Genomic DNA, 88,249 nt, shown 5'->3' with positions numbered 1-88,249 from the left:
TTTCCGCCGAATCAGAGGCATTTTTGCCTCACTCTACCATATCCCGCTATCCATTATAGAAGGAATATATTCATAGCGGCACACCCTGCTGCTTCCATTCGCCGGTACAGGTCTTAGCTTTCCCTTTTCACACAGCCGGGTTAGGGATTTACGGACAGTGCGCGGATGAACCCCCAGCCCTTTTACCAGATCTGCAGGACGGATTAGTCCATCCCAACGTACCGCTATACGCATAATCTCTTTTTCCAGTCTGGTGTATTGATGCTCTAACCCCTCAGTATTTATCAGCAGACTTGGAGCCAGTAAGGACTTGAACAATGAGATTGTGAGATCCGGTGCTGATTCCAAATCATCATAGGGAACCGCAACTACCTGATAACCCGCTATCTGCAGATAAGTTTCGCGGTTGAGCTCCTGCCTGTACCTGGTCCGATCCATTTGCTGCACATGCGGGCCATAGCCTTTTACCTCTATAGCCATCTTGATCTGCCCCCGCTTCCACACAAAATCAACAAAGTACGGCCTTCCCCGCCAGTCCGCGACCTCATACTCAGGATGCAAGTCATCCATATGACCAAAAATCGGCCACCAAACCCGCTCAACAAACAACTTTTCTCCATGTCCGTGTCCACGCTCAAGGCGGTCCAGCCGCTCACCGTTCCTCCGTTTCTTATGAAAATCAACCCATTTCGAATGTTCCTCAGCAAATCCCATTACCCAATTCTCCTTTCCAACACAAAAAAGTCCCGCACCCCAATATGCTTGGAGTACGGGACGTTCTTCGTCCGTTTGGTTTGATTATAAATTTGCCGCTTCCAGCCGTCAAGGGTGATTATTTAGAGTAAAGGCAATATTCTGTATGGCCGGTAAGCAGGTTGGGGTTGGGGTTGGGGTTGGGGTTGGGGTTGGGGTTGGGGTTGGGGTTGGGGTTGGGGTTGGGGTTGGCTATTGGATTGGCTATTGGATTGGCTATTGGGTTGGCGTTGGTGTCAGCTTTGCATTGGATTTTGTGTTGGCGTCGGCGCGTTGGTGTTGGCGTCGGCGCGTTGGTGTTGGCGTTGGGCCCGGCGTTAGCGACAGGACAGCCTCAAAAAAACCGGACCATGAGATTTTCCAATCTTAAAGTCCGGCTATTAACTTAAAAGTCCTGCAAACTCAACTCCGCCGCAACAATCAGCCTTTTACCGCCGACCCCACTGTCATTGCCCGCTCCACCTGCTCACTAAGCAGCAGATAGACGAGCACCATCGGAACCGAAGCAATTGTCATGACCGCACCCATCGCTCCCCAATCTGTGCTGTACGAGCCTTGGAAAAAAAGCAGTCCCAGCGGCAGTGTCTTCATATTTTCATCCGAAATAAGAATGTAAGCCAGTGTGAACTCGTTCCAGTTATTCAGGAATTGGAAAATGGCAATCGTAGCAATCGCCGGCAGCGCCAGCGGCAGGATGACCTGGCCGAACAGCCGGTAAATACTCGCTCCGTCGATGCAGGCGGCCTCTTCTATTTCCCGGGGAATGCTCACCAGGAACCCGTAGAACACCATTGTTGAGAACGGAAGACCGATAGCAATGTAGGGGATGATAAGCGCCCCATAGGTATTTGTAAGGTGAAAATCACGCACCAGAATGGCCAAAGGAATCATAATAACCTGCAGCGGCATGAACATTCCGACAATCATATACGTTCTTACCGCCGAGCGGAACCTCCACTGCATCCGGGCTACGGCAAAAGCGAACATCAGCGCCAGCAGCAGAATGCACAGTGTAGATATAATGGAAACGATGAAGCTGTTCATAAAATAACGCGGAATATTAAACTGCGTCCAGGCATTAACATAGTTCTCAAACCGGAAATGGGTCGGGAACCCGAACGGATTGGTGACGAAGATCTCATCATTATTTTTCAGGGAATAGGAAATCATCCAGAACAGCGGGTACACCGATACGATAAAATACAGCCACAGCGGAATTTGCAGCAGAAAGCTGCCGATGGACCGGAATGTTGTTGTTTTTGAGTTCATGAGGTGCTCCTTTCCATTAGGCGTGCTGTCCGCGGTCGAATACTTTGTTGATTACAACCGTCGCCACGAGCGAGATCATCACGAGCAGAACCGATACAGCGCAGGCATAACCATAGTTACTCTCCATAAAAGCATACCGGTAAATCATAAAGGTCAGCGTATAGTTGGTCGTGCCCGGGCCGCCGTTGGTCATGATCAGCATCTGCACGAACGCTCCGATACCGGAAGTGATCGCGATGGTGAAGCAAAATTTGAACGTCTCGCGCATCAGCGGGAGGGTAACATGCCAGTGTGCCCGCCATTTACCGCAGCCGTCAATCGTAGCAGCCTCAAAGTAATCCTCAGGGACTGCTTTGACACCCGCGTATAACAGCGAGAACTGATAGCCCATGAACTGCCATGCGTTGACAAAAGCTATCGCAATAATCGACTGTGTCGGTGAAACCAGCCAATTTTGCTGATAAGGGATACCCAGCACATCGAACAGCTTGTTCACAAGCCCGTTCGTCGGGTCGTACATGGCGATCCACAGCTGGCAGACAACGGTAACCGACAGGACCACGGGGATAAAATACGCCGTTTTGAGCAGCTTGCGTCCGCGAACCCGCGGATTCGCGCACACAAGCGCCAGAATGGTCCCGAGTCCGATCTGAAACACAGCCAGTACCAGGGCAAACAAAGCCCCGTTCTTAAGCGAAGTTCCCAGCAGCGGATCATTGAACAGCTCGCGGTAATTCGCCAGGCCAGCAAAGGCAGCGGTACTCAGACCGTCCCAGTCATAAAAGCTGCGGAATACGGTCTGCAGTACCGGATAGATCAGGATAACACTGTATAATAACAGGGCAGGGAGCAGAAAGAGCGCCAATGCCGGTTTATTTCCCAAGTATTTATTCATGCGGATCGTTCCCTCCTTGTTCCGTTACAGCCTGACCCCGGGGCATGGGCCACAGGGTCGGGACTGCATAAGAATGACTAAATTACTGATTTTCTTTGCTAAGCGTCCGGTTCAGGTTGGCGATAAAATCCTCTGCGGTAAATCCGTCTACCAGCATATTCTGAGTGTTGTCGTTAACTGCGTTCTGGATCTGGGTGTTGCTCAGCAGCTTCGCATATTCTTTGGCATTTGGCAGCAGCTCATCAGCAATCCGCTGCATCATAACCGGCACATCGGACGCGATCGGCTTGTCGGTTTTAGGCGAAACGATCGGGCTGCCCAGCTGGGTATATTTATACTCGGCTGATTTGGCTGCCAGGAAGGCGGCTACTTTTACTGCGGTTTCCTTGTTCTTGCTTGCCGGAGATACCGCATAGCCCTGCGGGGATCCAGCTCCGGCGATGTTATATTTGGACGCCTCGTAGGTTGCTTCGTCCTTGGCCGGCCAGTACATCCAGTCTACCTGGTCACCGAGCTTCTCAGCCGAGCTGTAGATTTCCCATTGGCCGTTAACGAACATTCCCGCACGCCCCTGGTAGAACTGGGAGGACGCCTGGTCATAGTTGGTATTCGTTGCGTTGGCGTCGAACAATCCGGCCTGCTGCAGCTTTTCCATCTCCTCTGCTGCGCTTACGAACGCCTGCGGCAGCTCGGTCAGCCCCTGTTCATCCAATGCGCCAAAGCCGGCAGCATCCTCACGGGTTACGAGACCGTTGTAGAACGCGGAGGTAATCCATTTTTCCTTTGCAAAAATCGACATCGGCACATACCCCGCTGCCTTCAATTTACCGGCTGCAGCAGCCAGCTCATCGTAGGTCTTGATCGGAGTGGCAATGCCTACTTCATCAAAGATGGTTTTGTTGTAATAGATCACCTGGAACTCGATGCCGGTGTCGGGATAAGCGTACACATGCCCGTCCGGGGCAATCAGGCGCGATTCTACGCCCGGGTTCAGGCTGTTTTTGTACTCGGTGGTGGCTTCGTAATTATCCAGAACTTCTACATTTTGGGATTTGGCAAAAGTCTGCAGTGTCGCCCAGTCCGTGAAGTAAATATCAGGCATGTTGCCGGTTGCGGCATAGGTCTTCAGCTTCTGGTTACCGTCCTGAACCGCCGGATCCAGCTCGATCTCCACCTCCGGCATTTCCTTTTTCAGCTCAGCTACTGCGTAGTCAAACGGCCCCTTGGTGTCATCGTCAAAATGCTGGGCATATACCTTAAGTTTCACTGTGCCGCCCTCAGCAGGCGTATTGGCCGCTGTCCTGTCGTTGGAAGCTGCATTATTGCCTCCTCCGCAGGCTGAAAGCACCAGAGTCATGGAAAGCGTTATCATTAGTGCACTTAAGCCTTTGCGCTGATTATTCATTGTTGAATCCCCCTCGTGCGAGTATATGTCTTGAGGCTATGCTGTCCTTGCCACATTCACATTATAGCCCCGGACCCCGGCCGATCTTAAGGCACTAAACGGGCCTAACCCGTAAAAAACGGGACAAAAAAGAAAGTCACCCCTGTGAGGTGACGGTATGTATTGTTTGGGCTGGCTAGCCTGGATAACAAAAAGCTGTAATAATGCCTGCCATTCGTAATGGTTTCACCTACTATCACGCCGCTACTGTTGTAGACACTATATCGCCCCCACTAACTATCACTCCAACAATGCTGCCTACACTATCCTGCCCTTACTATCTGCTAACATTGCTTTTCGCACACTTTGGGCTTAAGTTTTCTTACTCATCTTGCAGAATAAGCGCTTTAATGGGAAAAATCCCTTTATTCCATTGGGTTCGCCGAGGATTCACTGAGTTCGATGGAGGTTCGAAATCAAAGGCATTTGTGCCTCTCATTTCGCCAACTGGCCCGCTTCAGGCGAAATCAAAGGCATTTGTGCCTCTCATTTCGCCAATTGGCCCGCTTTAGGCGAAATCAAAGGCACTTTTGCCTCTCATTTCGCCAACTGGCCCGCTCCAGGCGAAATCAAAGGCACTTTTGCCTCTCATTTCGCCAATTGGCCCGCTTTCGGAGGAATCAAAGGCACTTGTGCCTCTCATTTCGCCATTTTGCCCGCTTTCGGCGAAATCAAGGGCACTTGTGCCTCTCATTTCGCCATCTGGCCCGCTCCAGGCGAAATCAAGGGCACTTCTGCCTCTCATTTCGCCATCTGGCCCGCTTTCGGCGAAATCAAAGGCACTTGTGCCTCTCATTTCGCCAACTGGCCCGCTTTCGGCGAAATCAAAGGCATTTTTGCCTCTCATTTCGCCATCTTGCCCGCTTTCGGCGGAATCAAAGGCATTTGTGCCTCTAATCCTCTGGCATCAGGCACCACACCCACTTTGTCCATGGCACAGCTCCGGCCGATTCAGCGGTCTTGTTGCCTCCCGATTCCCATGCCCGCAACCTCCCCTGCCCGCTTGCCTGCCGTCCGGTCAGACAACTTACCCGCTGTTGTCGCCACCTGCCTGCCGCCTGCCAAACAACCCTCCGCTGCCACTGCCAGCCAACCCTACTACAGCCTGCCTATTCTCCAGCCTGACAGGCAGCCAGAACACCCGGCACAAACGCGGCTACTTCCGCACCAGCTGCTCATATTCGGTCGGCGTCACGCCGAAGCGCTTTTTGAAGCTTTTGCTGAAATAGTTAGGGTCTGCGTAGCCGACACTCTCGGAGATATCCGCCAACCGGCGGTTGCCTTCCAGCAGCAGGGCCCGTGCTTTTTTCATGCGGATATGGGTGATGTGGTCAACAATGGAGTGGCCGGATTCCTTGCGGAAGATACGGCGCAGGTAGCTGGAATCGACATAGACGCCGCCCGCCACCTGCTCGGCTGATAAGTCTGCATCCGCATAATGCTGCTCGATGTACCAGATAGCGGCGCTGAACAGGCTGGACGCCTTTGTCGGCTTCACATCCTCCGTCAGCTGGATCACCCTGCGGTACAGGGCGATCAGCCACTCCTCTGCCTCGTCCCAGGTGGCACAGACCTTCAGCCTGTCATACGGCGCCTTGTCCTCCCCGCTGTCCCACACCCGGCTGTACGCAAAGCCGCGTTCCCCCGCAAACGTTAAGGCCAGCGACAGCAGCCCCATCATCATCGCATCCGCATATTCATCTCCCCAGGTGCTGCTGCGTAGCCGGCCTACGGCTTTGCGCACCTCATCCAGCACGTCGGCATCCTTCATGCGCAGCCCAAGCACGATTGCGTCGCGTACCGCGCCGAGCTCCAGCGCCTCCTGTCCGGGATGGGCAGACGCAGACGCAGCCCTGGCGCCCTCCGCAGCCACCCGATCAATCTCGCGCCCGGCAGACAAGCGCGGCAGCTTCGGCCGGATGCGCTCCAGCATCTCGGTCATCTCCGCTTCGTTGAAGGGCTTGAGCAGATAATCCTGCACGCCGGTGCGTACCGCCTTCTGCACATACTCAAACTCATTGTGCCCCGAAATGAACACAATCACGATCCGCTCAAAGCGGTCCTTCAGCTTGACCGCCAGCTCAATGCCGTCCATAAACGGCATATTGATGTCCACCAGCGCCAGATGCGGCTGATGCTTCTCCGCTTCCGCCAAAGCCTCCTGCCCGTTCCTCGCTTCGCAGCATACCTGGAAGCCGTGGCGCTGCCAGTCCATTTTGAGCCTGAGAAAATCGCGGAACAACGGCTCATCATCAACAATCATCACCTTGTACATTGTGCACATCCCTCTTTTCGTTTCCAAGCAGCGGCAGCGACAGCTCCACCACTGTTCCTTCGCCCGCAGCGCTGCGCACCGTCAGCCCGTACTCCTCCCCGAAATACAGGCTCAGCCGCTGCCGCACGCTGTAAGTGCCGATCGACCGTGTCTCCTCCTCAGGAGAATGCCCGGACATGATCGCCTCAATCCGCTCTTCATTCATGCCCACCCCGTTGTCTGTTACCTGAACAACCACTTTCCCTCCGGCAACACCGGCCTGAATCCGGATGAAACCTTTGCTGCCTTTCTTTTTCAGCCCATGATAGATCGCATTCTCCACCAGCGGCTGCAGCGACAGCTTCGGAACCGGTGTGCCTGACAGCTCGGGTGGAATGTCGATTTCATAGCGGAATACGTCAGGGTAGCGGATCTGCATAATCGCCAGATAATCGTCGGTGATCTGGGCCTCTTTTTCCAGAATAATCAGCTCTCTGCCCTTGTTGAGCACCATCCGGTAAAAATCCGCCAGCGCCTTGGTCGTATCCCGCGCCTCCTCATTGCGGTCCAGCTCATTCAGCACGTAAATGGTATCCAGAGTGTTATATAAAAAATGCGGCTTGATCTGTGCGCTGATCAGCGCCAGCTCATACTCCCGCTTGCGGTTCTGCTCCTCCGTCACCGTGACCAGCAGCTCGCCGACCCGGCCGACCATAAAATTAAATGCCTCGGCAATCGTCCCGATCTCATCCTCTGTTCTAGCTGCGGCAACCGGCCGCAGATCACCGCTCACCACCTGCCGCATAGCCCGGGTCAGCCGCTCCAGCGGACCAGCTACCATCCGGGAGAGCAAATTGGCCCCGAACAGGGAAAAAATCAGGCAAAGTGCCCCGACCAGCGCAGTCAGCCGTACATTCTGCTGCACATCCGCCGTCAGCAGCTTCAGCGATACGACGTTGATCAGCTGCCAGTCCATCCTGCCGTAAGGGCTGACCGTAACCAGATTGCCCCCCTCCTGATAAGAAAAGCTCGCTTCCCCGGCCGAACCGCCGGCTTCTGCGATTTTGGCAGCCACTGCAGGCTCTGCCGGCTGTAACAGGCTGTCCTTATCGGCTGCAGCCACGATGCGCCCGCGCTCATCCACGAAGTAATAGGCTTTGGGTGCTTCCGGATCACTCGACTGCAAATAGGCTGACAGCTGCTCCTCCCTGATCATTAAAAAAAGAGTGCCCAGCGTCTCGCCGCTGTCGATATTTATGACCATTTTGCCAAGGGTCAGGACCGGAGCCGCCGGGTCAGGAGTCAGATAATTCCGCTGTTCCATCCCGAACCAGCGGGACACGCCGTAGCTGCCGGAAGCCTGTACCTTTTCCAGCAAACCGCTCGCGGCAATGCCTGCTTCCTCCCCGCCGGAAACATAGGACGGGTAGACTGTACCGTCTTTGCCGACAAAGACTGCCGCATCCACCTCCCGGAAAATGGACAGGTCTGTGGACAGCCGGCTCTGCATCAGATTGGCAAAACGCACCTCCTCCAGCGGAAGCCTCCGGGCAGCGGGATAGGATTCATACAGCCGGTTGATATTCGTGACCATAATATTGGCAGCAGTCTCTGCGCTGCGCAAAATATAATCTGTACGCGAGAGGATCAGCTGGGATTCGTCTGCAACATTGCGCGTCGTCCGCTCAATCAGCGAGCGGCTGAATAAATGGCTGGACAATACGCCCAGAATAAGCAAGGACAAGATCAGCAGGGGCAGAAAAATTGCAATCACCTTGCTTTTAAACCGGAGCCGTCCAAACCAATCACCGATAAATACTGGAATTCTCAAGCCAGTCCTCCTCCGCTCTCAAATGAATATTCAACATGGTAACATAATCTTTCAGGCTTTAGAAGCCGTCGGCTTAAGCAAACCAGTCTCTCCATTCTCGGCAAAAAGCGGGCTTGAAAGTTCACCGTCCGGGTGATAGGATAAAAGCGTAATCATCATTTAGTAAATTTATTAACTAAACATTAAAGGCGGGAGCAGCTTGGCAACGATAAAAGATATCGCCCGTGAAGCGGGAGTATCCGCAGCTACAGTATCGCGGGTGTTAAATAACGACCTGACTCTGGCTGTCAGCGAGGATACCCGGACCCGGATCTTTGCCGTCGCGGAGCAGCTTGACTACAAGCCTGCCCGGCTGAAGCAGCTGAAGAGGGACACCGAGCTCGGCGGCAAAACCGTCTCCCTCCTGCTCTGGTGCTCCCCCGAGGAAGAACGGGATGATCCGTATTACGGCTCCATCCGCCGCGGAGTGGAGCTGCGCTGTGAGGAGCTGGGCATCCGGCTCGGCCAGACGCTGCGCGGCCGGGCGCCGCAGCATCTGCTCCGGCCCGGCGACGGTCTTATCGTTGTCGGCGGCTTCGATCTCAAAGACATCGAAGGGCTGCATACCGATCCAGACACTATAGTGCTTGTTGACCAGTACCAGGAACGCTCTGACTATGATTCGGTGCGGACGCATTTCCGGCAGGCGATGGACCAGGCACTCGGTCATTTGTTTGCCCTCGGCCACAGGGATATTGCCTTTATCGGCGGGGGTGACAGCGGAGAACGCCGGGTTCATCATTTTGAGCGGATTATGCAGCAGCAGGGCTGTTTCGATCCTTCGCTGGTCCGCACCGGCAGCTGGAGCAGTGCCGACGGCTACCGGATGATGGACGAGCTGCTGGCGGGCACAAAGCGGCCGACTGCCTGCTTCGCGGCCAGCGACCCGCTCGCGGTCGGCGCTCTGCGCGCCCTGCATGAGCATGGAGTACTGGTGCCGCAGGAAATGGCCATCGTCGGCTTCGACGATATCGAGATGGCGGCTTATGTCCAGCCGCCGTTGACCACCATCCGCGCTTATCCCGAGCAGATGGGCAAGGCTGCCGTTCAGCTGCTTGCCGAACGGTTTGAGGGCCGCGAAGCACCGTCGCATACGATTATCGGCACAAAGCTGATCGTGCGCGGAACGTGCGGAGCGGTTGCAGATTAACTTACATTGACAAGGAGAGAATTAAGGTATGAGCATGAACATTTACGTTGACGAATCGCTTGGCCTGTTCCATCTTCAATCCAAAGGCACCAGCTATATTATCAGGCTCGTTGAAGGCTATCCTTCCCATGTATACTGGGGATCACGCCTCCGTCATGACAGCACCCTGACCGATGCGCTCCAGATCCGCGAGCGTTCATCGTTTTCCCCGAATCCGGTGCCGGGCAAACCGTCCCTTTCGCTGGATGCCCTGCCTCAGGAGTATCCGCAGTACGGCACAAGTGATTTCCGCCGTCCCGCTTACCAGGCCCAGCTTGCCGACGGCAGCCGGATCACAGAGCTGAAATATACCGGCTACACCATCACTTCCGGCAAGCCTTCGCTTGAAGGACTGCCTGCCGTATATGCTGAGAGCGAAGATGAAGCGCAGACACTGGAGCTTATCCTGAAGGACAGCTATGCCGGACTTACAGTGAAGCTGCTGTACACCGTGTTTGCTGACCACAACGCAATCGCCCGTTCTGTGCACTTCGAGCATAACGGTGATGCTCCGCTGCGGCTGGAGCAGGCGCTCAGCGCCTCGGTAGATTTCGCCGACTCCGCTTACGATACCCTGCACCTCAGCGGAGCCTGGGCAAGAGAACGTCATGTTCAGCGCCGTGCGCTTGTGCCGGGGGCAGCAGTAGCGCTGGAGAGCCGCCGCGGCTCAAGCAGCCACCAGCTGAACCCGTTCATGGCCCTGCTGCGCCACGGCGCGGATGAAGACCACGGCGATGTCTACGGCTTCAGCCTGGTCTACAGCGGCAGCTTTGCTGCGGTTGCCGAGGTGGAGCAGTTCGGGACAACCCGTGTGAACATCGGGATTAACCCGTTCGATTTCTCCTGGCTGCTGGAGCCGGGCCAGACCTTCCAGACGCCGGAAGCAGTACTGGTCTATTCCGGCGGAGGGCTCGGCGGTATGTCGCGCACCTATCACCGCTTGTACCGGACCCGTCTCTCCCGCGGCGTTCACCGTGACAAAGCCCGTCCGATCCTGGTCAACAACTGGGAAGCAACCTATTTCAACTTTGACGCCGACAAAATCACCGCCATCGCCAAAGAAGCCGGTCCGCTCGGCATCGAGCTGTTCGTGCTCGACGACGGCTGGTTCGGCAAGCGTGACAACGACAATAGCTCGCTCGGCGACTGGTTCGAACACAGCCGCAAGCTGCCCGGCGGTCTTGCTGACCTGGCCGGCCGCGTAAACGCAGAAGGCCTGCAGTTTGGCTTGTGGGTGGAGCCGGAGATGGTCTCGCCGGACAGCGAGCTGTACCGCAAGCACCCGGACTGGTGTCTGCATGCTGAAGGGCGCCGCCGTACCGAGGGGCGCAACCAGCTGATCCTTGATCTTTCACGTACGGAGGTCTGCGACTATCTGTATGAAACCTTGAGTGCGGTCTTCGCCAGCGCACCGATTGCGTATGTCAAGTGGGATATGAACCGCAATATGACCGAGATTGTCTCTGCTGCGGCAGCTCCTGAGCGGCAGAAGGAAACCGCCCACCGCTACATGCTCGGTCTCTACAATCTGATGGAGCGCCTGACCTCGCGCTTCCCTGATATTCTGTTCGAGAGCTGCTCCGGCGGCGGCGGCCGGTTCGATCCGGGCATGCTGTTCTATATGCCGCAGACCTGGACCAGTGACGACACCGATGCCATCGAGCGTCTGGCGATCCAGTACGGCACAAGCATTATATACCCGGCCAGCAGCATGGGCGCACATGTCTCCGCTGTACCGAACCATCAGGTAGAGCGCACAACCTCGCTTGCAATCCGCGGCGATGTGGCGATGAGCGGCAACTTTGGCTACGAGCTGGATCTGACTGCCTTCACCGAAGCAGAAAAGAATCTGGCTGCCAAGCAGATCGCCCAATACAAAGAGATCCGCACGCTTGTACAGCAAGGGGATATGTACCGACTGCTGAGCCCGTTCGAGGGCAGCGGCGATACCGCCTGGATGTTCGTCAGCGAAGATAAGACAGAAGCCTTCGTAGCGTACTTCCGTGTACTCGCCAAGCCTAATGCTCCAATTGCACGGCTTGCGCTCAAGGGGCTTGATCCTGAGCTGGATTATGTGCTTGAGACCGGCGCAGCCGACAATACGGACAGCCATGGCGCTGCGGATACAGCAGCAGCCGACAGTACAGCCCCGTTCCAGCCAGCCTTCGGCGGAACGCCTTACGGCGGCGACCGCCTGATGCGTATCGGACTCATTGTCTCCGATCTGCGCGGCGATTTCGCCAGCTGCACCTACCGTCTGCGGGCAGTACAACGTTAAGGCTTCCTGCAGCAGCCGGTCTTCTAATGCAGCCATAGCAGCACACAAGACAAGGGTATTCATCTCCGCCACGGGGATGGATACCCTTTCTCTTTTCTCCAATACAGCAGCCCCGGATTTCTCCCCATATCTGCTTAACAAACAGCCGTAATCTGTCGATATATATTCAGTTAAAATAATTAACATTATAGAGAAACAAAGGGGACATCCTGTATGAGACTGTTAAAAAACCTGGGTATTGCAAAAAAGCTTATGATTCTTATCCTGGTGAGTGCAGCTTCTCTGCTTACCATCGGAACAATCGGGCAGGTCTACACGAATATAATGGCCGATAAATCTGAAGTCATGTACGGGGAGAACCTTATTCCGCTCAAAACCGTCATGCAGATCCGGATCAACGCCAGAGCAAGCGATGCCTATACGCTTGAGCTGCTGACAACGAAAAATGCTGACCGAATTAAAGAATTAAATGAAGAAATTATTTCTGCATGGGCTGAAATTGATGACATGATCGGAGAGATTGAAGCGACACATCTCAGGGAAGCGGAGCGTCAGCTTATAGCCCGGTATCATGAGCAGGCAGCGGTACTGGAAGCTTCAAGACTCCAGGTCATTGAATTGGCCTCTCAGAATAAAAATGAGCTGGCCTATATAGTCTATACAGAAGAGGTGGAATCCCAGCGCAAGCTGGTTAATGATACGCTGAAAGCCCTGCAGCAATCCAAGGTTGAAGGAGCCGGGGAAATCAATTCACAGAATCAGAGCCGGGTCACCCGGATTACGATTATTGCCTCATCCGTCATGATGGCTACACTCCTGCTGCTCGTCTTCCTCGGCCTGCTGATCTCGCGCATGATTGTCCGGCCGGTCAAGGAGGTAAGAGGCCTGCTGCTGCAAGCCGAGCATGGTGACTTCACCGTGAAAAGCAGCTATGTCTCCAAGGACGAGATCGGCGGACTGTCCGCTTCCTTTAATGAAATGACTGCCAGACTGCAATCTATATTCAGTTCCGTTCAGGAATCCTCCCATTTTGTCGCCTCTACCTCCGAAGAGCTCAGTGCAAGCGCAGAACAGAACAGCCATGCAAGCGGGCATATCGCGGAGACGGTTCAGGAGCTTGTATCCGGTACCGAGAAACAAGCAGACATTGCCGAGGACACCTCGGCATCTATTTCAGACATGACCGGCTACACCCGGACCATTGCTGATCATACAGAACAAATGAAGCAGGATGCACTGCATGCCTCCAGGATGTCGCTGGAAGGCAATCAGGCTATTACTGAGGTTACCTCGCAGATGAATTCGATCTCCACGAACGTAACCAGCCTATTCGAAGCCGTTAACAGCCTTAATAGCCGCTCCGCTCAAATCGGGGAGATCATTAGTGTCATCTCCGGCATTTCAGCCCAGACCAATCTGCTCGCGCTGAATGCATCGATTGAAGCAGCCAGAGCCGGAGAGCATGGCAGAGGCTTCGCGGTCGTAGCCGGGGAAGTACGAAAGCTGGCCGAGCAATCGAACAAATCAACCGAGCAGGTTACACAGCTCATACATCTCATCCAGCAGGATACAGAAGCAACCCTGCATACGATGGATACCGCTTCAAAAGAAGTGCATGCCGGGCTGAACGTTGTAAATGATGCCGGCAGCTCCTTCCGGAAGATTGATGAGGCGGTTAGCCGGTTCGTTGACCAGATCGGGGACATTTCCGAGGCTCTGCAGAAGCTGGCCGGCGGTGCCGTGAACGTGAATACCTCTATTGAAGAGGTTAGCAGCGTGGCCAGGGATTCCGCTTCCCTCTCGCAGAACATCTCTGCAGCAACTGAAGAGCAGCTGGCTTCCATGCAGGAAATCTCGTCTTCAGCCCAGGCATTAGCCAGTCTGGCTGATGATCTCCAAAAGATCGTGAATCAATTCAAAATCTGAGACGGAAAAAGTATACCGTTCCGAACCAAACAGAAGGAGCCCCGCTGCGAGAGCGGAGCTCTTTCTTGTCATGCTGTCCTGCCCGGTGCTAGTCCAGCTCAACCGTCTGGTTGAGGTTAGAATGTTCAGTATCCTGATTGGTTATTCTTTTGAACATGTAACTCGCCTTCTCGGCCAGATTGCCGCTCTTCCAGTACTCCGCCGCTTCGGCATGGACCTGGATCAAGATGACCTCCGGATCATCATAGCTGGTCTTCAAAAAGGCTTCATAGCCCGGGTTCCAGTATTCCTTCTTCTTGGCCACATCATTCACAATTTTCGCCACACCGCGGATCGAGACATAGGATTTATCGGCATATACCACATTCACCCGCGGATCGTGCAGGATCTCGTCAAACTTGCTGGTATCCTTTTTGGTCAGAAACCACAGGTCTCCGTCAAATTCAACCTCCTGCGTCTTCATCGGCCGGGACACGAGACCTTCAGGTGAAATCGTGGTGAACATCGCCGTATCAATGCCCTTGATCAGCTTGCGGACCGTCTCGACGGCCTCCTGGTAGCTATTGTTCAAAGTTGACATGCTTATCGCCTCATTTCTTCCGTGTTAGGTAATAGGTTGTCCAAAGACATACCATTTATTAACCAAAACACGCGGGCGTCTATCTGTGGGTAATTTTCCGCGAGACTAACCCTTACGGAAATACGGCAACCGGCTGAGCGCGCCCTCATTTTGCTCGTTATCGCAAAAGCCCCCGGGACAAGTCCCGGGGGCTTACATACGTACACTTTAGAATTTGATAATCCCCGACGTATGCAGAAGTACCAGGAATACAAGCACCGGAGCCACATAACGCAGGGTGAACAGCCAGATACGGAACCAGCGGGCATTCAGTCCGGCCGCATCAGCTGCACCTTTCCAGAAGTAGCCCGCAAAGATGGTAATCAGCAGGCCGCCCAGCGGCAGCATGATGTTGGAGGTAATGAAGTCCATCCAGTCAAACAGCGCTTTACCCCCGAATGTGAGCTCAGGGAACATCCCCAGCGACATGGCGGACGGAACACCGACCAGGAAGCAGACCAGCGACAGAATCCAGACCGCACGCGGCCGGCTCCAGTTCCAGCGCTCCATAGCGTAGGATACCGGAACTTCAAGCAGGGATACCGCCGATGTCAGAGCAGCAATCGCCAGCAGGATGAAGAACAGTCCGCCGAAGAAGGCGCCGAAAGGCATCGCCGAGAACGCTGCAGGCAGCGCGACAAAGATCAGCGAAGGCCCCTGGTCAGGAGCAATGCCGAACGAGAACGTGGTCGGGAAAATAATCAGGCCGGCAATGAACGCATAGAGCAGGTCGCCTGCACCGATAGCCAGTGTGGCAGTGCCGAGCGACTGGTTTTTGTCGACATATGATCCGTAAGTCAGCAAGATCCCCATCCCGAGTGACAGTGAGAAGAAGGCATGTCCCAGAGCGACCAGTGCGGATTCCGCTGTCAGCACCGAGAAGTCCGGTTTAAGGAAGAAGGATACGCCGGCAGATGAGCCAGGCAGTGTAACGGCACGGATCATCAGGACGATCAGCAGCACGACCAGACCGGGAATCAGCACTTTGTTGAATTTCTCGATCCCGCCGGATACGCCGAGAATAACGACAGCAGCCGTAATCAGCATGGCTACGCCCTGCCAGACAATCGGCATATAACCGGAGATAAACGAACCGAACTCGCCAGCGTAATCGGTATTGCTGAACAGCTGTCCGTTAAACGAAACCACCGCGTATTGCAATGTCCAGCCGGCAACGATGACGTAGAACGAGAGAATCAGAAAGGGTGCAATGACCTGCAGAATTCCGGCAGCCTTCCAGCCTTTGCCGCCTCCTGCCCGGATGAACGAGGTTGCGGCGCTTCCGCGTCCGCTGCGTCCGATCGCCAGCTCAGCCAGCAGAACCGGCAAGCCGATCAGCACGAGGCAGACAATAAAGAGCAGGAAGAAGGCTGCTCCCCCGTTTTCCCCTGTGATATAAGGAAACTTCCACATATTCCCCAGACCCACCGAGCTCCCGATGGCTGCAAGAATGAAGCCGCTGTTCGAGAAACGTTCTTTTTTCTCCGTCAGCAGGCTTTGTTGACCTTTTTGTTGATTCATGTACTGACCCCATTTTTAGTGTTTTATGCCCCATTATAGCTTATATAACGCATGTGTGTCATATATTTTTTTAATTCATTGCCGCGCTAAATTATGTCAGTGTAAATTAATTAAATGAATATTTTAAATCTTTTTTATAACATTTTTAGGTACAAAGGCCGATAAATGCTTTATATCTTTAATACATACCCTCGTTAAAGGAGGCAGGCGAGCATAACAGACTGGAAAATCGCTTCCAAACACTTAAACCAACATCAAGGGAGATGAACACACTGAAGACTAAATCATTATCGGCTAAGCTTTCTGTATTGTTCCTGGCTGCAGCAATGCTTATCAATCTTACCGGACTTACAGCTTATACTTCAGCAGCCGAAGCACCTGATCTACTGCATAAGGCCTATGTTACCAGCTTTAACACCGGTGTAGTGGATGTTGTCAATCTAGAAAACAATACAGTGGAAAAAGGAAAAATCAAGGTTGGAACCTATCCTAACAGTGCAGGATTCAGCCCCACTGGCACACAAATTTATGTTACAAACCGCGGAAGCTCAAATGTATCCGTTATTGACCCTGCTACTGACACTGTAATCAGCACGATTCCCGTGGGAGCAGACCCGCACGGCGTTGCTTTTAACGCCAGCGGAAGTAAAGCGTATGTTGCCAACCGCAGCAGCGGAACGATCAGTGTAATTGATACCGCAGCGCTGTCGGTGACCAATACAATTACTGTATCCAAGACGCCGACTGTCTTGGTCGTAGTAGGTAATAAGTTATTTATTGCCTCTTCAGACGATAACTCGGTTACGGTTGTAGATCTGGCCGAGGAAAAGATGGTATCCAGTATCGCTGTTCCTAACAATCCCTACGGACTCTCTGTTAACCCGGCAGGTACCAAGCTCTATACGGCAAATAAGGGAGGTAATTCAGTAACGATTATTAATGTTTCGGACTATTCGATCGAGACAACTATTACAGTCGGAAGTTCCCCTCATGCTACAGAATCATCTCCCGACGGCAGCCGCGTCTATGTGGCAAACGCCTCGTCCAATAATATGTCCGTTATCGACACTGCGACGAACACTGTAATCAAGACTATACCTGTTGGCGGCAACCCTTATGTTGTCGGTGCCTCTGCAGACGGCAAGCATGCTTATACCATTAACTACACCGGCAGCAGCATGTCTGTGATTGATACGGACACTCTGACTGTGACGGCTACGATTCCGCTCAGCAACGGGCCGTTTATGGTCGGTACGTTCATGGTTTCCACTGCTGCTGCCGCGAATCCGGCCGTACCTCAGGTGGCAGCCCCTGCAGCCAGCCCTGCAGCAGGCGCTGTTCCTTCCGGTACAGAAGTAACTTTAACAACAGCAACGGAAGCTGCGTCGATCTACTATACAACGGATGGCAGCGACCCTACTTCCGGCAGCCAGCTCTATACCGGACCGGTCGCCATAACGCAGGCGTTGACGCTGAAGGCAATTGCCGTTAAGGCAGACATGAAGGACAGTGAAATTTTGAGTCAGGACTACACACTGACTGCTCCGGAGAACAGCATTATTGAGCCCGACACAGCTGTCTTTGACAAACGTACCGGTGCGCAGGCTGATATAGCTGTAAACATGACGCTGAAGGGCAACACCCTGACAAACATTCAAAATGCGGGTACACCGCTGGCAGAGGGAACAGACTACACCGTTTCCGGTACTACCGTTACCCTCTCTGCTGCTTATCTGGCGAAGCAGCCGGTCGGAACACTGCAGCTCACCTTTATTTTCAGTGCCGGAGCACCGCAGGCGCTGACAGTAGCAGTGTCCGATACGACGCAGATTCCGGGCGCTCCGGTTCTGCAATCGGCTGTTCCCGGCAATGGACAGGTCCAATTGACCTGGGCTCCTGTTGAGGGCTCTGCCGCCTACAAGATCTATCAGAGTGTAAGCTCGGCAACCTACGGCGAGGAGCTGGCGACAGTCTCTTCTTCCGTATACACCTATACTGCTTCCGGCCTGACTAACGGCACAGCTTATTATTATGCAGTCCAGGCAGTCAACTCTGCCGGAGACAGCCCGGTATCCAACCAGGCAAGCGCAACACCAATTACAGTACCAGGCGCGCCGCTGGCAGCCAGTGCAGCAGCAGGTGACAAAACAGCTGTCATTTCGTTCACCACGCCGGCAGATAACGGAGGCAGTCCGGTTACAGGCTATGAGATCAGCTCGGCTGAGGGTGACATCAAGGTAAGCGCCGCTTCAAGCCCGGTAGTCATCACAGGACTGCAGAACGGAACCACTTATACGTTCACTGTAAAAGCCATTAATGCCGCAGGTACTGGTGCTGCAGCTACTACAAATGCCATAACTCCTGCCCCTGCTGTGATTACTGCTCCGGCTCCGACAGCAACCCCGGCGCCAGCTGCTACAGGCACAGCAGTGCTTGTCAACGGACAGCTGCAGACAATCGGACAGTCCACGGTTACACAGTCCGGCGGCCAGAAGGTTACCACGCTGACCCTTGATGAATCCAAGCTTCAGGAACAGCTGAATGCTGCAGGCAACGGTGCCGTAATTACACTGCCTTTCACGGAACCTTCCGATGTATTCGTAGGTGAGCTGAACGGGCAGATGGTCAATAGCCTGGAACAGAAGCAGGGTGTGATCAAAATCCAGACCCCGCAGGCCGGCTACACACTGCCTGCTGACCTTCTGCGGATAAGCAGTCTCTCGCAGCAGCTGGGGCAGACTTCGGCGCTGCAGCAGATTACACTGCAGATCCAGATTGCAGCACCGGCCGCAGCCCAGCTGCAAATCATTAATAGTGTTGCGACTTCAGGCAGCTTCACTCTGGCAGCCGCACCGCTGGAATTCACAATTACAGCATCAAGCGGCGGTAAAACAATCGATGTAAATACCTTCAACACCTACGTTGAAAGAAGCATCAAGCTGCCAAGCGGCACAGATGCAAGCAGAATCACAACCGCGCTTGTTATTGAACCTGACGGTTCCGTCCGTCATGTCCCGACCAAGGTCATTACTGAGGACGGCGGACAGGTTGCCCGGATCAACAGCTTGACCAACAGCACCTATGCTGTAGTGTATCACCCGGTTGCCTTTGCAGATGTGGCGGGCCACTGGTCACAGTCTGTAGTTAATGACCTTGCATCGCGTATGGTCTTGAACGGAACCGAGGACGGTGCATTCCATCCAGGCCAGAATATGACCCGCGCTGAATTCGCTGCAACGCTCGTAAGAGCGCTGGGACTCAGGCTGGAAAGCGGCACATCCTCCTTCACGGATGTCCACTCTTCCGCATGGTATAGCCAGGCTGTCCAGACGGCAGTAAGCCATAACCTGATTCAAGGCTTTGAAGATCAGACCTTCCGTCCGCTGGAGCAGATCACCCGTGAGCAGGCAATGACCATCATTGCCAAGGCTCTTGCCTATAGTCCTGCTGTACAGGCAGACGGAAGCCAGACCGCTGCACTCAGCTCCTTCAAAGATGCCGGACAGGTATCCGCCTGGGCAGCTGCAGGTGTCAGCGAAGCACTGAAATCCGGTATTGTTTCCGGCCGCAATGAGAGCACGCTGGCTCCAAAAGCCAATGTCACCCGTGCCGAGGTAGCCGCCTTGATCCACCGCTTCCTCGAAAAATCCGGTCTGATCTAAATCATCCATAGCAACACAAAAAACTCCCCGGTCCGGGGAGTTTTTTTGTTGCATTACATCATCTATTAAGATCCGATTACCAGCATTATTGCACTATCAATGTCTTCGTCTGCGTTCCGGAGAACGGCACCGGGATGTAGGCTACGCGCGAAACCTGAGTCAGCTTAATCTTATGCTCACCCGGCGTAAGCCCGCCTGGCTGTTCCACATACACAACGCCCTCTTGCCCGTATTCCCATTTGTAGCTGGTAACGGTCTTCATTTCTTCAAGTGTAAAATAAATCTCCCCGTCCGGAGAAAAGCGGATGCTCTCGCGGGGAACTTCCTGCCCGTCTACCTCAACCTGGATATCATGGACCATGGAAAGCGGAATGCCGCGGTAGTAGGTAATGCGTGTGCGCATTTTGTAGCCGGTGATTTCCCCGTCCTTTTTGACATTCTCAAGGCTATTATCTGTTAAGACATAGTTATCGAACATGTACTCTTCTCTCCTCTGCTTAGATATAGGAACGCAGCATGTCCTGCTGCTGTCTCACTTGAGCTACTGCATCAATCTCGGTTCCCGGAAGGGCAAACCGGCCGCCCTCATATTCGCTGGCAATATAACCCTCGTAGCCTTTTTCCTTGAGATAATCAATCAGTTCCTTATAAGGAATGGAGTATTCTGTGCCTTCCTCGGTCATTTCCCAGAACTTGCCGTGGAAGTGCTTCACATACGGCATATAAGGGTCCAGAACGGAGAAATCCTTGTTCTCGTATCCGCCCGCAAAGAGAATATATTCTCTGTCGATCCGGGAACGGACCATTTTTTCCAAATCTTCCGGCAGCTTGTTATGGGATAGCTCCAGAGGATCATCCCCGCTGGCAAAGATGTCATCGATATATTTTACAATCTCAGGATTCAAGCCCTGATCGAGGAAAAAGGCTGTGGATACGCGCGGATGTCTGCGGCAGAAAATCCCTGTATCCACGACCAGCCCCAGATAAGGCGAATTCAGCTTGAACATGATGTCGGTAAATTTCTTGGTCATCGCATTGTCAAAAGCCATTCCGGCATGCACTTCAAGCGCCATGATGACATTCAGCTCTTCGGCAAGCGGCAGGGCTTCCTCAATAATGTCGGCCGGGGTGGCGGAAACAAGGCGAACCATCGGGAAGCCGAGCTTGTGGGCTTGTACCAGCTCTTTTTTCAGGAAATCCAGGTTCTCTTTCTTGGTCAGCATGCGGTTATGATACAGGTTCGTATTGATAAAAATATCGTTGCAGACCGGAACGATTCCCGTTTTGTTCACCATTTCCTTCCAGGCCTTGATGCTCGCATCGTCGGTTTCCGGCGTGTTGTGGAACATCTGGTCCGTGATGACCTCTACCCCTTCCACACCAATCTCCGCCAGCTCCTGCAGACAGCCTTCCAGCGTCAATTTGCCGCGCACATATTCATCCTGGTAGCTGTACAAGCTTACCGCCCGTTTAATACTGGACATGTTTACCCCTCGTTTCTTTTATAATAATTATTGTTTTGTTTCTGGAAATCCCTGTCCTTACACCCACCACATCTCTGCAGCCGGCTCACGGATGAGCAGCGGCTTCAGTATTTCCACTGCTTTGGAGAATCCCTCTCCTACCGACATCAGGCCATCCTCATGTTCAATGCTGATGACATAATCATAGCCGACCAGCCGCATTGTGCTGATCAGATCCGCCCAGGTCTTGCTGTCATGGCCATAGCCGACAGAGCGGAAATTCCAGGCCCGGTCCAGCAGTGCCGTGTACGGCTGCATATCCGTAACCCCGTAACGGTTGACATTGACCGGGTCGATTACAGTATCCTTGGCATGGAAGTAATGCAGGGCGCCGGCCCGGCCGAGAATCTGAATCGCCTGCAGCGGGTCAATGCCCTGCCACCACATATGGCTTGGGTCCAGATTGGCACCGATCGCTTCGCCCGCTGCATCACGCAGCTTCAGCAGGGTAGCCGGTGTATGGACGGAGAAGCCGCCATGCATCTCCAGCGCAATCTTCAGCCCTTTGTCCTGTGCGTAGCGCCCGGTTTCCTTCCAGTAGGGAATAACCTTCTGCTCCCATTGCCAGGCCAGCAGCTCGCCGTATTCGTTTGGCCACGGCGCAACCGGCCAGTTGGGATACTTCGCCTCCTCGGAGTCACCGGGACAGCCGGAGAAACCGACTACAACCGGAACCTCCAGACGCTCGGCAAGGTCGAGTGTCTTCATGAACTCCTCATGGTACTGCCGGGCAACAGCCTTCTGCGGATGCAGCGGGTTGCCGTGACAGCTCAGTGCGCTGATGCTTAGCCCTCTGGATTCAAACTGCTGCTTGAAGGCCTTCAGCTTGCCGGCATCAGCCAGCAGCTCATCGGGCTTGCAGTGATGATTGCCGGGATAACCGCCGGTTCCCAGCTCCACGGCGTCCAGTCCTTTGGAAGCAATGATATCCAGCGCTTCTTCGAGGGGTAATTGCTGCAGAAGTACAGAAAATACTCCAAGTTTCATTGTTATTGCACCTTCCCTGTTTTGAAATGGATTAGAAGAATACCGGCTCTCCGGTCTCTGCTGATTTGTAGATCGCTTCAAGAATTTGTGTTACAACCAGGGCCTGCTCCGGTTTAACGAGCGGCTCTTTGTCGTTAATCAGTGCATCCAGCCACATCCGTGCCTCCACATCGTTCGCTCTGCGGCTCTCTCCGCTGAAGTAGGCTACACCGCCGCCGTCAGACGGGCCCGTTTCAACCAGCTGGCCGTGCTGTGCAGTGTTGAACACGACATATCCTTCATCCAGGAATGCTTTGCCGCGCATTTCCGCACCGGCTTTGGTTCCGCACAGCGTAACCTGGGCTTCCTTGCCGTCCAGTACGTTGAGCGCCCATGCGGCTTCCAGATAAATCGTTGCACCGTTCTCCATCTTGATGAAGCCGAATGCGGAGTCTTCCACTTCAAATGTCTCAGGGTCCCAAGGTCCGAACATATTGCCCATCGGGTTGTTACTCAGCTTCTGGTAAGTCGAGCCGACAACCATTTTTGGTTTGTAGTTGTTCATGTTCCACAGGGTCAGATCCAGCGCATGGGTACCGATATCAATCAGCGGACCGCCACCCTGTTTCGATTTGTCCGGGAACACACCCCAGGTCGGAACGGCTTTACGGCGTACAGCATGGGCTTTGGCAAAATAAATTTCACCAAGCTCATCATTTTCGCAGGCTTCATGCAGAGCCAGTGAATCAACGCGGCAGCGGTTCTGGTAGCCGATCGTCAGCTTTTTGCCGGTACGCTTGGCGGCATCCAGCATTTTCTGTGCTTCCTCGGTGCTAATGGCCATCGGCTTTTCACACAGTACATGCTTGCCTGCTTCCAGCGCATCAACCGTAATGTAGGAGTGGGACACATTTGGAGTCAGGACATGTACTACATCCAGCGTTTCGTCCTTCAGCAGTTCCTTGTAATCTGTGTATACGCTTGCATTTTCAATCCCGTATTGCTTGGCTGCCTTAGCGGCACGCTCCTCGACAATATCACAGAATGCTACCAGTTCTGCTTCTTCACTAAGAGCGGCAAGTGCCGGGAAATGCTTTTGATTGGCGATCCCGCCGCAGCCGATGAATCCGAATCTCAATTTTTTGCTCATGTTAGTTTCCTCCTGAATGAATTTCGTAAATACTTACCCAAGTTAAATTATTGTCTTTTCTTTAATCATTTACCACTAGTAAACTTCTTATTCTTACCTTATCACTTCATCATTTATTTGGCAAGCAGATATTTTCAGCTAACGGGAAACGCTTTCAATAAAAACAAAAAACATGCGCCACCCCCCGGCTGCTATTCAGGGATGCCGCATGCCGCGTACAATGTAGCAGTTTTATCTGACAGAAGCTGCCGGCTGACCCTTTTTCAAAACGACAGGAGCGCCTACAGCTGCACTTTGATAGAAAGCATCTACGATTTCAGCAAAATACAGGCCGTCTTCCGCCGGAGCAATCAGCGTACTGCCTCCATGCCGGATACTGTCAACAAAATGCCGGAACTCGTTCTTCAGCTGCAGCGTCGGGTTCAGCTTCAGCTTGGGGGTAATATCCAGACAGATATCCGAGCTTTCGCCGAACAGCTTCAGCTGGCCGTTAACAAGACTGGCTCCGCCCTTGGATCCCATCAGCTCCACGTAGAAGCGGTCCTCTTCAATATTGGAGGCCCAGCTGAAATCAAACGACAGGCTGGCCCCGTTGTCCAGTCCAAGGTAACCGGTTGCCGCATCCTCCACGTTGAACAGGCCGCCTTCAATCCCTTTGTAACCATTGCGGTTCCGCGCGGTTGTATGGACAAAGTTCTGGTGGATGCTGCCTGCCACATAGGAAACCTTGGGCAAGCCCATAAAGTACAGGGCCAGGTCCAGATAATGGGCGCCCAGATCAATCATGACCCCGCCGCCGGAACGGTCCTTATCGGTGAACCAGGTTCCTCTGCCCGGGATGCCGCTGCGGCGGATCCAGCCGGCTTTGGCATTGTAGATGTTGCCGAGGTTCCCGTCATCAATCCACTTTTTCAGGAAGACTGCTTCATTAAGGAACCGGTTGTTGAGGCCGATCATGACTTGTTTGCCATAGCGGTCACGGGCGGCGAGGATGCGCCGGGCTTCCTCACTGCTGATGCTGAGCGGCTTCTCACAGTGGACATGGGCGCCATGCGCCAGTGCAAATTCGGTAATTTCTGCATGAAGGAAATTTGGCGTTACAATGCTGACGATATCGGGACGTTCTTTGAGAAACATCTCCTTGTAGTCACTGTACACTCCGGGCACATTGTATTTCTCTGCCATTCGGGCCGCCTTGCCTGCATCAATATCACATATAGCTACAACCTCAACGTCCTCCAGGGCCAGATAGCCGTGGATATGCTTCTTCTCGGCATTGCCGCCTGCGCCTATCAGCGCGTATTTTAATTTATCTGTCAAAGTAATCACCTCGTAAAAGAACTATTATCTCAGTCTTCCAGCAGCAGCTTCTTGAAATACGCCGCTGAGAAATCAATGCCCTTGTCTGCCAGATGGTCCGGGAGCGCCGATTTGCGCGGTTCGATGCTGAGCCCGGCGTCATAACCAGCTGCCCGCAGTGTAGCGATGAACGAAGGCCAGTCGGTCTGGTCCATCCCGGCCGGCGGCTCATCCACCTTCTGTCCGTTCACAAGCAGTGAGCCCTTGAGGTGCACATGAGTGAACCGGTGCCCCCAGTCCAGCGTCTCCTGCAGATAGTCCCCACCGAAGAAGCGGGCATGTGAAGGATCAAATTTGATACCCAGCTCCGGCAGATGTCCATGAATGACCCTCCAGATATCCGGGGTATTTACAAAGTTTACTTTACGGCAGTTGTAGGAGGAGACAGCAACGTTCTTCGGCTTGGCATAGGCAATAAGCTCACTGAAAAAGGCGATCGCCGCCGTGCAGTTCTCATAGAGCGATAACTCCTCCACATAGTTGCAGCCCGCCACGAAGCTCGGGCAATTCAGCCGGGCCGCAGCATCAATCAGCTTGAAGCACCGCTCCAGCTCTTCACGGATAATCCCGCCCTGTTCATTGATCCGCAGCGACTTCCAGCGTCCGATTGAACCGACCTCCACACCATACTTGGAGGACCACTGCGCAATCTGCTCAATCTGGCTGCAAAATCCGTCAACATCGTCTCCCTCATTAATGGTAAACTCCAGAAAACTCAAGCCTCTGTTTTGGGCCTGAACAAAGCTATCCTCTTTGACAGGAGCAATAATTCCCAGCTTCATATACGCGCTTCCCTTCTGTAAACAGATCAATGATTAATTAACATTTAATGATTAACTATTAGTAACTCTTTAATGCTACTTTAGCAAAAATCCGCTGGTTTTGCAAGCGCAATTAAATACGGATTCCCGTATGGGAATCCGTATTTGCCGGTTATTTTTTCAGATAATGCAGCACAAACGCCTTTGAGGTCATGGCAAGCTCCTGTACGTTACTCCCATGCTCCTCCTGCAGCAGCTTCCCCCGGAAAGCCAGCCGCTGCATTAAACTGATAATCATCTCGAGTATAAAGAGGCTCGTACGCTCAAGCTGCAGACCGGAACGGATAGAACCATCCTGTACTCCTTGCTCAATGTATTGGTGTAGCACTTTGCCGACCGCCCCATCACTAACGGTTTCCTGATAGGACTCCTGCAAGGCTGCGCTTGGGTAATGGTCGCGGTAAGTATGATCAAAGAAGCCTATATATTTCAGGTAATCCGGATGGCTCTCCAGGAACATGATCCATGTATCCATATACCCTTCCACGCTCTTTATTCCGCTGCTGCGGGCGGAGGAGTGCTGCTCAATAAACATGCTGATTTCACCAAGTATTTTCTGCTGAACCGCAAATATCAGCCCGTCCATAGAGTCAAAGCACTTATAAAACGTAACCTTGCTCAGATTCGCCCGCTCACAGACATCCTTGAGTCCAACATTCATAAAATTCTGTTCAATCAGCAGGCTCAGGCCGGCCTGAATGAATTCTTCACGGTTCCGGCTCCTTACATCCTGATGCCATGTTGAAGCCATCCAGACTTCCCCCCTTCCGTTCTACACCCGAAAATGATCAATTCCACTTCTAAGCTCATCTGCACTTTCCTGCGTACGTCCCGCAGCCCCGGCTACTTCCCTGCTTTTCAGCAATATACCGCCTGCCTGCTCAGCAATTACCTGGGTATCTCGGGCAAATTGATTGTTAACCTGTGTAATCTCGCTGATACTTACAGTCATAGCATGAATTGCATCCCGCACTCCCTCCGCCGTTTCATTTAACTCACCAAGAAGCTGCTCAAAGAATGCCGCATCCCTGTAATACTGTTCACCACTCTGTACCAGCAGTTCATAATCCCCGATTACCGTCTGATCAAGGAAACGGATGGCTTCCTGTGAGCATAAAGTTAAGTTCCCGACCGACCGTACCACCATTTCGGTAACCTCCTGGATTTCTCCGGCTGATATGCCTGACTGCACTGCCAGCTTGCGGATTTCATCTGCTATCACAGCAAATCCCTTTCCTGATTCCCCGGTCCGTGCAGCCTCGATCCCGGCATTGAGTGCAAGAATATTCGTCTTTGATACAATACCGAGAATAGTCTGCACCAGCAGATTAATTTGGTGGACGGATTCAGATTGTGATATTGCAGTGTTCAGATTATATTTAAGGCTTTGCAGCAGAAACTCCGCCTGCGCCTTCGATTGTTCCGTCCCTTCCTTCAGCCCGGCAGCACGCTCATAGATGGAACGGGACTCCGCAGCTCCTTGCCTTGCACTTTTTGCCATTACCTGTACGGCCACTTCCGTTTCCAAGGCCATGAACTTCAACTCATCTGCAGCGGCAGCTGTTTCCTCGGTGCTGGCAGTCATCTCCTCCGTAATTCCGGTGACGGTCATAAGTTGCCCGTTCAGTTCGGTGATGCTGCCAAGAGTCGCTTCCGCATTGAGATTCAGCTGTTCCGACTCCTGCTTCACCGTAGAAATGGTTTTGCGGAGCGAGGCCTGCATCTGATTAATAGAACTCATCAGTACCCCGGTCTCGTCTCTTCTGTTCATATACCTTACAGAGACCTGCTCCTTCCAATCACCGGCAGCCATTCTGTTCAGGGAAGCGGCCCCCGCCTCGATTGGCCGGGTAACAGATTTTGCAAAGCCAAAAATAATGAGCGAGAACAGCAGGACAGCCGTCAGCATGACAGAGATCAGCCTGTTCTGCAATTCATCTACTTGTGCTGTATAGAGGCTCGATGGCCCATACGTGACAGCATACAGGTCTTGGGTCGTACTTTTCTCATAGGAGCTTATATACCGGACACCTTCGAGGGTAAAGGTTCCTGAAGCCGCCTTACTCGCCTTGAACCCGTTATAATAATCCAGCAGGTCGCCCTTCTGCTTGCTTAAATCAAGGCTCAAAGTATATGCCGGATCAGCGGCTGAAATAACAAGTCCTTGGCTGTCCACCAGCATCGTCTGCAACTCCTGATTACGATCCGTACGGTTTACTTTCGCTGCCAGCGTACTAAGATCAATAGAGGTAACAAGCAGCCCGGCCGATATCCCGTTCTCAGCCCCGGGTATAATTACCACGTTAGTTATTATAGGCCTGTTCGTTACCGGGGAAGGCTGGGCTACTTCCGGAAGTACAGATCCGTTATTGGCCTCCGCTTCCTTAAGCCAGATCTGCTCCGCTCCACCAACACTGCTACCGGCCGAACCGCCGCCAATGCCATCGACCTTAATCGTTCCATCCATTCCGACGATAAAAATATTCTCATACATCCCCGCAGAAGCCTGAACCACACTCTCCAGATATTGTGAAATCCGCTCTTCAGCCCGGACTGCAGCCGCTTTATCCAGATCTGTCCCGTTCATATAATCAACGATGTAAGGCTGTAAGGCAATACTTGCAGACTGTACTTTAATCTGTTCTATCGCCAGATCGATCTCATTGCGCTTCTCAGCAGCAACGGCCGACATAGAGCGGGTGCTCTCCGTATGTAACGCCTGCGAAACGGAAGCGTTTGCATACATAAGGGAAATAGTCATCGGAACAACCATGCATAAAATGGAAATCAGAAGGATTTTGATGAATAAGGAATGCCGTTTGCTTACTTTGGATTCGTTCATCGTACCGGGATCACTCCTATAAATGATATAAACCGGCTGACTCCGTTCATCCCGAAACCAGCCGGTTTACCTTACTATGGATAACTGGCTGTATGGCTCAGCCAAATATATGCAGGCCTGCCGCACCTACTACTCCCGCATTGTTGCCGAGAATAGCCGGAACGATATCCACATTCGCCTTCGCATTCTCCAGTGAATACTCACGGAAATAGCCCTCGATCCGCTCCAGCAGGAAGCTTCCGGCTTTGGCTACGCCGCCGCCGACAACAAACCGCTGCGGATTCACTACGACCGACAGCAGCGCCATCGATTTCCCCAGATAATCTGCGGCCCGGTCTACGATTCTAAGGGCAACCCGGTCACCGGCTTTAGCCTCATCCAGCACATCCTTGGCACTAATTTCACGGATATGGGCAAGCGAAGTCTGCTCCCCCCGGATAACCGCCTCTTTAGCCATATAGATAATGCCGGTAGCAGATGATACCGTTTCCAGGCAGCCTTTTTGGCCGCATCCGCAGATAATCGCCTCTGCTGCCGGAACAACATTCAAATGTCCGATTTCACCGCCCATTCCATTAAAGCCCTGACAGAGCGTATTCTTCACCACAATTCCTCCACCCACCCCGGTTCCAAGGGTATAGCACACGACATTGGCAATCCCTGCTGCAGCGCCGCTCCATACTTCACCCAAAGCTGCCGCATTGGCATCATTGTCGATCCGCACCTCTTTACCCAGTCTCGCTTCCAGAATCTCTTTTACCGGTACATCCTTCCAGCCCAGATTAGGAGAAGCCTTTACCAGCCCGGCTGATATATCCAGAAATCCTGGAATACCCGCGCCGACCCCCGCGATTTGCTCCCAGGCGCAGCCTTCACGGGTTACCAGCTCCCTCACGTACAGCTCTATATTTTGCATTACCCCTTCAGCCCGTTTTTCCGCTTCAGTCGGTCCCTCGTAAACCGCCAGCAGGGAACCCTGTTCATCACAGAGGCCAACCTTCACTGAAGTTCCGCCCAGATCTATTCCAATATACAGCTTCTTTTCTTTGCCCATCCTATATTCCCCCAAGTATAATATACTTATTATTAATCATTTACTAATAGTATATTATATTGTTCAGAAAAGGCAACAAAAAAACCTCCGGCGCGAACCGGAGGTTTTTTTGTTGGAAAATTCAATCCTCATTGCTCAAATCCAGACCGTTCGATCCAATCACCTTTTTATACCAGTAAAAGGATTTTTTCGGTATCCGTTTGAGCGTTCCGTCTCCATAATCATCCTTGTCCACATAGATCAGACCGTAACGCTTGCGCATCGTACCGCCGGACAAGCTTACCAGGTCAAGGGCACTCCACGGTGTATAGGCGATAACCTCTACTCCGTCAGCAATGGACTCTCCAATCTGTTCAATATGCTTCTGAAGATAATCTATGCGGTAGTTATCAATTATCTTTCCGTCCTGCACTGTATCTACCGTTCCCATTCCATTTTCAACAATCATAATTGGAATCTGATAACGGTAGTAGACGTTGTTGAGCACCCACCTTAAACCAAGTGGATCAATTTGCCAGCCAAACTCTGTCGCTTTGAGATGAGGATTCTTCATACCATAGATCAGATTACCGGCGGTAAACTCCTGGCTTTCATCCGTCCCGATACAATTGGTCATATAGTAGCTCATAGCGTAAAAATCCACGGTACCGCTCTTTAGCGTCTCTGTATCTTCAGGCAGCATTTCAATATGTAGCCCTTTTTCAGCGAAATACCGGGTGGCAAAGCCAGGGTAAGATCCTCTGACCTGAACGTCTCCGCACAGCATATTTTTAATTTGATCATCCTGTTGAGCAAGACGGATATCTTCCGGGCGGCAGGTTAACGGATAATTGCACATATAGGCAATCATACAGCCGATTTTGTTGTTGCTGTCTATTTGATGGCCGAGTGCTACCGCTTTGGCACTGGCAACGAATTGATGATGAAGCGCCTGTAGTCTGAGCTGTTCCGTATTATCCTCCGATTTGTAAGACATATTCATCGCTCCGGCCGTAATAACCCCAAATGGCACTAACAAACAGTTGATTTCATTAAAAGTAATCCAGTACTTCACCTTGCCTTTATAACGTTTGAACAAAGTATCACAGTAATGAAGATAGAAATCAATCATCCTTCGGTCCGACCAGCCGCCATAATGATCCGCCAGATGCAGCGGTGCATCATAATGCAGGATGGTGACGATAGGCTCGATTCCATATTTGGCTAATTCAGCAAAGACATTATCATAGAACTGCAACCCTTCTTCATTCGGCGTCCGTTCATCGCCTTCCGGAAAAATCCGGCTCCATGAGATCGACATCCGATATGATTTCAGGCCCATCTGTCCCATCAGCGCGATATCTTCCTTATATTGATGATAGAAATCGCTTCCCGTGTGACCCGGGTAATAAACATCCTTCATAACTTTGACAGTCTGGTGCCGGTGCACACTTCCGTCGACGCTTCCGCCAAGTATGTCCATGATGCTGGGGCCTCTTCCGCCTTCGTTCCAGCCGCCTTCTACCTGGCCTGCCGAAGTCGCTGCGCCCCACAAAAAGTTCTCCGGGAATCTATTGTTCATTTTTTCTCTCCTATCTCTCTGTAAGTCTCTTAATCAGGCGCTCAGCACTACATCACCAAAGTTCACATTGCCAAGCTGCGATTTGATTTCGGCATAGCGATCAGAGTTTGTAATCACCACAGATGTTGTCGGATCAAATCCGAAATCTAATATTTTCTCCAAGTCAAACGTCATTAGAAGTTCTCCCTTTTTCACTTCATCTCCAACCTGGACATGCAACTCAAAGGGGTCTCCCTTAAGCTTTACAGTATCTATCCCTACATGAATGAGAACTTCCGTACCACTTCCGCTGACCAGTGCGATAGCATGTTTAGAATTGCTGATGACTGCCACGGTTGCATCAAATGGAGCTACTACTTTTCCTTCCGCCGGAATAATGGCGATGCCTTTTCCCATGGATTCAGAAGCAAAAGCCTGGTCCTTGACCTCTGTCATAGGAATGGCTTCCCCCTTCAGCGGGCTTGCAACAATCTCCAGATTCATCCCGGACAGTTCCGTTTCACCTCCTGCAGCTTTGCCGGAAGCAGCCCAAGCTTCATCTGACGGGTCTTTGAATCCAAGCACCCAAGTAAGAGTAAAGGTAACTGCAAAGGCAACGATTACAGAGAGAACTACCCACAGAAGTGCATCAAATCCATCATCGCCAATAAAGATAGGCAGGGAAAGAACATTCGGGCTAACAAAGGAATAAGCAGTGACGCCCATCAAACCGGCAAAAGCGCCTGAAATCGCAGAACCGATTAGTACCGCTATAAAAGGCCGCTTCAGCCGCAGATTTACTCCGTAAAGCGCCGGTTCTGTAATTCCGAACAATGCAGCGACACCTGCTGAAAGGCCTGTGCCTTTCATTTTGATATTCCTAGATTTAAGTGCTACTGCGAAGGCAGCTCCTGCTTGGGCAATATTGACCATCAAACCGCTTACAATCAATACAGGATCAAATCCGTTGGTTGCAAACATTGTAACGATCAGCGGAATCAGGGCATTGTGCATACCGGTTAGGACGAGAAATGGGAAGATCAGAGCATTGATGCTGACTGCGATCCATCCCCATGTATTCATTACATCCAGCAGTTTGGCAAAATAATCACCGGCAATAGTACCAAGCGGACCAAATACAATCAGCATGACAGGGGCTACAATCAGAATGATCAGCATTGGCTTCAGAAAAACTTTTACGATAGACGGACTGAAGCGGTCTGCGAGCGGTTCAACATATGACATCAGCCATACTGCCAATATAATGGGAACAGCTTGAGCACTGTAGCTGACTAACTGCAGCGGGATGCCGATAAAGCTTGTTGAAGTTACCCCGTCTGCAGCCAGAGCAGTCAGATTCGGATGAAGCAGTATGCCTGCCATAACCATCGCCGCAAACAGGTCTGTGTTGAATTTTTTGGCTGCAGTATAAGCTACGAAGAACGGCAGAAAGTAATAAACGGCGTCGCCCATAATATTAAGTATCTGATAAGTCGAACTATCTGCAGTCAGCACCCCGGCGTTCATCAGAATAGAGCAGAGCACCTTAATCATCCCTGAGCCGGCAATAACAGGAATTACGGGCACGAAACAGCTGATTAATACATCAATAATCCGGTTAAACACATTTTTTTCAGCTCTTCCTGAAGTCTGTTCCGTCTTAAAGACAGCTCCCTCTGCCTCTTCTGACCGGGAGACGGCCATAAATTCTTTGTACAGCTGTTCTACCTTAGGCCCAATAATAATCTGATATTGCCCTCCCTGATTGACTGTACCATTCACATCAGGTAAGTTTTTAATTCCCTGATCATCTACCTTGGACATATCTTTAACAGATAGCCGCAGCCGGGTGACACAATGGGAAGCGGATTCAATATTTCCGTTTCCGCCAAGATATCTGAGTATTTCTTTTGCTGTCGTTCTGTGATCCACTAGTATCATCTCCTAAGCTGGAATACGTTCTTGCCTGCATTTATGATAGCGTTTTATTTTCCGCTGCTATACTCGTTAAATATCCTCTTCAGTGCAAATATTTAATGGTTTACTGCAGGTAGGAATACGCATCTTAATTATCCGCTGCGGATAATTAAGCCGGAATCACCAAAAAAGACGCTTAGAGCAAGCGTCTCGAGAATTCAATATTGATAAGTGATGCGAATGCTCTGAATCTCATTTCTGCTTAATACCGTCTCCAGCTCAAGTGTACCGTCAATGACCTCTATCTCATAAATCTTCATTCTCGGAATAGAGATCTGCCTGAGGTATTCTATCTCACTATTACTTAATTCATTCCCTCCGTTAAGCCTGATCCACTCCTGCCGGATGTTCCCGTAGGTTTCGTTGACCGCACGGATTTTAATTTTGTAGAACCCGTTTTTGACATCTGTTATCCTGTAACGTAGAGCCCGCGGGGCTTCCTCTTCAAAAATTCCCGTGTAAGCTACTGTTCCATCCGCGGCAGACTCCTGCCCGAAATAATATTGATGGTTCAAAGAACCGATATTATGACAGACTATAAAAAAATTATCTATGCCATTACTCGTGATCAGGCTGTGTGAATCCTTTGCTAAATAATAGCTGCTCTGCCCTATGTTAAGAAAAGCATAAGCATAATAGGAAGGCTTCTTCAGTCCCTGTCTGCTGAGCAGCCCAGGGCTTCCATAAAGCAATGAAGGCATGTCCGCAGACCGCGATAAGGAGTCCAAAGCGTACCAGTATCCCATGCCGTGAAGAAGACCGTAGCAGTCAATAATATTTTTCATGAGGTGGGCGGCCTTGTAGCAGCTGTCATTAATAACATTTAGGCGCGACATACTGCAGTCCCAGTTCGAAATTTGAACATCCTTAAGCCCGCAGCCGATATCCTGCAGGATTTTCCGTACCATTTTGACCCTGTTCTGAATATATTCCGCATCCAGAAGCTTCCTGACCGCCTGTTCACCCTCCACCTCTTCATAAGATTGGATCTCCGAATAAAGCGTCAAAAAATCTGGGGGATACGGCTGTTGAAACCATTGCTTCAGAAAACAGGTAATATGCTCAGCACTGTAGTGTATGGGAAGCCCTGCGCCTCCAGCTCTGAAATCAGCCGAGTAAGCCTGCAAACTCTTTTTGATTGCGTTAAATAAACGGTAGTAGAAAGCGGCACTGATAGACTCATTATCCGGAGTATAAATCAGCTCAAAATACCAGTCCTGAACCTGCTTCAATCCGTAACGGTTAATCAGATGGGACAAGAGAGACTGGAACAGGGTGATGAACGCCGCTGTTTTGCCCTCATCATCAAGTGAGCTGTCGATCCCCAGATTCGGAAGATCAGTTACAGGATCAAAAACAAGATACGGCTTAATCTTCATTTCCATGAACGAATCAAAAATACGCTCTAAATTGAAAAAGTTAATGCTCCTGTGAGCGGAACTGCCAAGGATTCTCAATTCCCCCGAAAAAACATTCGAAATTCGCCCATATTCAAAGCCTAAGTCATTCTTCAGCGCTCTAATCTGTTCCTGCAGATTAAAGTTCCTTAGCGTGGCTGCCTCATTAAGATTAATTACTTTGGTCCAATATTTGAAGAAAGGCACTTTCCCGGTTAAAGCTGCACTTAGGACAGAAACATCTGGTTGTTCGGCATCCGGGTCAGCAACTGTTTTCTCAAGAATTCCCTTCAAATATTCCTTCAGGCCGGAAGCCGCGTGTAATGCCTGCCTGCTGTTAGATAACACATGCTTCTGGCGGTACTCATGCGGTGTCGTGCTGTATTTTTCCCTGAACCATTTATTGAATGAGCTGACATTCGGAAATCCGTTGTTCATGGCTATAGAGGTGACCGAAAGGCCGGAGCCAAGTAAATCATCCATGGCATGATTCAGCCGGATATGATTTAAGTACTTATAGAAATTCACCCCAAACTGTTCCTTGAAGTGCTTGGAGACATAAGGCGGAGAAAGATACAGAAAGTCGGCCAGATCCTTGAGACTGATATTCCGGCTGTAGTTCGCCTGAATGTAGTCTTCCATTTCATTTCTGCGGTTATTACTTTGCCTCGATCCCTCATCCTTTTTGCTATAGGTGACTGAGAAGTGCCTGGACAGACAGTCAATTAATTTCAGCTGGCCCATCTGTTCTTCCAGACCGCTGCTTCCCGGATCGCCGGCAGTTCTCAATATATCCTTAACCAGTTGTTGAAGAGTTGCGTATTCCTGTTTATCCTCTATTGAAGAGTTGCATAAATAAAATACTTTGCCTGCATTGAGCAGACTGAGTATCCTCTGATAATTCAAATGAATGGTTACATAGAATACATCTTGATTACTGTGAAAAGCATGCTGATGCTGCGAATTCACAATCATCATCTGGTCCACGGATAACTTGAATTCTTCACCGTCAACCTTCACTCTGAGTGAACCCTTCAATATATATAGAAGTTCAATATCGGCATGCCGATGATTACAAACATTCTTCTGATCGCTAAGCTCATACGTCAACAACGGACTAGCACTTCCGGTGGACATCTGCGCCTAGTTCGCCTTTACATAATTAAGAATGACCTCTTTAAACGTTTTTGTCAGCTCTTCGACCTCGGTTCCATGCTCCTGCTCGAGAATTCTGCCCCGGAAGGCCAGCTTCTGCATCAGGCTGATATTTGTGACAAAGACAAAATGTGTCGTCAGATTCGCATCCAGATTGCTTCTCAGTGTACCATCCTCAATTCCGCGGGCAATCCCATTGTACAGCATCTTCCCCAGCACATTTTCATGCACCAGATTGCTGTATGCTTCCTGAAGCTCTGTGGTCGGATAATGATCGCTGTAGGTATGATCGAAGAAGCCGATGAATTTCACCTTGTCTGATTGCTCTGTTAACAGCTCCACCCAGAGGTTCAAATATCTTTCAACCAGCTCTGCGCCGCTGGTCTCCACGTTCATCCGTTCTTCAAAATACTCCGTAATTTCCTCCATGATTCTATGCTGGATTGCAAAAATCATCTCATCAATGGAGGCAAAGCATTTATAAAAGGTCACCTTGCTGATATTGGCCCGGCTGCAGACCTCTTTAAGCCCGACCTTTGTAAAATTTTGTTCAATAAGCACCTCAAGACCGGCTGAAATCAGCTCCTCCCGGCTTCGGTTGCGGACATCCTGATGCCAAGTCATTTCCATTTTTTCCACCCCGTTTTCTCAATGTGTTAATCATTTATCACAGTTAAACCATATACCCGTATAATAACATATTTATCTTTTGATAAACAACTTATCACTTTAATCCACAGAAGTTAGAATTAAGCGCTTGCATTTTCTCGGCTTTAAAGAATATAATATTTATATAAATTAACTAATTGTTAATCATTAATAAATAGTTAATCAAAACATTTAAGGAGTTGAATCTTTTAATGAGTACTGTAGCAACGAAACCAAAACGGGGGGTATCCCTCTACAGCTATTCCAGTGAATTTGGCGTATCCATGTCTTTAGAGGATATGTTCGCTGAAATGCAGGATATTGGCGGGTACGGTCTGGAGATCCTTGCTAATTCGCATATCGAAGGTTATCCGAATCCAAGCAGTGAATGGCTAGACAATTGGGACCGGCTGATCAAAAAGTATAATATTGTTCCGGTTGAATATGGCCATTGGGTGGACTCCCGTTTGTATGAAGGCAGAGAGCTCTCCGTAGAAGAATCTCTGGAAATGCTGATCAGGGATTTCAAGCTGGCAAACCGGCTGGGCTTCAGAATTCTCCGTACCAAGCTGGGCGTTATTGATGAAATCCTCTCCCCGGTGAAGAACTGGAAAGAGATTATTGAAGCCGCGCTTCCTTATGCCGAGCAATACGATGTCATTATGTGCCCGGAAATCCATGCCCCTACCCTACTGGACTCGGAAATCGTGAAGGAATATGTTGAGCTGATAAAACGTACGGGCACCAAGCATTTCGGACTCAACGTAGACTTTGGCGTATTTGAAACTCAGGCATTGCCGGCTGACCATTGGGGACCTAATGACTTTGTAATGCCTCCGAGTGAGCATAGCCGGGTTGAGGATATTATACCGGTTTTGCCTTATGTCTACTGCTGTCATGCCAAATTCGTTAAAGTAACCGATAAACTCGAAGAAATGACCATTCCTTACGAAAAAATCGTTAACACACTTGTGGAGCATAACTGGAACGGCTACATGCTGAGCGAATACGAAGGTCCGAACAAGGATGTACTGGGCACCGCCCCCTACCAGGTAAGACTGCATCATGCCATGATGAAAAAAATTCTCGGGGAATAAGAAGGGAGATTAGCGCAATGTTTGAAAAGGAATGCATCCAGTCCAGAGGCTTCAAAAATGTCACCGGTGCTGACGGCAAGATTACAGGCTTTCAGATCACCATCCGTTCACACTACTATCGCGGAGTCTGGCTCTCCCAGCTGCGCCCGGCCACCATCACGGCAGACGGTGAAACCTTCACCGGCGGACAGATTACCTGGACGATTAACGGAGTAACCTATACTCAGGCAGAAATGGCTGCAATCGGGGACGTACACTGGGGAGTCCTGGAACCGGCTGTCCTTACAGTCAGCAAAGAAGGCGGATTAAGCTCCGGCCCGCATGACATCGAATTAAGCTATACTTACAGCTGCTCTTATTTCCCTCCATTTTTGGATACTGTGCTTGGCTCCAAGCCGCAGAAAAGAACGCTTGTACTAGTTTAGCAGTCAGAATCAGCGGCCAAACAAAGCACCTGCAGGAAGGAGTCTGCGCATAGGCAGGTTTACTCCAGCAGGTGTATTTTTGTTAGAGCCGAAAGTTATTTTTCTGTATAAGAGTGCAAAGGTCCGTGTCCGATTCATTAAGAACCGGACACGGACCTTTTAGTGTGGACAGGTTACAGCTTCAGCTGTTGCAGCTATGCATTCGCGTTACGCTGCTCCAGCTCACGGACAATCTGCGGATGAAGCTTATCCAGCTTGTAGAACATAACAATGATGATTTGAAGAACGCTGAGCACAATCGGAATGGCAAAGAACAAAATTTTGATTGAATTTTCAACAGCAGGCGTCACTTCCGCCGCATGATAACCGGCAATAGCCAGGCTGAAGCTGACAACGGCCCCACCGATTGCCATCCCCACTTTGGTAGAAAAGCTATACCCTGCGTAGAGCGTTCCTTCGGATCTTTTGTTGAACTTCCACTCATTATAATCCACGGAATCGGCCGTCATGCCGAAGACAGAGCCCGAGGTAATCGCACCGCAGATATTGGCGATGAACCACATGGCGATGAGCATAGTATTATTGCCGATGAAGAAGTACATGATTACAAGTCCGATGCTGTACAGTGAAAGGCTGATAATATTGCTCGTTCTGTGCTTGAAGCGCTTGAGCACCATCGGAGTAAAGAAGGAGGACACCGCTACAGCTACATACATCAACGGCAGCAGAACTGAAATCATAGCCGGATTGTGCAGTACATTGATACAGAAGAATATGGTGATGGCTACGGTAGAGCCCAGTTTAATGAACAGCATTAAGGCGAACAAAACTGTGGTAATCCAGGGACCGTTGCGGAAAGCGCTTTTATAAGTGCGGATCAGCTCTCCTTTTTCCCGCTGCTTGCTGCTGGACGGCGGCAGCACATAACGCTCCTGGCAGTTTTTATATACAATCATAAACAGGATCAGACCGAGTACGGCAAAGAGAACCGAAGTAAGCAGGTATCCCTGGCGCTCACTGCCTCCGCCGAAGAACACTACCAGCGGTGTTGTGCATGCGGTTACAAAAATATTTCCAAGCGCCATACCGCCCATTCTGAAGCTGGACAGTACAGATTTTTCATCGGTATTCCGGGTCATCAACGGCATCAAGGCACCGTAAGGAATATTTACGATGGAATAAAGGAGTCCAAGTACGAGATAAGTAACAAGGGCATAGACGATTTTCCAGGTATTTGATACATCAGGGCTATAAAAGGTGAGTACCAGCATAACGGAGAGCGGAACAATCCCGAATAAAATATACGGCTTGGTCTGGCCCCACTTAGTATGCGTACGGTCAACAAATCCCCCGATTACCGGGTCAATTACCGCATCAAAAATCCGGGCAACGAGCATTATAGTCCCGGTTGCCGCCACAGGAATCAAGGCCACATCTGTATAAAAATATAGCAGGAAGCTGCCGATAATCCCCCACATCAGATTGGAGGCAAAGTCACCCAGACCGTAGCTGAATTTCTCCAGAATTCCCAGTTTTGCAGGCTTTGAACCGCCCGTGACCGCATTTACATTTTCGCCGGTTACCACATTAGTCGACATACACCAACGCTCCTTTGGATATAATTCATCAATGTAAACCCTTACAATTTCAATTTTGGCTAAAATCCTTTGACGTTCCTCCCGCAGCAGCTCCGGATTTTATTGGACAGCCTGTCTGAAGACCGCCTTTCTCATTCTTGCAGGGCATTCAGACAGGTCATGTAAGAGCTTGAAATCCCTTTGTTGCAATGCTTACAGGAATACAGGTTCACCTGTTTCCGCAGATTTATAAATCGCTTCAAGAATCTGGGTTACAACAAAGGCCTGCTCCGGCTTAACAAGCGGCTCCTTGTCATTCAAAAGCGCATCCAGCCACATCCGGGCTTCCACATCATTGGCTCTGCGGCTCTCTCCGCTAAAGTAAGCCACGCCGCCGCCATCCGACGGAGCTGTCTCAACCAGCTGTCCATGCTGGGCGGTGTTGAATACCACATAACCTTCATCCAGGAACGCTTTTCCGCGCATCTCTGCCCCAGCCTTGGTTCCGCACAGGGTAACCTGCGCTTCCTTGGCATCCAGCACATTTAGCGCCCAGGCCGCCTCGAGATAGATTGTGGCGCCGTTTTCCATTTTGATAAAACCGAATGCGGAATCCTCAACCTCAAAGGTCTCCGGATCCCAGGCACCGAACATATTGCCCATCGGGTTATCCTTAAGCTTCTGATATGTAGATCCTACTACCATTTTCGGCTTATAGTTGTTCATATTCCATAGGGTCAGATCCAGCGCATGCGTACCGATATCAATCAGCGGACCGCCGCCCTGCTTCGATTTATCCGGGAATACCCCCCAGGTCGGAACCGCTTTGCGGCGTACAGCATGGGCTTTGGCAAAATAAATTTCACCAAGCTCATCCTTTTCGCAGGCTTCATGCAGGGCCAGTGAGTCGGTGCGGCAGCGGTTCTGGTAACCGATCGTCAGCTTTTTCCCTGTCCGCTTGGCGGCATCCAGCATCTTCTGCGCCTCTTCCGCGTTAATAGCCATCGGTTTCTCACACATAACATGCTTTCCGGCTTCCAGTGCATCCACAGTGATATAGGAGTGGGAAACATTCGGGGTAAGCACATGAACCACATCTAACGTTTCATCCTTCAGCAGCTCTTTATAATCCGTGTATACGCTTGCATTTTCAGCACCAAAAGTCTTCGCCGCCTGTTCGGCACGTTCAGGAACAATATCACAAAATGCTGCAAGCTCCACCTGATCCGATAGTGCGCTTAGGGCCGGAAAGTGCTTCTGATTAGCAATACCGCCGCAGCCAATAAAACCAAATCTCAGTTTTTTCATAAAAATAAGACCTCCATTTAAAATTTACCAATGTTTAATAATTTATTTTTATTTAATGATTCACAATAAGTAAATCATCTTAGATTGAGATTATCAGAATCCCTTCGGTATTGTCAACTTGTTTTATTTTGTAATATTTGTAGGTCCGGATCCAATGAGCGCCGTTCTGATGTAATTGCGCAGTATATACTATAAGTACATAAAAAAAGACAAGCCGCCGGCTTGTCCCTTTAATAACTTTTCCTATATATCAACCTGTCTGCGAATCCTCAGCATCTCACATGCCGGCGCTTAAACCCCAGCTTCTGCCCTTTTTCCATCGCCTTCTCAATATTCGCATAGGCATGAATGTGCTTGCTCTTCCCTTTGCCGTCCCCAACTTCTACCGGCCCTACCTCCTTGGCTGTTGCAACAGCCTGCTCATGAAGCGGTACATAAGATATGCTCACTGTGTAAAGAAAGTTATTCATGGAATATTTGGTCCGTTCGGGCGCATCGTGAATCGTATTCTTCACCAGCTCCAGCATGCCGGCCAGCTTGTCCGCATCAAATTCCGCGTCCTTCCGGTTGCCGAGCAGCCAGCAGTAACAGCTCCAGCCCGCCGACATCCGCAGGTCCTCACCGCTGGCAATCCATTTATCAGCCACCTGCTGGGCAATATCCGCCTCCGCCAGCGTCACCGCCACCACAAAATCGGACAGCATATAGAAGTAGGCATCATCCATCCACCGGTCATAATCAGCTTCGGTCATGCCATTCGGATCGGCAATGATTCCGGCAAAATACATGGCGTCATAGTTACCTGTAGCATACAGCTGCTCGGCCAGCTCCTGATTAATCCCGGTCTGCTTGAAAATCGGCTTCATCGCGCCGGTCGCCACTCCGAACAGCGGCTCCTGTGCACCGTTCGAGCAGTACATTTTCTTCGTGCGTTCCTTGCCGAGGGCTTCGAGCTCCTGCATTACCGTTTCTGCATTCATCCATAACACGTCCTTAGCTTTAGATATTGAAAGTGTACTTCACAGCCGTCCTGGCGGCAAGTGAGGCTGTTAGGGGAGCAGCCGGTTATCAGTTGCGCTTGTAGGGTGCCGGGTGCGCTTGTCGGGTGTCGGGTGCGCTTGTCGGGTGTCGGGTGCGGTTATCGGGTGTCGGGTGCGCTTGTCGGGTGAATTTCGTAGGGGGTGGTCTCCACGATTAGTTGGATTTTCGCCACCTAATTCCGTCATACTCCAGGATTTTTGATATTTAGTTGAAAAATCGCCATTTAAATTCAACCAGAAAGCCCCTTTAGAGCAAAAACGGCAAGATTAAGTTGCCTTTTTCCACCTAATTATCTTTTCCCGGTAAATTGTCCGGAAATAGTTGGCAATTTTCCACTTAGTTCATTCATTTAGCTCCTGAAGAATCATCCAGCACTCCCAGTACTCTCAGTACTCTCAGTACTCACAGCCCTCTCGGCACTCTCAGTCCTCCAGCTGCACACGGATTACAATGTCCTGGTCGTGATTGCCGAACCCGGCTCCATACAGTGTCAGTCCGCCGACATGGGCGGCCTGCTCGTCGACCGCAAAGCGCAGCGTCCAGAACGGCTCCTGCAGCCGGACGTCATGCACAGTCACCTCCGACATCCGCTCCCCGTCGATCCAGGTGCCTGAAGCGTCAATGCGGATCGTCTTGAGCAGCCCGTACTGGTTCACATTGCGGTGCCACCAGGATGGCGTGTATTTGCCGCGGGCGGCCCGGCCGAAGTCGGCCGGGCTGGTCCAGGTGCCGAGCGGGATGCCGTTGAAGGTGAAGCTGATATCCGACGGCCAGTCATCCTTCAGGCCCGGCGCCTCCGAGGCCAGCTCCGCCGAAATTTCAAGCGCTTCGACCTTCTGGCCGGGGAGCAGATAATTCGGCGTTTTATACTCCACATACCCTTTGCCGAACCACAGGATTGCCGCATTCACCCGCTCGGGGTCGTAAAAGTAACGCGGATCATCCCACACTCCGATCTCCATCTCACGGGTGCCCAGCCCGCAGGTCGGATGCACCTCAAAGGAGGTATAGTGGCCGACGGCAATGCTCTGCTCCCTGATTCTCGCACTGCGGTATGCCGACGGCAGTTCGACCTCGATGTGCTTTTCCTTTAGAAAACACAGCTTGTGCGTCCCTCCGTTCAGCCGTACTCTGCGGCTTCCCAGCAGCCCGGCCTGCTCCAGCTTGCGGATATGCATCGTAACAATCGACGGGCTGAGCTCCAGCCTCGAGGCAATCTCCTTCATGTTCATCTCCTGCCCGGCAAGCAGGCTCATAATCCGCCATCTCACCTCGCTTGCCAGCGCTTCATACAGCGGCAGGTATTTCGGTTCCCCGTTTGCCCTGATCATTGGTGTCATCCATCCTCTGCAACTGAATTCATATATATATTAATTTAATTGATTTAATATTTCTGATCAACCTCAAGGCATTGCAAGATTACTGGCGATATTGTTTAATTTCATTAGTCAGCGCTCATCCCAGATTCATATATATAAGAATTCATAAACGAGGTGGATATTATGATATACAACAATCCGGTCATCAAAGGCTTTTATCCCGACCCCAGCGTCTGCCGGGCAGGAGATACCTATTATCTCGTCTGCAGCTCCTTTCAATTTTTCCCCGGCGTTCCGCTGTTTGAGAGCAAGGATCTGATCAACTGGACGCAAATCGGCCACTGCCTGACCCGGAACAGCCAGGTTCAGCTTGGCGAAGCAGGCAGCTCCGGCGGGGTATTCGCCCCTACGATCCGCTACAACGACGGACGGTTCTATATGACGACTACCAATGATTCGCTGCGCCAGAACTTTTATGTATGGACTGACGATATTTACGGGGAATGGTCGGAGCCGATCTTTGTTGATCAGGGCGGGATCGATCCGGATCTGTATTTTGAAGACGGCCGGGCTTACTTTATGAGCAACGGCCAGGACGACAACGGTGTTGGCGGAGTTGTCCAATGTGAGATTGATATCGCTACCGGACAGAAGCTCTCCCCGAGCCGGACGATCTGGCAGGGTACCGGCGGACGGTATCTGGAAAGTCCGCATATGTACCTTATCAACGGTCGGTATTATCTTATGGCGGCCGAAGGCGGCACCGAGTATGGCCACATGGTCATTTATGCCCGGAGTGAGCAGCTGTCCGGCCCGTTCGAGTCCTATTCGCACAATCCGGTACTGACCAACCGCAATCTGGGCGGCTACGAGCTGCAGGGTGTCGGACACGGTGACCTTATCCAGGACCCTGAGGGCAGTTGGTGGATGCTGCATCTGGGCTTCCGCCAGACCGGCCGCTGGCTGACCTTCCATCACCTGGGACGCGAGGTGTTCCTTACCCCGGCCACTTTTGATGAGGAGGGCTGGTTTACCGCAGGGCACAACGGCACTACACTGAGCAGCTTCGAAACAGACCGTTTTCCTGAAAGCACAGTCCAGGAGGACAAGAAACGCTATACCTTCGGCAACACAAACTGGAACCTCGACTGGTGTTATCTGCGTCACCCGGCGACGGAGAATTACAAGCTGGAGCCTGAAAAGGCAACGTTAACGGGCACCGGGGTTACTTTGGATGTTCCTGCTTCTCCGAGCTTTATCGGTATTCGGCAGAGAGACTTCGACGCGGTCATTTCCTGCAAGGTGAAGCTTACGGGAAGCGGCGAGGCCGGTCTTACATTATACATGGATGAGCTGCACCACTATGATCTGGCGGTTGTCCAAGATCAGGACGGCTGCCGGGTGATTGAGCGGCTGAATATCGGGGATGTCAAATCAGTTGAGCATACCGTTGCCCTAAATGACCAGCAGGAAGCGACGCTGCTTATCAAATCCGCATCTGAACGCTACAGCTTCTTCCTTCAACAGGCGGACGGTTCAGAGCTGCCGCTTGGCACAGCACATACCAAATACCTCTCCTCCGAGGTGGCTGGCGGCTTCACCGGCGTGCTGATCGGACTGTATGCCTGCGGTGAGGGTGCGACCGCTGAATTTACGGAGTTTGCTTGCGAATATAAGTAGAATAATGCGTCGCGTGGTATAGAGAAAGCCCCGCCTGCAGCCTCATGCTGACTGGCGGGGCTTCTTTTAATATGGTCGTTTTTTTCTAACAGACAGAGTGCTCCGTTACCCGATAACATCCCTGATATGCACGAGACTCGTCTTACTTAAATCAAGGAACTCATTTTGCGCCAGGGCAATGAGCGGGCGGGTCGGATAGTTCGAATTAGTCAGCACAATGGTGCCCGTCCGCCCATCCGACAGATGGACCTCGCAGCCAACCTGGCTGGCCAGCAGCGAATCGAGAAACGTCATGCCTATATAAGAGTCAAAGCGGTTATGTATGATACCTTCATGAATATTGTTGATGACTTCAAAAAATTCAACCGCAGGCCGGTGCGGCCGGTCGGAAATCATGGCCATGTAGATGTCTGCCAGGGTAACGATTTTGCTCAGCCGGTCGATCTGGTCCCCTTTGATCCCGTGGGGATAGCCGCTGCCGTCTTCCCGCTCATGATGCTGCAGGGCGACCAGGGCAATACGGGGATCAACACCCGAATTGGACAGCAGCTCATACCCGAGAACCGTATGCTGCTTCATAATCTCGAACTCATGCTTGTCCAGCCTGCCCGGTTTGGCGATCAGCGAGGACGGCAGCCTGACTAGACCGATATCATAGACACAGGCGGCGGTTGCCAGCAGCTCCATTTCTTCATCATCCAGTCCAAGCCGCCGGCCAAGAGATGTAGCGATAACCGCAACCCCTATGCTCTGCTTGTAGCGGTAATCCTCCTGCTCCTTAAGCTCCGAGAACACCTGGAACAAATTGAACCGCTTCGCAGTATCTTTAATGAAAGGAAGAATCTTCTCCTCTACATCGTCAATCGGAACGATCCCGTTGGCCCGCACTAGCCGGTCTATTTCCTGCAGATGCTTCTCCGTGCGCTTGGCCAGTCTGCGTGATTCAATGCTTGAAGGGCGAAGCCTTGCTTCTGCTGCAGTATCCGCTGCTTCCGGACGCTTCTGCCCGTCCTCCCCGGTCTCTTCGACAGCCTCCTCCACAATCCTGAGCTTGATTCTGAAATTCGCCAGCTTGTCGATGTGATTCTGATGCAGAACGGTATCCTTCGAGATTAACAGGATTCCGTCCGTGCTGTAGATATTGCTGTCCAGCTTTTTTCCGATAAAAATATCATATGCCTCAAGCGACATTTATGGACTCGCCCCCGCCTTCCTTCCCTTAATTGCACAGACGTGCCGGATCGCGATGATCATCCATCTGATAGATAGTATTCTAAGCCTTGTTCGGGCAGGTTCAAAGCATTTATTATCGTTGTTTCCGGAAAATGAATCCTAAGTATGAGCTGTTGAACAGTCGGGCCGCCGTAAGTGCATTTAGGACTAATATAAACCCTTTTTTTCTTGGGTCATTGGAAGGATTGCTGTAGGGGAACGGATGCACTCATTTGCACGCTTCTGCACACAAAATCTTCGGATACACAAGCCGCAACAGCTGTGGGCTTTTATATTATTTTCATTTGCAGCAATATAATTTTTAAGCGTTATCATTTTGAAAATATAATTTTTTAGCTTAAATCTATGAAAAAGCTTCCGATTTTAATTAAAATACTATATTATAGTTTTCTATATGTATATTAAAAGTGTTTTATGTATATTAATTCGTCACACGCAATGTGAATATTACATATTCATGGGAGATTTGCCGTACGAATCCATAGGAGGGATGCATAAATCTGCATAAGCAGAATCTACTGCCGTCCGGGCAGCAATCTATCATACAAGACACTGGGAGGTATATGATGACTAAGAAATTTTTATCCTTATTAATCGCGTTAACTCTGACCCTATCCGGAATTATTCCGTCAGCGTATGCCGGAGCAGCCGTTACCGAGGCCCAGCCTCAGGTTCAATCCGCAACGGTATCTGAACAAGTCTATCAGACAGCCCAGGCCACCGCGCAAGCTACTGTATCCGAAGAAGTCTACCAGGCCTCGATGACCGAAGCCAGAACCATGCCGGTTACGCTGACCCTGCCTGAAGGCGTTACAGCAGACCAGCTTAGCTGGACCTTCGGCAGAACTGCGGAAGAGATGAAGCCGCTGGCCGAATGGAAGAAATGGAATAATGATCGAAATGTGAGAGCCTATACGGGAGATCCTTTTGTAAAAGTATCCTATGAGCCTGCTGCAGCTTCTACGGTAACCGCTCTGGTATATTTCGATATGCCTTACGGCGTTAACCTGGCCACAAGCGGCATCCGGACCGAATATGTGAAGCTTGCAGGGGTATACAACCTGACTGCAAAAACGCCTGCCGGTGATGTGCTGGTAGAGCAGCAGGTGGATCTGAACCCGTATGATACCTATCATACATATGATGAGATCAAGCCGGCGATTGACAGAATCACCGCTGACAGCAACAACAAATACGGCCGTTATGTGGAGTACCAGCAGATTGGAACGTCCACACAGGGACGGGCCATCCACTTCTCCATCGTCGCCAAAGACAAAGCGTCCGTAGACCAATATCTGAACGAAACGCTGCCGCTGATGAACAACGACCCTGCCAAGCTGCAGGAAATGATCCGGAGCGGCCAGCTTCAGGATTATAAAGTGCCGATCTGGCTGAACAACATCCACGCGGATGAAGCCAACGGTGTTGACGTTATTATCAAGTTCCTGGAAACCCTGATGACAGAAAAAATTGTCAGCTATGATACAACGGATGACAATGGCAATGTAATTCCGGTAGCCCTTGATATCGACAAGGCGCTGGACAATGTGATTTTCCTGCTTGATTATGTAGAGAATCCGGACGGCCGTGCGCTGAACACACGTGCGACTTCCACCCTGCTAGACCCGAACCGTGACAACTCTTACCAGACACAACCTGAAACTCAGGCGGTTACGGCACAGATTGCCAAATGGACTCCGCTGAGCTTTCTGGATATGCACGGGTTCGTGAGCGGCTTCCTGATTGAGCCTTGTACGCCGCCGCATGACCCGAACATTGAATATGATCTGGTTATGGATAACATGGTTAAACAGGCTAAGGCAATGGGTAATGCTGGTGTTGCCAACACCAAATATGACGTATACCACATTCCTTATCTGGAAGCAAAAGAATTAGCAAAAAATCCGAAGTATCCTGATCCGTACGGCAATGCAACCGGCTGGGACGATGCCTCCCCGGCATACACTGCTGTATATGCGATGCACCAGGGTGCGCTTGGACACACCATCGAAGTGCCTGAGCTGAATGAAGACTCTCTGGATGCCTTCTACTATGCAACACTGGCGGCTACCAGCTATGTACAGGACAACAAGAAAGAACTGTTCCTGAACCAGCTCGAAATCTTCAAACGCGGCATCAACAATGAAGATAACAAAAACGTTGATGAATTTCTGGTAAATGCCAAGTACGAATCAATCGGCCGTGAGCGCGAAACCGAAACAGCAAACTTTTTCCCTGAGTACTATGTACTTCCTGTAGCCAAGCACCTGCAGAAAAACGCGCTGGAAACGTACAAAATGGTGCAATACCTGCTCCGTAACGGTGTAAAAGTGGAACAGACCACTGCAGCGGTAACGGTAGACGGCAACACTTATCCAGCCGGAACTTATGTTGTGAACATGCATCAGGCTAAACGGGGTTATGCCAACCTTGTCCTGTATGATGGACTGGATGTATCCGACTTCGACGCCATGTATTCCGATACCGTACAGAACTTCGCAGATATGCGCGGATTTGACCGTTACATCAGCCGCAGCGCTGGAGCCTTCACCGGCAAAACTGCGCAAGTCAGCAGCATCGTAATTCCGGTAACGAACCTGGATCAGTATCCGTTCTCGCAAAATTATGTAATCCGCAACAGCAACAATGATGCAATCAAAGCGGTTAACGAGCTGCTCGCGAACAAAAAAGCGGTAACGCTGCTCGAAAACGGCGGTGCCGGCTATGAAATAGGCAGCTTCCTGGTATCCAGATCAAATCTGCGGACCGTAGCCTCCAAATACCTGCTGGACATTGTGCCGTTCTATTCAGGCGACAAAACAGGCAAGCTGCTGAAGCCGGCTAATGTAGCCATTGCCGGAGCGCCTTCCTTCATCCTGTCCGACCTGGGCTTCAAGGTTACTTCTGACACAGTTGCAGCGGACGTGCTGGTTAACTCCGGTACGAACCTGATCGCCAGCGGTAAACCGTTTATCGGTTATGGCCGTCCTATGCTGAGCACAATTAAGTCTCTGAATGTCCTTCCGGGTCTTAACTACGCTAACCCGGTCAACAAAGCAAAGAATGCCGCAGCGCATGAAGGCTTGTTCAAAGCAACCATTTCACAGGATAGCCTGATTACTGCTCCTTATGAAGAAAGTGAATACCTGTACACTGTATCTGCAGCCTATATCACAGCTGTTCCGGAAGGCGCTGAAATCCTGGCGAAATACGGAACCAGTGATGACTTCTTCAAAGCCGGCTGGTGGCCGAACAATGATGCTGCCAAAGATCAGGTACTGGCTCTGGATTACCAGACGGACAGCATTCATGTAACCTTGTTCGCCAACGATCTGCTGAATAAATATCACCCGCAGAACCAATTCAGATTGCTGGCTAATGCCATCTACGCTTCGTCTCCGGCAGCTACAGAAGCTGACGGCATGGACCCAGGCGTACTGGAATCCGAGCCTGTAACGGGGGGACCAGCTCCAGCTGCAACTCCGGCACCGACTGCAACACCAGCTCCAACGGCAACACCACAGCCGACAGCAACACCTGCTCCGGCTGGCAGCTTCACAGATCTGGGTAAGGTAACCTGGGCTGCATCTGCAATTGAAGAATTAAGCGCTAAAGGCATTATTAACGGCGTAGGCAACGGCAGCTTCGCACCGCTCAAGGAAGTTACCCGTGCCGAATTCATCACGATGATCGTCCGTGCTTTCGCTCTGCCGCTTGAGAATGCATCGGCTGACTTCACTGATGTGGCAGCAACCAACTGGGCATACAGCTACGTTGCCGCCGGTGTCAGCAATGGTCTGGTGAATGGCGTAGGCAACGGCAAATTCGAGCCTAACCGTTCCATTACCCGTGAAGAGATGGCTATCATTGCTGCCAATGCCCTGACGAAGTTCAAAGGTAAATCGGTAAGCAATGCCGATGCTGCCCTTGCAGGCTTCAAGGACAAAGCAAACATCGCTTCCTACGGTAAAGACGCTGTAGCGCTGCTTACCCAGGAAGGAATTGTGAAAGGGATGACCGCCGACACCTTTGCGCCAAAAGGCATTGCCAACCGCGCTCAGGCTGCTGTCATCATCAGCAACATCCTCAATCTGCAATAATCCGTTTATAAAAGCTTACAAAAGGATGCCCCACGGCCGTTACGGCTGAGGGGCATCCTTGTTTTAATTTATATAGTTGGATTTTAGCTACTTAATTCTTGTATTCCTCGGAGTATACGGCCATTAGGTGGAAAAGAGACATCTATTTCGGGCTACTTATCGCAATAGGGGCATTTAGAGCGAATTTAGGTGGCGTTTTTCCAATTAGATTCCCGATAACCAGGTTTAGCGTAAAATTAGATGCCGAATTTCTACTTATTCCGGATTAACCCCCTCCCCGACAAATCTGTACCCGTAAATTTGACAGATAATCTGAACGGAAACGAAATGAACCGTATCATACCGGTGAGTTCCCCCGGTATGATACGGTTCATTCGTTTATTTAGAGCTCCAGTTCTTTGCCGTCCGGTACCGGCAGGCCGAATACCGGCAGACCCTGCTCATCCCACCCTACCGGCTGGACACGGGCATGACGGTTTGGATCAAACAGGGGATCGCCTGTAATCTCCTTATAGTTTCTGGCATGATAGACGATCAGCTCCTGCGATCCGTCAGCCGATACCGTAAAGCTGTTATGCCCGGGACCATACTGGCCGGTCTCCTCGCTTGAAGTGAAGACGGGAACCGGGGATTTGGTCCAAGAGCCGGCATCCAGCAAATCACTGTCAGCTGCTGCCGTCAGCATTCCCATGCAGTAATTATGGTTGGTGGCGCTGGCAGAATAGGTCAGGAAGATCCTTCCGTTCTTTTTCAGAATCGCCGCCCCTTCATTGACCCTGTAGCCGATTACTTCCCAGTCATACTCCGGCCGGGTAAGTACCGTCTGTCCGCCTTCCAGCGTCCACGGGTTGGCCATCTTCGAGATGAACAGGCTGGAATTGCCCTGGACCGACGGGTCCTCCTGGGCCCACACCAGATACCGCGCTCCCGCATGCTCAAAGGTTGTAGCATCCAGCGAGAAGGTATCCCAGGCGGTATAAATCCGGCCCTTCTCTTCCCAGCTTCCCGTAAGCGGATTGTCCGATCCGTTCTCCAATACATACAGACGCTGTGCAAAAGGCGCATCGTCGCTGCCTGCGGAGAAATACACATACCATTTGCCGCCGATAAAATGGATCTCAGGCGCCCACACATAACCGCTCATAATGCCGGTAACATGCTTGGTCCAAATGACAACCGGCTCGCTGCCGGCAAGCCCGCCCAGCGTCTGTGCTCTCCGCAGCTCAATCCGGTCATACTCGGGGACTGAAGCGGTGAAATAATAATAGCCGTCACTATGGCGGTAGATGCAGGGATCTGCCCGCTGCAGGACTAACGGATTGGTAAGGGTCTCTTTCATATCTGGCAACCTCCTGGTTTTATCTGAATTCATAATGGACCTTTGCATCCTGCTTCTAAAGCTTCACCGGCTGCATCAGCCCGTTCCCGCCAAAGCTTAACGGATCTATGCAGGTTTCCCGGTGGATTCCCTTATAGTCGTTGAACCGGGTCAGCGGTGTAACAAACCGGTGATAGGCGATCCAGTACTTTCCGGTATCCTTGTCCATCATAATGGAGTGATGGGCGGTGCCGAGCATATCCTTGTCCTTGTTTTTGCTTAGAACCGTATACTGATAAGTTACCGGCCCGTACAGCTGCTCCGCCGTTCCATAGTTCACATGATAATCTTCGCTGCCTGTATCGTCACAGGACCAGGTGAAATGATACAGCCCGTCCCGTTTGAGCACGGTGACTGCTTCACGGAAGTCATGCAGCCCTTCCAGATTGCGCATGGTGTCTTCAACCACCGTAATCATATCTGCGCCCAGCTCAACAATCGCCGCATGACTGTTTCCGAACAAAAGATATACCTTGCCGTCATCCTCGGCATAAATGGACGGGTCAATCGCCTGCCCCATGACGATTCCCAGCCGCTGCAGCTGCCCCATGGTAATGAGCGGCTCCGGCTGTGCAGTGAACGGTCCGGCAGGAGCATCGGCGACCGCTACACCGATCGCACTCTCACCGTCCGGTTTTTTGCCGCAGAAATAATAGAAATAGCGGCCGTCCTTGCTGGCGATGCACGGAGCCCAGGCGCTGCTGACTGCCCACGGCACATCATCGGTTGCCAGATCCAGAATGACGCCTTCGTCCTTCCACAGCTTCAGATCATCCGAAGAGAAGACATGGAACTGCGTTCCCGACCAGCCGGTAAAGCCGTCTGTTGTCGGATACAGATAGTAACGCTCACCGAACTTGGCCAGATCCGGGTCAGCGAATTGCCCCGGCAGCACCTGATGGCCGTCTCCGAAGGCCTGCAGCAGCAGGCTGGACTCTTCAAAGGTGATCGGCAGCACGCCGCCATGGCGCTTTTTGTTTCTGCCGAGGTCAAACTCATTGTCTTCCAGCACCCGGAACTCGCCGCTGCCGAGGTCAGAGGTTAGAAGCGGCAGATAGCCCTTCCCCTCCGCATAGCGGTCCACGATCAGGCACCACTCCTCACGCCCGTTCAGCTTGAAGATTTCCGGTCCTTCCACGCCCATAATGGCTTCCAGAACAGGAGCGTCTACATAGTGGAAGGCATCCTTATCCAGCGATACGCCTTCCTCTACCCGGATATTCTTCGTTGTCTCATCCTTGGAATAGCGGTAATACTTGCCGCCTGCCTCAATAATTGTAGTATCAATAATATGGTTGTCGCGTTCAATATATTTCTCCGCCGGCCTGAAGGTACGGAAGTCCTTCGTGCGCGAGCTGTAGATTTTGTGCTTCCGGGCGCTTTCCTGCGGCTCCTGTGTAGCGGAAGCCCAGAATACCAGAAATTCATCCGCAGCCTGGTCATAGATGGCTTCCGGAGCCCACACGCAGCCGGCTCCTTCCACCCCGACAGTAACCGGCCAAGGCTCTGACCAGTTCACAAGGTCGGCGGATTCCCAGACGATAATATCACGGCTTCCCTCCTCAACTGCCGCACCCCAGCCCTTGCCGCTGGCAATGCGCAGATCGGTGGCGACCAGATAGAATTTCCCTTCCTTGGGCGAACGGACGATAAAGGGATCTCTGGCCCCCTTTTCCCCCAGCTCTGAACGCAGCACCGGCAGGCCTCCATTCAGATCCTTCCAGTGCAGGCCGTTCTCGCTGTAAGAGAAATAGACCTGTTCCCCATCAGGCTGCTCCCCGATAAAATGAACTAACAGATAACCGGAATACGTTGGTTTCGATTCTGACAAGATGAACCCTCCCTGCGGGATTAATAGATAATGTAATGGCGAAAAGCGGGCCTTTCGTTTGGCTTAAGCCTTCTGTACTCTGAACACAGTAACCGAATGTGCCGGGAACTCATAATCAAAGCTGCCTCCTTCAAAGGCAATCGTCCGGCTGGACGGGCTGACCTTCAGCGGCTCGGCAAAGCTGTTCTCCGCATCCAGCTCCACTCCCGACAGCTCATGGACCTCAGCCTGGTAAGAAGCTGCGGCCAATTCCTGCAGTTCGACTGTAACCGGAAGCGGAGTGTCCAGCACGTTGACCGCCTTGACGATCACATCACCGGTTGCCTCCTCCACACTTGCCGTATAATACAGCGGCTGAATGTCCGGCACACGGTCTTCCGCCGAGTTGATAACAGCCCCGTTTATCGAAGCCGTAATCACGCGGCCGCTGACATGCAGCTCCAGCTCATAATCGGTATCATTCTCTACGGTGAACAGGCTCTGGGTCAGGCAGGAGCCACGCCCGTTAACGACCGCACTCAGCGTGCTGTCCTGGTTCTGCCAACCGCCAAGCTCCCAGTTCAGCCGGTTCTTGATATCCTGCATGCCGAAGAAGATCAGGAAGGCGCGGACGCCGCCTGTTTTGCGGGCAGTCAATCTGAGCGTATAATCACTCCAGTCCGTTTCCCCCAGCAGGAAGGAACGCTGCTCTTCCTCCTTGCTCACAGTGCCTTCCGTATCATTAAGCTCCACATTCGCTTCGATCATCTTCTGCTCACCTGTAAGATTGTTGGTCAGCGTAATGTTGCTGTACGTAACGGCAGATTTCTCGGCAGCCAGGACAATGCTGCCCTTCACCGGCTCCTGAACAGGCTCCGGCTTCTCCGGAAGATTCTCGGCAGCGATTCTCAGGACCCGGTCCCCCTGATGGTTCATAAACAGCTTCTGTACATAATAATTCGGCGTACCGAACACCTCATGGTTATTGAACCAGATCATATCCGGCTTCCAGTTAACATAGTCGACATTGCATAGCATCGGCGCGTAGCAGGCCAGGCCGACAGCATGGGCATTTCGCTCCAGCCGGGTCATGAACGCAGCTTCTACTAGAGCGTTATAGTAGGTATTGCCCCATGAAGCATATTCACCCAGGAACACCTTGGGCTCATCACCCTTGAAACTGTCATACCGGTCCATGTTGGCCAGGAACCACTCCGGGGACTGGTAGTAATGCTCGTCAACCAGATCCGAGCCGTGTTCTCTTGCCGAGGCCCAGCCCCGCTCATATTCGCCGCCGGCAGCAAACGGACCGCTGCTGTTGATTACCTGAATATGAGGATACCGCTCCTTGATCGCCTTATGGAAATACGGATACCGCTCAAAGAACGGCTCGCCGACCTCCTCGTTGCCGATCGCGATGTATTCCAGCCCGAAGGGCTCGGGATGGCCGAGCGAGCTGCGGATTCCGCCCCACTCCGTCGTTGCATCGCCTGTGGCGAATTCAATCAGGTCCAGTGCATCCTGAATCCACGGTCCGAGCTCGTCAAGGGGAACGATCCGCTTGTGGTGGGGATCATAGCCGCCCGGCAGAACAGGAATGGCTTTGGCCCCGATGTCTTCGCAAAACTGGAAGTATTCATAGTAGCCCAGACCCAGCGTCTGATTGTACTGCCAGTTATTCCGTCTCGCCGGGCGTGCAGCAAGCTCCCCGATAGTATTCTTCCAGCGGTACATCGAATTCCGGTCATCCGGGTTCAGCGACCCGTCATGAACAAGGCAGCCGCCGGGGAAACGCATAAATTTCGGCTTCATATCCGCCAGCAGCACGGCAATATCCTCCCGCAGCCCGTTGCGGCGGCCGAGATAGGTCTTCTGTGGGAACAACGATACCAGATCAACCTCAAGACTGCCCTGCCCGCCAGTCAAAATGACCAGCCTGCAGGCATTGTCGGTGCAGCCGGCCGTGAGAACGGCTTCATATTTCTGCCACTGATAAGACTCTACGGTCAGCTCAGCTGAGGCACATACCGCCCCTTTGCTGTCTTCAATGAGGACACGTACCGGTGTGCTGAAGCTGTCACTGCGCCGTGCATAGAGCGAGAACAGGTAATGCTCACCTTCCTTTACCGGAATACCTGTATTGAAGCCGGTATTGGACAGGCCCACACCCTCCCCAGGCTCGATTATCTCAATTACCGCATAGTGCGGGTTTTTGGGATGGAACGGGGATTCGCTCGCGATGCTCAGCTCCGCACGCCCGCCGCCGCGCTCTGCCTTTTCCCAGGCTGTCAAAGCGTGGTAGGAGGGATGATCAATGGGATCAAATTCAAACGAGCGGTTCTGGACCAGCTCCGCATACAATCCCCCGTCGGCGGCATGGTTGAGATCTTCAAAGAAAATGCCGAACAAATCACCCAGCGGGGCTCCCATTTGTTGCGCATACACCTTCAGCTTGGTCTGTTTATCCATTGGTTTGGGTCCTCTCTGCATAAACTTATTTAGTTAATATATTTATTAATATATTTATAATTATAAAAATATTATAGGCAGATGATCTGGAAGGAGTCAATCCATTATTGCTGAATCATAGGAATAAATATCATTATACTGAATCAGAACCCGATATTTAATTAATAAATATATTAACTTAATTTTAAATCTACATATAGAACCATTCCCGCCGGTCGCCTCCTTTCTGCTTCACCTATAACAAAAAGACCCGCCTCCCGGCAGGTCCCCTTCTGCATTCTTATACTCACGCGGCTTATGATGCATCCCCCTATAGACAGGCAGCACACTCGCTGACCAGCGGCAGGCTGACCTTCACACTCGTACCCACGTTTAATTCGGAATTCACCTGGATCTGTCCGCCGTACATTTCGATTAATTGTTTGCAGATGGACAACCCGATACCGGTTCCTTTTTGCTTCGTGGTAAAAAACGGATCAAAGATCCGGTTTAGCCTGTCCTTCGATATACCAGACCCGTTATCGGCAAACACCAGGATAATTTCGTCCGTCTCATCGTGCGTTGTAATGGTAACGTCAATTCGGCCGCTGCAGGCTGTGAAGGCATCGATGCTGTTCTTCAAAATATTCAGAAAGACCTGCTCCAGCTGCGAGGCGCTTCCCAGCGTGCATACCTGTTCTGCAGAATAGTCCAAATTAATAACTATGTTATCATTGAAAATAAGCGGATTCACGATATTCACAACCCGGTGTATAACTTCAATTACATTAAAAATTTCACCCTCTCTTTGCAGGCTGTCACCCTTACGGGAGAGCACAAGAAAATCCGTGACCAGTTTGTTTAGGTTGTCAATCTCCTTAATCGTAATATCCAGATAGGTTCTTAATTCTGCAGCCTGGATCTCGGGTTCATTTAGCCGGTTGCGGATAAGCTGGGCGAAGCCCTTAATAGAAGCCAGCGGATTGCGGATTTCATGTGCCATTCCTGCCGCCATCTGTCCCATTACTGCTATTTTTTGCTCATGCAGGGTGTCAATTTCCTCATTTTTGTTAGACAAATAGCCTTGGGCGAAGCCGGTAAACCGGACCCAATTGCATTCCATCAGACGGCCGTTAAAAAACAGCCGGTTCACGGAGTTATCGACCTTCTCCTCGATAATCCCGAACATGATGTTCTGGGCTGTCAGATTCAGATCCTTGCTGAGTTCCAGCATCATATCAAAGTGCTCGCCGATGATGTCGGCAAGGAAGATCCCCTGCTGGACACCCTCCCTGTGTAAATTATCCAGAAATTGTCTATATTCATCGGCGTTCATGTGCAAGGCCTCTATTATATGTAATAAAATCATAGTAAAGCTAGAATCCAGCAGCTCCTTATTCGTTTCAATAAACGAGGCAAAACCGCTATTCTTCCCCCTTATGGACTGATAATGACAGTCCAGAATAACCGGGACCGATAACGTTAATGATGCGCGCAAATCAACTTCACTGTATGCCATTACTGTCCTCCCTTTACATTAGCAGCTATATATATTCAAAAGAGCCCCCTAAACGCTTTGCCTATATAAATATTCTCTATCTGAACTGTACGCTGACCCGCCCCTTTTGTAAATAATGGATTACGGAAAGTCCCGGAACCCCGGGATACCTATCAAATAATGGCTGAATTCCGGCAATGCATGCTAAAATCATCTGAGAGAATTCAGGATGTCCACTGCTTACGGAACGGAGAGTATGAATGTGAACAATCAGCAATTAACCCGCATGTATTTGGAGAATCTGGAGGTACACGTAACGGCCGCAGGATACAATCAGGTGTGGACTGACTGGCGGGAGCTGGATTACACACCCGACTACAACAAGTTTTACCTGATATGTGAAGGGGAGGGCTGGCTGAAAATCGGCGATGCCGAGTTCAGTCCGCAGCCCGGGGAATGGTTCCTGATGCCGCAGGGCGTCAAGCAGTCCTTTTCTTATACCTCCGGGCTCCGGTACACGAAGTACTGGTGCCATTTTACCGCGCGGATCGGAGAACGCAATCTGTTTGATCTGCTGCAGACGCCGCTTTGGATCGACACGGAGCAGGACAGCGGGCCAATTGAGCTTTTCCGTGAACTGCTGAAGCACCACAAGGATTCTGCTCTCACCGGTCCGCTGCTCGTCAAATCCGCCATGCTAAAGCTTATAGCCCACTACCTGGAACGGAGTGCTGTAACCCCGCAAGGCCTCAGGCCGGCAGCGGTATCTGAGCCGCTTCAGCAGGTCATCTCGCATATTCAGCGCTGCTATCACCGGAATCTGACCATAGAAGAGCTGGCTGAGCTGGCGCACCTGCAGCCTAATTACTTTATCCGTGTGTTCAAACGGCAGTTCGGGACCTCCCCGATTCAATATATCAATAAAAAAAGACTCGAGGAAGCCAAGCTGCTGCTTGCAACGACGAATCTTCTGCTGTCGGAAATCGGCGACAGGGTAGGCATACCCGACATCTCCTATTTATCCAGAACCTTCAAGGCGTTTACCGGCTTCTCGCCCTCAGCCTACCGGCTGGCCTTCAGCCCGGAACAGCTGCCGGTAAACGCCAAAAAACCTCAGCAATGAGGTTTTTTGGGTTGAATAGACTATTCCTGTACGGTGAGGATATACCGCTTGCCGGCTTCAACCGGAAACTCGGCAATCCCATCCTTTACCGTAACATTTCCCACTCCGGTTCCGGCTTCGCTGATCTGAATCTGCTGACCGGCCAGTACCCGGCAGGTTTGTGTGCGGGAAGCTGTAACAACTGCCCCCGACAAGCTTCCGTTGCTCCAGTCTATATCCACTTCATAGCCCCCTCTGGCCCGCAGTCCTTTCACGTATCCTTCCGGCCAGGAGTCCGGCAGCGCCGGCAGCAGCTCAAGGAATCCCTGATGGGACTGCAGCAGCATCTCGGCAATGCCTGAAGTGGCGGCAAAATTGCCGTCAATCTGAAACGGCGGATGAGCGTCGAACAAATTGGCGTATACACCGCCCTCAGCGGCCCGTTGACGCACCGTCTCATTTTCCCTGACAAGGGTGAGCAGGTTAGAAATCAGCCGCTCCGCCCGGTTGCCGTCCTTGAAGCGGGCCCACAGGCTGATTTTCCAGCCCAGGCTCCAGCCTGTTCCGCCGTCTCCCCGGATCTCCAGCGAGGTTCTGGCTGCCCGGAACAGCTCAGGCGCTGACTGCTCCGAGATCAGCCGGCCCGGATATACACCAACCAGATGGGAGACGTGGCGGTGATGAATGTCCTCCTCCGGATAATCCTCAGACCATTCCTGCAGCCTGCCCTGCCGGTCAACGCGCAGAGGCAGCATGCGCTCCTTCGCACGCGCCAGGGTCCCGGCGAATTCCTCATCCGTCTGCAGGAGTTCCGCTGATTCCATACAGTTGCTGAACAGTTCGGCAATCAGTGACAAATCCATCGTTGCGGCTGCACTGACTGCATGCAGGCCGCCTCCGGCAGCGAATTTATGCTCCGGTGAGGTGGAAGGTGACGTTATCAGCTCTCCAGCCTCATTCTCAATCAGCCAGTCCAGGCAGAACAGCGCCGCATCCTTCATCACCGGATACGCGGTCTCACGCAGAAAATCCGTATCTCCGCTGAAAAGATAATGCTCCCATACATGCTGGGTCAGCCAGACCGCGCCCATAGGCCAGAACGCCCACACCGGATCACCGTCACCGTAAGCGCCTGCCGGGCCCGTCTGGGCCCACAGGTCGGAATTGTGATGGGCAACCCAGCCTCTGGCGCCGTAGTTAACCTCGGCAGTCTTCCGGCCGTTGACCGCCAGAGCGCCGATATAATCAATGAACGGCTCATGCAGCTCGGGCAGATTGCACACCTCGGCCGGCCAGTAGTTCATTTCGGCATTGATGTTCAGCGTATAGTTGGAGCTCCACGGAGCACGGGTCTCCTGGTTCCAGATCCCCTGCAGGTTCGCTGGCTGGGTTCCCGGCCGGGAGCTGGCGATAAGCAGATATCTGCCGTAATGAAACAGCAGCTCCACCAGCCCCGGATCACTGCTTCCGTATTCGGCGATCCGCTGGTCTGTCGGCAGATCAGCAGGAGCTTTGCTTGGCCCGAGATGCAGCTTCACTCTGTCAAAAAGCGGGCGGTGATCCTGCAGATGATCCTGCAGAACCGCAGCGTATTCCCTGCTGCCGGCCGCCTGAATAATCCGGGCGGTCACCTCTCCGGGAATACGCTCCGGGCTGCTTGCCCTGAGCAGCGGATCGAAGCTTGTCGCTGCGCTGAAGTACAGCGTGGCCGAGGTCGCCCCGCTGATATGCAGCCCTTCTACTCCTGCATGCAGGCTTCCGCCCTCATGTATGACGGCAAGCCTTCCCTGGAATTGCAGCCCCCGGGAGGCTCCGGAATCCCCGTAACGGACCGGCTCGGCAGACGCATAATAATTCGGGTCCACATGCTCGGGAGCATGGCCGGAGATAGTGAACTGCTCCTGCTCCAGCCGGATGCTGTGGCGGAGCGGGCTGTCCAGCCTGGCAAGGAAGCTCAGAGCGCCTTCCCTGCTGGCCGTCAGCCTGACGGCTATGACCTGATCAGGATGTGAGGCAAACACCTCGCGCGCGTACTGCACACCTCCGATCCCGTATTGTACGCTGACCACGCCGGCTGAAAGATCCAGCTTCCGGCTGTAGCTTCCCCGCTCTACGGATTGCCCGTGCTCCATCGTAATATTCAGGTCCCCCAGCGGCAGGTAGGACTGTGTATAAGGTCCCATCATTTGCTTGCTGAGCTGATCCGCCTCCCCATAGCGGCCCTGTGCAATCAGGGATCTTATCTCCGGCAATACTTCCCTGGCTCCCGGGTTGTTCCATTCGCGGGGATAACCTGACCAGAGGGTATCTTCGTTTAAAGCAATCCGTTCCCGTTCAATCCCGCCAAATACCATAGCCCCGAGATTGCCGTTTCCTGCAGGCAGCGCCTCTGTCCAATAGACAGCAGGCGCAGAAAATTGTATATTCACTAGTCAGAACCTCCATTTATCCGGTTGATGATGCTGCTCCTTCCTTCTAATCCTAGCAACCCCGGGCAGCCGGATGAATGTCCGATCCTATCTTTCTTTTGGAGAAAACTATCATTCAATCAGAAAAATGCGTGAAGCCGAACATCCAGATCAGCACACCGAGAATCATCATGGCTATGCCGGCGATTCTGGATAAAATCAGCGGAACGCCTTTTGTATACTTTTTTGTCTCCACTTTATTAGGTGTGGTAATGTTCACGGTCACTTTGCTCTGCACAAGATACAGAAGCCCAAGAATAAACAGCGCCAAGCCTGCCAGCACCCTAAGGATCAGCATTGTGTAACCCCCTCGTTCATTGTCATCACTGCCCATACTGTTCATTACCCTCTAAGCTTGTTATTATGAATCAAAATACTCAAAAGGGGACTTAGATGATGAAGCTGATCATTCTGTTCGGGCCGCAGGCCTCCGGCAAAATGACTATCGGTCATGAGCTGGAAAAGATCACAGAGCTGAAGCTGTTCCACAACCATATGACGATTGAGCTGCTGGTGCCTTTTTTCGGCTTCAGCCCGGAAATGTGGAGGCTCGTCGACAAATTCCGCCAGGACATATTCGAGACGGCAGCCGGCAGCGAACTGTATGGTATGATTTTCACCTACGTATGGGCCTTTGATCTCCAGAACGACTGGGATTACATCGAATCCGTCTGCAGGATAATCGAAGACCGGGGCGGTGAAGTATACCTGGTTGAGCTTGAGACCGCACTTGAGGAGCGGCTGGAACGGAACAAAACACCGCACCGGCTTGAGCATAAGCCCACCAAACGGGATGTCGCCCGCTCCGAGCAGAACCTGCTGCAGACGATGGAACAGCACCGGCTGAATTCTCATGAGGGGGAAATTACCAGGGAGCGTTACTTAAGAATCAACAATACGAGCCTGTCTGCCGCTGAGGTCGCACAGAGAATTAAAGAGAGCTTTCAGCTGTAGTGTTAGACGTGAAGAGGAGAATCGGAAATGAATAACGGATTGGTCAACGCTATAATCGCTTATATCATGTGGGGAATTCTCCCGCTGTATTGGAAATTATTTAATGATGTGCCGGCAGGCGAGATTCTGTCACACCGGGTAGTCTGGTCGTTCGTCTTCATGGCTGTTCTTGTCGCCGTCCAGCGCCGCTGGGGTGACATCAGGCGGATTGCGGCCAGCCGCTCACAGCTGTTACCGCTCACAGCCAGCGGACTGCTGATTGCTGTGAATTGGCTCATCTTTATCTGGGCGGTGAATAACGGGCATGTCGTCGAGACCAGTCTCGGTTATTATTTGAACCCGCTGTTAAATGTGCTGCTTGCAGTCGTCTTCCTTCATGAAAAGCCAAACCGCGGCCAATGGCTCGCGATTGCCATCGCCAGCGCCGCAGTGCTTATTATCGCCATCAACTATGGACGTTTCCCGTGGATCGCGATCTCGCTGGCCGTGTCTTTCGGCCTGTACGGCCTAGCTAAAAAGAAAACCATGCAGGATGCTTCTGTGGGCCTGCTGTCTGAGACAGCCGTAGTTTTGCCCGTCGCGCTCGGCTACTGGATCTATTTGGCGATTACAGGAGCGTCTACAGCCTGGTCGCTGTCCCTGTCAATGTTTGCCGGGTTGCTTCTCTCCGGCGCGGTAACAGCCCTGCCGCTGCTCTTTTTTGCCCGGGCAGCTGCCCGGATGTCACTGTCCGCGCTGGGCTTTGTACAATACATCGGGCCGACCATTATGCTGTTATTGAGCATATTTGTGTTTAAGGAAACGGTCTCGCCTGTTCTGCTCCTCGGCTTCGCACTTATCTGGACAGCGCTTGTCGTATACGCCGCCTCCTCGGTCCGCAGCACAAAGCTTGCCAAGGCAAATTAATCGTCCCCGTTAACCCTATTAAAAAGCGGCAGTCTAAAGACACTATATTCCCGTCTTTAGCCGCCGCTTTTTTTTTTGCAATAATAGGGTTAAGCTATCGTGAACCGGTAACTCCCCGATCCTATAGTCAGCTTCCGGCCGCCGGCGTTCTCTTCTGCGGATAGAACCCCGCTTACATGATCCAGCGCTTCCCCGCTCTCCATAATTTTTCCCTGCTGCCCGGGCGGCAGTATGAGCTCAGCCGAAGTATTGGCCGGGACCGTTATCTTCAGCGCAAGTGAACCATCCGGCTGTCTGCTCCATGCGGACTGGATTCGGCCGTATACAGAGCTGTAGGATGCTTCCGCCCAAGTGAGCTGACCGCCCGGCTGCGGCTGGATGCGGATTTTTTTGTAGCCCGGCTCGATAAGCTCGATCCCCCCGGCAATACGGTAGAGCCAGTCCCCGACAGCGCCGTAAGCGTAATGGTTGTAAGAGTTCATATTGTCGCTCCAGAAGGAGCCGTCCGGCTTGATTCCATCCCAGTGCTCCCAGATCGTCGTCGCCCCCTGAAGGACGGAATACAGCCAGGAAGGGTATTCCTTCTGCAGCACCAGCTCATAGGCCAGGCCATTGTACCCGAAGCGGGACAGGACCAGGCACAGATACGGCGTCCCCACAAAGCCGGTCGTCAGATGGGTTCCGTTTTCTTTTACATGATCAGCTAGCATCGCGGCCGCACGGGGACGGTCCTTTTCCTCCAAAAGATCGAACATCAGTGCAACGGCATAAGCCGTTTGTGTCGGTGAGGCCAACCGGCCGCTTGGCGTTACGAATTCCTCACGGAAAGAGCGAATGATATTGCTGTGCAGCCGGCGGTATTTCTCAGCCTCCTCCTGCTGTCCGGTTACCTCTGCGGTTTTGGATAAAAGCTCTGTTGAATAGGCGAAAAAGGCGGTGGCGATCAGATCCTTCGGCGTTGCCCCGATATAGCTGTTCTCCTTGGCATCCAGACCCAGCCAGTCGCCGAAGTGATGGCCGGTATTCCACAGAAACTCATGCTCGCCCTGGGCCCGGATGTATTCCACCCAAGCCTTCATGCTCGGATACTGCTGCTGCAGGATGCGGACGTCCCCATAGCACTGGTAAAGTGTCCACGGACAAATGACGGCGGCATCCCCCCAGGCCGAAGAGCCATAACCTGCTGTGGGGATGTCAGGAATGACATGCGGCACTCTTCCGTCCGCCTCCTGGTCCGCAGCGAGATCCTTTAACCATTTTTCAAAAAAAGGCACCACATTCATATTAAAGGCCGCCGTACGGATGAACACCTGCGCATCCCCCGTCCAGCCCAGTCTTTCGTCACGCTGCGGGCAGTCGGTCGGCACATCTAGGAAATTCCCCTTCTGGCCCCATAGAATGTTATGCTGCAGCCGGTTCACCAGCTCATCCGAGCAGCTGAAGCTGCCGGTCTGCTCCAGATCGGAATGGATCACACAGCCGGTGAACTGGTCCAGCAGCTGATCGTGCGGCACACCCGTCACTTGGACATAACGGAAGCCCTGGAATGTAAAATGCGGCTCAAATGTCTCCGGATCTCCGCCCCGGCAAATATAAGTCACGGTCTGCCTGGCGGAGCGCAGGTTACCGGTATAAAAATTACCGTCCCGGTCCAGCACCTCGGCATGCTGCAGCGTGACCTCTGTACCGGCTTCAGCCTTCACTGTAAATCTGACCCAGCCGACCATATTCTGGCCCATATCCAGCACAGCTGCGCCTGCCGGTGTAGTTATGACCGCAATAGGCTTAATGGTATCAACAATCCGGGCCGGCTCGTTCTCCTGTGCTACCAGCAGCGGAGGCGGAGCATCCGTGAGTACCGCTTGCTTCCAATGGTGGTCCGCGAAGCCGGGAGAAGCCCATCCATCCGGCTCAAGCCGCGCATCATAGGTTTCGCCGTGATACAGCTCTGACATCAGCAGCGGTCCGGTTGAAGTGCGCCAGCTGCCGTCTGTGACAATGATTTGTTCCGTGCCATCGGCTAACGTAATATGCAGCTGAACGAGTAACGCACGCTGTTTGCCGTAATGGTCTTTGCTTCCGTCCCAGGCCAAATAGCCTTTATACCAGCCGTTGCCTACGATACAGCCAAGTGTATTTCCGCCCGCCGTGAGCATCCGGGTCACATCATAGGTCTGGTACTGCAGCCGTTTGTTGTAGCTCGTCCAGCCGGGGTTAAACAGCGTATCATCCGCCGGGGAACCGTTTACATACAAGCGGTACAGGCCGAGTGAGGTCGCGTAGATCCGTGCTGAGACGACCCCTGCGGGAAGCGCAAATTCTGTGCGGAAATAATCACACGGGTCTTCGCTGTTCTCAGCGAGCTGCCCTGGAACGGGTGCGGTTATCCAGCTCGCCTGCCAGTTTTGCGTTGAAAGCAATGCGGTTTCCCAGTATGCCGGTTCGCTCCAGGCTGAGGCGTAATCCCGGGAGTCCCATACCCGTACCCTGAAAAAATATCGCGTGCGCGGCCGCAGGGTCTGGCCCCGGTATTCAATGTGCACACTGGAATCAGATACGACCTTTCCGGTATCCCACACGAGCTCTGCTTCTGCTTCAAAAGACGGATCATAGCCTGCCTGAATCTGATAGGCGGATTGGATGAAGCCTCTTGTCTGCGCCTGGATCTGCCAGCTGAGCCGGGGGATAAGATCATCCATTCCCAAGGGATTCCTTCTGTAATTCACCATCAGGTTCAACACTTTACACTGGGTCATTTATGCCGCTCCTTTAAATAAGATGTAGTCCTAAAGCCCGTCACGGTCTCCTGCTTCCCTCCGTTTCCGGCATTTCTACGTCTATTGTATGGGGCAGATTGATTGGATAAGGGGGCTATTCCGGACATTGTTATAGGCGAATCTGGACATTCACGGCCTGATTGCTTAGGATGAAGTCAGTACGTTAATCAACGTTGCAGAGGAGTAATCCGTATGACCGTCAGACGCAGCAGCTTCGTGATGTCGGGCCAGTCATTTTTTGGACCGGATATTCCCGTCTATGTCAACCGTGCCTACGAAAATTTCGAGCTGCATGAGCACTCTCATGAGTTTGTCGAAATTACGTATGTCAGTGAAGGCTCAGGGGTTCACTACATTGACGATGAGGCACTGCCGGTGGAGCATGGAACACTGTTCTTTATTCCCGTCGGGCGCAGCCACGTGTTCCGGCCCAGAACAACCAAGAAGGACCGGCCGCTGATCGTATATAACTGCCTGTTTCCGGTGGACTATTTGGCCGGGCTCCGGGGAGCTTTTCCGCAGGCTGCGGATATTTGTGATTATTTCACAGATGAGCATATGCCCTGGTTCTCCATAAAAGACAATACCGGAGCCTGCCATTCACAGTTCCAGGAGCTGTACAGCGAGTTCTCGGCCAGGCCGCCGGGGTATTTGGCCGTTATAGCCGCGCTCATCGTGCGGCTGCTGACCGGCCTGTACCGACAGCAGCTGCAGACAGGCACAGCTATAGGGGCGAGACCGCAATGGATGGCGGTCGAAGAAGCCATCGCCTGCATGAAAAGCCATTATGCCGGCAGACTGACGCTCGGTGGGCTTGCCGCCGCAGCCAACCTCAGTGAGCGGCAGTTCAGCCGGCTCTTCCGGCAGCAGACCGGCATGAGCTTCACCGGCTACCTGCACAATATCCGCATGGATGCCGCCTGCCGTCTGCTTGCGGACACCACCCTCAGCGTCGCCGAGACCGCTGCAGCCGTCGGCTATGCCGATCTGAAATTTTTCCACCAGCTGTTCAGGCGGAAGATCGGCATGGCCCCCCGGCAGTACCGGCTTAGCGTGCGGACGGTGAGTAATTAGGGCCAGGGGCGGGCTGTTCCAGGCACGGGGCCGGGCAGCTTTTGTGTGGAGAATAATGGAGGAAGGGGATTTTTCCCTCTATTGGCGGGCACGGGACGGGGTTATGGCTCTTTAGTGGGATTTTTCCCTTTATTGGCTGGCACGGGACGGTGGTATGGCTCATTTAGTGGGATTTTCCCCTTTATTGGCGGACTCCGACCGTGGTTGCGGCTCATGGGGCAGGGTTTGGGGCGGGTTTTAGCGCAGTTTATAGCCTACACAAACAGCAGCCTGCCCGCAGACAAGTTGCTGTGTCAGGTCCATCGCTTTGATATAGAACATAATGTTAGTTTAACAGTCAAACTCGTCCTCTATTCTTCCTAAACACTTCCGGCTAACTCCTACCGTCCCCGCTCTTCCGAAACACTTCCAGCTATTAACTACAGCTCTATGACAGCACACGTTTGGGTTGATGATGCTGGGCCGGGGCAGCAGGTATTGGTTAGTAAAAGATCCACCAGCTATCCCCCGCTATCACAGTATCACAGGGCCCAAACCAAGCCTAATCCTTGCTCTACCGCCGCTTCTGCAGCAAGCCCAACCAATGCCCTTCTAGCTAATGTCTTATTATTGACCTCACACGATCCGGTTCATTACCGCCGCAGCTGCTTCTTCCGAGATAAGATGCCGGCTAAGCGGCTCGAATCCCGCTTCACGGATTCCCCGGGCAACCAGCCTCGCGATCTCAACAGCTCCTGCTTCCGTGAAATGGGTGTTGTCCTCGGCGCCCTCAGGCAGGTTAGCGTATTGACCCGGCTCTGCCCACAAAAACACCTGCTTGGTGCGCTCTTCCCCCAGCTCTTCGAAATAAGCTCTGCTCAAAGATGCCAGGTCGATGAATGGCACCTCCTCCCGCAAGGCAAGCTGCCGCATAGCTTGAATGTAATCCCCGTGTGTATTCCGGATACTCCCGTCTGCATCGAAGAACCGCCGGTGCATCGGGGATACCAGCACAGGATAGGCCTCTTTTTCCCTCGCAAGATCGATATACTGCTGCAGATAGTGCGGATAGGTAGTAAAAGGCCCGGCTCCGTCCTCTGTTTCCTTTTCGTCATTATGGGCAAACTGAATCAGCAGAAAATCACCTTTGCGCAGCTGCTTTGCAATTCGGGTCAAGCGGTCCTCCTGAATAAAGCTCCTGGCACTTCTCCCGGAACAGGCGTGATTTGCGATGGCTAGACCGTCGTTCAGAAACAGTCCAAGCATCTGCCCCCAACCGGAATACGGGTACTTCGACGAGGCCTGATCTGTAACAGTAGAGTCTCCGGCGAGGAAAAGGGTTGGAATATCTGCAGCCCGCCTGATCTCAACCTGCTCCATTACAGAGCCGGCTCCACAGGCAAGCATTAGCTGGCCGTTATTAACATGAACCGCAAAGGAAGCCGTCACCTGCCTTGGAACCCCGGCATTTTGCTGCAGCAGCCTGAGATGTCCCACACCTTCCCGCAGGGCAGTTATACTCTCCTGAGCCTCTATGCTTATTCCTACAGCAGCATGGTAATTGCCATTCGGCACATCCATCAGCAGTGTGGGCACAGCCGGCGAATAATAATCCCCCGGCCAGGAGTCCCGCAAATCCTCGTTTCCGGACAGTCCCGGCGCAGCAGCATAACCGCTTCCGCGGCCCATATCGTATGTAACACCGGCATTCGGTACGTAAGTGAAGCTAAATTCCATTTTTATCCACACTCCCATTTATAATGAATCCAATTGTCTCATTTTAACAGGAACGGCTCCTTTTGAAACCTCCTTCCCGTATTAACCGTAACTTTTACAAACAGGTTCCAAATCGTGATTATTGGGCAAACTGAGGTATCAAACCTGAGTAGAAGATGAGTTTAACGGGTATTAGTCCAATAAATCGAAGCTTATGCGCCAGACAAAAGACACCGCACTGCAGAGAGGAGAAATCATTAGTGGAGTATTACCGCAAAAGTGTATCAGACGGCTTGCAGGAGCAGCAAAGCTCGGCAAAAGGGCTCACCTTAGCTGAGGTCCAAAGGCGGCTGGAACAGGATGGCTACAATGAAATCAAGGGACGGGACAGAGACCCGATATGGAAGCTTTTCCTGGAAAATTTCAAAGACCCGATGGTGGTCGTGCTGCTGATCGCAGCTGCCGTCCAGATTTTTATGGGACATGTCATGGAATCGCTTATTATTTTCCTCGTCCTGATCCTCAATGCCGTAATCAGTGTCATTCAGACCCGTAAAGCGGAAAGCTCTCTGGCTGCCCTGCAGCAGATGTCGGCACCTGAAGCTAAAGTGCTGCGCGACGGCGCACCACGGACCGTTCCGGCCCGTGAGCTTGTCCGCGGTGATATCGTTATTCTCGAGGCCGGGGATTTCGTCCCTGCCGACGGCCGGATCATCGAATCCGGAAGCCTTAAGATCAATGAAGGTATGCTGACCGGGGAATCCGAGGCTGTTGAAAAGCATACCAACATCATTGACCAGGAGGCCCCGCTCGGTGACCGCCGCAATATGGCGTTCAGCGGTTCCCTGGTGGTATACGGGCGCGGTGTTTTTCTCGTAACAGGTACTGCCCTGACCACTGAAATCGGTAAAATCGCCGAGCTGCTGGAAAACGCAGAAGCCAAACAGACGCCGCTGCAGCGCAAGCTCGAAGCCTTCAGTAAACAGCTAGGAATTGCTATTCTGATACTGTCGGTCATTATCTTCGGTATTCAGGCCGGCCGTGTATGGCTGTCGGATACTAACGTTGATACTACGGAAGCCATATTCAACGCTCTGATGTTTGCTGTTGCGGTAGCGGTAGCTGCTATTCCTGAAGCACTCTCCTCCATCGTGACGATTGTCTTGTCTGTAGGCACGAACAAGATGGCCAAGCAGAATGCGATTATCCGCAAGCTGCCGGCTGTTGAGGCGCTCGGCTCGGCCGGCGTCATCTGTACGGACAAAACCGGTACCCTCACCCAGAATAAAATGACGGTCGTCGATTATTATCTGCCCGAGGGACAGAAGGACCAGTTCGAGCTTGAGCATCATGAATGGTCACCGGAAGCCCGCAGGCTGCTGCATATTGCAGTTCTGTGTAACGACTCCAATATTAATGAAGAAGGCAAGGAGCTGGGCGACCCGACAGAGGTTGCGCTGATCGCCTTCAGTAATAGCCTTGATAAGAATTACCAGGAAATCCGCGATAACTTCCCCCGGGAAGCAGAGCTCCCGTTTGACTCCGAACGTAAGCTGATGAGTACCCTTCATACGTTTGGCGGACAGAAGAAAATGATTACCAAAGGCGGACCGGATGTGCTCTTTAGCGTATGTTCGCATGTGCTGATCGATGAAAAGGAAGTACCGTTTACAGAGGAGCTGCGTGAACGGTTCATTAAAGTAAATGAGGATTTCTCCAACAGGGCGCTGCGTGTTCTGGCGTATGCCTACAAAACGGTACCGAATTCCACTACGCAAATTACACTTGAGGATGAAAAGAACCTGGTGCTCGTAGGATTAACTGCGATGATTGACCCTCCGCGTGAAGCGGTCTACAGCGCCATCGCCGAATCCAAAAACGCCGGTATCCGCACGATCATGATTACCGGCGACCACAAAACCACTGCCCAGGCAATCGGCCGCGACATTGGACTGATGAGCAAAACGGATATTGCCATCACCGGCCAGGAACTGGATGCCATGTCCGATGCAGAGCTCGACAGCAAGCTGGAGCAGATCGGCGTATACGCCCGCGTCTCTCCGGAGAACAAAATCCGGATTGTCCGCGCATGGCAGCGTAAAGGTAAAATTACAGCCATGACCGGCGACGGCGTAAATGATGCCCCTGCGTTGAAGCAGGCGGATATCGGCGTTGCTATGGGCAGCGGGACCGATGTCGCCAAGGACGCAGCTGCGATGATTCTCACCGATGATAACTTCGTGTCGATTGTTAACGCAGTCTCTGTAGGCCGGACAGTGTTCGATAATATCAAAAAAGCGATCGCCTATCTGTTCTCGGGTAACCTGGGGGCGATTATTGCCATCCTGTTCGCCCTGATCTTCGACTGGATTAACCCGTTCACAGCGATTCAGCTGCTGTTCATCAACCTGGCTAATGACTCCCTTCCTGCGATTGCCCTGGGTATGGAAAAAGCTGAGCCGAATGTGATGAGCAGAAGGCCGAGAGAGCTTAATGAAGGTATCTTCTCCGGCGGCCTGATGCAGGCAATCATTACCCGCGGTGTGCTTATCGGAGCAGCGGTTATCGTCTCCCTGTACCTGGGTCTTCAGCATTCCGATGAAATGGGTGTAGCGATGGCGTTCACCACGCTCATTCTGTCCCGTACGCTTCAGACCTTTGCCGCCCGCTCCAATACTCAGACCTCGATTGAAGCCGGCTTCTTCAGCAACAAATATGTGATTGGGGCCGTCCTGGTCTGCTTCGCCTTCTATGCTGTTGCAGTACTGCCGGGAATCAGACAAATCTTCTCCATTCCGGATACGTTCGGGATGTCCCACTGGCTGACGGCAACAGGCCTGGCTGTCGGCTCCGTTATCCTGATGGAGCTGACCAAGCTGATCCGCAGAGCCTTCGGCTCCAAGACAGCGGAAAGTGCCAGGGCGTAATACACAGAAAGATTAAAACAGCGCTGCTCCTGCTTGCGGGAGCGGCGCTGTTTTTTGCATATGCGTGTGATACAGTTACAAGTGAATATTATTTTAATGAGGAGGCCAGCCTAGCTATGGATATGTCTAAAGGCACCTACGGCTTCCGGTTCGCCGAAGATAAAGAGCTCAGCCTATGCGTGCTCTACGCCGCCGGCAGTGATTCGATCACTACCCCGACCTACCGCTGGGACGGACTGGAACGGACCGATGGCCCGCTTCTACTGTTCCAGTACACGCTCTCCGGAGAGGGTGTGTTTGAATCCGGGAGCCGGACCCACCGGGTCACGGCCGGACAGGCTTTTCTGGCAGAGATTCCCGGACCCCACCGTTATTATTATGACCCGGAGGCATCAGAGCCGTGGGAGTTCCTGTTCCTGCTGTTCCGCCCCGCGCTGATTCTGCCCCACTGGCGCAAATTTTTGCGTGAAGCCGGGGAGGTTCCCCGTCTGCCAGCAGACTCTGCACCCGTCCGGCTGCTGAAGCTGATTGTCGCCGATGCGGCGGCAGGCCGGATCTCCGATCCGCTGATCGCCTCCTCCTCCATCTACCAGTTCATGACGGAGCTGGCCAGAATGCAGGTAACCAGCATGCAGGACAAAGACAACTGGTCTGATAACGTAAGGCGGGCAGCTGAATACATAGAGCAGCACTATGCGCAAATGATCAGTATCGACCAGTTGTCCGAGCATGTGGCGTTATCCAAATACCATCTGATCCGCCGTTTCTCGGCCAGCACCGGACTGACTCCCGGCGCTTACCTGACCCGGGTCCGCACCGAAAAGGCCATGGAGCTGCTCCGGGGAACCGGGCTCAGCATTGAAGCTATTGCGGGACAGATCGGTTATTCCAGCGGAAGCTATTTCATCAAGGCGTTCCGGGGGCTGACCGGGCTGACGCCGGGCGAATTCCGCAGCGGAGGCGAGAGTCTGACCTACCGCAGGCTGTTCTTTGATTGACCGTAAACCGCAATATAGTGCTATTCGGCTTGCAAGATTACTATAGATATTGCGAATCTCCTACCTTATGATGATCTTAACAAGAGCAATAATCCATCAGCAAAGGAGATTTACAATGACACATAAGCTTGCAGCACCTACTCCGCCGCTCGGCTGGAACAGCTGGGACTGCTACGGCGCAGCCGTAACGGAAGCCGAAATCCGCGGCAACGCAGAATATATGGCGGAGCATCTTAAAGACTACGGCTGGAACTACATCACGGTTGATATCCAGTGGTATGAGCCTTACGCCAACTCCTCCCAATACCGGCCGTTTGTTCCGCTGGTCATGGACGAATATTCACGGCTGATGCCTGCCGAGAACCGCTTCCCTTCGGCGGCTGACGGCCAGGGCTTTAAGCCGCTTGCCGATTACGTACACAGCCTCGGGCTGAAATTCGGCATTCATATTATGCGCGGCATTCCGCGGCAGGCTGCCCATGCCGGTACGGCGCTGCTTGGCACAACCGCTACAGCCCGCGACATCGCCCATACCAACTCCATCTGTCCATGGAACACGGATATGTATGGAGTGGATGCCTCCAAGGAAGGCGCGCAGGCTTATTATGATTCGCTCTTCCAGCTGTACGCACAATGGGGCATCGATCTGGTCAAGGTGGATGACATCGCAGCCTCCCGGCTGTACGATACCCATCAGCCGGAGATTGCCCTGATCTCCAAGGCCATCGAGCGCAGCGGCAGGCCGATGGTGCTAAGCCTGTCACCGGGCCCGGCTCCGGTGGAATACGCCGACTTCTTCGTAGAGCACGCCAACATGTGGCGCGTTACGGATGACTTCTGGGATCTGTGGCCGCTGCTGCTGGACATGTTCGACCGCTGCCGCAAATGGCAGGGCGTACCCGGGGCCGGCAGCTGGCCGGACTGCGATATGCTGCCGCTCGGCCATATCGGCATCCGCTCCGTGGACGGCGGCGGCGCAGACCGCTGGACCCGGTTCACGCGTGACGAGCAGCTGACGATGATGTCGCTCTGGAGCATTTTCCGCTCGCCGCTCATCTTTGGCGGCGAGCTGCGCGACAATGACGAGTGGACGCTGTCATTGCTCACCAACCGCGAAGTGCTGCGCATCCAGCAGGAGAGCTATGGCGCAAGAGAGGCGCTCTGCAGGGGCGAGCTCATCGTCTGGACTGCCGAACATAATGACGGCACCCGTTATGCCGCCGTATTCAACACCGGTGAGAGCCCGCTGCAGGTGGAGCTGGACCTTGAAGAGATCGGCCTGAGTGCAGCAGCCGGTACGGAGCTGTGGAGCGGTGAAGCGGCTGAGCTTGCCGCAGGTACACTGCAGACAACCGTACCGCCGCATGGCGTGAGATTGTATAGCTTTGCATAAAAAAGGGGTATCCCGCAAGCCGTCAACCGGCGGCCCGGGATACCCCTTTTTTTGACGCAAAAAGTTACACTACATTAATGATCAGCTGTTATTGAACCGATGCAGCCGCTGCTGTAGCATTTACCGCTGTGTTCACAGCCTCACCCCAGGTCCCCTGATCTACGCTGCCCCCGGAGCTGTCCATTACAAGCTGCAGGCTGCCGCCGCTGGCTGTAATTTCGCCGATCCGGCTCCACGGCTGGTCCATATTGTCCTGCAGCAGTCCGGGACGGAAGTCATCCATCGACACGTCAATCGGCTTCCGCTGGATTTCAATATGCCCGTTTCCTGAGTGCAGATCAGTCCCGCTATCCTCTGCCCAGAAGGCGGCGTAATCCAGCATACTGTTCTTGGCCTGCTTGTATGGAATATCGGGTTTTACCGTGGCATAGGCCCAGTTATCCCACTGCCGGCCAACCTTGTAACCCCGGGAAAAGCCGTTATCGTCCATAATTGGCAACGGCACGGATGAATCCCCGTCTATATAAACTAGCCGGGTCTGGAACGCATACTCCTCATAATGTGACTCCGTATAAACACCATGGTTGGTCCAGCCAAGCACGGGATAGGTTATCCGCTTGTAGACAGCGGCTGTGTCCCTGAGCGCAGCCGTCAGGCTGCTGTTCTCGCCGGTGAGATATTTCGCGTAGGCCGGTGTTCCAAAGGAAATGACTACAAACGAGACCGCCCACAGCAGCAGGAACGTTCCGGCCGGCCAGAACTTCCCGCTGAATGGAGTCGCCGCCTTCTCCGGCGGAGCCACAATTCCGATGCCGCAGGTGCTGTCTGTGCAGCCGCCCTCCCGTTTGCGTTTGGCTGCCACCTTGCCATAAATGGCTGCCGCTATACCATGGAACGGCGGCAGGCCAAGCAGCAGACCGGCCGGATAAGCCCAGCCCATCGACCGCAGAACCGCAGCGTAGGTATCCACTCCTTTATGCAGCTTCTCTCCCTTTTCCACAGCATAAATGTCATGCAGCAGATCCTCCTCCGGAATATCAGCCAGCAGCTTTTCCTCAGCTGCAAAATCCTGCAGCGCCTTCCACTCAATTGCTTTGCGGAAATCCAGTGCCGAGAGAATCCCTACCGTCTGGCGGCACAGCGGGCAGAGCCGGTCATAATAGACCGTCAGCCGTTTATGCTTCGCTGCAATCCACCGGTCATACAGCTTACGGTAGGCACTCTCCGGAATAATGGCCAGATGAATCGTAATCACGAGCAGGCTCATTACCGGAATCGGGAAGACAATCAGCACCCCGGCATGCAAGAGTATTCCGGCAAGACTCATCCATACCCGGAGCGGCCTGAACCACACCAGGAAGATATACACGCCTTCATAGAGAAGCAGAGAATAGCCAAGGATGCGCACCAGCCATTCATGATCAATCAGCCAGGAGACATCATAGTAAGTCGTAAAGGGCAGGGAGGCAGGAGCCCATAAGCCCAGCCCCGAAAGATACATATCCGAAGAAAGCTTATAGAACATTGAATCCAGATAGAACAGTCCGATCAGCAGAATCAGGAATGCGGTATGAATAAATCTGGCTTGGGGCCGTGGCAGCTTCCGGACGCGGACTCTGGCCTGGCGGCGGCGTTCCATTAGACTTTCTACCGACACGCACGCTGACACAGGCATGAACATCAGCAGAAATGCCCCTGTCAGAAACAGCGAATCCACCTGCCAGTTGTTCGCTTCATTCACTACAACAAAGCCCAGCAGATACACGCTGATCACATAGTTGACAATGGCAGCGGGGCGGGTCAGGTATCCGATGAACAACAGGACCAGCGCTATTATCCATAACACAAACAATGTGGTCAGGAAGGGCGGCACGGTTGCAGCCAGGCTGTCTTTTTGAAAAATCAGATCCCTGAGCGTCATCATCTGCAGCAATTCAAGTATTAATACAAGCGAGAACCCGATCCGGAACAATGCCAGCGGAAAAGCCGGCTCCATCCGGTCATACAGCTTCTCTTTGATCTTATTCAACATCGCATAGCCCCCTTGCACCTGTCTTTGGTTTTACTCAATCATTAACCGATTACCCGCCCGGCAAACAGCTAGAACTACAGCCGCAGCCGGCTGTAACGGACTCAGATGACCTTATTTAGGCAAAATCCCGCGCACTTGACCTGGCTAACGGACACCAGCGCTCTTATTTTGCGGAAATGGCCTGCCCGGCCTTCATTTTATGGATATTAAGAGCATCCCGGTCCGTTAACCCGCCTGAATGCCCTCTATAATGAAAATAAGGTCACCTCTATCCGTTAGCGCCTGCTCCTATCCTCCAACAGTCCTTCCGCCGTCATCACTGCTATCCGCCAACCTATCCGCTGCCTGCTCAACTGCGTAATATCTGTTACCTGCCATCTAGCTGCCTGCTTTCACTATTTAAACGGATGTTAATCTACCTGACTACACCACTTCCCCCAAAACAAAAAACCTTGAAGGCGAACGCCGTTCAAGGTTTATCTTCCAACAGGACTACAACTAATCAGAGCAGCCCGCCGCTGCCGGTGTACAATTGGCTGTTTAGCGCAGTGTATGCTTTTACGGGTTATCACGGCAGACTCCCTTCACGGCAGATATAGATTATCCCGGCAGCCTGATCCGGATCAGCTCGGCAAAATATTCCGCACCCCGCTTCAAGATCCGGTCGTTAAAATCATAGCCGGAGCTATGCAGCGGAATATTGCCCGAACCTTCAGCATCGTCGCCATTGCCGATAAATGCAAAGCAGCCCGGAATATGCTGCAGAAAAACGCCAAAGTCCTCGGAGATCATCATCGTCCGCACATTCCGGTCAACACAGTTATCACCGGCGACGTTACGCGCTGCTTTTACAGCCCATTCGACGCACTCCGCCCGGTTAACAGTAGGTGCAAACTCATGGGTATATTCAAACGTGCATTCCGCCCCGTTCATTCCGCAGATGGCCGTGCTGATCGTCCGCATCCGTTCCTCCAGCAGCAGCTGCACCTCAGGCGTATAGCTCCGGGTATCTCCTTTGATTTCAACGCGGGTCGGGATCGCATTGCGGATTCCGTCTGTATGGAGCTCCGTGCAGGAGATCACAGCAGGCACACCCGGCTCGAGATTACGCGAGATGATGGTCTGCAGAGCGATAATGATTTCAGAGGCAATAACCAGCGGGTCCTTGCTCGTATGCGGACGTGCCGCATGCGCACCCTGACCCTTGATCCTGATCACAAAATTGTCCTCACTGGCCATTATACCGCCGCTGCGGGTAGCAAATGAACCTGCCGGCATACCGGGCATATTATGCAGGCCATAGATTTCATCTACCGGAAAACGTTCGAGCAGCCCGTCCCGGAGCATGGCCAGCGCCCCTTTTCCCGGCTCCTCGGCAGGCTGAAAGATAAAACGGACCGTGCCGTTAAAATGTTGACGCTGAGTTAACAGCCTGGCTGCACCCATTACCATTGCCATATGGCCATCATGACCGCAGGCGTGCATCTTGCCGGGATTCAGTGAAGAATAAGCGTGCTGTGCTTCTTCAGTCAGGTTAAGAGCATCCATATCGGCACGGATGCCGATAACCCCTGGCCCGTTCCCCGCTGTCAGACTGGCTATAACTCCTGTCCCGCCGATGCCTCTATGTACCTCCAGGCCCATTTCCGTCAGCACAGCGGCGATATAATTGGAGGTGTCCTTCTCCTCAAACGCAGTTTCGGGGCGCCTGTGCAGATCATGTCTCCAGGCGGTAAGCTGCTGCTCAAAGTCTGATACATCCGTATTCATCGCCGCAGCCTCATCTATATCCCTGTCCTTATCCATGTTTCTCCCCTTCCCGCCAGCCCGAAAAAACGCCATTCCAGACAATATCCCTGTAGCTATCAGGATCGGTATCACCCTCTGTGCTAATCAGAAGTATTTTGGCGTCCTGGTCAAGCTTTAGCCTTTCAGCCAGCTCATGCTGATCTCCGCGTGCCAGAATTGAGCTTAATACGCCCAGCCCGACTGCCCCGGATTCGCCCGAGATCACTTTGGGGTCACCTTCCAGGGGATTACCGAGGATTCTCATTCCTCTCGCGGCGGTATAATCCGGACAGGATATGTACAAATCCGCATAGTCACGCAAAAGCGGCCACGCCACCGTGCTCGGTTCCCCGCAGGCCAGTCCTGCCATGATTGTAGGCATTTCCCCTTCTACAGCATGCGGTTTGCCGTCACCTGCCGCCGCTGACCTGTAAATGCAGGCCGCCTCCTCCGGCTCAACAATGACGGTTACCGGCCTGTCTGCACCAAACTGCATCAGCAGATAACCAAGCATGCTTGCTGCAAAAGACCCTACCCCTGCCTGCAAAAACACATGCGTCGGAGCCTCCTCCCCTTCCGCCCTGATCTGTTCCAGCGCCTCGTCGATCAGCGTGCAGTAGCCCTGCATAATCCAGACGGGAATTTGTTCATAACCTTCCCAGGCACTGTCCTGCACCAGTGTGCCGTTATTCTCAGCGGCATAGGTGCCCGCCCATCTTACCGCATCGTCATAGTTCAAATTAGTGATCGAGGCGTCCGCGCCTTCTTTTATGATATTGTTAAGCCGGGTTTCCGAGGAGCCTCCAGGCATGAACACAACCGATTTCTGGCCCAGCTGCTGTGCCGTCCAGGCAATGCCTCTGCCATGATTTCCGTCTGTCGCCGTTACAAAAGTGAGCCCGCCAAGCTGCGCTCTAACCTCATCCGTGTTCAGTTCACCGAAAGTCAGCTGCGCCGTTTCCCTACCAAGCTTTTCCGCCAGAACCCTTCCGGCTGCGTAGGAGCCTCCGAGTACCTTAAATGCATTAAGTCCAAACCGGAAGGACTCGTCTTTAACCCAGATTTTATTTACTCCGAGTTTCCCGGCCAGCTTATTCAGACTTTGCAGCGGCGTTACCTCATATTGCGGAAAGCTCTGGTGGAACGCCCTCACCCTTTTTACCGTCTCCCTGTCTAAAAAAGCGACTGTATCCTCCTCCACCTCCTGCTTCCGGGCCTGCTCATTAACCACATATTTCAGTTCACCAGCTTTATTCACCTGCATCCCTCCCTACAAAAATATGGTCCTTATTCTATATTGATGAATCCGGCTTGCATGATTCCAACTTATGCTGATGATTGCAGTCTTCAAATTGATATGTGATATATTACATGTTAATTAGATCTTCTCCTTACTGTCAATCGAAAATTGTATGTGATATATTACTCCTGTGTGTATTTGTCATGAAGGAGGTTTTTTATTGCTGCCGCAAGATACAGCCAAGGTCAAACGCTCATCCATCCGTGAGCAGGTGTACCTTCAGATACAGGAATGGATTATTAACGGGGTGCTGAAGCCGGGCGACAAGCTCAAGGACCAGGAGTTGGCGGAAGCCCTGGGAGCAAGCCGGACTCCGATTCGTGAGGCACTGCTCCGGCTCGAAGAAGAAGGCATGATTCAGAGCAAGGCCAACAGCTGGACCCAGGTCGCACCCGTGGATGTTAATCAGGCTTATCGTTTATATCCGATGATCATCTCACTGGAAAAACTGGCTGTCTCCTTCGCCAAGGACCATATCAATTCTGCGCATATCCGGGAAATGGAACAATATAATGAGCAGCTGGAGCAAGCGCTGAACACCCGGAATGCACTGGAAGCCCAGCGTCTGGATACGTTATTTCATCAGGTGCTGATCAGCCTGTCGGCTAATGAGGAGCTGATCAGCGTACTGGACGGGCTCAAAAAAAAGCTGCGCCGCTATGAATTAACCTACTTCAACGGCTTCACTGGTGCCGGGCAGTCGGTTGAAGAGCATCAGCAGATTATCAGCGCCCTGCGGACAGGTGATTTCACGGCTGCGGCAGCGGGCATTGAACGGAACTGGCAGGAAAGCTTCAAGCGCCGGCTCGGCGGGCAGGGATTGGACGCATAAGCCGCATATTTTCGCGTAACGATCAGAACGGTAAAGGGGATATCATGGAATCCAATACAACAGAACCAATTCAAGAGGACAACTACCAAGTCTTAGCCTTGTTAAGCCAGTATTTAAATAACAAGCCGGATTACATCAGCAAAGAAGATATAGATGAGATAACCGGGCTCGGCGTGTCTGCGGAGTATGCATTCGGTGTTCTTTTTGCGGGTGCGCTGGGGCTGGATATTGTGGATAATGCTGAGGATACGGAGCTGTACAACCAATACTTCAGCAAAATGCTGCACAGGCTCGATGTCCAGGAATATTACGCTAATCCCTACCTCAGGAACATTACAATACCTGCGGTCACGATCGGCAGCAGTGAATTGAAATATGAACAGTACAAGCCTTATGAGGCTTTTGTCTGCAATGATATCATGACCACGCCTGAAGGACGGCTGATACCGCAGATCGGCTTTTTTGAGACGGAATTCCGTTTTCCGGCGGTGCTAGAGAATAACCGGATCTGGATGACGATTACTCCGAATGAGATCGAGACGATGAAGGAAGCTGTCGCAGGAGCGGCCGGCAATGTGCTTACGTACGGGCTCGGGATGGGGTATTACGCCTACATGGTGTCGGAAAAAGAAGACGTGCAAAGTGTAACGATTGTGGACAGCAACGGGGATGTGATCAGGCTGTTCAGCCAGTATATTCTGCCCCAGTTCGGTAACGCGCACAAGGTCAAGGTTATTCAGGCAGATGCTTTTGAATATGCACAGCAGCAAATGTCCCAAGGCCAATACGACTTTGTGTTCACCGACCTGTGGCATGACGTTTCAGACGGCCTGGACATGTACCTGCGGATGAAGACATACGAGAGCCTGAGCCCGGCTTCACGGTTTATGTATTGGATTGAGCAGTCGATTATGTGCTACTTGTAAAAAGAGGATACTTGTTGCGAGGGATGCAGCTGGCGCGGAGAACGGGACCCAGCGGACGGGCCGCGGGGCGTTTGGTTTAAAGGGAACAATCCCTTTATTCACTCTCACTCCACCTGATTTTGGCTAAATTATCCACAATCAGCCCATCCCCGATTCTCACTAAATCAAGGAGTCTTGGCTGTCGTCCCCTCTGTTCCAGGCGAGCAGGGGCAGCCTTTTCCTTCACAGTAAGCGACTAGCTTGTCATAAAAAAGCGCCCAGCCCGCAGACGGACTGAACGCTTTTTACACATAAAACAATACTGCTTATTTTTCAAGGAATCCGGTAGATGGATTTGTGATGAAGAAGCCTTCCTGCGGCACGTAGAAGTATTGAATCCATACCCCGTCCAGCAGCGGCTCACGTGTATCCAGCAATACCTCGATATCCTTATCAGTTGCCACAATTTCATCATGCTCAGTCGGTGTATCCAGGGTCACATCATAGTGGCCGTGGTCCCCGTGATTCTGAGTAATCACTACGCGGATCTTTTTGCCTTCCGCTTCCGGAGTGTTCAGCATCTCTTTCAGGACTTTAGCGGCATTACGGTTAATTTTACATTTCATCCTCTGGCGACCTCTATTCTTCATAATTTGCAGTAAGAAATCCATTATAACATATTATAAGGTACTATATATAATTTAGTATAGTCCGCTTGAACATGAACATTACTTACCTCCCCCGGGATGGAAATTTGCTGTTTAGTTCCTCCGGCACGGGTTATTTATAATGTAGCACTTTATGAATACACAGGGAGGCATACATTCATGGCGAAGGAACTGGCACTGCATGAAAAGCTGGATGATCTGGCGATTGCCACTGACATGCTGTTATCAGCCAAAACGGCAGTATGCACCTACGCGATTGCCCTTACAGAAACCGCTACTCCCAAAGTACACAAGGCAACGAACAGGTGGATCATGATTTGAAAAAAGCTGAAACAGCGCTTGAGCTGTCCAAATAACCGCCAGGTAAGTTCACACCGTTTCCGGCAGCCCGGTTAGATCCGGGTTTTTTTTGACGGCAATTATAAGACTCCGGCTTATTCCTTTTTGATAAAGGTAACAATGAACACCATACAACATCGACTTACAGGGAGGAACCAGGATGATATCCAATGAACAAGCTATAAGCTGTGCGAATCTAACTACAAATATTCATTTGGAGAGTCTGCATCATGTTCCACACAGCAATTGGGCCTACCCTTATGACAAGGATACCTTTCATTTACGCGTCCGGACCAAGAAGCGGAATGTGGAACGGGTCTATGCACTGACCGGAGATAAATATGACTGGGAAACCTACAATCGTGAATATGAGCTGCGCAAAATTGGAACCGACCGGCTCTTCGATTACTGGCAGACGACCGTAAAGCCGGACCACCGCAGGTTCTCTTATGCGTTCCGCTTCCATTCCGGTGAAGAAAGGGTATGGATGACGGAGAACGGGATTCACACCCAGGATCCCGGAGCGCCGAACGGCTTCTATGACTGGCCGTATATCCATGAGATTGATATCTTCCAGGCGCCGGAATGGGCAAAGTCAGCGGTGTTCTATCAGATCATGCCTGAACGTTTTGCGAACGGAGATACAAGCAATGATCCCGATGACGTTGCGCCATGGGGGGATAAGCCTACCAGGGAGAATTTTTTTGGCGGAGATCTGCAGGGGATTATCGACCATCTGGACTACCTGGAGGATTTAGGCATTACGGCTATTTATCTCACTCCGATCTTTGAGGCGCCTACGAATCACAAGTATGACACCACCGATTATATGAAGGTTGACCCTCATTTCGGTGATAAGGAGCTGCTCAAAAAACTGGTCGAAGAAGCTCACTCCAAAGGGATCAGGATTGTTCTTGATGCCGTGTTTAACCATATCGGATCCAATTCGCCCCAGTTCAAGGATGTTATCGAAAAAGGGGAGCATTCCAAATATGCAGACTGGTTCCACATTAATGAATTCCCGGTCCAGGTCAAAGACGACAAGCCCAATTACGATGCCTTCGGGTTCTTCGCCGAGATGCCCAAGCTGAATACGGCCAATCCGGAAACGCGCGAATATTTGCTGAATATTGCCGAATACTGGCTCAAGGAGCTTGGGATGGACGGCTGGCGGCTGGATGTCGCCAATGAAATTGACCATCGTTTCTGGAAGGAATTCCGCGCGCGCATCAAAGCGATTAATCCGGATGCCTATATTATCGGGGAGAACTGGAATGATTCCCTGCGCTGGCTGCACGGCGACCAGTTTGATTCGGTAATGAACTATCCGTTGTCTGACCGGCTGATTGAATTTATGAAAAGCGACGATATGGACGCACAGACCTTCTCGGAATATATCAGCAGTCTGCTGATGCGTTATCCGCAGCAGGCCAATGAAGTGCTGTTCAATCTGCTGGCCAGCCATGATACCGCGCGGCTGCTTACCCAGCTCGGAGGCGACAAAAGAAAGCTCAAGCTAACAGTTGCCTTCCTGCTCACCTTTACCGGAACTCCGTGTATCTATTATGGAGATGAAATCGGACTGGAAGGTGAAAATGACCCGGATTGCCGGAAATGCATGATTTGGGAGGAAGATAGGCAGGACCGCGAGCTGCATCAAACCTACAAGCAGCTGATCAGGCTCCGCAAGGAGCATCCGGTTCTCCGAACAGGAGAATTCGGGTTCCTGCAGAGCAATCCTCAGGAGCGTCCGCTGATTTATGAACGTTATAATGATGAGGAGCATTGTACCGTCTGGATGAATCCGTCCGGAGAGCCGGCTGCCTTGGCCCAGAAGCTTGAGGGCAGCTGGAAGGATGCATTGACCGGAGAATCTGCCAAAGCGGATAATGGCGAGATCAGGCTTGAGCTCCCACCCTTCAGCTTCAGGATTTTGATTAAAGAATAAGACATAAAAATAATTCTGCAATTTCAGTACATTTCCGGGCATGCTATTTGTTGTTCCATATTTAACTTTAACGACAAAGGAGCATAATCATGACAGGAATTTTAGGCGGTAATCCCAAAGACGAGCCGATGCATTACGGTGAGATTTTTAGTGTATGGTCAGCCTCGACAGTAGCCAAAGGCGCATTATCCTGTTATCGGGCATACATGTATCACGCCGGTGATCAAGATCTGAAGAAGATTTTAGGGGCTATGATTGATCAGGCGGAGCTGGAAATCAGCGAATTGGACTCACTATTGGCTGAACAGGGCCTTGCTTCTGCACCGGCTATGCCGCTGCGCCCTGAAGCCAAGCTGGAGGACATCCCGGTTGGTGCAAGATTTACGGATCCTGAGATTGCAGCCAAGCTTGCTGCAGACAGTGCAGCCGGATTGGTTGCCTGCAGCCAGGCCATGGGAATATCTATCCGTGAGGATGTCGGCGCCCTGTTCGGCAAATATCACCTCACCAAAGCAGCGCTTGGGCTGAAGGTGCTTCACTTAACCAAGAAAAACGGCTGGCTGATCCCTCCGCCGCTTCAGGTGAAAAGACCCGAGGCTGTCAAGGCGTAACACTTGAAACGCTCGGGGTCAACTGGGGAAGCTGTTCCCGGTTCCGGTTATGCCGGAAATGCCGAGCGAGCATAGTCCGGGACTTCAGGATATGTTCAACTGATTATTGAAGAGGCCTGCGGTTTCCGCAGGCCTCTCTTCTTGTCAGGCACCCGTCCGGCTGTAACGGGGTTTCGTCCGAGGTTAACTGCTATTCCCAATTCATAAGCTCTTTAATATGGGCAGCCAGTTTATCAGCCGCTTTACGATGGGTAACCGGAGAAGGGTGAAGGTCAGACCCATAACCGTCTGCCGCCTGCTGCACTTCAAACTTCATCGCGGAAATATTCTTGTCCCCGGTTTCAGCAGAATAGCGGCTAACCGCCTGCTCCACATAAGGATACAGCCTGTCTCCCATGATTCCCAGCGTACACAAGATATGTGTATGGGGATTACAGCGTCTGACTGTTTTCAGAAATCCGGTATATTCCCGGGCATACTCGGCTTGCAGGCCGGGGTTATCCTTGGTATAAGAATCATCATTTGTACCCAGATTAATAACGATCAGGTCGGGTACAAACCGGTTGAAATCCCAGGGAAGCTGCTGGGGAAAAAGCGTATTATTAAATCTGCCCTCGGATTTCCCCACCTTCTCGTAGTAATCCGGTAGCAGATGTGTGGTCAGCTTCTGGTTATTTTCCGTGTAGCCTGTGATAATCCCGTATCCGCTGAAGGATACCATGCTGTAGTCTGCCTGAAGCCTCCGGGCGGTCAGATACGCATAAGCCTTGGTAACATCTTCAGTAGCTGTGGTAAAAGGGTGCGTTCCGTCCTCATCATCCACACCATAGCCGCAGGTAATGGAATCGCCGATAAATTCGATCTTATGTACTCTGGCCGGTGCCGGCTCAATGCCTCCCACAGCATCGACTTTAATGGCCTTAATCCCTGCGGTCGACATTGCCGCCTCGGACAGCTTGATGACGGTCACCGTAAATTCCTGCTCTGTATCGCTTTCAAACACCGTATACGTTACAATCGGCTGATTAATCTGGTCATCGATCACCCGCACGCCGTTTACACAGATAGCAATCCGGGCCAGGTTATTGCCGGTCGAGGCGATGGCATCCCCCTGCAGCGTAATTTCCGCTTTGCGGCCGTAAAAGGTGAACTCAACACCGCTGCCGGAGAGGGCCAGCCACAGCACATCATTATAATAATGTGTCCGTCCGATAATTGTTACATTTTCCTCCGTTGCTCTAAATACCTGGATTGTTCCCGCCATACCTGCAACTACCTTCCTTCTTGTCTTCTATACACGCATACATGCAGTAGTAATGTACCCCCAAAGCCGGTTCTTTGGCAATAGCTTAGAATAACAGCAAATTCCCGCCCAAATATGAAATGCCGATGATTATTCTGTACCGGTTTGCGCAGAAGCTCTTTGTTAAGTTCGTACTGCCGGGCTTAATCAATGAACCTACCGCGCCAGCCCCCTCGTAAACGTCCGCACACTCTCCGTAATGAAATCCTCCAGTTTAAGGCCAGGGAAATCTTCACCAGCCGTCAGATGGTTAAGGAATACACCGTAATTCATAGAGATGAAAGAATAGGCCTGCAGCTCCGCGTTGGTCTCGATCAGCTTGCCCTGTGCGGTCATCTCTGTAAAATAACGGGTAAGAATTTCAATGAATTGCTTCGGGTGCCTGATCGTGCGCTCACGAAAGCCCGGCAGATGATCTGCCTCTTTTACACTGATCATGATCATTTTGCGGTTGCGGTTCATGATCTCATGGTAGGTCCGGCTGATTAGCAGCAGGTCTGTCTCCAGCTCCCACACCAGCTTTTCATTAAACAGTCTGGTCATCTCCTCCGCATAATGAAACCGGTCAAAGGCTGCCTCAAGCAGGTTTTGCTTGCTTCCGAAATGGCGGAACAGCGTCTTCTCACTCAACCCGGCGGCCGCGGCGATCTCCTGGGTTGTTACTCCCTTATAGCCTTTGCTTGCCATCAGATCAATCGCGGCCAGGAGTAATTTATCACCGGTATTCTTGACAGCGTTGCTTCCTTCACTCATTTTTTCCACCTCATGATTATAGTCTGGCCGTTCCCGCCCGTTCAGCTGGGTCCTTTTTTGAGCCGCGCCCGAATTGTACAAAATACAAAGTAGCCATGACAGCCACCAGCAACGCCAGTATCAAAAAGATATTACTGTATACATAAGCGGCGCCATTCCGGGAAATCGGATTAAGCCGGACTGTTGTTGTGCCGAAATCCAGAATTTTGCCTATCGCCGCCGTAGATACCGCTGCTGCAATAAAGTTTAACATGGAAAACAGGCCCATGCCGATCCCGATTTGTTCCTTGGACAGCGTGCGGGAAATGGTGTTTGATAAGGCGATCTGCATAAAGGATTGGCCCAGCACAGTGAAAATTAATGAGACGGCAATAAAGACCGGTGCCATACCCGCAACTGATGACAGGCAGATAAAGCCAAAGATCAGCAGGACTGCCGCTGTGGTCAAAAGAAACGGATTGCCTTTTTCATCAGCCAGCTTCCCGCCCTTTCGTCCCATGTATGCCGTTATGAGCGCCGAGGGCAGCATGATCAACCCGATTACAGCCGGTGACAGCTCGTTTAACTGCGCCAGGAGCTGGGGCGTAATGAACGGTGTGCTGAAGCTGATCGCTGTCAAAACAAAGGCAATAGCCAGACCTGATGTATACGCCTTGTTCCGGAAAACAAGCGGATCAATAAACGGATGCGCCGCATAGCGGACGCGCAGGATGAAGAGCATCAGCAGTATTAGCCCGCTGACAGCGTATCCCAAGCCTCCATTCGTTAAGGCAAGCAGTAAGGCAGCTACAGTTCCTGCCAGCAGAATACCGCCGGTAAAATCAATTTTGCTGTCGCTGCCTTTTTCATCGCCCAGGTATTTACGGTAGAAAGGCAAGGTGAACAGGGCAAGCAGCGGAATGACGAAAAGCACCTGCCAGCTCCACACCGTTGACACAAACCCGGCAATAATCGGGCCGAGTGCGGAGCCAAGCGCTACCCCGATGGCGGAAGTGCCCAGGGCACGCCCGCGCTTTTCCGGTGAAAAATAACGGATCGGGATGATCATCGCCAGCGCCGGAATGACGGATGCCCCGACGGCCTGGAGCAAACGCGCCACAATCATCATCCAGTACTGGGTAGAAACGATTCCGAATACGGAGCCCGCTGCTAAAAAGATCAGGCCAAACGTCAGCAGTTTCTTCAGGCTGTATTTGTCCGTCAGCTTGCCGAAGGTAACCGTGCCGATTGCGTATACAATCAGATATCCCGATACCATCCAGCTTACCTGCGACGGAGACAGCTGAAATTGCCTGCTGATCACCGGAAGCACCACATTAAACATCGTTCCGTTCATCACCGAGATGATCAGTGTAAATACAAGAATTCGCATAAGCCGCTCGCCGTTATTGGAGGGTATGCTGCTGTTTGTCTGCATTGAAGGGCCTCTTTTCTATAAAATATGCCTGCCGTTCCCGGCCCGACTGACCGTCAGTACTGACTGACATTTAAGCAGATCATATCCCACAACCGGTTGTTTGTCAAAAATTTATTTCCCCGTGCTTAACACATCCGTCATTAAATCCTCTATTGTATAGAGCCCATTTGGCTGCGCAGCAATGAATTTTGCCGCCATCAGAATTCCATTGGTCAAATCTCTGCGGGATTCTAATTGATGGGATAGCTCGGTGGTTTCGCCTAATACATTATAGAGCGTAACGTAATGTTCTCCGATGATATCGCCTTCTCTTATACTTGATATTTCAACGTCAATCTTTTAATCAGCTGCCCGTATTTCCTCGTGAATTTTCAGCGCTGTTCCGCTTGGGGCATCCAGCTATTATATTGGCCGGAATTGCTGTTTATAAAAGCATCTCTCATCGTAACATCAATGATGACATCCGCTTCGCTCACATTATTGAAGTTATCGGTAATTTCGACATTTGTTTTCTTATACTCGGAAATCAGAGAAACACTGCGCCCAACATGCTGATTCCCTTCTCTTGTTACGGCATTACTGAGCAGAAAGCCATTATTATGTTCTATCTCGTTAAGAATGTCTGATGAAAATCTTCCTGTGGCACCTACCAATGCAATATTAACAATATCCATGCGGACCCTCCTGATACGGTTTCAAGTGATTACGGTTCGGCCCCTTAATTATGGAGTCATTCTCTTAAATTCTCTGTTTCTCGCAGTTTCTTAAAGTGAAATCTTTACTTCCTCCAATTGGCCTGCTTTCCACGCTGCATGGTATTGGTTGGGGCTCAATCGTTTTAAACTGCCATGAAACCGTCGCTCGTTGTAAAAACGAATATACTCGGTAACGCTCTCGTACGCTTCTTCAAAGGTTTCAAAGTACATTTTACTGTATACATCTCGCTCTAAAATGCTGTGGAAAGACTCAATATATGCGTTCATATTCGGCGTTTTGGGCGGAATTCGTTCATGAATAAGCGGCGCCTTTTCGT

At 51.9% G+C, this 88,249-nt stretch carries 65 protein-coding genes; 20 read left to right on the top strand and 45 right to left on the bottom strand.

The annotated features are described in order from the left end of the window. Positions 1-33 precede the first annotated feature (33 nt). From BLR64_RS13010 to BLR64_RS12975, 7 genes are all read right to left on the bottom strand, one after another. The gene (locus BLR64_RS13010; protein ID WP_090714703.1) at positions 34-714 is read right to left on the bottom strand and encodes a hypothetical protein; all 681 of its coding nucleotides are present in this window, start codon (positions 712-714) and stop codon (positions 34-36) included. 459 nt (positions 715-1,173) lie between these two features. Then, positions 1,174-2,022, bottom strand: coding sequence for a carbohydrate ABC transporter permease (locus tag BLR64_RS13000; protein ID WP_090714700.1), 849 nt, complete (start codon positions 2,020-2,022; stop codon positions 1,174-1,176). A 16-nt stretch (positions 2,023-2,038) separates the two neighbouring features. Continuing rightward, entirely contained in the window at positions 2,039-2,917 is an 879-nt protein-coding gene (locus BLR64_RS12995; protein ID WP_090714699.1) for a carbohydrate ABC transporter permease, read from the bottom strand. 82 nt (positions 2,918-2,999) lie between these two features. Further along, the gene (locus BLR64_RS12990) at positions 3,000-4,322 is read right to left on the bottom strand and encodes an ABC transporter substrate-binding protein (protein WP_244157691.1); all 1,323 of its coding nucleotides are present in this window, start codon (positions 4,320-4,322) and stop codon (positions 3,000-3,002) included. Between the two features lie 547 nt (positions 4,323-4,869). Further along, positions 4,870-5,208 (bottom strand): hypothetical protein, encoded by a 339-nt coding sequence (locus BLR64_RS12985; RefSeq protein ID WP_090714697.1) that lies wholly within the window; start codon positions 5,206-5,208, stop codon positions 4,870-4,872. Positions 5,209-5,517: 309 nt separating this feature from the next. Then, positions 5,518-6,636: a response regulator transcription factor gene (locus tag BLR64_RS12980; RefSeq protein WP_090714696.1), complete on the bottom strand. Its 1,119-nt coding sequence runs from the start codon at positions 6,634-6,636 to the stop codon at positions 5,518-5,520. Then, positions 6,614-8,446: a cache domain-containing sensor histidine kinase gene (locus BLR64_RS12975; protein ID WP_090714694.1), complete on the bottom strand. Its 1,833-nt coding sequence runs from the start codon at positions 8,444-8,446 to the stop codon at positions 6,614-6,616. Before BLR64_RS12975 ends, BLR64_RS12980 begins: the two co-directional genes overlap by 23 nt. A 199-nt stretch (positions 8,447-8,645) precedes the next feature. Here BLR64_RS12975 and BLR64_RS12970 point away from each other — a divergent pair, with 199 nt between their 5' ends. From BLR64_RS12970 to BLR64_RS12960, 3 genes are all read left to right on the top strand, one after another. Continuing rightward, positions 8,646-9,635, top strand: a complete 990-nt coding sequence (locus BLR64_RS12970) for a LacI family DNA-binding transcriptional regulator (RefSeq protein WP_090714693.1) — start codon at positions 8,646-8,648, stop codon at positions 9,633-9,635. A gap of 34 nt (positions 9,636-9,669) precedes the next feature. Beyond that, positions 9,670-11,952: an alpha-galactosidase gene (locus BLR64_RS12965; RefSeq protein ID WP_090714772.1), complete on the top strand. Its 2,283-nt coding sequence runs from the start codon at positions 9,670-9,672 to the stop codon at positions 11,950-11,952. A gap of 213 nt (positions 11,953-12,165) precedes the next feature. Then, positions 12,166-13,878, top strand: coding sequence for a methyl-accepting chemotaxis protein (locus tag BLR64_RS12960; RefSeq protein WP_090714691.1), 1,713 nt, complete (start codon positions 12,166-12,168; stop codon positions 13,876-13,878). A gap of 88 nt (positions 13,879-13,966) precedes the next feature. Here BLR64_RS12960 and BLR64_RS12955 read toward each other — a convergent pair whose 3' ends face one another. Together BLR64_RS12955 and BLR64_RS12950 are read right to left on the bottom strand one after the other, a co-directional pair. After that, complete coding sequence (locus tag BLR64_RS12955) at positions 13,967-14,458, bottom strand: pyridoxamine 5'-phosphate oxidase family protein (protein WP_090714689.1); 492 nt, start codon at positions 14,456-14,458, stop codon at positions 13,967-13,969. A gap of 207 nt (positions 14,459-14,665) precedes the next feature. Next, positions 14,666-16,018, bottom strand: a complete 1,353-nt coding sequence (locus BLR64_RS12950) for a sodium-dependent transporter (RefSeq protein ID WP_090714688.1) — start codon at positions 16,016-16,018, stop codon at positions 14,666-14,668. Between the two features lie 263 nt (positions 16,019-16,281). Here BLR64_RS12950 and BLR64_RS12945 point away from each other — a divergent pair, with 263 nt between their 5' ends. Beyond that, the gene (locus tag BLR64_RS12945; protein ID WP_090714686.1) at positions 16,282-19,680 is read left to right on the top strand and encodes an S-layer homology domain-containing protein; all 3,399 of its coding nucleotides are present in this window, start codon (positions 16,282-16,284) and stop codon (positions 19,678-19,680) included. Positions 19,681-19,765: 85 nt separating this feature from the next. Here BLR64_RS12945 and BLR64_RS12940 read toward each other — a convergent pair whose 3' ends face one another. The 13 genes from BLR64_RS12940 to BLR64_RS12880 all read right to left on the bottom strand — a co-directional run bounded on the left by BLR64_RS12940 (position 19,766) and on the right by BLR64_RS12880 (position 36,094). After that, positions 19,766-20,158 (bottom strand): C-glycoside deglycosidase beta subunit domain-containing protein, encoded by a 393-nt coding sequence (locus tag BLR64_RS12940; RefSeq protein WP_090714685.1) that lies wholly within the window; start codon positions 20,156-20,158, stop codon positions 19,766-19,768. Positions 20,159-20,177: 19 nt separating this feature from the next. Continuing rightward, positions 20,178-21,164: a sugar phosphate isomerase/epimerase family protein gene (locus BLR64_RS12935; RefSeq protein ID WP_090714683.1), complete on the bottom strand. Its 987-nt coding sequence runs from the start codon at positions 21,162-21,164 to the stop codon at positions 20,178-20,180. Positions 21,165-21,221: 57 nt separating this feature from the next. Then, positions 21,222-22,190 carry a sugar phosphate isomerase/epimerase family protein gene (locus BLR64_RS12930; RefSeq protein WP_090714681.1) on the bottom strand — a complete coding sequence of 323 codons (969 nt, stop codon included), beginning with the start codon at positions 22,188-22,190 and terminating at the stop codon, positions 21,222-21,224. Positions 22,191-22,221: 31 nt separating this feature from the next. Continuing rightward, on the bottom strand, positions 22,222-23,319 hold the full coding sequence (locus BLR64_RS12925; RefSeq protein WP_090714679.1) for a Gfo/Idh/MocA family protein: 1,098 nt from the start codon (positions 23,317-23,319) through the stop codon (positions 22,222-22,224). Between the two features lie 231 nt (positions 23,320-23,550). Next, on the bottom strand, positions 23,551-24,639 hold the full coding sequence (locus BLR64_RS12920) for a Gfo/Idh/MocA family protein (RefSeq protein ID WP_167360666.1): 1,089 nt from the start codon (positions 24,637-24,639) through the stop codon (positions 23,551-23,553). 29 nt (positions 24,640-24,668) lie between these two features. After that, positions 24,669-25,460: a sugar phosphate isomerase/epimerase family protein gene (locus BLR64_RS12915; protein ID WP_090714675.1), complete on the bottom strand. Its 792-nt coding sequence runs from the start codon at positions 25,458-25,460 to the stop codon at positions 24,669-24,671. Between the two features lie 151 nt (positions 25,461-25,611). Next, positions 25,612-26,250 carry a TetR/AcrR family transcriptional regulator gene (locus BLR64_RS12910; protein ID WP_090714674.1) on the bottom strand — a complete coding sequence of 213 codons (639 nt, stop codon included), beginning with the start codon at positions 26,248-26,250 and terminating at the stop codon, positions 25,612-25,614. Positions 26,251-26,271: 21 nt separating this feature from the next. Beyond that, positions 26,272-28,341, bottom strand: coding sequence for a methyl-accepting chemotaxis protein (locus BLR64_RS12905; protein WP_090714672.1), 2,070 nt, complete (start codon positions 28,339-28,341; stop codon positions 26,272-26,274). 97 nt (positions 28,342-28,438) lie between these two features. Next, positions 28,439-29,395 (bottom strand): ROK family glucokinase, encoded by a 957-nt coding sequence (locus tag BLR64_RS12900; protein WP_090714671.1) that lies wholly within the window; start codon positions 29,393-29,395, stop codon positions 28,439-28,441. Positions 29,396-29,516: 121 nt separating this feature from the next. Next, on the bottom strand, positions 29,517-30,956 hold the full coding sequence (locus BLR64_RS12895; RefSeq protein WP_090714669.1) for a glycoside hydrolase family 1 protein: 1,440 nt from the start codon (positions 30,954-30,956) through the stop codon (positions 29,517-29,519). 33 nt (positions 30,957-30,989) lie between these two features. After that, positions 30,990-32,867 carry a beta-glucoside-specific PTS transporter subunit IIABC gene (locus BLR64_RS12890; RefSeq protein ID WP_090714667.1) on the bottom strand — a complete coding sequence of 626 codons (1,878 nt, stop codon included), beginning with the start codon at positions 32,865-32,867 and terminating at the stop codon, positions 30,990-30,992. A gap of 203 nt (positions 32,868-33,070) precedes the next feature. Further along, complete coding sequence (locus tag BLR64_RS12885; RefSeq protein WP_090714665.1) at positions 33,071-35,446, bottom strand: GH39 family glycosyl hydrolase; 2,376 nt, start codon at positions 35,444-35,446, stop codon at positions 33,071-33,073. Between the two features lie 6 nt (positions 35,447-35,452). Next, on the bottom strand, positions 35,453-36,094 hold the full coding sequence (locus BLR64_RS12880; protein ID WP_090714663.1) for a TetR/AcrR family transcriptional regulator: 642 nt from the start codon (positions 36,092-36,094) through the stop codon (positions 35,453-35,455). A 230-nt stretch (positions 36,095-36,324) separates the two neighbouring features. Here BLR64_RS12880 and BLR64_RS12875 point away from each other — a divergent pair, with 230 nt between their 5' ends. Together BLR64_RS12875 and BLR64_RS12870 are read left to right on the top strand one after the other, a co-directional pair. Then, the gene (locus BLR64_RS12875; RefSeq protein WP_090714662.1) at positions 36,325-37,209 is read left to right on the top strand and encodes a sugar phosphate isomerase/epimerase family protein; all 885 of its coding nucleotides are present in this window, start codon (positions 36,325-36,327) and stop codon (positions 37,207-37,209) included. Positions 37,210-37,226: 17 nt separating this feature from the next. Continuing rightward, positions 37,227-37,634, top strand: a complete 408-nt coding sequence (locus BLR64_RS12870; RefSeq protein WP_090714660.1) for a C-glycoside deglycosidase beta subunit domain-containing protein — start codon at positions 37,227-37,229, stop codon at positions 37,632-37,634. A 194-nt stretch (positions 37,635-37,828) separates the two neighbouring features. Here BLR64_RS12870 and BLR64_RS12865 read toward each other — a convergent pair whose 3' ends face one another. The 4 genes from BLR64_RS12865 to BLR64_RS12850 all read right to left on the bottom strand — a co-directional run bounded on the left by BLR64_RS12865 (position 37,829) and on the right by BLR64_RS12850 (position 42,891). Then, a complete protein-coding gene (locus BLR64_RS12865; RefSeq protein WP_090714658.1) occupies positions 37,829-39,232 on the bottom strand; it encodes an MFS transporter in 1,404 nt (467 codons plus the stop codon). A gap of 192 nt (positions 39,233-39,424) precedes the next feature. Then, on the bottom strand, positions 39,425-40,519 hold the full coding sequence (locus BLR64_RS12860; RefSeq protein ID WP_090714657.1) for a Gfo/Idh/MocA family protein: 1,095 nt from the start codon (positions 40,517-40,519) through the stop codon (positions 39,425-39,427). Between the two features lie 269 nt (positions 40,520-40,788). After that, positions 40,789-41,499, bottom strand: a complete 711-nt coding sequence (locus BLR64_RS12855; protein WP_090714655.1) for a DNA alkylation repair protein — start codon at positions 41,497-41,499, stop codon at positions 40,789-40,791. A gap of 483 nt (positions 41,500-41,982) precedes the next feature. Further along, on the bottom strand, positions 41,983-42,891 hold the full coding sequence (locus BLR64_RS12850) for an ArsR/SmtB family transcription factor (RefSeq protein WP_090714653.1): 909 nt from the start codon (positions 42,889-42,891) through the stop codon (positions 41,983-41,985). Between the two features lie 171 nt (positions 42,892-43,062). On the opposite strand from BLR64_RS12850, the gene BLR64_RS12845 reads away from it, so the two are divergent. After that, positions 43,063-44,559, top strand: coding sequence for a glycoside hydrolase family 43 protein (locus BLR64_RS12845; RefSeq protein ID WP_090714651.1), 1,497 nt, complete (start codon positions 43,063-43,065; stop codon positions 44,557-44,559). Positions 44,560-44,664: 105 nt separating this feature from the next. Here BLR64_RS12845 and BLR64_RS12840 read toward each other — a convergent pair whose 3' ends face one another. Then, positions 44,665-45,750: an HD-GYP domain-containing protein gene (locus BLR64_RS12840; RefSeq protein ID WP_090714650.1), complete on the bottom strand. Its 1,086-nt coding sequence runs from the start codon at positions 45,748-45,750 to the stop codon at positions 44,665-44,667. Positions 45,751-46,358: 608 nt separating this feature from the next. Between BLR64_RS12840 and BLR64_RS12835 the strand changes: the two genes are divergently transcribed. Then, positions 46,359-49,892: a M14 family metallopeptidase gene (locus BLR64_RS12835; protein WP_244157689.1), complete on the top strand. Its 3,534-nt coding sequence runs from the start codon at positions 46,359-46,361 to the stop codon at positions 49,890-49,892. Positions 49,893-50,274: 382 nt separating this feature from the next. Here BLR64_RS12835 and BLR64_RS12830 read toward each other — a convergent pair whose 3' ends face one another. The 4 genes from BLR64_RS12830 to BLR64_RS12815 form a co-directional block, all read right to left on the bottom strand. Then, positions 50,275-51,231: a glycoside hydrolase family 43 protein gene (locus tag BLR64_RS12830; RefSeq protein WP_090714646.1), complete on the bottom strand. Its 957-nt coding sequence runs from the start codon at positions 51,229-51,231 to the stop codon at positions 50,275-50,277. Between the two features lie 55 nt (positions 51,232-51,286). After that, positions 51,287-53,101 carry a glycoside hydrolase family 43 protein gene (locus tag BLR64_RS12825; RefSeq protein WP_090714645.1) on the bottom strand — a complete coding sequence of 605 codons (1,815 nt, stop codon included), beginning with the start codon at positions 53,099-53,101 and terminating at the stop codon, positions 51,287-51,289. A gap of 63 nt (positions 53,102-53,164) precedes the next feature. Then, entirely contained in the window at positions 53,165-55,549 is a 2,385-nt protein-coding gene (locus tag BLR64_RS12820) for an alpha-L-arabinofuranosidase C-terminal domain-containing protein (RefSeq protein WP_090714643.1), read from the bottom strand. Positions 55,550-55,859: 310 nt separating this feature from the next. Continuing rightward, the gene (locus BLR64_RS12815) at positions 55,860-57,047 is read right to left on the bottom strand and encodes a sensor histidine kinase (protein ID WP_090714642.1); all 1,188 of its coding nucleotides are present in this window, start codon (positions 57,045-57,047) and stop codon (positions 55,860-55,862) included. A 208-nt stretch (positions 57,048-57,255) separates the two neighbouring features. Between BLR64_RS12815 and BLR64_RS12810 the strand changes: the two genes are divergently transcribed. Next, entirely contained in the window at positions 57,256-58,149 is an 894-nt protein-coding gene (locus BLR64_RS12810) for an AraC family transcriptional regulator (protein ID WP_090714640.1), read from the top strand. 20 nt (positions 58,150-58,169) lie between these two features. Here the strand turns inward: BLR64_RS12810 and BLR64_RS12805 are convergent, their stop codons facing one another. Beyond that, a complete protein-coding gene (locus tag BLR64_RS12805; protein WP_090714639.1) occupies positions 58,170-60,557 on the bottom strand; it encodes a glycoside hydrolase family 95 protein in 2,388 nt (795 codons plus the stop codon). A gap of 115 nt (positions 60,558-60,672) precedes the next feature. After that, positions 60,673-60,894 (bottom strand): hypothetical protein, encoded by a 222-nt coding sequence (locus BLR64_RS12800; RefSeq protein WP_090714638.1) that lies wholly within the window; start codon positions 60,892-60,894, stop codon positions 60,673-60,675. A 98-nt stretch (positions 60,895-60,992) separates the two neighbouring features. Between BLR64_RS12800 and BLR64_RS12795 the strand changes: the two genes are divergently transcribed. Together BLR64_RS12795 and rarD are read left to right on the top strand one after the other, a co-directional pair. Beyond that, positions 60,993-61,550, top strand: coding sequence for an AAA family ATPase (locus BLR64_RS12795; protein WP_090714636.1), 558 nt, complete (start codon positions 60,993-60,995; stop codon positions 61,548-61,550). Between the two features lie 27 nt (positions 61,551-61,577). Next, the gene (gene rarD, locus BLR64_RS12790) at positions 61,578-62,456 is read left to right on the top strand and encodes an EamA family transporter RarD (RefSeq protein WP_090714635.1); all 879 of its coding nucleotides are present in this window, start codon (positions 61,578-61,580) and stop codon (positions 62,454-62,456) included. Between the two features lie 89 nt (positions 62,457-62,545). On the opposite strand, the gene BLR64_RS12785 is transcribed toward rarD, so the two are convergent. Beyond that, the gene (locus tag BLR64_RS12785) at positions 62,546-65,212 is read right to left on the bottom strand and encodes a glycoside hydrolase family 78 protein (RefSeq protein WP_090714634.1); all 2,667 of its coding nucleotides are present in this window, start codon (positions 65,210-65,212) and stop codon (positions 62,546-62,548) included. A 213-nt stretch (positions 65,213-65,425) separates the two neighbouring features. Here BLR64_RS12785 and BLR64_RS12780 point away from each other — a divergent pair, with 213 nt between their 5' ends. After that, entirely contained in the window at positions 65,426-66,307 is an 882-nt protein-coding gene (locus BLR64_RS12780; RefSeq protein ID WP_090714632.1) for an AraC family transcriptional regulator, read from the top strand. A gap of 615 nt (positions 66,308-66,922) precedes the next feature. On the opposite strand, the gene BLR64_RS12775 is transcribed toward BLR64_RS12780, so the two are convergent. Further along, positions 66,923-68,023, bottom strand: a complete 1,101-nt coding sequence (locus BLR64_RS12775; protein WP_167360663.1) for a rhamnogalacturonan acetylesterase — start codon at positions 68,021-68,023, stop codon at positions 66,923-66,925. 239 nt (positions 68,024-68,262) lie between these two features. Between BLR64_RS12775 and BLR64_RS12770 the strand changes: the two genes are divergently transcribed. The 3 genes from BLR64_RS12770 to BLR64_RS12760 all read left to right on the top strand — a co-directional run bounded on the left by BLR64_RS12770 (position 68,263) and on the right by BLR64_RS12760 (position 73,320). Then, positions 68,263-70,929 carry a cation-translocating P-type ATPase gene (locus BLR64_RS12770; RefSeq protein ID WP_090714629.1) on the top strand — a complete coding sequence of 889 codons (2,667 nt, stop codon included), beginning with the start codon at positions 68,263-68,265 and terminating at the stop codon, positions 70,927-70,929. A 116-nt stretch (positions 70,930-71,045) separates the two neighbouring features. Next, positions 71,046-71,927: an AraC family transcriptional regulator gene (locus tag BLR64_RS12765; protein ID WP_090714627.1), complete on the top strand. Its 882-nt coding sequence runs from the start codon at positions 71,046-71,048 to the stop codon at positions 71,925-71,927. A 115-nt stretch (positions 71,928-72,042) separates the two neighbouring features. Then, positions 72,043-73,320: a glycoside hydrolase family 27 protein gene (locus BLR64_RS12760; RefSeq protein ID WP_090714625.1), complete on the top strand. Its 1,278-nt coding sequence runs from the start codon at positions 72,043-72,045 to the stop codon at positions 73,318-73,320. Between the two features lie 88 nt (positions 73,321-73,408). Here BLR64_RS12760 and BLR64_RS12755 read toward each other — a convergent pair whose 3' ends face one another. The 3 genes from BLR64_RS12755 to dpaL form a co-directional block, all read right to left on the bottom strand. Then, complete coding sequence (locus BLR64_RS12755) at positions 73,409-75,352, bottom strand: DCC1-like thiol-disulfide oxidoreductase family protein (RefSeq protein ID WP_090714624.1); 1,944 nt, start codon at positions 75,350-75,352, stop codon at positions 73,409-73,411. A gap of 600 nt (positions 75,353-75,952) precedes the next feature. Further along, on the bottom strand, positions 75,953-77,158 hold the full coding sequence (locus BLR64_RS12750) for a M20 aminoacylase family protein (protein WP_244157688.1): 1,206 nt from the start codon (positions 77,156-77,158) through the stop codon (positions 75,953-75,955). Beyond that, entirely contained in the window at positions 77,151-78,398 is a 1,248-nt protein-coding gene (dpaL, locus tag BLR64_RS12745) for a diaminopropionate ammonia-lyase (RefSeq protein ID WP_244157687.1), read from the bottom strand. Before dpaL ends, BLR64_RS12750 begins: the two co-directional genes overlap by 8 nt. 202 nt (positions 78,399-78,600) lie before the next feature. Between dpaL and BLR64_RS12740 the strand changes: the two genes are divergently transcribed. Both BLR64_RS12740 and BLR64_RS12735 read left to right on the top strand, forming a co-directional pair. Then, the gene (locus BLR64_RS12740) at positions 78,601-79,272 is read left to right on the top strand and encodes a GntR family transcriptional regulator (RefSeq protein ID WP_139171967.1); all 672 of its coding nucleotides are present in this window, start codon (positions 78,601-78,603) and stop codon (positions 79,270-79,272) included. Between the two features lie 44 nt (positions 79,273-79,316). Then, positions 79,317-80,198 (top strand): hypothetical protein, encoded by an 882-nt coding sequence (locus tag BLR64_RS12735; protein WP_090714619.1) that lies wholly within the window; start codon positions 79,317-79,319, stop codon positions 80,196-80,198. Positions 80,199-80,503: 305 nt separating this feature from the next. On the opposite strand, the gene BLR64_RS12730 is transcribed toward BLR64_RS12735, so the two are convergent. Next, positions 80,504-80,803, bottom strand: coding sequence for a heme biosynthesis protein HemY (locus tag BLR64_RS12730; protein WP_090714618.1), 300 nt, complete (start codon positions 80,801-80,803; stop codon positions 80,504-80,506). Positions 80,804-81,004: 201 nt separating this feature from the next. Between BLR64_RS12730 and BLR64_RS12725 the strand changes: the two genes are divergently transcribed. From BLR64_RS12725 to BLR64_RS12715, 3 genes are all read left to right on the top strand, one after another. Next, positions 81,005-81,166 (top strand): spore coat protein, encoded by a 162-nt coding sequence (locus BLR64_RS12725; protein ID WP_090714616.1) that lies wholly within the window; start codon positions 81,005-81,007, stop codon positions 81,164-81,166. A gap of 178 nt (positions 81,167-81,344) precedes the next feature. Then, positions 81,345-83,132 (top strand): alpha-glycosidase, encoded by a 1,788-nt coding sequence (locus tag BLR64_RS12720; RefSeq protein ID WP_090714615.1) that lies wholly within the window; start codon positions 81,345-81,347, stop codon positions 83,130-83,132. Between the two features lie 89 nt (positions 83,133-83,221). Further along, positions 83,222-83,743 (top strand): DUF3231 family protein, encoded by a 522-nt coding sequence (locus BLR64_RS12715; RefSeq protein ID WP_090714613.1) that lies wholly within the window; start codon positions 83,222-83,224, stop codon positions 83,741-83,743. A gap of 190 nt (positions 83,744-83,933) precedes the next feature. Here the strand turns inward: BLR64_RS12715 and BLR64_RS12710 are convergent, their stop codons facing one another. The 6 genes from BLR64_RS12710 to BLR64_RS12685 form a co-directional block, all read right to left on the bottom strand. Further along, positions 83,934-85,007: an SGNH/GDSL hydrolase family protein gene (locus tag BLR64_RS12710; RefSeq protein WP_090714611.1), complete on the bottom strand. Its 1,074-nt coding sequence runs from the start codon at positions 85,005-85,007 to the stop codon at positions 83,934-83,936. 195 nt (positions 85,008-85,202) lie between these two features. Next, complete coding sequence (locus BLR64_RS12705) at positions 85,203-85,799, bottom strand: TetR/AcrR family transcriptional regulator (protein ID WP_090714608.1); 597 nt, start codon at positions 85,797-85,799, stop codon at positions 85,203-85,205. 16 nt (positions 85,800-85,815) lie between these two features. Further along, complete coding sequence (locus BLR64_RS12700) at positions 85,816-87,216, bottom strand: MFS transporter (protein ID WP_090714607.1); 1,401 nt, start codon at positions 87,214-87,216, stop codon at positions 85,816-85,818. A 111-nt stretch (positions 87,217-87,327) separates the two neighbouring features. Beyond that, positions 87,328-87,540, bottom strand: a complete 213-nt coding sequence (locus BLR64_RS31240; protein ID WP_415841114.1) for a dihydrodipicolinate reductase C-terminal domain-containing protein — start codon at positions 87,538-87,540, stop codon at positions 87,328-87,330. Between the two features lie 47 nt (positions 87,541-87,587). Next, on the bottom strand, positions 87,588-87,890 hold the full coding sequence (locus BLR64_RS12690) for a Rossmann-fold NAD(P)-binding domain-containing protein (protein WP_090714603.1): 303 nt from the start codon (positions 87,888-87,890) through the stop codon (positions 87,588-87,590). Between the two features lie 90 nt (positions 87,891-87,980). Beyond that, the coding region (locus BLR64_RS12685; RefSeq protein WP_139171965.1) for an integrase core domain-containing protein at positions 87,981-88,249 on the bottom strand (269 nt) is incomplete at its 5' end.

It is taken from the genome of Paenibacillus typhae, assembly GCF_900099765.1.
In the GTDB taxonomy this organism is placed as follows: Bacteria; Bacillota; Bacilli; order Paenibacillales; family Paenibacillaceae; genus Paenibacillus_AQ; species Paenibacillus_AQ typhae.
Note: the sequence above shows the minus strand (reverse complement) of the source record. Positions and strands in the feature narration are given on the sequence as shown.

What these genes read in the sequence shown, in the direction of transcription:
- BLR64_RS13010 (WP_090714703.1), bottom strand. Translation starts at nt 714, where the DNA reads ATGGGATTTGCTGAGGAACATTCGAAATGGGTTGATTTTCATAAGAAA.
- BLR64_RS13000 (WP_090714700.1), bottom strand. Translation starts at nt 2,022, where the DNA reads ATGAACTCAAAAACAACAACATTCCGGTCCATCGGCAGCTTTCTGCTG.
- BLR64_RS12995 (WP_090714699.1), bottom strand. Translation starts at nt 2,917, where the DNA reads ATGAATAAATACTTGGGAAATAAACCGGCATTGGCGCTCTTTCTGCTC.
- BLR64_RS12990 (WP_244157691.1), bottom strand. Translation starts at nt 4,322, where the DNA reads ATGAATAATCAGCGCAAAGGCTTAAGTGCACTAATGATAACGCTTTCC.
- BLR64_RS12985 (WP_090714697.1), bottom strand. Translation starts at nt 5,208, where the DNA reads ATGAGAGGCAAAAATGCCTTTGATTTCGCCGAAAGCGGGCCAGTTGGC.
- BLR64_RS12980 (WP_090714696.1), bottom strand. Translation starts at nt 6,636, where the DNA reads ATGTACAAGGTGATGATTGTTGATGATGAGCCGTTGTTCCGCGATTTT.
- BLR64_RS12965 (WP_090714772.1), top strand. Translation starts at nt 9,670, where the DNA reads ATGAACATTTACGTTGACGAATCGCTTGGCCTGTTCCATCTTCAATCC.
- BLR64_RS12960 (WP_090714691.1), top strand. Translation starts at nt 12,166, where the DNA reads ATGAGACTGTTAAAAAACCTGGGTATTGCAAAAAAGCTTATGATTCTT.
- BLR64_RS12955 (WP_090714689.1), bottom strand. Translation starts at nt 14,458, where the DNA reads ATGTCAACTTTGAACAATAGCTACCAGGAGGCCGTCGAGACGGTCCGC.
- BLR64_RS12950 (WP_090714688.1), bottom strand. Translation starts at nt 16,018, where the DNA reads ATGAATCAACAAAAAGGTCAACAAAGCCTGCTGACGGAGAAAAAAGAA.
- BLR64_RS12945 (WP_090714686.1), top strand. Translation starts at nt 16,282, where the DNA reads ATGAACACACTGAAGACTAAATCATTATCGGCTAAGCTTTCTGTATTG.
- BLR64_RS12940 (WP_090714685.1), bottom strand. Translation starts at nt 20,158, where the DNA reads ATGTTCGATAACTATGTCTTAACAGATAATAGCCTTGAGAATGTCAAA.
- BLR64_RS12935 (WP_090714683.1), bottom strand. Translation starts at nt 21,164, where the DNA reads ATGTCCAGTATTAAACGGGCGGTAAGCTTGTACAGCTACCAGGATGAA.
- BLR64_RS12930 (WP_090714681.1), bottom strand. Translation starts at nt 22,190, where the DNA reads ATGAAACTTGGAGTATTTTCTGTACTTCTGCAGCAATTACCCCTCGAA.
- BLR64_RS12925 (WP_090714679.1), bottom strand. Translation starts at nt 23,319, where the DNA reads ATGAGCAAAAAATTGAGATTCGGATTCATCGGCTGCGGCGGGATCGCC.
- BLR64_RS12915 (WP_090714675.1), bottom strand. Translation starts at nt 25,460, where the DNA reads ATGAAGCTGGGAATTATTGCTCCTGTCAAAGAGGATAGCTTTGTTCAG.
- BLR64_RS12910 (WP_090714674.1), bottom strand. Translation starts at nt 26,250, where the DNA reads ATGGCTTCAACATGGCATCAGGATGTAAGGAGCCGGAACCGTGAAGAA.
- BLR64_RS12905 (WP_090714672.1), bottom strand. Translation starts at nt 28,341, where the DNA reads ATGAACGAATCCAAAGTAAGCAAACGGCATTCCTTATTCATCAAAATC.
- BLR64_RS12900 (WP_090714671.1), bottom strand. Translation starts at nt 29,395, where the DNA reads ATGGGCAAAGAAAAGAAGCTGTATATTGGAATAGATCTGGGCGGAACT.
- BLR64_RS12895 (WP_090714669.1), bottom strand. Translation starts at nt 30,956, where the DNA reads ATGAACAATAGATTCCCGGAGAACTTTTTGTGGGGCGCAGCGACTTCG.
- BLR64_RS12885 (WP_090714665.1), bottom strand. Translation starts at nt 35,446, where the DNA reads ATGTCCACCGGAAGTGCTAGTCCGTTGTTGACGTATGAGCTTAGCGAT.
- BLR64_RS12880 (WP_090714663.1), bottom strand. Translation starts at nt 36,094, where the DNA reads ATGGAAATGACTTGGCATCAGGATGTCCGCAACCGAAGCCGGGAGGAG.
- BLR64_RS12875 (WP_090714662.1), top strand. Translation starts at nt 36,325, where the DNA reads ATGAGTACTGTAGCAACGAAACCAAAACGGGGGGTATCCCTCTACAGC.
- BLR64_RS12870 (WP_090714660.1), top strand. Translation starts at nt 37,227, where the DNA reads ATGTTTGAAAAGGAATGCATCCAGTCCAGAGGCTTCAAAAATGTCACC.
- BLR64_RS12865 (WP_090714658.1), bottom strand. Translation starts at nt 39,232, where the DNA reads ATGTCGACTAATGTGGTAACCGGCGAAAATGTAAATGCGGTCACGGGC.
- BLR64_RS12860 (WP_090714657.1), bottom strand. Translation starts at nt 40,519, where the DNA reads ATGAAAAAACTGAGATTTGGTTTTATTGGCTGCGGCGGTATTGCTAAT.
- BLR64_RS12855 (WP_090714655.1), bottom strand. Translation starts at nt 41,499, where the DNA reads ATGAATGCAGAAACGGTAATGCAGGAGCTCGAAGCCCTCGGCAAGGAA.
- BLR64_RS12850 (WP_090714653.1), bottom strand. Translation starts at nt 42,891, where the DNA reads ATGATCAGGGCAAACGGGGAACCGAAATACCTGCCGCTGTATGAAGCG.
- BLR64_RS12845 (WP_090714651.1), top strand. Translation starts at nt 43,063, where the DNA reads ATGATATACAACAATCCGGTCATCAAAGGCTTTTATCCCGACCCCAGC.
- BLR64_RS12840 (WP_090714650.1), bottom strand. Translation starts at nt 45,750, where the DNA reads ATGTCGCTTGAGGCATATGATATTTTTATCGGAAAAAAGCTGGACAGC.
- BLR64_RS12835 (WP_244157689.1), top strand. Translation starts at nt 46,359, where the DNA reads ATGACTAAGAAATTTTTATCCTTATTAATCGCGTTAACTCTGACCCTA.
- BLR64_RS12830 (WP_090714646.1), bottom strand. Translation starts at nt 51,231, where the DNA reads ATGAAAGAGACCCTTACCAATCCGTTAGTCCTGCAGCGGGCAGATCCC.
- BLR64_RS12820 (WP_090714643.1), bottom strand. Translation starts at nt 55,549, where the DNA reads ATGGATAAACAGACCAAGCTGAAGGTGTATGCGCAACAAATGGGAGCC.
- BLR64_RS12815 (WP_090714642.1), bottom strand. Translation starts at nt 57,047, where the DNA reads ATGGCATACAGTGAAGTTGATTTGCGCGCATCATTAACGTTATCGGTC.
- BLR64_RS12810 (WP_090714640.1), top strand. Translation starts at nt 57,256, where the DNA reads ATGTCCACTGCTTACGGAACGGAGAGTATGAATGTGAACAATCAGCAA.
- BLR64_RS12800 (WP_090714638.1), bottom strand. Translation starts at nt 60,894, where the DNA reads ATGCTGATCCTTAGGGTGCTGGCAGGCTTGGCGCTGTTTATTCTTGGG.
- BLR64_RS12795 (WP_090714636.1), top strand. Translation starts at nt 60,993, where the DNA reads ATGAAGCTGATCATTCTGTTCGGGCCGCAGGCCTCCGGCAAAATGACT.
- rarD (WP_090714635.1), top strand. Translation starts at nt 61,578, where the DNA reads ATGAATAACGGATTGGTCAACGCTATAATCGCTTATATCATGTGGGGA.
- BLR64_RS12785 (WP_090714634.1), bottom strand. Translation starts at nt 65,212, where the DNA reads ATGACCCAGTGTAAAGTGTTGAACCTGATGGTGAATTACAGAAGGAAT.
- BLR64_RS12780 (WP_090714632.1), top strand. Translation starts at nt 65,426, where the DNA reads ATGACCGTCAGACGCAGCAGCTTCGTGATGTCGGGCCAGTCATTTTTT.
- BLR64_RS12775 (WP_167360663.1), bottom strand. Translation starts at nt 68,023, where the DNA reads ATGGAATTTAGCTTCACTTACGTACCGAATGCCGGTGTTACATACGAT.
- BLR64_RS12765 (WP_090714627.1), top strand. Translation starts at nt 71,046, where the DNA reads ATGGATATGTCTAAAGGCACCTACGGCTTCCGGTTCGCCGAAGATAAA.
- BLR64_RS12760 (WP_090714625.1), top strand. Translation starts at nt 72,043, where the DNA reads ATGACACATAAGCTTGCAGCACCTACTCCGCCGCTCGGCTGGAACAGC.
- BLR64_RS12755 (WP_090714624.1), bottom strand. Translation starts at nt 75,352, where the DNA reads ATGTTGAATAAGATCAAAGAGAAGCTGTATGACCGGATGGAGCCGGCT.
- BLR64_RS12750 (WP_244157688.1), bottom strand. Translation starts at nt 77,158, where the DNA reads ATGGATAAGGACAGGGATATAGATGAGGCTGCGGCGATGAATACGGAT.
- BLR64_RS12735 (WP_090714619.1), top strand. Translation starts at nt 79,317, where the DNA reads ATGGAATCCAATACAACAGAACCAATTCAAGAGGACAACTACCAAGTC.
- BLR64_RS12730 (WP_090714618.1), bottom strand. Translation starts at nt 80,803, where the DNA reads ATGAAATGTAAAATTAACCGTAATGCCGCTAAAGTCCTGAAAGAGATG.
- BLR64_RS12725 (WP_090714616.1), top strand. Translation starts at nt 81,005, where the DNA reads ATGGCGAAGGAACTGGCACTGCATGAAAAGCTGGATGATCTGGCGATT.
- BLR64_RS12720 (WP_090714615.1), top strand. Translation starts at nt 81,345, where the DNA reads ATGATATCCAATGAACAAGCTATAAGCTGTGCGAATCTAACTACAAAT.
- BLR64_RS12715 (WP_090714613.1), top strand. Translation starts at nt 83,222, where the DNA reads ATGACAGGAATTTTAGGCGGTAATCCCAAAGACGAGCCGATGCATTAC.
- BLR64_RS12710 (WP_090714611.1), bottom strand. Translation starts at nt 85,007, where the DNA reads ATGGCGGGAACAATCCAGGTATTTAGAGCAACGGAGGAAAATGTAACA.
- BLR64_RS12705 (WP_090714608.1), bottom strand. Translation starts at nt 85,799, where the DNA reads ATGAGTGAAGGAAGCAACGCTGTCAAGAATACCGGTGATAAATTACTC.
- BLR64_RS12700 (WP_090714607.1), bottom strand. Translation starts at nt 87,216, where the DNA reads ATGCAGACAAACAGCAGCATACCCTCCAATAACGGCGAGCGGCTTATG.
- BLR64_RS12690 (WP_090714603.1), bottom strand. Translation starts at nt 87,890, where the DNA reads ATGGATATTGTTAATATTGCATTGGTAGGTGCCACAGGAAGATTTTCA.